The sequence below is a fragment of the Neobacillus niacini genome, assembly GCF_023715785.1.
GTDB classification, from domain to species: Bacteria; Bacillota; Bacilli; order Bacillales; family Cytobacillaceae; genus Neobacillus; species Neobacillus niacini_E.
Genome location: NZ_JAMBOX010000015.1, coordinates 1 through 115,343, shown reverse-complemented (window position 1 = coordinate 115,343; position 115,343 = coordinate 1). Strand labels below are relative to the sequence as shown.

The window sequence follows — 115,343 nt, the reverse complement described above, 5'->3', positions numbered from 1 at the left end:
TACACCACCCCGGACCCCGAGGAAGCGCAGATCAAACAAAAAGCGATTTCGTTATCCCGCGAAGCCTTTATTCTCGCGGATGAATCCAAGTTTTCCGAGATTGCTTTTTCAAAAATTGCCGATATACACGCGGCAACCATCATAACGAATGATTTGGACCCTGAGTTGAAAGAGCAGTTCCACAGCAAGACAAACATAAAGGTGGTATTAGCATGATTTACACAGTTACGTTAAACCCATCGCTTGATTACATTGTCGAACTTGACCAAGTCAAGGTGGGTGAATTAAATAGAACAAAACATGAAACCAAGTTACCTGGCGGAAAGGGCATTAATGTCTCCCAAGTATTAAAGAGATTAGACGTTGACAGTTTGGCACTGGGATTTATCGGTGGCTTTACCGGTGATTATGTGAAAAGTTTTTTAAAAGAATTAAAGATTGATACAGATTTTGTCAGAGTAGCCGAAGATACCCGCATTAACGTCAAGCTTAAAGCCGATAGCGAAACAGAGGTGAACGCCAAAGGTCCTGCCATTACTGAGGATAATTTCGAAGCGTTAAAGGCGAAAATCCGCGCACTGACAGATGAGGATACTCTTGTTTTGGCCGGAAGCATTCCCTCCTCCATGCCGAAGAGTACGTATGAAGAGCTTGCGGAAATCTGCGATGAAAACGAAACCAAGTTTGTCGTCGATGCTGAAGGTGAACTTTTAAAAAGAGTTCTCCCCTTAAAGCCGTTTCTGATTAAGCCGAATCATCATGAACTGGGCGACTTGTTCGGGGTCGTCATCAACACCTGTGAAGAAGCGATTCCTTATGGAAAAGAGCTGGTTAAACAAGGTGCGCAAAACGTGATTGTGTCGCTGGCCGGCAATGGCGCGGTTCTGATCAATAAGGATGCAGCCTACATGGCCACGGTGCCAAAAGGAGAAGTCAAAAGCTCAGTTGGCGCAGGTGACTCGATGGTTGCCGGGTTCATTGCAACCTATCAAAACACAAACTCCATTGAGGAGGCATTCCGGTTTAGCGTGGCAACTGGCAGTGCGACCGCTTTTTCCATCGGGTTATGTACCCGTGAGCAAATAGAAGGTTTACTGCCGCAAGTCCAAGTGGAACAGATTATTTAATAGAGGTGAAAAACTATGAGAATAACAGAGCTATTAACAAAACAAACGATCAACCTCTCTTTGAACAGTTCGCAAAAAGCGGATGTGATTGAAGAACTGGTTACTGTGTTGGCTTCTGCGGGCAAATTAGCCGACAGATCCCAATTTAAACAAGCAATTTTAAATCGTGAAGCCCAAAGCACCACCGGAATCGGCGAAGGCATCGCCATTCCCCATGCAAAAACAGAGGCAGTCAAAGAGGCAGCAATTGCCTTTGGACGATCGACTGGCGGTGTCAACTACGAATCACTCGACGGGCAGCCAGCCCACCTATTCTTTATGATTGCGGCTACAGAAGGAGCAAACAATACACACTTAGAAGCTCTTTCCCGCTTGTCGACAATTCTTTTAAAAGAAGAGGTCCGAAGCCAGCTGTTAACGGCTGCATCTGAAGATGAGGTTTTGTCTATTATCAACTCGCATGACCAGGAAGATGAAGAAGAAGAGCAATCAATGGCCGGCAAGAAGCAATTCATCGTGGCGGTTACTGCCTGCCCTACCGGGATTGCCCACACGTATATGTCCGCGGATTCATTAAAATCCAAAGCCGCTGAAATGGGTGTCGATATCAAAGTCGAAACAAACGGCTCCGGCGGCGCGAAAAACGTGCTGACGGGCGATGAAATTGAAAATGCCGTCGCGGTCATCGTTGCCGCTGATACAAAAGTGGAAATGAACCGATTTAATGGCAAGCATGTCATTGAAGTTCCGGTAGCGGACGGGATTCGTAAACCTCAAGCATTGATTGAGCGGGCGTTAAAGCAGGATGCACCGGTGTATCGGGGTTCCAGCTCCAAACAGGAATCCGAACAAGGCGGACGCGGCATTGGTTCGACCATCTACAAGCACTTAATGAACGGTGTTTCCAACATGCTTCCTTTCGTGGTCGGAGGCGGTATTTTAATCGCCATCAGCTTCCTTTGGGGCTTTAATTCTGCCAATCCGGATGATCCATCTTACAATGTCATTGCCGAAGCCTTGATGAAAATCGGCGGCGGAAACGCCTTTGCCTTAATGGTTCCAGTCTTGGCCGGATTTATCGCGATGAGTATTGCCGATCGCCCTGGTTTTGCCGCGGGTATGGTGGGCGGAGCGCTCGCAGCCAGCGGAGGTGCTGGCTTCCTTGGCGGACTTGTGGCAGGTTTCTTGGCAGGTTATGTCGTGGTTGGCTTGAAAAAGCTGCTCGCCGGAGTACCTGCTTCACTTGAAGGGATTAAGACCATTCTATTGTACCCGTTATTAGGAATTGCGATTACCGGTTTTATCATGGTCTTTGTTGTCAACAAACCTGTTGGTGCGTTAAATACCGCGATTTCTGATTGGTTGTCTGGTCTTGGAACAGGAAATGCAATTTTACTAGGAATTGTTTTAGGTTTAATGATGTCATTTGATATGGGCGGCCCTGTCAACAAGGCAGCCTACGTCTTTGGTACAGGGTTAATCGCAAACGGTGTGTACGAGCCAATGGCTGCGATTATGGCAGCCGGCATGGTACCACCGTTAGGCATTGCCCTTGCGACGACATTTTTCAAGAAAAAATTTAGCGTTCAGGACCGAGCGGCTGGCCGCGTCAACTATATCATGGGATTATCGTTTATTACGGAAGGCGCGATCCCATTTGCGGCTGCCGACCCGCTTCGCGTCATTCCATCCGTAATGGCTGGATCAGCCGTTGCCGGTGCATTATCGATGTTGTTCGGGATTGGACTTCGTGCGCCGCACGGCGGAGTATTCGTCATGCCACTAGTGGACGGCAATTGGCTGATGTATCTGGTAGCAGTTGTCGCTGGTGCTGTTGTTTCGGCAATTTTATTGGGTATTTTAAAGAAACCGGTAAGTGAATAAAGTTGTTTTTTAAAAAAGCCCTGTTATCCATGTGGAAACGGGGCTTTTTTGTGTGGTTTGGGGTTGGTCTGTGGACTTGAGCAGAATATATCCGCGGAAAAATCGGATATATCTGCGTTAATTTCAATATATCCGCGAAAAATTGAATATATCTGCGATTTTTTCAATTTATCTGCGATAATCACAATTATATCCGCGAACAGGTTATTTCCAATGGTCCGGCGTCCGCAAATGCGGCGGCAGCTTGGTCCTGCCATCACCTTGCGCTGCATTCAACTGGGCCTGGGTCAGAAAAACACACCCGGTAAGGTCTGCACCGCTTAAGTTGGTGTCCCTTAAATCCGCCCCAATCATGTCGGCAAATCGCAGATCCGCTTCCCGAAGGTCGGCCGCAATCAGCAGCGCCCCTCTTAGATTCGCCCCTCTCAGGTCAGCCTTTCTTAACTTGGCCCCGAGCAAGTCCATTCCCCGTCCGAGTTTTCGATTTTTCCGGGATGGGGTTTGGGCGCGGACCAATTCGCTAGTCTTTAACAGCAGCTCATTTACCTTCGCCCGGTGCGCAGGGACATCTAAGTTGATTATTGCGTGCGGCCCTAAAGTCGTAAGGCTTTCCGTTTCGTCCAAGGCAGCATGCAATTCCTTATGAATGGACCGGGTGGCCTCCAAATGAAGCGCCTCATTCAAATAATAAAGGATTTCGTGAAGCTGCTGCATAATCGGAAAGACCTCGAACATCTCTTTTGCTGACTCTGGGTTCTCCCGCCAGTCGTTGCCGCCATACGTAACCCGCGAAACCTTTTGACCGGCGCCGAAGCACTCATATACAGTACATCCGCGGAACCCTTCTCTTCTGAGATCTTGGTGAATCCGGCAGCGATAGTCGGACTGAAGATTTTTGCAGGGGGTTCTACCGTTTTTATCAAAAGCGAAATCAGCCGACTTTGCATAAGGCAATGCGACACAGCACAACCCGAAGCAATCCTTGCAATTAGCAGCATATTTCCTTATCGTTAATGGAGTCGACAATTTCGACACTTCCTTTTTATATGAAACTATACTTAGCACAATCCCTGAAAGCTTTTTACGGTTATCATAACCTTTATATGGTAATATTGATAAAAGAATTTGTAAAGGATGATAGAAATGAATAGACAAATTCACAGTTCCTTAACCGTATTGCTAGTTTCCGATTTAAAAAAATCGCAGGCCTTTTACCGCAACGTTCTTGGCTGTGAAGTGACCGATTGGTGGGCTATCCGCGACGGGTTTACTGGATTGGCCGTGAAGTTGCTCCAGGCAAATTCCCCTGAAGATGTCCGGCCTAACAAACTACCGGCACCAGACATTTATTGTTACGTGGAAAATTGGACTGCACTGGACGAACTTTATCAGGAATTTAAAGAAAAAAGCACCAAATTTGTAGTGGAACCATGGATTGATCCCAATTCGGGCCCATGGAAAGAGTTTGCCATCATCGACCCGGATCATTACTGCATTGCCTTCGGTGGCACGGATGGAGATTCGAAAAAAAAATCAATGAAACCTTCTTGGTAGACAACCGTATATGATACATAGCAATTTTTAAAACTTGAATAGGCAGGAGATTTATTTTGGGTACAAACATTTTACTAATTGGAAAATATGCATTTGATTTATACTATTGGTTGATTATTATCGCCATTTTCGGTTCATGGTTTCCTGGATTTCAAACCTCGAAGGTGGGCCAGGGGATTGGCAAACTGGTTGAACCCTATTTGGGATTCTTTAGAAAGTTCATCCCTCCGCTCGGGCCAATTGATTTTTCACCCATTATTGCCCTCTTTGTGTTCCACTTTTTAAGCAGTTTTGCTTTAGAAGGGCTTAACCAATCATTGAATTTCTTGGGGATTTAACCCAAAGCGAACAGTGCTTATCACTGTTCGTTTTTTTCTGTCAAAACTTCCTGGCATTTGGTAAAATCATCTAAAAGCATTGAGGGGGATGTGGATGATTACCTATCCATTTTTAAAACAGGCTGCGACAATCGGAGTGACAGCACCTTCATCTGGGGTGCCTGCCGAATTGCATGATCTTGTAAAGTTGGCATGCACAAGACTCGAGCAGGACGGGTTTCAAACAATCATCGGGGAAACAGTCTGGACAGAAGATAAGGCAAAATCGGCACCCGCTTTGAAACGGGCTGTTGAGTTTAACGATATGATAGCTGACGATGACATCGACATCATCCTACCTCCATGGGGCGGCGACCTATTAGTAGAGATTCTTGAGCACCTTGACTTTGAAACTATGAAAACCAAGTGGGTATTAGGCTACTCCGATGTGAGTGGTCTTTTACTGGCTATTACCTTAAAAACCGGGATAGCTACTGCCCACGGAACAAACCTAATCGATTTGCGTGGAGAATTTTCGGACGAAACAACTGCGATGTGGCGGGCTGTTTTATCAACAAACACTGGTGATTCTATCCACCAGCGCTCCTCGAAACTCTATCAAAAGGCATGGAATCATTCGAATCCGTCGCCATGCGTGTTTCAGTTAACTGAGCCGACTGTTTGGAAAACAGTTTCTGGCCAGACTGAGAAAATTCATGGCCGATTGCTTGGCGGCTGCATTGATATTATCCGGCATCTTGTCGGTACACCATTTGGTGATGTGGCTGGTTTCAGAACTCAGCACATCCCTGGCGAGCCCGTCATTTGGTATTTGGAGAATTGCGAATTAAACACGGCCGACCTCCGCAGGTCACTGGTCCAAATGAAACTGGCAGGCTGGTTTGATAATTGTTCTGGCCTGATGTTTGGGAGGGGTCCCAATATTCCTGTGAAAAACTACTACGTCGAGGATGTTTACAAAGATCTTGCCAATGAGTTAGGGATTCCGATTATCTACGATATCGATTGCGGTCATATTCCACCGCAGATGACGTTTATCAATGGCGCGTTTGCCGAGGTGGAAGTTGGGGGCGGAACCGGAACTGTCCGACAAACCTTCCGGCCATAATGATTTATACATGAGGGGCTGTTATTCAACATGAATGGAAAAATGAAGTTACTATCGGCCATGCTTATTTTTGGGAGTCTTGGCCTTTTTGTAAAAAACATCGACCTGAGTTCGAGTGAAATTGCTTTTTTAAGGGGCGTGATTGGGAGCCTATTCCTACTCGTTGCCAGTTTACTGGTCAAACACAAGGTATCCGTTAAAATGTTAAAGAAGAATGCCGTTTTGCTGCTTTTATCCGGGGGTGCGGTCGGCCTAAATTGGATTTTTCTTTTTGAATCGTACCGGTACACGACCATCTCCAATGCCACCATCAGCTATTACTTTGCGCCGGTGTTTGTGATGATTTTGGCCCCGTGGATTTTGAAGGAAAAAATCACCCTTGCGAAGGCGGGCTGCATCCTTGCGGCGATGGCCGGATTATATTTGATCGTCCAAAACGGGTCAGTTGGTGGAACTGGATCATATAATCACGGACTCGGCATCTTCTACGGCTTGTTAGCGGCGGGCTTTTATGCCAGCGTGATTTTAATGAACAAATTTATTAAAAATTTATCCGGGTTTGAAATCACGCTTGTACAGTTAATGACAGCGGCCATTGTCCTGCTTCCTTATATTTTAGTACAGGGACAGCTGGATTTATCAGGGTTAAACTCCTCTTCTATTATGTTCATCCTGATCCTGGGGATCGTCCATACGGGTTTTGCCTATTTTTTATATTTTTCGTCGCTTCAGCAGTTAAAAGGGCAGACTATAGCCGTACTCAGCTACATCGACCCGATATCCGCCGTCATTTTCGCCGCGATCTTTTTAAGTGAGAGTATGACGGTACTTCAAATGGTTGGCGGTGTTCTGATTTTGGGGTCTACCTTTTTAAGTGAAAAACTTGAAATGAAATTGGGCAAAAATAATCCTACTACAACTTCTTAATAGAATAGGTGCGTGCGTTTGATGAATGACCCGTGGTCTCCGGAGATTGAGGTTTCTAAAAGTATAGCGGAGTTGATGATTGGTTGTCAGTTCCCGCAGTTGAAACCAGTGACAGCCCATGTGCTGGGAGAGGGATTTGATAATTCCGTCTATCTAGTAAATGGGCAGTTTGTTTTTCGGTTTCCCCGAAGGGAGATGGCAGCCGGTTTGTTGGAGACGGAAATCCGGCTGCTTCCAGAGATAGCGCCATTGTTGCCAATCCCGGTACCGAATCCTCTTTTTGTCGGGACCCCTGACGAACCATTTCCATGGCCGTTTGCCGGGTATAAGCTCTTAAGCGGTGTGACGCCAACGGGATTGACGCTTGAACAGCGAATGCAATCCGTTGAACCATTGGCCCAATTTTTAAAGACATTGCATGCTTTTTCTGCCTCGGAGGCGGAAAAGCTGGGGGTTCCCCATGACCAATTGGGCAGGCTTAATTTTTTAAAAAGAAAGCCAATACTCGAGGCGAATATGGAAAAGGCAAAAGGGCTGATGGGGTATGATGAAATGGAACGGATTGGGGGCTTCCTCTCGTCCATTCGAAGGCCGTTTACGGATGAAACCAAAGCACTCGTTCATGGAGATCTGCATATTCGCAATATGCTTGTCGATGAGGCAGGCCGCGTATTGGCCGTGATTGATTGGGGCGATACCCATATTGGCCACCCGGCGCTGGACCTGTCGATTGTCTATAGTTTTTTACCTCCCGAAGGCAGGGAATCCTTTTTTCAGATGTATGGTGAGGTAGAACCAGAAATCAAACGAATGGCCCGCTTCAAAGCCATATACACCCTCCTTTTGCTGCTTTTATATGGGGAAAATCGGGGCGATGTGCACTTGGTCGGTGATTGCCGGACTGCACTCCGGCTGGCACTAACAGATTAATTCGCTTTTACCACTGCGCACCCTCTTTGCTTCTCCCTCTCTCCTTTTTCCTAAGTCGATAAAATTTTCAAAAAGTTCTTGATTTTGAGCAAATGGCATATTATGATCTTTAAATAAGTAATCCTATAGAGTTAATAGGATTTAAAAATAAATGGGCTGATGAGACAATCCACTCGAAGAGTTGGATAAGTGTCCTTCAACCATTCATTGCATATATTTATAAAAAACTAATACCTAGTAAACAAGTCTTGTCCCATCACGTCATCGGGATGAATTTTTATCAGTGAATGTTGACTGAAACACTCAACATTAATGGGAATCTATTTTACCAGTAAATGTTGACTGAAACACTCAACATTAGGAGGCATGTCCATGAAGGTGTCGAGTAAAGGAGAATATGCACTGCGGGCCCTGCTGTTGCTTGGGAATCACCAAGGGGCTGTAATGGGAATACAGGAAATTTCGGAAAAAACACTAGTCAGCATTCATTACCTGGAACAGATTCTACTCCAGCTCAAAAAACTGGGCTATCTCACCAGCAAACGCGGCGCAAAAGGCGGTTACATGCTTTACAAGCAGCCAGACGAAATCAATTTGGGAGAAGTCATCCGGGAATTGGAAGGCCCATTGTCACCCATGTCATGTGCCTCCATTACCAAATATGAACCATGTCCTTTGGAGGAGGGATGTCAATTAAAGCCGCTATGGTCATTAATCCGAGATACGATTGCCTATATTCTTGAGCAAACGACACTGGAAGATTTGTTGGAAAACCGAGTTAGTTTAATAAAAGGAGAGGATTTAGTTGTCGTTAAAAGGACATCTTGATCAGCAGGTGCTGGATAAAATCACGAGCCTGTTGAATGGGTTGGAATTTGGAACCATTCAAATCACCGTCCATGATTCGCAAATTACCCAGATAGACCGCTTGGAGAAACACCGGCTGCCGCTGCAAAAAAAAGCAAATAGCCAAAGTTCCAGCCAACGGAAAATATGAAAATGAATAACTGCCGATCGGTCACCCGAAGGCCCTTTAGTTAATGTACATGGCTATGTACATCCAATAACTAATGGGCTTTTTTTATTGAAAAAAGCCCTCAAAAAAACAAATAGAGGAGAATCAGTATGCTAAAAAAATTCTGGATGACACTTTTTTCAATTTTATTATTAATCGGGGTGGCCGCATGCTCCAGCCAAAGTTCAACGGAACCGTCAAAAAAAGCAGCTGCGAACAAAAAAGAACACGTCACATTATTAAATGTTTCCTATGACCCAACCCGAGAATTATATGAGGAATTTAACAAAAGCTTTGCCGCCTACTGGGAAAAAGAAACAGGCCAAAAGGTATCGATTAACCAATCTCATGGCGGCTCCGGCAAGCAGTCTCGGTCGGTTATCGATGGCTTGGAGGCAGATGTCGTCACACTTGCCCTTGCCTATGATATCGATGCGATTGCCGACGCCGGCAAGCTGGATGAAAAATGGCAGGAGCGCCTCGCCGACAACAGTTCACCGTATACGTCCACCATCGTCTTCTTGGTCCGGAAAGGCAATCCAAAAAATATCAAGGATTGGGATGATCTACTGAAAAGAGATGTGTCCGTGATTACACCAAATCCGAAAACCTCCGGCGGAGCGAGATGGAATTACTTGGCGGCATGGGGCTATGCCCTCGAGCAAAACAGCGGTGATGAACAAAAGGCGAAAGAATTTGTGGAAAAACTGTTTAAGAACGTCCCAGTATTGGATTCGGGTGCCCGCGGTTCCACGACGACCTTTGTGGAAAGAGGTATCGGCGATGTCCTGATTGCCTGGGAAAATGAGGCCTATCTTGCGATCAATGAGCTTGGCAAGGATCAATTTGAAATCGTCAATCCATCCGTCAGCATTTTGGCGGAGCCTCCAGTAGCTGTTGTGGACAGTATTGCGAAAAAACACGGAACAGAAGAAGTGGCCAAAGCCTATCTTGACTATTTGTATAGTAAAGCAGGGCAGGAAATTGCTGCGAAAAACTATTATCGCCCACGGAACGAGGATATTGCTGCCAAATATGCAGATAAATTCCCAGATATCAAACTTTTTACCATCGATGACGTGTTTGGCGGCTGGAAGAAAGCGCAAAAAATCCATTTTGATGACGGGGGAATATTTGATCAGATTTATAAGCCTTAGTTTAGAAGGATTTTGTCTTATAGGCTCGATTGGAGCAGTCGGGCGCTCTTTTTGGGGTTCCGACTGCTCCTATAAGACCGATAGGCGTAGTGAACTGCTCTTTTTTGGGCTCCGACTGCTCCTATAAGACCGATAGGCGTAGTGAACTGCTCTTTTTTGGGCTCCGGCTGCTCCTATAAGACCGATAGGCGTAGTCGACAGCTCTTTTTCGGGCTCCGACTGCGCCAATAAAAGAAAACATTTAGGAATGGAGAGGCTTGCACGTGTTTAAACATTCGAAACGCCATCGGGTGCTGCCGGGTTTCGGGCTATCGATGGGATATACCGTCATCTACTTAAGCCTGATGATCCTCATCCCAATTGCCGTATTATTTTTAAAAGCAACCACCATCAGCTGGGTGGAATTTTGGGAGACTGTAACCGATGAAAGAGTCGTAGCTTCCTATAAACTAACGTTCTACACCTCCTTTATCGCCGCTATCGTAAATGCGATATTTGGAACGCTCATTGCCTGGGTATTGGTGCGATACAACTTCTTTGGCAAAAAGTTCGTCGACGCACTTGTGGATTTGCCATTCGCCATGCCAACAGCCGTTGCCGGCATTGCCCTAACGACGATTTATGCACCTAACGGCTGGATCGGGCAATATTTTGCCCAACTGGGGGTCAAGATTTCCTACACCCAGTACGGGATTATGATCGCACTGACGTTTATCGGCCTCCCCTTTGTGGTCCGTTCCGTTCAGCCGGTGTTGCAGGACCTGGATCAGCAATATGAGGAAGCCGCCGCTACCCTTGGCGCCCATTCGGGACAGATTTTTTTCAAAATTATTTTTCCGGCAATTTTCCCAGCAATCTTAACCGGCTTTGCCCTTGCTTTTGCCAGGGCATTAGGGGAATACGGTTCGGTCGTGTTCATTTCCGGCAATATGCCAATGAAAACGGAAATCGTCCCGCTGCTCATCATTACAAAATTGGAGCAATACAACTACGGCGGCGCTGCCGCTATTGCCGCGGTTATGCTCGTCTTCTCATTCATCCTCTTATTCTTAATTAATTTTTGGCAATGGAAGACAGCGAAAAAACACCAAATGACCTAGAGGGGTTTTGTACACATGGAAACTAGCAATCTTGTTGAAGTAACAAGTACAAGAGTCCGCAACTTTATGCTGGCTCCCATCAGAAAATGGCTGTTGATTGGCGTCGCCCTCAGTTTCTTGGGCATCTTTATTTTCATTCCGCTCCTCGCTGTTTTCTCGGAAGCCTTGAAAAAAGGGATCGGGCTATACTTCGCGGCGATTATAGAACCCGATGCATTGGCGGCAATCAAATTAACCCTGCTCACCGCCTTGATTGCCGTACCCGTGAATACGCTGTTCGGGGTCATCGCCGCTTGGGGCATTACCAAATTCAATTTTAAAGGGAAAAATATGTTGATTACCTTAATTGATCTCCCGTTTGCGGTGTCTCCGGTTATTGCCGGTCTCGTATTCGTGCTTTTATTCGGAACGAGTGGTGTGCTGGGGCCGTTATTGGAAGCGAACAATATGAAAATCATATTTGCGGTACCGGGAATTGTTATTGCCACACTTTTTATCACGTTTCCATTTGTGGTCCGCGAGTTAATCCCGATTATGCAGGAACAAGGTTCCGAGGAGGAGCAAGCCGCCCTGACCCTCGGCGCCAGCAGCTGGCAGATGTTTTTCCGGGTCACCCTGCCCAATATTAAGTGGGGGCTTTTGTACGGAATCATTCTATGCAATGCCCGAGCCATGGGCGAGTTCGGTGCCGTTTCGGTCGTGTCCGGCCACATCCGCGGACTGACAAACACTGTCCCGCTTCATGTTGAAATTCTTTATAACGAGTACAACTTTGCGGCCGCCTTTGCGGTTGCGTCCTTACTGGCACTGTTGGCCATTGTTACTCTTGTTTTTAAAAGTATCGTGGAATGGAAGACAAAGAGAAATGATCATGGGGAGAGATGATGGAAATGGGGATTACACTCAATGGGGTCACCAAAGTATTTGGCGCCCAAGCAGCCGTTCAAGATATCAATCTTGAAATTCCAACCGGGGATTTTGTCGCATTGCTGGGACCATCCGGTTCCGGCAAAACCACCCTGTTAAGGATGATTGCCGGCTTGGAAGGATTGGATAAGGGGAAGATCTTTTTCAATGGAGTTGATTATTCTGCCAAAACCGTGAAAGAGCGCAAGGTCGGCTTCGTGTTTCAGCATTATGCCTTGTTTAAGCATATGACGATTTTTGAAAATGTCGCCTTTGGGCTAAAGGTGAAGCCGCGGAAATGGCGCCCTTCGAAAAAGGAAATCCGGGAAAAGGTGTTTGAATTATTAAGGCTTGTTCAACTGGAGCATGTGGCCGACCGCTATCCATCCCAGCTTTCAGGCGGACAGCGGCAGCGAATTGCCTTGGCGCGGGCATTGGCGGTTGAGCCGGAGGTGCTGCTTCTCGATGAACCATTCGGCGCACTCGATGCTAAGGTTCGCCAGGAGCTACGGCACTGGTTAAGAGATATCCATCAAAAGCTTAACATTACCACTGTGTTTGTTACCCATGATCAAGAGGAAGCACTTGAGATGGCGGATACCGTGGTGGTCATGAATCATGGTCGGATTGAACAAATCGGCTCACCTCAGGAGGTATATGAAAAACCAGCAAATGCCTTTGTGTATAGCTTTTTAGGCCGAGTGAATGAATTCCGCGGGGCTGCCCTGCTAAATGTAAGCGATAAGGAAGAAGCAGTCGGTTACATTAGGCCGCATGAGATCCTATTGAGTAAAATTCCCAAGAGATACAGTGTAGCGGCCGAAGTTTCCCATGTACACGCAGTTGGTTCAACTGTCCGGGCAGTTCTAAGACGACTGGATACGAATGATTTTTTTGAAGTGGAAGTAGCTTTAGATTTATATCGTACCCTGGATCAATTTACTAAAGGCGCACTTCTTTATGCCGAATTTACAAATATCATCGTGTTTAAGGAAAAGGAGAAACTTGGCCGTTCTATGATTGTGGAAAAAGTAACTGGGGAGGCGTTTTCGGCTTTATCTTAAAGTGTTTTGCTCTTTTGGAATACAGTTGAGGACAATCCTGCCCTTGTTTTGGGATGTTTTGTCCTCAAGGCATCTTATTGAGGACCACTTTGATGCTTTTTTCATGCCGTTTTGTCCTCAAGATGCCTTATTGAGGACACTTTTCCTCTTTTTCCAGACCGTTTTGTCCTCAAGGCGCCTCATTGACGACACTTTCAGCGATTTTTCAACCCGTTTTGTCCTCAAGGCGCCTTATTGAGGTTCGGGCGCCCACCATTAACGAGGTTTGGCTCATCTGAAGTGGAGCTCCCTTTTTCCTCTACACCATCAATATCTCCCGAATATCCTCTTCCGTCAGAAACCCCATCACTTTTTCGTCGGAATCAAGGATATCCTCGACGAGATGCCGCTTCTTGTCCTGCAGCTCATTCATTTTTTCCTCGATGGTTCCGCGGGCGACCAGCTTAATGACCTGTACGACATTCTTCTGCCCCATACGGTGGGCGCGGTCGGCTGCTTGTTCCTCGACCGCTGGATTCCACCAGGTGTCATATAAAATGACCGTGTCTGCCCCCATCAAGTTCAAACCCGTTCCGCCGGCCTTTAAGGATATCAAAAATAAATCACGTTCTCCGTGGTTGAACCGGTCGCAAATCTCGACTCTTTCCTCAGAAGGCGTGCTGCCATCAAGGTAAAAATAAGCCTGGCCCTTTGCCGTTAAGGTCCTCCCGATGATCTGGAGCATTTTCGTAAACTGCGAAAAGATCAGTACGCGCCGGCCTGACAGCCGGGATTCATCCAGGATCTCCATCAACTGCGTAAATTTTGTTGAACCGCCATCATAGCCATCGACAAACAAACCAGGGTGGCAGCAAATCTGCCGCAGTCGCGTCAATCCCGCCAAGATTCGGATGCGATTTTTCCGGATGGTGTCTTTGTCCAAATGCTTTAGTGTGTCATGGCGAAGTTTTGCCAAATAGGCAGCATAAAGCTTCTTTTGTTCAGGATACAGCTCCACGGTTTCAAGGAACTCCCGTTTTTCCGGCAGCTCGGCCAACACATCCTCCTTCACCCTCCGCAAGATGAACGGCCGGATTCTGCGGGCAATTTTCCCCCTCGAAAGCCTGCTGAATTCCTTTAGCCCGAGGAATAACTCCGGAAAGACAACATGAAAAATCGACCACAACTCCTCCGCCGAATTCTCAACGGGCGTGCCGGTTAACGCAAACCGATGCCCCGCTTGGAGTTTTTTAACCGCCCTGGCCGTTTGCGTCAGCGGATTTTTGAACGCTTGGGCCTCATCAAAGAACACTGTATGAAAGGTTTGTTTTTCAAACCATTTAATATCCCGGCGCAGCAGCGGATAAGAGGTAATCAGCACATTGACATCATCCAAATTGGCCAAAAGCTCCGACCGTTTATCCTTGCTCCCGTCAATGACAACAGCCCGCAAGTCCGGAGCAAACTTCCCAAGTTCACTCAGCCAGTTATACACCACCGATGATGGACAAACCACCAATACCCGCAGCTTGCTATCCCGGACTTCCTCAACAACCGAAACGATATACGCGATACTTTGGATCGTTTTCCCCAAGCCCATATCATCGGCCAAGATCCCGCCGAATCCGTAGTGGGCCAGAGTTTTCATCCACTTGAATCCAACCTTTTGATACTCTTTAAGAGTCGGCTCCAAACCCGAAGGAACCGCAAACTCCAACCTGCCGGGGTTTCTCAGCTCGTCCATAAACTGACGGAACGATTCCTCCAGCTTGAAAGCATCACTGACCTCAACCGTATCAAGCAGCTGCAGGCACTGCTCGACCGGCAACGACAACCCGTCGGCCAAATCCTGATCCTGCAAAAGCGGCGACTTAAGATACCGCTGGATCTCCTCGAATTCCCGCGTCTGGAGTGACAGCAACGAACCATTCGGCAGCCGGTAATACTTTCGCTTTTCCTCCAGTGCCGCCAGGACCTCACGGATTTCTTCATTGGAAATGCCCTTCATTTCAAACTTGAAATCCAGCCAATTCGTCCGTTCTTTTCTAACCTTGACTCTAATCTTCGGAAAAACATCTTTAAGGACAATCCGATTCCTGACTGCTGTTGTCGCGTAAATTTGCATGAGCTTCTGGAGCTTTGGCACAACATGAACCAGAAATTCATATTCTAGTTCTTCATTTTGCAAAAAGTAGCCCCCATCGGTCTTAGCAAACGAACTTTCATCCATGATTTCGAGGATTTGCTGTTCCTTCGCCGTATCCCTCATCACCATAACGCCCGCCGGAAATTCCCGTCCTTCTAATGGATTAATCACCACATGCTGATAGTGGAATTCCAGGCCGGCAAGGAGGCGATTTTTCACTCGGTCGAGATAGAGCTTAGCCACAAGTGGGGCAGGCTTTAGCTGCTCCCTTAATGGCTCGTCAATGTTCACCTGCCCCAGCCTTTTTAGACCCGGCGCGATTTTTTCAATAAAAATCAGCAATTGGCTTGGCGGGATAGGAATTTCGTTCCTTCCGGCTGCCGCGAGCATCTTCTTCAGTTCCAGCAGTCGTTTATAGTCTTGGTCCTCTAATTGTTTTATTTTTCCGGCAAAAAGAACTGACCGATAGGAATCAAGGATGATCAAGCGTCCAAGACCGGTGATCGCCAATTCCTTTTTCGAAAAATCAAACTGCAAGGGAAGAACGCCTTCGGATAAGCTCAAACCCTCATATAATTGCCCTTCATGCTCAATCCTTACGTTTGGTGTTTTTAAAAGTAAGGGCAGTAGCCGTTCCCATGAAGTCGAAGGTATGGGCAGTATGATCTTGTTCATGTTCCCTGAAGACTTGCCAAATACATGCTCATCCCTCATCACGTGGATGAGTTCTTGGATGACACGATCGGTCTCTTGCTGAAAACAATGCAGGCTTGGGTCGTAAGGAAACGGGAACGAACGCCCGTCTCTTACTTGTTCCAAAAAAGCGCGGATGTCGTTCACTTTGGCGATTTCAATACCAATAATGTACTGTCCATTCCCAATTTCAACGGGTTTACAGATTAATCCCACATCCAACACGGTTCTTTTTTCAAAATGGCGTTGGTGGCCGCTGTTGCGAATTGGCTTTTCGTCGAAGATTGTCAACAAGCCTTCGGCCAGCTCTTGACGAGGCTGCCCTCGGTGATAGATGGCCAGTAAAACGGCCGCGACATGCTGACACTCTTTTTTAAAAGAAGCCAATTTCGGACAGCTGCATTCCGATCGAATTTTGCCATGTTCATCTGTTTCAATTGTTACATAAAAAGCCTCGTCGCCATTAACGATTGCCTGCCAATGGTCCGGGCTGTATTTTTCAAAAGTGACCTTGTTGTTCCGATAAAAATAATCTCCTCTTTTGAAGGAGACGGGACCACACATTTCGGTAATCATTTTATGACTTAACTCAATATTCAAGTGGATTGCTCCTTCCTTGAGGGTGAAGCAGGGGATGATTCTCTGCTGCATATAATATAACGATTTTACCACAAAGGAGAAAGAATCATAAGAGAGCCAGTTCTTAATTTCCCGCAAAGCTGATTCTTCATTTATAAATCCCTTCTGGAAATTCACTACCAAATGAATCAAAAGAACTGCATTCATTTCATAAAATTGGTAAATCCGGCGGATGTTGGTGAAAGCGTTTGCAATTATAGTTGGCTTATAGGACTGATAAAAAAAGAGAGGATGATAGCATTTGAAAAAAAGATTAGTATTGTTACTGCTTCTGGTCAGCGTCGTGTTTTCTTCAGCTGGCTGGACAACGGTAACCGACACGGCTGGGGCCCTTACCAGGGACAAGGATGCGGACACGTACTACATAGACGTTAATGTCGCAACTGTTTGGTCAAAACCCAATATTACTAGAGAAGTAGATGAACCATCTACCACAAATCCAGCCGATCCACGAAAGTGGACCTCTAATATGACGTATCAGGATAAGATTGGTCTTGTGGGCAAACTTGAAACACAGGCCCTATATGGATCCCCTGTTACTGTTCTTGAAAGACAGGGAGATTGGGTAAAGGTAGCGGTTCACAATCAATTTACTCCAAAAAACAGTGTAGGCTATCCGGGCTGGATGCCGGCAGCCCAATTATCCAAGGAACCAAGTTACGAAAATCAGCTAGACCGCCCATTCGCCTTGATAACTTCGCCAACAGCCTGGTTATATAATAACAAACACACAACGGAAGAATTCCTTGAACTGAGTTTCAACACCCGCCTTCCAGTGATGCAAGAATTTGAAAATGAAGTGCTAGTAGCTACTCCGAGTCATGGCAAGAAGTGGCTGAAAAAGTCGGATGTCTCCATCTATAAAACACAAGATGATATTCCAGAGCCAACTGGAGAGGACATTGTCAATACCGGAAAAAAATTCATGAATCTCCCTTACTTATGGGCCGGCACATCTGGATTCGGATTTGACTGTTCCGGGTTTACTTACACGATTCACGCCGCAAATGGCATTTTCATACCGAGAGACTCTTCGGTGCAGGCAAGATATGGAACTCCTGTTGCCTGGGATGTCCTTCAACCGGGTGACCTGGTCTTCTATGCTTACAATGAGGGCAAAGGCAGCGTCCATCACGTCGGAGTCTATATCGGCGATGGAAAAATGCTGCACTCACCAAATTCATCCACCCACGTCCGAATTGACGACATCGTAGCCTCCGGCTGGATCAAGGAATTTGCCGGGGCCCGCAGATACGTAAAATAATCATAGGGATGGTTCTTGCTGTACATCAGGTGGAACCATCCCTTGTATTTTTCCAGCTTCAAGTTTTCGCTTAAAAAATCATTAACGTTCTCAGGGGAATTGACAATTAATTTACAATAATTCCATTAGTGGTTAACAATCTCTTGCTATACTTGACGTATAACGTCAAATCTTAAAGGAGCAGTGGTCATGATGGAATTCCTGATTCGGCTGGTATTTTTAACTACGCTTTGCACGCTTCTTTGAGCCTATTCGATCTTCTTCAAATTTATTAAAACCTTAACGGCGCTTTTGATGTGCTCAGCTCAATTCCCTCCAACTTTTTGACTGACAGATAAAATTCCAATCCGGATTTAACGATGTCCAATTTGGTGCGCGGTCCGATTGTAATTTTTCGAACAAGAAGTTGATCCTCACCTGTTTCCTCGTCCATCGCATATACAGGTACTTTGATAAACGGTATAAACGCACCTCTAGAGACGCGAAAATGAATGTGCTCTTCCGCTTTCGGGATGAAAATCGAGCGGAATTCTTCCTCACAGGTAAAAGCAGGATGTTTGATAAAGCAGCCCAATGTCCCAAATGTAAAAAAAATGGCTCTGGAAAAGCTTTCGTCTGATAACCTCGTTTCCTTGGCAAGCTGCAAAAGCTTCTCCATAACTTCCTTGACAATTCGCTTTTGCTGCTCCTCGGCATAAATGACCTTTCCAACAAAGGTAATTTGCGAATTGAATGTCTGACTAATAAATTTCTGCGTATCAATGCCAATATTGCAGCCTTCATCTGCACCATATGCGTTCCACAATGGCAGCAAGTCCGGATTCTCAGTCAAAGAAAAAGCAAAAATGTTTAGAGCTTTGTAATAGCTCTCGGTCGTATCAAATTCGCGGAACAGAGAAAGGAACGTATCCTTCTCACGACTGTCTTCCAGGTCGTCAATAACTTTCCGGACGATGTCGTTCACATAAGAAATCTCTTTATAATCATTCATGAAATCGACACGCGTAATCCAGAAGCAGCGCTCCCGGTCCAATATATTATTGAGTGTCTCCATAGACGTATAATGATATAGCATGGTTCCATTCATGGTCTTAGATAAATTCCCAAAAACCCGTTGTTTAAAAAACTCCGTCATCTCCAGAATGAATGGATCAAAAGTAATCTGTCCCATACCGATTCCCTCCCGTCGCTTATTTTATTAGCATTCCATTTTTTGGAGAGATTCTTGCATGATAAAAGCCTTGCCACTCTTTAATTGGCAAGGCTTTTTTAACTTAAGCTTGTTGATTTGTTCAGTGAATATTTTCAAAAAAATTCAACTACCCCTAGCGCTACTAGCGTGAGTGCACCTTTTCACCTTGGACCCAAACTTCACGAATATTTTCAGGACGAACCAAGTACATCATTTTTTGAAATACATCAAGAAGATCCTCATGATCATCATAAAGAGGTAATTTGGCCGTGCTTAGGACAGTATCGATAATTTGAACATCCCATGCATGATTTTTTTCAAGACGGCCGATGGGCAGGCTTAAGCTGTCTCCGCCGCCGGCTGTTGCCAGATAGAAGGCTTCATTCACCGTAATCCGGGAATTCGGGACACCGCGGTCTGCAGGCGGAAGATCCGGGTTCACGCCATCCTCCAACATTCTCGAAGACATGACTGCCTGGCGGACATTATCGAACAAGTTCGGCGAGAACCCGCCAGAAATATCGCTTCCCAAACCTATCTCGACTCTTTTTTCAAGAAAGCGGGCAATCGGAATGACACTATTGGCAAAGTAGGCATTGGAGATTGGGCAATGAGCAATGGCCGTTCCTGTCTCCGCAAATAACGCTGCATCCTGTTCATTTAAAAAATTGCAATGTGCCATAACGGATTTTTCACGTAATAACCCAAAATCATGGAGGGCAAAGGCATCATTTTTGCCGAAACGTTCCTGGACATACCCATGGGCCCAGTCACTTTCGCTGCAATGCGATTGAATGTATGTATCATGCTTGGCAGCCAATTCGCCCAGTCCTTTCAACGTCTCATCTGTACAGCTTGGTATAAACCGTGGAGTGACAACCGGGTAGACTCCCTGTTTTGTGGTATTCGACAGTTCTTTTACGGCTAAAATAAATTCCTCCGTATCCTCCAATGCTGTTGGCGTATCAGAATCACGGTAATAGTCAGGCGTTTGCTCAGGGTTGTCCATCACCACTTTTCCGACTAAACCTCTCTGCCCGCTTTCTGCACAAATTTGAGCAAGCAGGTAACTTGCCTGTTTATGGACAGTGGCGAAATAGAGGGCCGTCGTGGTCCCGTTTGCGAGCAGGGTACTGACAACATCCCGGTACACCTTTTGGGCAAAATCCAAGTCCGAAAATTTGGACTCAACCGGAAAGGTATAGGTGTTTAACCAATCGTAGAGCGGAATATCCAATGCGGTTCCGGACTGGGCCCATTGCGGGGCATGCACATGCAAATCCACAAAACCAGGCAATATATATTGGCCCTCTGCAAGGCGCTGAAAGTTTCCCCCACCTCGGTAAGCCTCCACTAACGGCTGGTAATCAGCCTCTTCCGGTCCAACCACACTTTCTATTATTCCGTTTTCGTTTATACAAAAGAGATGGTCTTTTAAAACCGCTACCTCTTTGGGAGACTTGCTAGTAAAAGCAGTCCCTTGAAAAATCCGCGCATATTTTTTCATAAAGTTCACCTTCACTTACTAATTCTATTCCCTTTACCATATTAACCTACTGCTTATTAAAAACAAAAGGATGCCGGCGTAAAAATCAACAGCCAGGTCCACTTGCCTGGGCTGTGATAATATTTACTATATGAAACTATGAACAAACGTTTTTCGTCTTAATGTATGAAATCATTTATGAGAGGAATATGTGGTGTGAAGCGTAAACAATCTAGACGTACAGTCTTTGTATTAGTGGTGATTGCCTCGGTGGTCATCTTTTTTTATAAATTTTCCCACTCTTCAACGCCGAATGGTACTCCATTGCCGTCTGAACTTCATCCTGTTGTGAAGGAAAATATAAAACAAGTAATCAAGCAAGCTGCGGATAAGGGGATCGTGGTGGTGATTACCGATGGCTTTCGCAGCGCTGCAGACCAGGATCTTCTATATGAAAAAGGGCGAACGGCTGGCGGACCAATTGTCACGAATGCAAAAGGCGGACAGTCGTTTCACAATTATGGGCTGGCGGTTGATTTTGCACTGAAGAATGCTTCCGGCGATGTTATTTGGGATATGCAATATGATGGCAATAAAAATGGCAAAGCTGACTGGGATGAGGTAGTAGAAATAGCAAAAGCGCTGGGCTTTGCATGGGGCGGGGATTGGCCGGAGTTTAAAGATTATCCTCACCTGCAAATGGACTTTGGCCTGACGATTGCCGATTTGCAAAATGGAGCGAGACCAACACTGACTGCGGGGCCCAACCCGGGCGAATAATCAACTGGCTATGAATCGCCCGGGCTGCCCCGTTTATTCAAAAAATCCCTTTAAATCAACACTGAACCCTTCTAGGAATTTCGAGGTTACCACTCCGATTTCTATCTTCATATCATGCTGTTCATACATTTTTTCATCATACAGAGAATAAACTGTCACAGCGTTTAGCATCGGGTTGACAATCCAGTATTCCATGACACCATAATTCATATAAAGATTTAGTTTCGTGACCAGGTCATGAGACTGATTGGAGGGGCTCAAGATCTCAACAATCAGGTTTGGCACCCCGATATAACGAGATTCGGTAAATCCTCTCTTTTCACAGATGACACTGAGATCCGGGATGACGATTTTCGTCCCTTCTATACTTTCAATTTTTAATTCAATATCAAATGGTGCAGAAAAAACCTCGCAAGACTTTCCTTGCAGAAAATTTCCCAATTTTAGATGAAGTCTGCTTGAAAGTCGCTGATGTTTAGTAGAGGGCGAAGGCGACATATAAACGAGTCCATCAATATATTCCAAATAACGCTCCGACTCTTCGCGAATTTTAAAATACTCATCTATTGTCATCGATTCTTTTGAATATAAATTCATTCTAATCCTCTCCTGCATTAGCGGATTTGTTATCGATGCCTATTTTTGAAAATTTTAACATAAATATATGGTATTAAGTAGCTGAAAGAAACTTTTTCAAAGAAGAAGTTATTTTGAAGTCGGCTTTTCCTTTTTCTCGTTAAAAACCATGCTTTCGATTTGGAGCATGACTGACAGGACGTGGATAAAGGCTACGTGCATGTTGGAATCTTGTAAATTCTTGTTGTAGTGGTGATGGAAGCAACTTCCCATCGCCTCTCTTGCCTGATAATCAAAATGATAGAAATCGACAATGGGAAAAAATAAGCCGCCGCCCAATGGCATGAGGATGCCCATGGCGATTTCTCCTGTTTTTGGCGGGATAGCAGTTGGGTCATAGACGATCACATCCAGCGGCTTTTCTTCAAGGATATCAATGGCCAAAAATATCCGGTCATGTAATTTTGGGCCCATATAATAGAATTTCGGTACCGCCTTGGCGCATTCCCGAAGCCAGGAAATCATGAATGGCTTTCTATGCAGCTCATGATAGTTTTCCGCGATGTACGCTTCGATACTATTATCATGCGGGTCTATGCTGGCATCATACATCATTCGAAACCAGAATAAGTTATGGAGTAAGCTCGGGCGCTTCTTTCTTCGCGGTTGGTGCTCATCCACATACTCATTCACCATTGGAAGGCAAGCCTCATAATACCGGTCAAGGGCAAACATCATATAATCCCGAAAAACCTCGCTCACCATTTCCCCCTTTAATTCTTCCGATACATCATAATCCGGCCGGAATTTTTTTGCTTTCGCATCAGCTTGGACTAACTCAACGACCTTGTCGAGCGTTCCTTGGTTACCTATGTCATGCATCAACCTTTCTCGTTATTTAATTTTCATTTAATAAGGAATCAGTTAGAGAGTTTATGTTATGAAGAAAATAGGAAGCAAAAAATGAAGTTGCTAAAATTATAGCATTAAAGGTCGAATTTTGAAGCTAAATAAAAGGATGTAGCAATCGTTTTCACAAAATTGTAAGATATGCCTTCAATTGGCCCCTGCCCCCTGCTTCTTAAGCTATTAGGGCAGCCAACATTGTTGAATGGCTGCCCCTGCATTACCCTATCCGATTATACTGCCTCATAATCCGCAAAAGCTCTTCATGGTCGATGGCATGGACTTTTTGGCCAAATGGTTTGATGGTTGTCATCGTTTCGGCTGCGAGCAAAGCGTTTATCACCGATTCATCAACAGCTTGGCAAACTGCTTCGTAGATAGGGTCAAATCGATCATCATTGACGAATTTCATTTTGAGACTATCAGGCGATTTTTGAGGAATGTCCATCTCATTTGCTGTGGAAAAAGCCAGAAAGATATCACCCGAGCTGTTACCTCCAGGAGTTCCGCTTCTGCCAATTCCGATGGCCGCGCGTTTGGCAACCCTCCGCAGCTGATGTGGGAGCATCGGAATATCGGTTCCAATAATGACGATAATCGACCCTTGCTCCTTATCCAAGATTTTTTCCTTCGGCATATGCTTTCCGACAGGAACTCCCAAAATGGTCAGCCAATCACGCAAGCCAAAATTCGCTTGGACCAGCACACCGATATGATGCTCCTCCCCATTAACCGAAACGATACGTGAAGAGGTCCCGGTTCCGCCTTTAAATTCGTAGCAAATCATTCCGGTCCCCCCGCCGACATTGCCTTCGGCGACAGGACCGGTTTTTGCACTTTCAAGGGCTGAAAGGACATGTTCTTCCAGAATATGCTGCCCGTTAATGTCATTCAGGACACCATCATAGGTTTCGGCAATCACGGGCATGGCCCACAAATGCTCCTGGCTGAATTGTTCGCCGTACTGTTGGATCATCCATTTTGTTGTTGCATGGTGGGCAATTCCAACTGAATGGGTATTGGTGATGCAAATCGGGCTAAGGAAATATCCTGCATCGTTGACCCAATGCACTCCGGTCATCTCGCCGTTGCCATTTAAGCTATAAAAACCGGCCCAAATTGGCTGCATCCCATCCTTTTTTCCCCGGGGCAATATCGCTGTAACCCCTGTACGGACTGGCCCTTTCCCGATCACAACCGGCCCTTCCCCTTCAATAATGGTCGTAAATCCGATTTCCACACCGGGAACATCCGTTAAGGCATTAAACTCTCCAGTTTTCCCAGGGAACGGCAAGCCAAGGTCCCGCGCACGTTTTTTTGTCAAAGAAAATCCCCTCCTTCTAAACAATCAGGGGCCTGACTCCCACAGACTCACACAGTCCAGGATTGGCCCCCCTGCCATACCACTATATTATAGCTGTATTGATTCAATATCCACCGTGGAAACTCCATCCGTGCTGTCATGGGCGGGTCCACGCCCTGGCAAATCCGATGCCGCTTTCAGAAGTAGAATGAACATTTATAATAGGGCTTACATTTAAGACGAACACCCGCTGCCGCAACTTGAGCATGAAGAGCAACTGCTACCGCCATGATCGCCTCCGCCGCCCGAATTTGAATCATCCGATGAGGCGGAGCCACAAAAAACAGCGCTCGAACAGCCGCTTGTATATTTGGCAGCTTCAGCAAAAGCATAAACTTTTGCGTATTGCCAATATTCATCAAAATAATAATATGAGAAGAACACCATCATAAACGACAGGGCCGTCATATCGCCATATCTCCGCTGTTTTAAAAAAGAACCTCTCGGATTAGCCCGGTACATTTTTTCTGAAACGCCTAACTGCTCCTTCATCCTGCCAATCAAGTACTCCAACAATTCCCGATTACCATCAGTCTGCCGGAAATAGGTTTTAATCAATTCTTCATCAGACTTATCCTTAAAATCTTTTAATACTTCACTCGCAAGCGGATATTTGAAAAAGTCCCCCCAGGTGTTCCAGCTAAACTGGGTCACTTCAAACAGCTGCGAAAACACCCAGTCAAAAAAGGCGCGTTCCTGCGGCGCCGGCTCGGGGGTTGTGTTCGGGGTATGGTGCAGCATTTTCCCTAAAAATTTTTCAGAAAAGCGCTCATAATTCCTCGTAAACAGAATCATCTCATGCCAAATTTCATCAACTGTATCACTGAACATCGGTGCTTTCTTTAACAGGTTGGCCATGATGAAATATCTTTTTAATTCAAACAACAGCCATTCAAATTCGTCCTCGCTCCGTTTCGGGTAATCCTCAAGGTAGCGCATTTTAACCATCCGGATATAGTCATCGCTTAACGCTGAGTTTAACTGATCGAATAGAGGCTTTAGCGGGACGCTACTTAGCACACCTAAGTTGGCCGGGATGTTCTCCTTTTTTAGTTTTGGTCGATTTTTTGTGATTAAAATAACACCAATGATAACCCCTGCTGCGATCAAAATAATAGCCGCTGTCATTTAAAAATCCCCCCTCGTGATGCATCTTTTTGAAAACTTTTCCTTTTTTTAAAAAATTATAATACAACAAAATAATAATTTTAGTACTTTTACGGAAAATTGACCCAAACTTTACAAAGGAGCTCGTTATTGGAATACCTACAGAATACTATGATTCTTGACAGAGATTGCCTACTAATTATCTGTTTAAATTTTTAAAAATAAACTTTCTTCACACAAACCCTAGCATTCCAAATACTTACATTTTTATGTAAAGGTCCCTTGACATATCCATTCATGTAAAGTACACTTTACGTAAAGTTTACTTTACATAAAAAGAGGGGTGTGAGATGGAACATCGGATAAGAGAATTACGAGCATCGTTTGGTTTAACGCAAGAACAGTTGTCTGAACAAATAGGCGTTTCGAGACAAACCATCATTTCTATTGAGAATGGACGATATAATCCCTCATTGGAACTTGCGTTTAAAATAGCAAAGGTCTTTCGCTGTAAGATTGAAGACGTCTTTATTTTTGAAAAAGGAAGTGAATAAATATGAGTTTAGATCAAATGCTTGGCTTGTTTGGCTTATTAGTTGGAGCATTAGGCGGTGCATTCGGACTATGGTGGGGACGTAAACAGGCAGCGCGCAAGAGAGGGCTTGACGAAAGATATGAGAAAATCTCGGTAAAATCGCTTGCAGCCTCCTGGAAAATAACTCTTGTGGCCATTTACATTTTATTTATTTTATTTATTTTCGGCGTTAAGCTGACTGTTGCTCCTGTCTTAGGAATTCTGATATTCATTCATTTGGCAGGATGGACATTCTCGATAATATATTATAATTTGAAGATTTAATTAAAGTATAAATCCTGAACCGGAGAAATCGTGAATGAGCTGAGGGCAAATAGTTTCAGTTGTCATAAACATTTAACCGACGATTCACACTTACGTCATTAATTGGTAACAATTAACGGGTATAGTATTACTCAGAGGGGATAGCATGTGTGGCTATCATGGTACATGGCGAAGGAGGAGCCAGTACTGCAGCACCGGGACCACAAAAACAAGGATACATAAAACCCTTGAGCCTACTTAAATAGGAAACTTGAAATAAGAAATGGAACTGGGATAGGCCGCTGAAAAAATTCAGCGGCCTATTGAAATTCCTGAAGTTTGAGGGTTGCCATGATGCTTGCCGGCCTTATACCTGACCAATCCTTTTATTATCAGTATATAGCTGAAGAATGAGCTCATTGTCGTAAATGAGCGTTTTTTAGTTTCAAAATATTTGTAATTAACAGGAAAATACCGTATTCTTCTAGAATATCAATTAATAGTAACAAAGTGGGATTATACTAAAAGTATCGTGAGAGGAGAAGGTCAATGTCCAAAACAATTATTGAGACCGTTTACGGTAAACTGCAAGGGGAACAGGTTGATGGAGTATTTACTTGGAAAGGGGTTCCATTTGCAAAGCCTCCAGTTGGATCACTTCGATTTCGCGCTCCGGAACGGCCGGATGCTTGGGAAGGCGTCCGTGATGCCACCCAATTTTCACCTGTCGCGCCACAGACACAACGGGAGATCATGGAGTTTTTCGGGAATGATGTCTCGAATGTAAATGAGGATTGCCTGTATTTAAATGTATGGTCACCGGGGGCTGATGATAAAAAACGGCCTGTTATGGTTTGGATTCATGGCGGCGCCTTTGTTTCCGGTTCCGGATCCAGCCATTGGTATGATGGCTCTTCGTTCGCCGCCCAAGGTGATGTTGTCGTTGTGACGATTAACTATCGTCTTGGAGTCTTGGGCTTCCTTCACCTTGCAGAAATTGGCGGTGAAGAATATGCGACATCTGGGAATTGCGGAATTCTTGACCAAGTGGCAGCATTGAACTGGGTCCAGGAGAACATTGCGGCGTTTGGCGGCGACCCCAACAATGTCACCATTTTTGGAGAATCTGCCGGGGCCATGAGTGTTGGAGTATTGCTTGGATTCCCATCCGCACAAGGCCTTTTCCAAAAAGCAATTTTACAAAGCGGCGCGGCGGCAAATGCCCATTCTTCCGCGACTGCGACAAAAGTCGCTAGTCATCTATTAGCAGCATTACAGGTGGAACCTACGAATCTAGCAAAACTAGAGGAAATGCCGGTTGATCAGTTATTAAAAGCGGCCGACCTCCTGCCGGCGATGAGCTTGGGACCTGTGGTGGATGGTGTATCATTGCCAAAGCATCCACATGAGGCGATAGCTGGTGGTTCAGCAAAAGATGTCGCAATTTTGATTGGCACCAACAAGGATGAGTTTAATATATTTACAGTGTTTGACACTGAGTGGAAGGATGCGGATGAGGCGAAGGCCAAGGAACTTTTTGAAAAAACATTCGGACCTTTATTGCCGCTTTTATCCAATCAATTCCGTGGTCCGTTAAATCAGGAACTTTTCAATAAATTATTAACGATTCATATCTTTACCTATCCCGCACAAAAACTCGCAGAGCTGCAAGTAAATCAAGGTGCGCCGGTTTGGATGTATCGGTTTGATTGGGAAACCCCTGTATTTGACGGTGCCCTTAAGGCGACCCATGCGTTAGAGATTCCATTTGTTTGGAACACGCTGGATAAGCCAAAAACGACAAACTTCACCGGTTCTTCTCCGGAACGGAAGTTGGTCTCAGTCCAAATGCATCAGGCTTGGATTAACTTCGCGCGCAACAGCAATCCAAACACGGATGACCTGCCGTTGTGGCCAAAGTATGATCTGAACTTCCGCCCAACGATGATTTTTAACTTGGAGAGCGAAGTGGTCAACGATCCGAACCGTGAAGAGCGGTTAAAATGGGAGCAGGCGGCCATGGTGATGAAGGCTTAAAATCCTGAAAAGTCTAGCCTACTAGAATTCGGGCTAGACTTTTTTCTATTAGGCTACCGAACTCCCACCTAACTTCGGACTTTTTTGCCTTTCTCTTAACCCGTTTTGTCCGAAGTAAACTGAACTATCGACCGAGTAGATAGTTTTTCCTATTGTTCTGGCGTTTTGAACCTCTCTTATCGACCGTGCCTTCACTTTTTTCGTGGTTTCGGGCGTTTTGAACCTTTCTTATCGACCGTGCCTTCACTTTTTTCGTGGTTTCGGGCGTTTTGAACCTTTCTTATCGACCGTGCCTGGACTTTTTTCGTGGCTTCGGGCGTTTTGAACCTTTCTTATCGACCGTACCTGGACTTTTTTCGTGGTTTCGGGCGTTTTGAACCTTCTTATCGACCGTACCTGGACTTTTTTCGTGGCTTCGGGCGTTTTGAATCTCTCTTATCGACTGTGCCTTCACTTTTTTCGTGGCTTCGGGCGTTTTGAACCTTTCTTATCGACCGCGCCTTCACTTTTTTCATGGCTTCGGGCGTTTTGAACCTCTCTTATCGACCGTGCCTTCACTTTTTTCGTAACTTCGGGCGTTTTGAACCTTTCTTATCGACCGTGCCTTCACTTTTTTCGTGGCTTCGGGCGTTTTAAACCTCTCTTATCGACCGCGCCTTCACTTTTTTAGAATTTGAGCATTATGAGCCATCTTATCCAAGAAACTTCCTATCAAAATGCCTGCAGTGTACCGATACAAGTCCACAACAAGAAACCCTTTTCCCAATACTAATGCCCCAAGCATCGTCCCTCGAATCTCATTAATCCAGCCGGCTTGATATAACTGACTGAACTCAATCCCGAAACTAAATAATAGGCTGAGCCCTATGGCGGTGAGAATGCTCTTCCGCACCAGCAAGAGGCGGAATCCGAAATAAACCATCATCGCCCACAATGCGTCCCCGGCGTTTTCGGCGATAAAGATCGGCAGGAACTGGCCGTATTTTCGGGAGGCAAGCCCTAATAAAATGACAATAACAATTGTAATCAAATACATTATCCTTTTCATCTGAATCACTCTTTTTCTATTCATCTTCCTTTTTAAATTACCATATGTTACGCTTTTACAATAAAAATTTATGAAAGAGTGATGACAATTAATATCCTATGGGACTTCGATGGAACACTTTTTGATACTTATCCGGCATTGGTGGAAGGTTTCGTTCAATTAGCCCAACAAGACCTTGACCGGGGAGAGGTTTTACAGTGGTTAAAAAAAGATTCGAAAACGGCCTTCAAACATTATGGCATTGATGAAAGCCGCAGGGGTGAGTACCAAACATATTTTAATTATCACTCAAAAAGGATCAGCAAGCCGTTCGATCATATAGAGGATGCCTTAGCAGCTGTCGAGAGCAATGTGATTGTGACCCATCGCGACAAGGAATCGACGATTTATCTGCTCGAAAAATATTACTTAATGAAATATTTTAAGGAAATTGTTTCGGTTGAAGAACAAGGCTTTACCAGGAAGCCTCATCGTTCTTCTTATGAATTTGTTCTTAAACGCCATCACATTGATTTGGTTGTGGGTGACCGGGAATTGGATTTAATTCCTGCAAGGGAACTGAACATCAAAACCGTTGCCTATCAAAATCCCAACATTGAAGCAGATTTTCACATTGACAGCTATGCAGACTTTATTCCCAGGGTCCTTAATCGGCTGTAATCAAAAAAGATGAGTTAAAGTTATTTTTCTAACTAAGCTCATCTTTTTGATTGTTATTAACAACAAGTTGGATTTATTATTTCTACCTTAACCGGTTCAGGGTCAGTGGCACAACAAGCCGACTCCGTCGTCAAGTCCTCAACATCCGCTTTGGTGTAAAGGAATTGTCGAGCAAGAACTTAGCATAGTCTGGCTTTACTTTTACCGGCCCCACATTAAAAACCTTCGAATAAAATTCAATCGACTTCTTTAAATCAGTAACATTGATCCCGACATGCATTTTCATAAACATCCCCTCCAATCAAATTACTTTAGCAGCAAGAAGATTATTGACCGCAACAAGATTCCTCTTGTGTATTTTCAACTTCCTTCATTTCAACTCCACAGCAATATGAACTCTTTTTACCAAACAACCCTTTAATAAAATTCATTTTTTCCATCTCCTTCATTTTTTAATTTCTATTAAATCAACTTTTTTTGATTTAATGCTCTTAGTATATTAACAATTTTTTCTAATCACAACCACTAAATCAATTTTTTTTGATTAAAGGCATTGACATTTGTAAATATTGGATATATGATTAATGCATCAAGATTATTTGATTTAAAAAGCAGGTGAAAATGGTGCAAGGAGAAATTCCATTAACAGACATATCATTGGATTCAACATTCGAAAAGTATGAGTTAAAATTCAAAGCGATTGCTGATAAAAAGAGACTGCAAATCATGAATATTTTAACCCAAAAAGGGGCCATGTGCGTATGCGATCTTGCTCCCTTAGTTGATATGGCGCAATCTAAATTGTCTTACCATTTAAAGATTTTATTAGATGCCAACATCATTACAAAAGAAACAAGGGGAACCTGGAGTTATTACGAACTGAATCACAAAGTGCTCAATCACTTGTTATCTCCAGAGCTTTGCTGTTTATTCAAGCCAACTTGCTGATAAATTTTTTAAAAAAATGTTACCATGTCCACAGTATCGGGATCTATTTTTACCTGATTTAATACAAAAAAGGAAGTTAGTGTATAACACAACTAACTTCCCTTATATTTAACAGCAGTTACTCTCATTTCCCAGTAACACAAGCCCATTGGCCTCTTGGTTGAAATCCATTGTTAGATTCTCCGTATATGGCTCTACATCGGGATCAATGGCGACCAATACTTCATTAACCGTTACGACTATATCCTTTTCATCCGGCTCATCCAGAGCCAGTCCCATTTTTGGCTGTCCTCAGCCAAAGCCTGCAAAATAGATACGAATGTTTTTGGCATCATGTTCTTGAAGCAATTGCTTCAGGACATCACGAGCCTGATCTGTAATATTCATCTCCCCATCACCTTTCAAAAAATTCACCCATTTATCATACCGTTTTTTGATAAAATTACAACGTATTTGCAACCAGGGTCCCTTGGTTACTAAATTTTTTTAACTGCTCATACCCAGTGATTTCTTCACTCATCAGTGGAACGATTGCAGATTTTTCAGCAAGCTCGGCTATCACCTGTCGAATCCAAGCTTCTTCGGCCTGTGCCCTTCCTTTGAGAACGGGGTCTTTTGTTTCGGCAGCATATAAACTTTGATTGATGACCCACCATTCCGTGAAAATATCGGCCCGCCTTAAATCAGCTTGCAACCGGCTTGCCTCTAATACCGGAGTGGCTTCCGCCAATGTGACGATGACCAAGCCCGTTTCCTTTCGATTCCGTAAGCGCGGGAGCAGCATCTGGACACTTTCGGGAATTTCTCCTGTGGACCGGGCAAGTTCTTTATGGTAGGACTGTGCGGCATCCAAAAGCAGCAATGTGTGCCCTGTCGGTGCCGTATCAATGACGACGATTTCATCCTGAGACCTTGCCACAACCTCCGCAAATGCCCGAAAAACGGCAATCTCTTCCGTACATGGCGATTTTAAATCCTCTTCTATATATGCAATCGCTTCTTCATCTAGCTCATCGCTTACCCTGAACAATATTTCCTGTCTGTAAGCCTCGACTTCCTCTGTTGGATTGATCCGGCTAATGGTCAATTGCTCATTTAATGCGCTATTTTGAAAAACAAACTCTACTTGGGCAGCTGGGTCGGTAGTGGTTAAGTGGACTTTATGGCCCTTTTCCACCAAGCCTACAGCAATCGCGGATGCAATTGTAGTCTTGCCAACTCCACCTTTCCCCATTGCAAAAATCACTTTCGTGTTATTTTCCGAAAAATCTTCCATTACTTGGTTTAAGCCAGGCAATGAGATTGGCTCGCCATTAGCGTCTAATTGCTTCGCAGGTAGTGTGTAATGTTTAAATAAATAACGCAGGTTTTGAATGCCTGTTAAGGAATACGACACAAATGGCAGCGAATACGTGACAACCTGTTTTAAATCTTTTGGCATCCCCTTGATTGCCTTGCGCTGTCTTTCATATAACGTTGCGGAAATTTTATCATCAGGTAAATAAGAATGTAATAATCCATTTATAATCAGAACTTGGTTTGAGATGCCAATATCCTTCAACTCTTTAGATGCACGGCTGGCTTCAAGCAAGGAGGACTCATCCGGCCTGGAAACAAGAATAAGAGTCGTTTTTCCACGATCAGAAAGTGTATCCATAGCAATGGCATAGATTTGTTTCTTTTCAGACACCCCCGATAAAGGCCCCAAACAAGAGGCGCCATGGGTGTTGTCTTCCAAAAAGCCGCTCCATGCCGTCGGCAGCTGCAACAGGCGGAGCGTATGCCCTGTCGGAGCCGTATCAAAGATAATATGCTCGTATTTTCCGTACACCTTTGGGTCGGAAAGCAAATTGGTGAATTGATCAAATGCGGCGATTTCAACGGTGCAAGCCCCCGATAACTGTTCCTCCATGTTGGCCACAACGGCATCAGGAAGTTGCCCGCGGTAAGGTCCGATGATGTTCTCGCGGTATGCTTTAGCGGCTTCCTCTGGGTCAAGATTACAGGCATAAAGATTGGGCACATTTGCGATCGCCATCGGACTATTTGTCAGCCCAACTTCCAATACGTCCTGCAAATTAGAGGCGGGGTCCGTACTGACCAACAACACCTTTTTGCCCTCTTCCGCTAAAGCCACGGCCGTCGCACAGGCTGTCGAAGTCTTGCCAACGCCGCCCTTGCCTGTGAAAAATAAAAATTTGGCCGCCACAATCATCTTCGGATCGAAAGGTTGAAACATGACATTCACTTCTCTCTATTTTAAATCGATTTTCAGTCCGACCTTTTGCTTTTTCGAAAGCTCGTCCACTTCTACTCCAAACCATGCTGAAAATTCTTCGTTGGTTGGGTAAATGCTAATTTTGGCGATTTTCCCATCAACGATCGAAACGGGCAATGCATCTGGCCCCTGTTCATGAAGAACCCGGTTTACCTCCGTGTTTTCAACGAATCTTCCAGGTTCGGTCGCAAGATTATAGCGTGTAATATCAAAGCCTTTTTTCTCCAATAAAAAAATCGCCGTTGCTACCCTGGTTAATTCAGGATCCACACTCGGACCACAAACGCCTGTAGGGCAGCATAATGCCGGGTCAAAGATTTGTACTTTGGTCATAAAATTCCCCTCCAAAACATAAGTAGGAAACCAAGAGTTCAGCCTCTTGGCCATCCCATTTTACTCCCCCGTATCGGCAAAACGTTTAATCCGATCCCCGATTTCATCGCGGACACGCTGAAAGAATGCCCATTTTTCTTCGTCAGTTCCTTGAGCTTTCGCCGGGTCATCGAATCCCCAATGGACCCGCTTTACATGGGGAGGGGTAACAGGGCAATGTTCGGCTGCATGGCCACATAACGTGACAACCAGTGCAGCGTTATTCAGGATATCTGGGTCAATGATATCAGATGTTTGTTTGGAAATATCCATGCCAGCTTCCTTCATCGCTTTAACGGCATTCGTGTTTAATCCATGTGCCTCCAGACCGGCACTTTTCACTTCCCAGCCGTCACCCAAATGTTTTTTAGCCCACCCTTCAGCCATTTGGCTTCGGCAAGAGTTTCCTGTACATAAAAAATAAATCGTTTTTTTGTTCTCCATGTTGAATTCCACCTTTAGGCTGCAGATTCTTTAAAATATTTTCGTTTAAACCATAATGCCACATTGACTAACGCAATCATCACCGGCACTTCCACAAGAGGCCCAATAACGGCCGCAAAAGCGGCACCGGAATGAATCCCGAATACGCCGACCGCCACCGCAATCGCCAATTCGAAGTTATTGCTCCCCGCCGTAAACGCAAGGGTTGTCGTGACAGGATAATTCGCGCCAATCTTATTCCCCATGAAAAAGGATACAAAAAACATTAATATAAAGTAGATGAATAACGGTATGGCAATTCTGATGACGTCTAATGGCAGACTGACGATCGTGTCGCCTTTCAATGAAAACATGACGATAATCGTAAATAAAAGTGCGATTAAGGTAATGGGGCTGATTTTCGGGATAAATACTTTTTCATACCACTGTCTGCCTTTTGTTTTTACCAGGGTAAAACGTGTCAGCATGCCCGCGATAAATGGGATCCCCAAATAGATGAATACCGATTTGGCCACCTCAAGCATCGTAATACTGACAACTGCCCCTTCGAGCCCGATCCATTCCGGAATGACGGTGACAAACACATAGGCATAAACCGAAAAGAACAGCATCTGAAAAATCGAGTTAAAGGCGACCAGTCCCGCCGCATACTCTGTATCTCCTTTGGCAAGATCGTTCCAAACAATCACCATCGCAATACATCTGGCCAATCCGATCATGATGAGCCCAACCATATATTCCGGTTTATCCGGGAGGAAGATAATCGCCAGCAAAAACATAAGGATCGGGCCGATAATCCAGTTTTGAACCAGGGATAACACCAATACTTTGACATCCTTAAAGACCCGGCCGATTTCCTCATAACGAACTTTTGCCAGTGGCGGGTACATCATTAGGATTAAGCCAATAGCCAATGGAATCGATGTTGTTCCAACCTGCAGTTCGTTCATCCCTTCGACAAATCCCGGAAAAATAAAGCCCAGGCCAATACCAACCGCCATTGCGATAAAGATCCATAGGGTTAAGTATCGGTCCAAGAAGGATAATCGTTTTTTATCTGTAGTACTCAATTTTTCTCACGTCCACTTTCAAAATTAACACCCGCACCGAAGGGTCGGATTGGCTATATCAATCAAGTTTATTTTATCTTTCTGTTCCGGTACATGTTCCAATATATCTTCAATAAGTCCATACAGCTCGCTTTGTTGATTCAAGGAATAGTATATCCACTGGCCCCTTCTTTCCTCTTTCACCATTCCTGCATCTTTTAATTTTCTTAAATGCTGGCTGATCGATGGCTGGCTCATATCAAACACTTCAAGAAATTCACAGACACAGCACTCACGCTGCTTTAAAATACCGATGATGGTAAGGCGGGTTTTATCTCCCAACAGTTTCAAAACAGCAGCGGCGCGGTCTAATTCAACAATGGTTTTAGACACAACGATACCTCCTTTTTAATCAGCATATAACTATATGCTTATATGGTAATTCGAATAATGATGGAATGCAAGAACGATCATGTAAAGTTATTGTAAAAAAAGATTGATATCCACAGGCTATCAATCTTTTACAGTAATTTTTCCATTGCCATCTTGAGATATAGACTGAAATATCGGCAACCCCGTCATAGGCACAACGATTATTGAACTGATTTAAAGAAGCCCAGCCGACAATTTTCCCGTCCATTTCCGCGACAATAACCTGATAACGGCCGGTATGCTTTTCAAACCATTCTTTCATATAAAGGGTATCTTTTTCATCTGTTTCTAATGTGGCAATTCGATCGTGAATTCCTTGATTGTAGATTTCACGTATTGCCCCAAGGTCGTCCACTTTCGCTTCCCTAATGAGGATATTCACATGTCTCCCCCCCTAAATTAAACAAAACACACTGCGATAAAATTCTATGATAGATCCGTTTCAACGGTCCATCTTAACCGTCTGATCCATTCTTGCTGAACTTCTTTTGGGGCATGTTGAACCTTATGCAACACCTTCCAAACCTTATATACACAATAACCCTTTAAGGATTGTGGGGATATATGGATTGGGCTATGCTGTTTGTATTCTTCCATAAACAAGGGGTTCAGAACTTCGGCATATTCAGGGAAATGCAGTTTGGTAAACCAACAGACCCAAGCAATATCGGTTATAGGGTTTGCCCATTCCGCCCACTCCCAATCCAAGATTGTCAGAGTATTAGAGTCAGTGTATAAAACATTATGAACCCCGTAATCGCCGTGGGTTAGGACCCATTCCTCCTGCGAATCGTTTATGCGCAACAGGATATCCTTAGAGGTACCGATAAGATCTTCTGGGACAAAATCCAAATCAAGGTTCAATTCAGCAAAATCGGAGGCCTTTATCTCCAAAGCCTCTTCATATATCTTGGAGTGGATATTTTTTGCAAGAGATGCTCCCAATCTTTTATATAATTCTTCTGCTCTCTCCTGTTCCTTGCTATCTAAAATAGATTGTCCATTCTGGCCGTTCCGGTACTCCATTACAATGATTTGAAAGCGATCCGTATTTATGACGTCGTAGATTTTGGGCGTCACCCCGGTGTCCTGCATCAATTTCAAGCAATTGATTTCATTTTCGATGTCCTTGTTAAGAGAATGGGCCAGCTTAATCACCAATGGAGGCTGCGATTCCGATTTTAATAGGAACGTTTCATTTGTGTATCCCCCGGTTAATCTCTCAAGCTTAAAATCACCGTACTTTTCATTTAAATGTTTTTTAATGATTTTTTCGTTCAAAAAAATATCCTCCTTAGTATTCAAGCCGAAACGTTGTTGAATCCCAGTGCTTGGCACTCGTTTTTCTATTTCCTATCCAGCCATTCTTTATGAGTTCCTTGGCAATCATTCTATTAAAAAATCCATGGCCGACCAAAACAACGGATTGATGTTCCTCTGCCCTTTCAACCAAGAACCTTGCGGCTGCTTCCGCTCTTCTTTTTGCCTCTTTTACTGACTCACATCCATTGGAATAACCCATAAACCATAAGCATCGCAAAATGACCGCCCACATACTCGCATGTAACCTTAAGCCCCTAATTTGGGCAACAGGCATTTCCGTTTCACGAAATAGTGAGTTTGAAATGACGGTTACGTTAGGTTTTAAATACTCCGCAGATTCCAGCGACCGTTTCAGATCACTTGTAATGACAATAGCAGCAGCCTTAATTTTTTCAATAGTTTCAGGAGGATAGGACTTTTCTTCAGATACTCCCTGGAAATCATATTGTTCAACCCATTTTTTAAACTCGTGGCCAGTAATCGGCTTATTCTCTGTCCATAATGATTTACCGTGTCTTATTAACGTAATTTCCATCATATCTCCTATTTTCGAACGAGTTTCTCTATATAATCATAATCTATGTTTTTATTTGTGGAGGTATAGAAAAATCCTTTGTATCTTATCGTATCAGATGAGTTAATCGTCAATTCCTTAATCGGTTTGCCCTTATGATCAAAAATGGTTGTACGAAAGCTATATCCCATATACATAAAAGAAGGTTTTCCTTTTTTAAATGTTACTCCATTCAAGTTATTGATAATATGATTGATGTGTTTCCTGTCGGTAATCTCTACCTGATAACCCGTATTTCCATCAAAAACCTTAATCTTGGAAACGTCCGATGGGGTGATATTCACCAGTTTATGAGGTATAAAAGTGAACGAAAACAACAGCAGTAATACGCATGGAATGGTTATAACGAGCATCCAAATCTTTTTTTTCAAAAAAAACACCCCCCATTTTTCAATATACTATAATTAAGACAATAATGGCTCTTATTAAGGATAAAGACCCTCCTACATAAAATGCAGAAGGGCCAGAAATCTAATTTTTTATTGTCCGCAACGTCTTTTTATCCTTACTTAAAATAACAATTTCATATATGTCGGTTTGAACGGCAGTTTTGGCTTCCTCTGTTTGCATGAAATCCTTGATGGCCTGTTCGACCTTTGCCGCCACTTCCTCCTGCTCCGCGTCAGCAGAAGAAACCGTGGTCCGGACTTCGATATAGAAGCGTTCTTTATTATTAGAATAGCCGGTTCCACTCACTTTAAATTCGGTTCTGCCCGTTAGCCCTTCTGTCATCGTTAGGTACAAGGGCACTAATCGGCCTTCCCGTTCCTGCAAATTAGGGTCAATCAGGTAAAATTTTATTTTGTATTCCTTAATCTGCTCCTGCTGCAATCTTGTTAAAATATCACTCTTAATCTGATCCAATCTTGTCTCGGTTTTGGGAATATATTCAATGTTGATTCTTCTATCACTGCTGATTCCAATTCCGTTCGGCTCATATCCATACTGTTGCAAAACCTCACCGACAATCGCCGTTACTTTATCTGCCTCTGCGTCAAACTCATGATCAATTGTTTCAAAATGCTCCGCAGCCCTTTTGCCAGCATCAGGGTCGTGGAATACCCTTACGTTGTAGGCATCATTGTTTCTTTTCTTCAAGATATCCTTAACCAGGTCTTCCACTGGCGTTTTAACTTCGTTATAGTACTCAACGCTGCCTTCAAACCCAACAGTTACTTCCTTCTCAGGAATGCTTACACCTAATTGATCGTATCGGTATTGCTTCTGATCCAGGGCCTCTTTTACTTCATCAAAAAGCGGTTTGGAATCAAATAACCCCCCTAAATAAGGAATAGTCGAGACAATTTGGGCCATGGCGGGTGAGACAAAGGCCGATCCGACGAAGAGGCCAAACGCCGCGGTGACGGAAACCGTAACGGCAGTCACCCGTTTCCACAATACCTTACGCCCCTTTAACCCATGACGAAAGGTGTTCCAATCTTTTTCCGTTTGTTCCTCGATTTCCTTATTAATCTCGCCGTTCGCGTATCGCTCCGGCAGGTCTGCAATAAATTTTTCAAGGGTGTCAGGCACCTGCAAATGTTCCAATGATGAGAGGTTCACTTCTTTTTTAGAGCCCATTCGTCTTTACCTCCTGATAAAAATTCTTTGAGTTTCCCATTATTTCCGCAAGCTTTTGCCTTCCTCGTTTAATTCGGGTTTTGACGGTGTTGATGTTTTCATTAAGAATAAGCGATATTTCTTTCAGGGATAAATCTTCATAATAATGGAGATACAACGGCAAACTCTGGTCTCTTTTCAACTTCTGGAGATGGGCCAGCATTTCCTGTTTTGTTTCATTTTGAATCGCCTTCTCCTGTGCCGATTGGTGAATGATTTTGCTCTGGGCTTCGTTGCTATCCTCAAAATCAACATGTATAACACGATGAGTTTTTCGATAGATGTCGATGGAGCGGGAATAAACGAGACTGTAGAACCATGCCTTAAAATTCGTTAGCTCCTTCTGTTTCATAATGCTGATATACGCCCCTTCAAGTGCATTCTGCAGCGCATCCTCTGCATGTTCTTTTGATTTTAAAATAAGAAAAGCTGTTTTATAGGCTGAGGGCAGAAGATTTCGAACCAGTAGGCCAAAGGCTTCCTTATCCCCTTCCCTAATTTTTTGCATCAGTTCCTGTTCATTGTTCAAAGATGGGACCTCCCCTTGCAAATGTTTCATATGGTAAACGAAATGGAAGTGTCATTTGGTTTCACTTTTATCTTAGGAAATTTTTCCAATCGGAAATAGAAAATTTTCAAAAAAGAATTGACCTTTTCAAATATCTGTATTAATATTAGCAACAACCATAAATTGTAAATCAATTTAAGCTATGAAGAGGACATGAATCATTCTTAGACTTTCTTTCCAGAGAACGGGGCCATTGGCTGAAAGCCCTGAAGAAAAGAGAATGGTTTACCACCTTGGAGCTATTATAGGGAATTCGAAGTATCTATAATCGGGTAATCCGTTATCTTTCTTGAGCTTAAGACAGGCCGAATGGCTCGTTTTATGGAATTAGGGTGGAACCACGACCACACTCGTCCCTTTTGTTGGGATAAGTGTGGTCTTTTTTTTATAAAATTTCATAGTTAAGCGTTGAAAAGGACATGAATCATTCTTACGATTTCTTGCCAGAGAACAGGGCCATTGGCTGAAAGCCCTGAAGAAAAGTGAATGGTTTACCGCCTTGGAGCTATTATGGGGAACTGTTATCAAAGTATCTGTAATCGGGGAAATCCGTTATCTTTTTTTGAGCGTAAAGCAGGCATGTTTTACGAAATTAGGGTGGAACCACGACCACACTCGTCCCTTTTATTGGGATGGGTGTGGTCTTTTTTTTATATAAAAATTAGGAGGAATGAAAAATGATGAATCAATTGGAAGCAGAAAAAAGAAATCATCGAAAGTTAGGACAAGAGTTAGAACTATTCACTTCAATGGAAGAAGCGCCAGGCATGCCGTTTTTCCTGCCAAACGGGATGGTGGTTCGGAATGAGCTTGAAAACCTATGGAAGAAAAAGCACAGAAAGGCCAGCTATCTGGAAATTAAAACACCGATTATGATGAAACAAGAACTTTGGGAACAATCCGGCCATTGGGACCATTATCACGAAAATATGTACTTCTCCAATGTAGATGAGCAAAATTATGCGATTAAGCCAATGAGCTGCCCCGGCGCTGTATTAATTTTCAACAGCAAACGGAGAAGTTATCGGGAATTGCCAATCCGCTATGCAGAACTTGGATTGGTCCACCGGCATGAACTGTCCGGCTCGTTAAATGGGCTCTTGCGGGTACGTGCCTTTACTCAGGACGATGCTCATATATTTGCCCGGGTAGACCAGATTGAGTCCGAAGTTGCCAAAGTCCTTGAATTAGTGGATGAGTTTTACTCCCTGTTTGGATTTCATTATAAGGTCGAACTGTCCACTCGTCCGGAGGAATACATGGGCTCGCAGGAAATGTGGGATCATGCGGAAGCTGCGCTGGAATCTGTGTTACAGAGCAAAGGGGTTGATTATCAGCTGAATCCTGGCGATGGAGCATTTTATGGTCCGAAAATTGACTTTCATATTTTGGATTCACTCGGCAGAAGCTGGCAATGCGGCACTGTCCAATTGGATTTTCAAATGCCGCAAAAGTTTAACTGTGGTTATGTAGGCGAGGATAACAACCTTCATGTTCCCGTGATGATTCATCGGGCTATCTACGGCTCGATTGAGCGGTTTATGGCGATTTTAATTGAACATTATGCTGGGGAATTCCCGCTTTGGCTGGCGCCAGTTCAGGCAAAAATCATCCCGGTTTCCGAGGCTCAGATGGATTATGCATATAGCGTGAAATCTCGGTTTGAAGCAGCAGGATTGCGTGTCGAAGTCGATGACCGGAATGAGAAGATGGGCTTGAAGATCAGGGAAGCCGAAAAACAAAAGGTTCCTTTTATGCTGGTCGTTGGGGATAAAGAAATTGAGAACCATTCCTTGGCATTGAGGAAGCGAAAAGATGGGAATCTTGGTGTACTGAGCATTGAGGATGCGATTGCGAGGTTCTTGAAGGAAATAAGCCTGGGGTAATTAAGGGGAAGCTGGAAGGAGAAATTTAATAAGCGTGGCATTAGTTTTGCTTGAGGGGTTTGGTGTTATGAATATTCTATAATGACCGAGGCATTGGTTTTTTCATGCGCTCGGGCGTTATAAACCTTCCATAACGACCGGGGCGTTGGTTTTTTCATGCGCTCGGGCGTTATGAACCTCTCATAACACCCGGGATGTTGGTTTATCATAGGAACATGGTCGTGGAGTAGGCACCTTAAAGTAACGATTGAAAATTAGGAAATGCCTCATTACAGGAAACACCAATCATTTCACCAGAAAAGTAGTTACTAAAATATTTTTTTACCCGATCATGGATATCCTCACTGTACCACTCCGATAACCCATACTCCTTAAATAATTCCGGCATCCCCAATCTCTCTGAACGCCGTCCCCCTTGACCATCGCCAATAAGGAGGCTATCAATCCAAATCCGATTCACGATTCCATCCAACAGTTTCGGGAAATCAGGGGTAAATGGCAGTACAGGAGAAATCGAAGCCTGGGTAGGCACACCCGCATCATGAACATCCTTCAAGGCTTTTAATCGTAATTTTATCCCAGGGGCATAGGGAGCAAAAATTTGCTTGATGTCTTCTCGGTCGGTTTCAATCGTCATCGATACAACGATATCACATTTTCCCTTTAATTTTACTAACAAATCTAAGTCCCTTGTGACGAGCGGGCTTCGCGTTTGAACTTGCAGGAAATCAGGCGGATTCTCTACCATTTCCTCCAAAATCGCCCGGGTGATTCCAGCCTTCCGTTCCATTGGCTGGTATGGGTCTGTAGCGGATGACATAAAGATAATTACTGGCTTACTCCTCTTGCGAAGTCTGATAATTTCTTTCCGGTAATTTTCGGCCGCGTTCGTTTTGAGGTCGAGCCATTCTCCCCATGGGATTCCTTTGAACCGTTGGAGGGGCATTTCCCTTACATAGCAATAACTACAGGAGAAGCCGCAGCCGCTGTATGGATTCAGGGAATGGGTGAAGCCGACGTCCAGATATCCCTTTGCTTCTGTAAGGATTTTCTTGGCTTGTGTTTCTTTTACTTCCATTCCCATCTCCACCCTTCCTCATTACTTTAGTAAATCATTTTTTTCTAAAAATTCCTTCGCCACACTGTTAGCCTTTTTCTTCTCAACCGCAACCTCGTAATTCATTTTTCTCATTTCATCATCGGTAATTTTGTCAGAAAGTTTATTCAAAATATCTTTTACCTCTGGATATTTTTCTATTGTCTCTTTCTTTAATAAAGGTGCGCCTTGATACGGAGGGAATAAATTTTTGTCATCCTCTAATACAACGAGATTATATCTTTCAAGTTCACTATCCGTTGAATAGGCATCTACTAAATCAATATCGCCTCTTTTTACGGCCGCATACCTTAATTCCGGCTGCATAATGGTAACTTTGGAGAATTGGATTCCATAAAGCTTTTGGATCCCGAGGTATCCATCTTCGCGCTCAGGGAATTCCGGCGTGAATCCAGCCTTTATCGCGCCTTCTATTGGTGCCAAGTCAGAAATCGCCTTCAGGTTATACTGCTGCGCTAGTGACGCTGGCACTGCCAATGCATAAGTATTATTAAATTTCATCGGCTTAAGCAGAACTAAATCTAATTTGGTTAACAGGCCATCCTTGGCTTGTTCATAGACTTCTTTTCGATTCGTGCTCTTTGGTTGTTCTTTTAACAAATCTGCGATGACCGTCCCGGTGAATTCAGGATAAATATCGATACTGCCCGAGGTTAAAGCATTATAGACAAAGGTGGTTCCGCCCATATTTGGTTTCACCTCAACACTCAGGGAAGAATTCTCTTCAATTAAAAGCTTATACATATTCATCAAGATTTCCGGTTCTGCCCCCAATTTTCCTCCGATGATAATGTCTGCTCTTTTTGGCTGCAAGAACGAAGTAACGGTGATGACCAAGAAAGCGGCGATGATGACTGAAACGATGGAGACCATCGATTTCTTAAACGACATCTTCTCAATTTGCCTCAGTAAAAAGTCGAAAAATAACGCTAACAGGGCTGCTGGAATCGCCCCTAACAGGATCAGGCCCGAATCATTTCGGCTGATTCCGACTGTGATCAAATCGCCTAATCCACCTGCCCCAATCAGGGCTGCAATCGTTGCCGTACCGATAATCAGCACCATTGCGGTTCGAATCCCAGCCATAATAACAGGCATGGCAAGGGGAAGCTCTACCTTAAATAACAATCTGCGGTTATTCATACCAAGCCCTTTTGCCGCTTCAATCAAATTGGGGTCCACTTCTTTGATTCCAGTATAGATGTTTCTTAAAATTGGAAGCAACGCATAAATGACCAAGGCGATAATCGATGGAACAGTGCCGATTCCGACAAGTGGTATGAGCAGCCCTAACAACGCCAGTGACGGAATCGTTTGAAACACAGCGGCAATTCCAATGACAATCTCAGCCGCTTTCTTTTTTCGGGTTAAATAGATTCCAAGGGGAATCGCGATGATTAAAGCAAAAAACAGGGCAATGAAGGAGATTTCGATATGCTCGATTAAACCTTTTAGCAAATCTCCCTTTCTTGCTAAAAAGGTTTGGAATAAATCGTTCATTCTACTGCACCTTCTTTCAGGCTGCTCGACAGATGCTGAATCAACGTCTGTCTAGTTACATAACCGATGATTTTCCCGTCCTTTTCTATGCCGACTTGGTCCTGCTCCGATAATGCTTCAAGGGTTAGCTGCAATGAACTGGTCACTGGGATCACCGGGATATTCTCTGCCTCTGTATTGACACCAGATAGAACCTTTTCCAGCTCAAAATGGTAATCTCTTTGATTGTTCGTTCCAATAAATTCTCTGACAAAATCATTAATGGGATGATAGATTAATTCATCACGGGTCCCAATTTGAACGATTTCTCCATCTTTCATAATACAAATCCGGTCGCCTAACTTTAGCGCTTCCTGCATATCATGAGTAACGAAAACGATGGTTTTCTTTATCGTTTTTTGAAGGTTCACGATATCATCCTGGAGCTTTTCTCTGCTGATCGGATCAAGCGCACTAAATGGCTCATCCATCAAAATGATTTCTGGGTCGGCCGCCAAGGCTCTCACAACCCCGATTCGTTGCTGCTGGCCGCCGGATAACTCACTCGGTTTTCTGTGTTTATACGTTTGGGGCTCTAATCCTACCATTTCCAAGAGCTCGTCCACTCTTTTGCCGATTTTCTCTTTGCCCCACTTCTTCATTTCGGGAACAACGGCGATATTCTCTTCTATGGTCATATGTGGAAAAAGAGCAATTTGCTGAAGCACATACCCGATATTCCAGCGCAGTTCATGAATATCATAGTCGCTGATTTTTTTCCCATTTATTAAAATGGTGCCATCAGAGATATCGATTAACCGATTGATCATTTTGAGGGTAGTGGTTTTCCCGCTGCCGCTCGGTCCAATCAGAACGAAAAATTCTCCTTTATAGATGGTAAGATTTAATTGCTTAACAGCAGTCGTACCATCATCGAACTGTTTTGATACATTTTCAAAGTGAATCATTTGTTTACTCCTTATTTTTTTGGCGCTAATTTAAAGGATTCTCGTTTTTTCTATTAATTCCTTTTAAAAATTTCATAAATTTTGTCTATTGGAACCTTTCTAAAGGACACTATCCTACTGAAACCCGCCCAAGTTGTCTAATATAACACGGCTATAAGACACTTTTCTAGTGAAACCCCCTTAAACTGTCTAATAGAACACTTCTATAAGACACTTTTCTAGTGAAACCTCCTCAAACTGTCTTATAGAACACCTCTATAAGACACTTTACCACAATAGCCAGTTCAAACTGTCTAATAGACTCTTCCTGTAATTAAATAGTCTCGTTATTCAATCACACAAGCTCAACACCATCTGGTTTAAAAGTTGAAACTTATTTTTGATTTGTTCAATGGTATAATAAAGAAAAAATAAGAGGTGACTTCCTTGTTAAACGCTTCAGATATAATGAAAAAAGCAGCCGGAGAGAAGGCGGCAGAATATGTAGAAGATGGGATGGTCCTTGGCTTGGGGTCCGGTTCGACGGTGTATTGGCTGTTGAAGAAATTAGGAGAACGGGTACAACAGGGACTTACCATCAAGGGTATTCCATCCTCTATTAGGACAGAAGGCTGGGCCAAGGAATTTAATATCCCGCTGACTGATTTTTCCGAGGTGCCGCTGCTCGATTTGGCGATCGACGGGGCCGATGAGGTTGATCCCGATTTCAATTTGACCAAGGGCGGCGGCGGTTCGTTGTTGCGGGAAAAACTCGTCGACATCCAAGCGAAACAGCTGATTATCATTGCCGATGAATCCAAACTGGTTGGGCAATTGGGGGAGTTCCCGCTTCCAGTTGAAGTCGTCCCCTTTGGCTGGGAGACAACGGCAGAACGGATTGCCGGCCTCGGATGTACGCCGATTTTAAGAAAGAAAAATGGAGACATTTTCATAACCAATAATGGGAACTATATTTTGGATTGCAAGTTCGAGGCGATTTCAAACCCGAAAGAATTACATAAGCAATTAAAGCTGGTACTAGGTGTGGTTGAAACCGGGCTGTTTATTGACATGACAAACACGGTCATCATTGCTGGGCAAGATGGAGTAAAGGTCTTGACGAAATAAAATTCAGGTCTCTCCGACCAAAATAAAGAGGAGAGGACCCCAACATGGGCCCTCTTCCTTCTGATTATTTTTCCAATAAATCCTCACGCAGCGGGGTGAATATATCGAGAATGACACATTCCTCCAGCACCCGTACCTGATGCTTCACATTGGGTGGAACATACTGAGTGTCGCCGACGACCAGAATTCGCTTTTTTCCTGCTACATCAAACTCCACTTTTCCTTTTTCAATATAGCTAATTTGTTCGTGAATATGTTGGTCAACGTCACCGTGAAATCCTTCAGCCAGATGAACTCTGACCAACATTAGCGATCCCTCGCTGCTTAATATTTCTCTACTAACCATGATGTTCCCTCCAAGTTGTTTCGGTCATTCTTTATAAAAACATGCTCGGATTAATGAGCTTCGGTACAAAGAACGCGATGCTTGGGAAAAATGCCACAAACACGAGTACGACCAGAATTATCGCGATGTATGGCAATACCGCCACGAGCGAGCGTTCAATACTCATTTCTCCAATTTTTGCCGCCAATAATAGGCACAGACCGTAAGGCGGAGTCACTAGTCCAATCGCCAACGTGATGACTACAATCAGTCCCAAGTGAACTGGGTCCATTCCAAATTGCGTTGCTGTCGGCAAGATGACCGGAACAAACAGAATCATCGCTGGAATCGCATCCATGAACGTACCAATAAATAAGAAGAAAGCAATAATAATCAGAATGAATACCCATTTTGCTCCGACGTTGTTCACAAAGAAATCCTGGGCCATTTGCGCAAGCTGATAGTAGCTCAACAATTCGCCAAGCGCACTTGCCGCTGCCAGCGCGAACAATGATAACGAGCTAAGCGCAAGGGTGTCCGTCAAGATTTTTGGAATATCTGCGAGCTTAATCGTCTTATAGTAAAACATGCTGATGATTAACGTATACATGGAAGCAACGGCTGCCGCTTCTGTTGCGGTAAAGAATCCGGTAATAATCCCGCCGATGATAATAATCGGGGTAATCAGCGCCGGAATCGTTTCCTTCACCAATTTCAGGAACTCGGTCAGTTTCGCCCGTTCCGCCTTCGGGTATCCCTTCTTAATCGCACGGAAATAGACGAAAATCATCATGCCGACGCCAATTAAAATCCCGGGAACAATCCCGCCGAGGAATAAGGCACCAATTGAAGCATTGGTTAAGCCTGCAAAAATAATCATCGGAATACTTGGCGGAATAATAACACCAATCGTGGAAGACGCCGCGGTTACTCCAACAGCCGTTTCCGTATCATATCCTTGCTTTTTCATATTCGGAATCAGAATTTTACCAACACCGGCCGTATCCGCCTGGGCGGCACCGGAGACACCGGCAAAAATCATCGAAACCAGGATGTTGGCATGGGCCAAGCCGCCGCGGATATGACCGACAAGCGCCATCGACAAGTCAATCAGCTTTTGTGAAATCTTTCCGCTGTTCATCAAGTTGGCTGCCAGGATAAATAAAGGCACCGCCAGCAATACAAACGAGTCAATCCCATTTAACATTTTCATCGGAACGGTTACTTCCGGGATATACGGAACCGTAAAGATTCCAATCAACGCAATGATCCCGATAACAAACGCGATTGGCACGCCAATGAACATTAGAATCAAAAACAAGGCTACTAATATAATCGCGGTCATGCTTTAACCCCCTTTCCCTTTAACGCTTTAAAGTCGCCAATCAAATGTTGAAGGGTATAAATGGCCATTGTCAGGCCGGTAATCGGCAGCGAAATCCACACATAGCCCATCTTCATTGATGGCAGCGAGGTCCAGTTATAATTCCAGAACTGCTTAACCGCTTCTAATCCGTAATAAAACAGCGCAACCGCAAACAATAACACAATCGTATCAATGACCACTAATAACGTTGCACGTGATGATCCCTGCAGTTTTTGCAAAAGGAAATCAAAGCTAAAGTGCTCCCTGCGGCTTAGCATGACAGACGCTCCCATAAAGACCGACCAGATGAAGGAATAGTTGGCGACTTCCTCTGTCCAAATTACCGAAATGCCGAGATGTCTGGTGATAATTTGAATGATAATGGCAACAAAGAAGATTGATAAGAAAATTACCCCAACGGTAAGTTGTATTTTTTCAAGCATTTTAATCATGCTGGTTCACCTGCCCCCTTATTAACAAGAAAGGGAAGAATCGTATAACCTCTTCCCTTCATTACAATAATTTTTATTTCAAGTCACGGATTTGCTTTAATAATTTGTCAGCTCCCATTTCTTTGGCAGCCTTGTCTTGAATCGGTGTTGCCAATTTAATGAATGGTGCACGGTCAATCTCGTTCACTTCTGCACCTTCAGCAATTGCTTTTTCTTTATACTCTTTTTCCTGTGCATAAACAGACTCTCTTTCAGCCTCAACAGAAGCTTTTGCTGCTTCTAAAATTGTATCTTGTTGTTCTTTTGTGTAAGAATCGAACTTCTTGCCATTTACCAATAAGAAGCGGGTAGTGTAGTCGTGCCCTGTTTCAGTGATGTACTTACCGTTTTTCGTCTTGTGGTGATTTTGCTGAACAAAGTACGGATAAGCGTTTTCAGAAGAATCCACTACGTTCTGCTGCAGTGCTTGATACAATTCGCCCCATGCGATGGAAGTTGGAACAGCGCCTGCTTGCTTCCAATAATCAGCGACAACACCGGATGTTTGTGTTCTATAAGTTAAGCCTTTTAAATCATCCATTGTCTTAAGCGGCTTTTTGCCGTAGTAATGTCTTACCCCTGCAGACCAGTAACCGACAATTTTGAAATCATTGTTTGATTTTTCATTGACAAGCTTGGCCATTTCTTTACCAACATCGCCGTCGACAACCTTTTCCCAGTGCTCATAGCTGTCGAACAGATAGGGAAGTGCCAATAAATCTACTTCTTTAATGCCAGTTTGCGTCATGAATCCAGGAGAAACCAAGACAACATCAGCGGCACCCAATTTAAGCTTTTCTACAAGCTCAGATTCTTCTGTTCCAATCGTACCAGCATGAACTTCTACTTCGATATTGCCGTTAGACTTGCTTTCAGCCACTTCTTTGAACTTCAATAGACCTACTTGATATGGGTTATCAGGAGACGTTTGGTTATGGGCAGCAACAATTTTAATTTTCTTTGCTTCGCCCTCACCATTGGTTTTTGCCTCTTCCTTGCCACAACCTGCCAAAACAACGGATATAACCATTAGTAAAACAAAGGACAATGAGAAAAACTTTTTCATATTCCTAGCACCTCTTTGTTAGATTGTTTTTTGTAGATTTGTGTATTCTATGGCTCTTTGTGTTAGAGCCAGAAAATCCTCTTCATGGTGAAGCTTCTTTGGGTTAACGAGATTTGAGCCTACTCCGACCGCTATCGCGCCCCCGTTTAAATAGTCTTTGACATTCGATGTGTCGATTCCCCCGGTTACCATTAATGGGACATGTGGAAACGGACCCTGAATGTTTTTGATATAGCTTGGGCCAAAGGCGTTGACAGGGAATACCTTGATCATATCGGCGCCATGCTCATATGCGGTCAAGATCTCGGTCGGCGTCAGCGCGCCCGGAATGCTGACCACTCCATATCGCTTAGTCATCTTGATGGTCTCGACGTTCAGTGACGGTGACACAATAAATTTGCTTCCCGCGAGAATGGCCGCACGCGCTGTTTCGGGATCAAGCACCGTCCCGGCACCAACCAGAACCTCATCGCTGAGTTCATCGGCCACTTTTTCAATCATCTCCATCACTTTTGGAGTTTCCGCGGTAATCTCTAGGACCTTGACTCCGCCTTTATTTAAAGCGTTTGCAATCGGAACAATATTGTCCGGTGTTGCTCCTCGAATGACGGCAACAATCGGGTGTTTTTTTAAAAATTCTATTACATTCATGGCTGGCTCCCCTACTATTCCAAGTTCGTATGCCGCTTGGTCATCTCGGCATAGGTGGATTCAGCGTTCTCGGTTTGTAACGTGCCAATGATCACCGCATCGAGAACGAGATGGACCGACTGGTCAAATTGATTGCCTAGCGGTTGAATCGTTTCCGGTTCGCTTGGCCTGCGGTATTTTGTTGCTGCCGGGATCACAAGCACCCCATCACTGATGGCAGCAATTTTAGATTCGCGGTTGGTCGTCACTAGAAAAACCTTGGCCCCCAACAGTTTTGCTTTTTCGGCAAATTGGAGGATGCCCCCGGTGGAACCCGACCCGGTAATCGCTACCAATAAGTCGTCCGCATCAATGCTTGGGGTCACCGTCTCACCGACGACAAAAACCGGAAAGCCCCCGTGCATCAAGCGCATAGCGAATGCCTTGCCCATCAGCCCGGAACGCCCTTCTCCATATACAAAAATTCGTTTAGCCGACTTCAGGTGCTGTGATAAATGAATCGCTTCCTCCTCGGACACCCGAGAAAGGACGGTTGATATTTCATTGGCGACTGTGTGGATGATATTTTTCATCGATTCATCAGTCCTTTCAAAGTTGCTGCGGCCTCTGCCGGATTGGCGGCCTTGGTAATCGCGCTCCCAACGATCACGGTATCAGGGTTAATTTCCAATACCCCCGGAAGCGACTTTGCATCGATGCCGCCGGCGACGGCCACTTCAAATTTTGTAAAGCCGTTCAGCAGTTCCAATTGGCCGGCGCCAATCGAGCCTTCCTGCTGCATATCCTTGCCAAAGTGAAGGCTGACCAAGTTGGCACCAAGCTGCTGTAAGTCAGCAAGGCGGTTTTGGTCCGTCACCCCAAGCAAATCAATCATAATTTGCTTGCCATATTGTTTGGCCACTTCCAGTGTATCCTTGATTGTTTTATCAGCGGAAAACGCCATCACGGTCGTGATATCGGCGCCAGCCTCAAAAGCTTGAATTGCTTCATGCTTACCGGCGTCGCAGGTCTTCATATCGGCGACAATGATTTTTTCCGGATACTGCTGTTTGATTTCCCTAACAATGGTCATTCCATATTCTTTAATTACCCCTGTTCCAACCTCAACCCAGTCCACATAAGGAGCGGTTTCCTGCAGCAGGTGAAAACATTCGTCTCTTGTCAATCGGTCAAGGGCCAGTTGAAGCTTCATTCTATCACCCTATCTTTCTATGAATTCCTTTTCGCCCAAACGGGCCAACACTTCATCTATATACGGCAGACCCTCGTTATCGCCAGCAACACTGACGACCATCGAGCCGATTGTATTGGCAAACTGAAGCGTTTTTTCAAGTTGCCAATTGTGCAGCAGTCCGTATAGGAAGCCGACATCAAATCCATCCCCAGCTCCCACTGTATCGACCACCTTTTTGGCCTTGACCGGTGGTGCTGTGATGGTTTGTCCATCATGATAGCCGACCGAGCCATTTTCCCCGAGCTTAATCGCCACATAGGAAATGCCATACTTCTTGGCTTTTTCAATAATATCTTGCGGGTCCCGCACACCCCACAGCAGCTCGGCCTCCTCTTCCCCTGTCAACAGAACATCGATATAAGGGAGAAATTTGGATAAAGCCGCTTTCGCCTCTTCACAGCTCCACAGCTTCAGGCGGATATTTGGGTCGAACGAAACCAATACCCCATGTTTCTTTGCCAAAGTAATAGCATGCTTGATCAATTCGATATTTTTGCTTTTATCAATAGCTGGAAAAACCCCAGTGATATGAAGGACCCTTGCTTTTTTAATAAAGTCCTCATTAAGGGTTTCAATCGTTAATGCGGTGGTCGGCGAGTTGCTGCGATAGTAAAACGTCCTCCCGCTTCCATCACCCATAATCTCTTTAAAATTCACTGAAGTTGGATAGCCGTCCACCAGCCTTACTTGCGAAACATCGATGCCCTCGCCACGGACAAAATTGTAAATGTACCTGCCAAATTCATCGTTGCCGAGACAGCTAATCCAACCTGACTTTAGACCCAATCGGGAACAGCCAATAGCCACATTCAGTTCCGCTCCCCCAACCTTCCGTTCAAAAACAGGGACATATCTCATAGGCCCCGTTGTACTTGGATCAAAGGTGATCATCGCGTCGCCAATCGTAATGACATCATTCATTGCACTAACATCCTTTTTCAACAAGAATTCCTGACAATCAGTTCCGGTTTGAAGCGGTAGACGTCGAGCTCTTGCTCCGGTTCCTTGTTCTGGATTTTACTCAAGAGCAACTCGGCCGCTTTTTTGCCGATATCGAATGCCGGCTGGGCGACGACCGTAATGGCCGGTTCGAAAAAGCTGCCAAACGACAACTCGTCAATCCCAATTACCGCTAGGTCTTCAGGAATCCTGATTGGATTTTTTTTTGCATATTTTAAAATCTCCATCATGGTGAGGTCATTCCCTGCCAGGATAGCTTGGATTTGCGGCTTGACAGAGAGCATTTCTTCCAAGCCGGCTTGGATTTTGCTGACTTCCAGGCTTTTGATATATTGATCATTAATCTCGATGCCGTTGCGCTGTAAGGTTTTCTTATAGCCGTAGATCCGCTCCATCCGCGTTGTGACACTGCGTATCTCATTAGTGATAATGCCAATTCGCTCATAGCCTTTGTCAATCAAATGCTGAACTGCTAGGTCCGCAGCGCTTTCATTGTCGAGCATAACGGAAGGTATCGCCACCCCTTCGACTATACGGTCAATGAACACCACTGGAAAGTTTGCCTCATGCATCTCGTTATAGAGTTCTACATTATCTCCAGTCGGAATAAGAATGATTCCGTCCACCTGCTTGGCCTGGAGCATTTCGATATACTGTTTCTCTTTTTCCGCGTTATCGTCAGCATTGCAGATAATGACGTGAAACTCGGCCTCATGGCAGAAATCTTCAATCGCGCGCATGACTTGTGTAGAAAAATTGTGGAGGATGTTGGCGACAATCACCCCGATCGTCATCGTCGTTTTTTGCTTCAAGCTTCTCGCGACTGCATTGGGGCGATAATCCAAAGCTTCAATCGCATCCTCAATCCGCTTCTTCGTGTCTTCAGCCATATATTCATAGCGTTTATTCAGATACTGAGATACAGTACTTTTTGAAACCTTTGCATGCTGAGCAACATCAGCAATCGTCGTTTTCTTCATAATAAAAACCTTCTCCATTATCCAGAAAGGATAAATCGATTTACTAAATCGGTTTACTAAACCGATTTATATGTATTATAAAATGCGTGAAAGCGTTTTACAATAGTTTTTTGAAAATTTGTTGAAATATGTTGAAATTTGCAGGGGATGCAGCACTGTTACGGGCATTACGAAAGCTTCGAGAGGATGAAAACGGCAAACCGAAAAATTGGATTGTCGGCTCGTTGATTATTATTCTATGGATTTTCATTGTTTTATGGCTTGCTTTGAGCGCATATAAGTTTATTACTTAAAGAGGGTGGAGTTTATGATTTGTCCTACACCACCCTATCAATTTTCCCACTAATTATTTATTATATAACAACTCCCTCTCTCACTTTTACACATTCTTTTAACTGCAGCGGCATATTCGATTAGTTCTTCTACATCCTTAAATGTACGGTTCTGATTCGTCACAATGGCAATCGATAATGATACAAGCGGGATTTTTTCTATGATTCCTTGGCGATTTTCTGCGATCACATATTGTTGTGACAGGTGAGAGGAACTATAAAATGCTTGAATCGTCTTTTCAAAATCTTTAATAAGGGATTCGCAATCAGATAGGATATCATGTTGATCGACTACAGCTATAAAATCGTCTCCGCCAATATGCCCTAAAAAGGATCCTTTATTTGTATAATACCTTTTCAGGAGTTCTGCAGTAGATTGGAGCAGAGCATCCCCCTTTTTGAATCCATATGTATCGTTATAGGATTTGAAATGATCTAAATCAAAATATAAAATGCTAAACTTTTCTTGGCGGATGATTTCTTTTAATTTTTCTTCAATGCTGTGATTCCCGGGTAATCGAGTGAGAGGATTTAAAAAGCTGGCGAATTCCACTTGAACCTCCACTAACTTCATTAGCAATTTTTCAATACTAACAACGCCGATATATTTATTTTCTTTTGTGACAATGACATAGTCGTACCGATTCTGTTCTTCCCTTTCCATTGCTAACTTGCATACCTCTGTTACCGATTGAAAAGAATCAACCATGAGAGAATCTTTACTGACAAGCAATTCAATCGATTTCCCCATATAGAGATGATAACCGTATTGGGTTCCAATTTTTTGATAAAAAAATGTTTTTGAAATGAGGGAAACTGGGACTTCATTATTTATCACAACTACTCCTTGTATTCTTGTATTTTCATTAAATAGTTTATCTACGGTACTATTTAATTCATTTAGAGAAACACAAGGAACTTGCTCTACAATATCACCCACATAAGCAACCATTGTTTTCATCCTTTTTTTAACTATTAGCTTACCGAAAGATTTCGGGATTGTGAATACTCCGGTATTCTCCCTGGTTTTACTTCCTCTTTTGGTTTGCCTAAAGCATATCCTTGTCCAAGGTCTACACCTTGTTCAGAAATAAAAGCCAGTTCTTCGATTCTTTCGATTCCTTCTGCAATCATTTGAGAAGAAGACTGTTTGGCATATTCAATGATTAATTTGACCAGCTGCTGTTGCTCTCTATTTTTATCAATATTTTGAATGAGTGACCGATCTAGTTTAATAAATTCAGGCTTTAAATAAATTAATGTTTTTAAGCTATTGTATCCGGAGCCTACATCATCAACGGCAATTCGAAACCCTTGTGAGCGGTAATTGGACAGAACCTTTTCGAACAGTTCAAAATCTGTGACTGCGCTTTTCTCGGTCAATTCAAAAACGACCTGCTTCGGGTCAATTCTGAGCTCAGATAACAGCCGACGGGTTTCTCCGCTATGATAATTAGAGTCAAGCAACACATGAGGATGGATATTGATGAAAATCAATGGGCTTGTCTCAAGAACGTTCTCTTTATTTCTATCAATGAAACGTTTCAAAGCGAGATTTCGGCAAAAGCATTCAAATAAAAACACTTGATTCGTTTGTCCAACAAAATCGTAAAACGTTTCTGTATTTGTAAATAAGGTTGTTTTACCAGGACGATTCAATATTTCATATCCGATTGTTTCTCCTGATTTCAAGTTAAGAATAGGCTGAAAAAAGGTATCCAAGGTGTGATGTTTTATAATTTTTTGCAATTCCTTCAAACTCTTGTAATAAGCGAGATCATTCTTTCTTCTGTTATTTAAATACATGAAATACGAATAAAAATGACTAGTCTTTATATAGGAAAATAGTTTCGAATGATCCATTTCGCACCTACTTTTAGATTAGATACTTTAATTTTACTTATATATTGTTAAGGAAATGTAAAATTCGCTCTGAATTTATGTAAACTTCGAGGAAGGAAAACATGGGCTCAGGGGAGAAAACTGCATAACAAAACCCCTGCATTTCATGTCTATGCAGGGGTTTTGCTGATTAATCTATTTTAAAATATCCACAAACAACTTGGCCAACCGCTTTTGCAGCGACTAAAAGGGCATCTTCATCGATATCAAATTTTGGATGGTGATTAAAGTATGGTTTTTCTACCCCTTTTGGCGTGCAACAAATGTAAAAGAAGCATGCTGGGAATTTTTTTGCATAATGCGCAAAATCCTCTGATGGCGACATTTTCGGGAATTCCTTCACTTCTGTAATGTCTTGATCAATGGCATTTTGTAAAAATCCAGCTACCCTCTCGGTCAGTTCAGGGTTGTTATACAATGGCGGATAATCCGGTGTATACGTAAGTTCACAGGTTACATTGAATTCTTGTTCAATGCCCTTGGCGATACGGCGAATTTCTTGTTCAATCAATTCCCGTGTCTCATCGGTCATCGCCCGAACATCGCCTTCTAGTTCGACACTATCTTTAATCACATTGAACGTCCCTTTTCCGTCAAACGAACCGATGGTAATAACCCCCATATCAAATGGGTTTAGGCGGCGGCTGACGACCGTTTGAATTGCGGTTACAAAATGGGCACCGGCAACGATGGCATCGTTTGCCAAGTGTGGCGAAGAACCATGGCCGCCTGTGCCTTGAACTTTTAATTTAAAGTAGGCACGTCCTGGGAATACGTAGCCGCTGTTGTAGCCGACCACACCGGATGGTCCAAGCGGCAGTAAATGAATCCCGAAAATATCGTCTAAATCATCCAGTAAACCGGATTGAAGCATTCCGATCGCGCCACCCGGCGGCACTTCTTCAGCAGGCTGATGGATAATTTTAATTTTTCCTGGTATGTCATCCTTTAGTTGGATCAGGCAGTCGGCCAGAACTAGTAGATAGGCGGTATGTCCATCATGACCGCAGGCATGCATAACACCTGGATTATTTGACTTGAATGGGACATCGGTTTCTTCCGTAATCGGAAGTGCATCGAAATCAGCACGAAGGCCGATCGTTTTGCCCGGCTTGCCGCCTTCAATCGTCACGATAATCCCATGGCCGCCGCCGACTTTGGTATCAACTTTGACATCTTTCCCTTGATAAAACGCTTCAATATATTTGCTTGTGTTTTCTTCTTCAAATGAAAGTTCAGGGTTTTCATGAAGATAGCGACGGATTCCAATGATTTCGTCTTTCCGTTCTTCTAACATTTTCATTAATTGTTCTTTCATTATGAATGACCTCCATCCAAATTGACCTTTGGCTTCTGGAATAAATTAGCTGGCCTTTTTCGTTAAGACCGCTTGTTGCTCTTTTCCTGCGTTCTTTGGAACCATAAAAACAATGGAAATCAGTGCCAATACACCGAAGATGACATTGACAATAATTCCGGATGTTGCTGCGATTTCTGTACTGCCGACAGCGGCAATTCCGGCATACACGGCTGCCGAAATGGCCACACCGAACGCTCCGCCAAGTGAGCTTGCCATTTTGTAAACACCAGCAGCGGCACCAACCTTATCAGAAGGAGCGTTGGATACAGATGTATCTGTAGATGGTGTTGCATAAATGCCAAGGCCTAAACCAAATAAGGCAAACCCAATGAATACAGCAACGGTATAGGCAAAGCCTGGCAAGAAGGTCAGACCCATCATCGCTACACCAACCGTTGTGATCACAGTACCCCAAACCATTGGAGATTTAGCGCCGGATTTTTGAAGAATTTTCTCCCCAACACGAATCATCGCTAGGACGGCAACTAGGTAACCAATCGATAACATCCCTGATTGGAAAGCCGTAAATCCACGAGCAACCTGAACATACGTATTCGCAACTACTAAAGTACCGGCTACGGCATTTAATAAGAAGTTAGAGTAGGTTGCCCCTGCATATGGTTTATTTTTAAATAATGAAAAATCAATAAGAGCAATGGCATTGTTTTTTTCCACTTTCACAAAAGCAATAATCCCGACAATTGTAATAGCAAGACAAATTAAAGTAAATGTGCTTGTCCAGCCCCAATCTGCTCCGCGAGTAATGAACAGATTCAACGCCAGCATGGTAACGACCAAAATACCTAATCCCTTAACGTCAAATTTAAAAGCACCTTTTGAGTTTGCTTTGCTTTCAGGCGTATCCTTAATCAGCCACATACCGAGAAGCGCAAAAATAATCGAAAAGATGAAAATCCATCTCCAGCCCATATAGGTGGCAATCGCACCGCCAGCGAATGAACATACGCCGGAACCGCCCCACGACCCGATGGACCAGTAGCTTAGGGCACGCTGACGCTCCGCTCCTTCAAAATACTCTTTCATTAACGCGATCGTTGCCGGCATAATACATGCAGCAGAAAGTCCTTGAATAATACGGCCAATAATTAATAATGCGGCCCCTTGTGCCAATACAAGCATCAATGACCCGATAATGCTCAATACGAGCCCAATATAGGTAATCTTTTTCCGTCCGACTTTATCGGCCAAGCCGCCGGCACCGACGATAAACATACCCGAGAATAATGAGGTTAAACTGATTGCAATATTAAGGGTTCCAAGTGAAACACCTAAATCTGATTGTACGGCCGGCACTATGTTCACCATGGCTTGTGCAAACAGCCAGAATGTAATAACGCCAAATACAATACCGGTAATTAATTTATTTGTACCTCTATATGTTTCCATTTCTTTACCTCCTAGATTGCAAAATGTAATTTGCTATCTACCTTTTTTTTTACAACGCCCGCGGTATGTATTAATTATAAAAAATGACCCCTTTAAAAAGGAGTCGTTTTTTAACCACTTTAACTCTCTAGGAAGGTGATATTATTTACTCAGAAACTATTTAGACAAAAATTTACCGTATATTTTTTACCATGGCCATTCTTATTTAAATTCTTTCCTCAATTCAAAAAAGTGAATCGCATTAATGGTTAAGTAGGAATAAAATGACCAATCCCCATCAATTGTTTCATCAAATACGTTTAGTAATGGCTGGCTGGAATGAGTGATGTAGTCAATAATCTCCTTGTCCAAGCCAAATTTGCTGTTATTTTCCCACCAATTCTTATACAGGGCACCATTGTCCTTGTCAAAAACATACTTCCGCACTTGATATTCCCCATTAGGTATTCCTTTGATTGTGACGCGCACTTCTTTCACTAATTTTTGTAAAAACGTTTCTTCGATTGAAAAATACGGATTGACAATATTGTTATTCATCAACACAATCTGGTAGCCTGCTTCATTCTCCATCATGATATGATACGCGCCTTTTGAAACGACCTTTCCTTGCAGCCTGTTGAAAAAGGACATCGCATAAAAGGCAGGGCGTTTGCCGTTAAAATAATGAAACAGCTCCATGCCTTCCAGCGGAATATTTCTTCCCTCGACATTTCGTTCATGAATTTCGGTATTGATCCAAAAACCTAGCGACTCCACCTCTTCCGCCACGGCAAGCGCATCATGCAAGATTAACGACCCGCGGAAAAACGTCCCGTTTGTATAACGGGTATTTCCTGAAAAAGAACTCCAGTTCATTAAATGAATCGGTTTTTCGATCGAATGGCTTTTTAAGTAGTGGGTTAATTTATGCGTTTTTTTCCTAATAAAATCTTTTGCCAATTCATAATTCTCATCAATATCGTATTTGTAATCCACAATTTCATTTGGGCTTGCCTGAAACGCAATGAAATCAATGTGCTCCGGTTGTTTTAACATCCATTTATGCGCTTCATCCGTGGCTCCTGTTTGAAAAGAAAATGGCAAAAATACTCCTACTCTTATAGAAGGAAGTAGTTTTTTCAACAATTGGAATAATGCTGCATAAAATTGCTGGGATTGGCTGCTGTCTAAAGCATCTTCATCCGTCAGGTAGATAAAATACCAGGAGCCAACATAATGTTCACCGAACATTTGCACACAGTGTCTGATAAAATGCTCGAGTACTTGAAAGTAAGACTCATGATCGGTTTTTCTGTATGTAATTTGGATAAATAATGATAGGTTATGTGTCTTCAAAAAATCGATGACATCATCCGAGTTATAGTAAGGAGAGGTTGTCGGAATCAATTCATCCGTTTCTACTGCCGGAGAGATCGTCCTTCCCCTAAGTAATTTATTAATACTAATATAGTTTATATTTAATCCTTTTTTCGCTAATAGCACTTGCTTGCGTATGTTCTCTCGTTGCAATTCCCTCAATTCGCCAATCGTTAATATATTGTCAGGATGAGTAAACTTTATATGGGGTGCAGAAGCTAAATCAATGGTTAATTCATCATAATAGGTCTCTGTATTACTATAGGATGCCGGATGGTCTTCCTCTGAAAGGAATTCACCTAATTTCAACATCAGTTCAGGTGAATTCAGGAAGGCGCCTCTGTCCTCCAACTGATAATACTTAACCAAATTCACTTGTTCTTTTGCGTGCTTTTCCCGAAACGTATGGGGTGTCTCCCCATACACCTCTTTGAATAATGTGGAAAATGATTTGGTATTGGGAAAGCCATTTTTCATGGAAATATAGGTAATCGAATCCTTGGTATATTGTAAATCCTTTACACTGTGCTCCAAGCGGACATTCATAACATAACGGCTAAAGCCAACACCGAATTGCTGCTTGAAATACCGCGAAAAATAGCTTGGCGAAAGATAAAAATGTTTAGCTACATCCTCCAAGGTGATTGTCTCGTCAAAATGCTGATTGACATAGGAAATAATCTCCTGCGATCGCTGGTCATTCGAGTCGATGTGATTCCAATCCATTCTGGTTCCCTTAAATCGTTGAATCAATGTAAGCAAAATTTTGCATGTTAAAATATGTACTTCAAGCTGACTGCCTTCCTCCTGTCTGCAATAGGCAAGCAGCAGTTCAGAGAGGAATTTGCGCATCTGGGCCATAATCTTTTCTTTCCCGCGGTCCAATTGCTGGGAATATAAATGAAAATGATAGTGACGATATTCCTTATAATAAGCAGAAATAAACGAATCTGGAATCCCCAATGATAACACGGTGTTATTTTTGACAGCCTTCACTTGATACAATTCATTTCGGTTGATTACAAGTAAATCATTTTCTTTCAAATGAAAAAATCCATGATCGGTTTCAACGACAATTTCACCATCGAGTACCAGGAGAATTTTGATTCCCTGGTAAATCCGCGATGATAAAAATTCTATATTTTGCAAGAGCAATTGGAAACTCCCTGAATTATCCATTTGTTACCACTCTTTCTGTTCTCTCATCATACATATAGGATAACCTTAATCCCGATTCATTACTAACAGGCCCCTGAAAGGTCAGCGGCCTGGATACATGGTTAAACGGTCTTTTTCCGATTTAAATGTTGCTTTTGCCTTGGGAAAATGAAAGTGAACAACTGCCTTGCGATTAAATACAGCACAGTTGCCAGGGGAATGGCATATAAATCAATCCAAAAGCCTTCCTGGTATTGGTCCGGATTTTTTATGAGAGTTAGAGTCTGGATGCCGGCAATCATCAGGGCAGGCGGCAAAAAGACAACCCATGGGTTGGATAGCCATCTCCACCTGTATTGGTCCATCAACGCCTCATATATCGCCTCTATAGCCCCAGCTATAAAAAAGACTATGAAAAACCCGCCTAGGACACTTTCCAGTGGCAAAGTATTTGAAAATTCCGGATGATAAAACTCCATAATTGAATAGGAGATCAAACATAAGAATGCCGTAACAAAGACAACATTCCATAGAAATCGTACAATTTTATAAAACGGAAAAATCGCCTTTTTCATTTCCCAATTAATTTTATCCACATGGCCAAAAGCCTTGATTGCCTGCCGAATGGCGTCATCCTCCGGGACCCCTTTTATCATCAGTTCCCTTACGTGCTCCTCCAAGTGAATCGAGAGCTCTTCCTGAAAATCGCTTCTCTCCTCATCGGACATCGGCAAATCGGCGACGATTTTTTCTATGTACTGCTCCAGTTTTTTCATGAAAGACCCTCCAACGTTTTGTCGATTAATTGATCGATTTGTTTCCAGCTCCGCAGCTTATCGGCCAACACTTTGCGGCCCGTTTCTGTGATGGTGTAGTACTTCCGTCTGCTCCAATCCAATCCCTCCTGCCAATAGGACACCACACAATCCTTTGTTTCCAATCTCTTCAGTGCAGGATAAAGGGTACCTTCATTCATATGGTACGCATCATCGCTCAGCGCCCGCAGCTTCTTGGTCATTTCGTACCCATAACAATCCTGTTCCACCAACAAAGACAGCAATAATATCTCAATACTTCCTTTTAATAGCTCCCTGTCCATATGGATTCCTCCAGTTTTTTCTAGTACCATTGTATAACAAGGTACATTGTTAGGCAATGCATATGATGGAAAAAATAATATATGAATGATACAAAAGTACAGAAGTCTAGAATCATCAATTAAACCTTCGTTGCAAAAAATGGGTCTATTATTGTCGAAAGTTTTTTCCTGAAAATGGTTGCAAATTGTAAAAATAAATATATAATAATCAATATATAACACTTGATATATATCAACTGAATTTTATTACTAAAGGAGTACAATATGGCACCTAAGTCAAAGTTTAATAAAGACCAAATCATTGAAGCTGCGTTTGAAATCGCCAGAACAGAAGGGATTGGCGGCATTACAATCCGAAAGGTGGCTGATAAGCTTGGGAGCTCGATCGCTCCAATCTATGTGAATTTTAAAGATGTGGATGAATTGATTCAGGAAGTGGTTAACAAGACCTTTGAAGTGAACAGACAACTGATAAAGGAGCAAAATACAGGCTATCCGTTTCGTGACATAGGAGCCGCCAGTCTCAAATTTGCCAAGGAGTATAGCGCCCTATTTCGAGACCTTGTAATGAAGCAAAATGATTACATCAATAATCTGGAGCAGGATGAGGATATGCTTGTAGAAATGATGAAACAAGATCCTACTCTCGAGAGCTTTTCCAATGATGAACTCAGAACCATCTTATTAAAAATGAGAATTTTTCAAATAGGTCTTTCCTTAATGGTGGCAAATGAATTGCTTCCGGACGATTTTAACGAGGAAAAAATGATGCATATGCTAGGCAGCACCGCCAGTGATATCATTACCGCAGCCCAAATTCGGAAAGGAAAAAATACAGGGATAACAGGAGGAACAAAATGAACGATAAGATTGTGATTATTACAGGGGCAAATTCAGGGATTGGCAAAGCAGCCGCGCTAAAATTCGCAGCTGAAGGCTATCGAGTGATCATGGCTTGCCGCAATCTAAAGATTAGTACAGCCGTACAAAAAGAAATCATGGAAATGACCAAAAATACAAATGTTGATTTGATGGAGCTTGATGTTTCTTCTTTTGACTCTATTTGTACATTTTCCACTGCATTTAAGGCGAAATATCCGCACCTAGACATCCTCATCAATAACGCCGCCTATTTAAATCACGGGGAGAAGGAGTATAAGCTAAGTCCCGAGCATATCGAATTGTCGTTCGCTACAAATACTTTCGGCCCTTTTTTGTTGACCCGATTATTGGCTGACCATCTCGAAAAATCTCAAGACCCGAGAGTCCTCAATGCTTGCACGACAAACATAAAAAATTTCTTTGACCCAAAAAGGAAAATTGAGTTCGATAATTTACGCGGGGAATTGCGCGAGACAAGGCCATACAGCGTATATAAGATGTACGGTGACTCGAAAATGGCGCTATTGATGCTAACCTTTAAACAGGCCGAAGAATTTAAAAGCAGGGGAATCAAAGTCAATGCTATTCAAATAAATCGTGTAAAACTATCAAAAGAGACGATTCAAAAGATGCACTCGATTTGGAGGGTGTTTGCTCGGTTACAAAATCTCACGAATCCGCAGCCATCTGGCATGGCTAATAACTATTTTCATATTTGCACCTCGGATGAATATAAAAATCTAACTGGCCAGCTGATTAACCATAAAAGAGAGATTATTGAACCATCAACGGCCGAAACGGGCTTGGCACAATTAAAGAATATATTCGGTAACAAGACATACCCTAGCTATGCGACAAATCCTCAAAACGTGGAACAAGTATGGAGGTTGAGTACCACGCTCACCGAAAACTTTTAATTTTTCTATTTAGCACGGGGGGCAATTGCCCCCGGTTTTTTATTTACGGATTTTGCTGTCTTGTTTGTGGATTTCATTCTTTAATTTGCGGTTTTTCCTGTTTTATTTGCCTTCCTCTTATTTCTTTCAGAAATAACCAATAAAATCAGGAAAATTCCAGCGAATAAGTAGGCAAATACATCTCCAAGTTTAGTATATAGAGTTTGATCTTCAACGACAAACGTATCGCCAACAATCGTTTGCCTTTCATTCACACTGCTTACGGCGGTCATTTTGCCATAGGGAGTAATGACTTGTGCCACGCCTGAAGTAGATCCGGAACCGATAGCAAGATGGTTTTCCACTGCCCGAAACACCGCGTCACTTGCCGCAAAATAAGGGAATCGCTCATCGCCGTAAAAATCATCATCTGCCGGGATAAGCAGGAGTTTGGCTCCGTTTTTTGCATAATTCCTTAGAATAGATTGGTCATGCCGATCCCAGCAAACGGCAAGGGCGACAGGGCCAAATGCCGTTTCATATGTAGGATAATCGCGCGGACCTGGCGAAAAACCGTACTCCTCTTCACCCCAAAGCGTAAAAATCTTAGGCGTCCTGCCCACCTCTTCCCCATCTCGATTGGTAAGGATGGCGGTGTCATACATCTTATCTTTATCACTCCAAACCGTATCAGCGACAATATGGGCGTTCAGTTCCTTTGATAAAGATTTCAGTCCATTAAACAAGTCTTTATCAGTGTTAAGATTCATAAACTCATTTTCTCCCCAAACAATGAAATCTACAGGTTTCTCTTTTACAAGATTAGCAGACAAGTCGGCATTGATTTGGAAGATTTTCTGTTTCATGTCGTCTGTATCGGCAAGATACCCGTCTCCAGCGGATTCCTTACTGCCTAACTTTAACACCTCTTCATCCTGATTAATCAGGTCAACCGTGGCACCAATGGTGATCGGCTCATTTCGTAATGAGTTGTCATGTTTTTTCATTATTAGGCTGCCATAGAGAAAGTTTGCTAGAGGCAGTATAAGCAGAAGCAAACAGGTGACGAGTTTTCTTTTATCCCTAAAGCCTACTTGGAGAATTTCAGCCAGGCAAACATTTGTTAAAAGAATGAGAAAAGATAGACCTATAAAGCCTGTTACTGATAAAATTTGCAGGTTTTCTGGCACCGTCCATTGCGATTTAGCCAGCAGTTCAATCCACCACGTTTTTGTAAAAGGAATGACGGTTTTAACCCATTCGAACACACTAAAGGTAATCGGTATGGCTAGGATGGAATACCAGGATGGAATACGCGATTGCATATCATAGCCCATCTTGAAGAAACCGCCATAGAACAAACCGCCTGCTACCATAATGAGATATCCCCAATGAGAGAAGATCGCCGGATACCAGATATGCGTACCGATTGACCATATAATCGTTGTCGTATAAATTAAGAAAAATTGCTGTTTGGGCGATTTTCCCTTTAGGACGAGCAAGAGCGGTACGAAGCCAAACCAAGCCAAATACGGTATGTCATAACTAGGCATGGATAAAAAGAGCAATACACCAGAGACGCCTGCCAATACAAAGGCTACATAGATATTAGTTATTTTCATTTAAATTCCTCTCTCTTAATCAATCAGTTGATGGGTATTATTTCCCGGGGTTTTTCTACTATTTTCCAACACTTGCATTATAGCAAAGTTATAAAAAAAATCAAAATAGTTAAGGACTATTGAATGTGCAAATAGAATCCTGAGGCCCTTTTGCTGAAGGAAAAAATAACATGTTCCAGAATGAAATTTTAATATCAATAGCGGAAAAACATAATAAATCCGTTGCCCAGGTGATTTTACGTTGGTTGACTCAAAGAGGAGTCGTTGCTATTCCAAAGTCTGTTCATAAGGAGAGAATAGTTGAAAACTTCAATATCTTTGACTTTGAACTAAGCCTTGAGGATTTGGAGAAGATTGCTGCTTTGGATACGAAGGAGAGTTTGTTCTTTTCGCATAGAGATCCTGAAATGGTGAAATGGATTGGTACCCGTAAACTGGATATTTAACTTCTCTTTTGTGAGTCAATGAGGGGGAATACAAATGATATAGTTAGGATGTTTTAAAACAATATCGAATATATGGAAATTGCCAAAAACACGCAGGCTTATATTCAACATTTGCGTATTTTGGCTTTTTTACATTCTTAAAAGATCCTGCCGTCAGGGGTAATCAGTGACCAAAGAAGTGAACTTTTGTTTATGGCTTCAGCAGAATAAGAGCAGCTGAAGGTGGTTCAAGAGGAAGGATTGGGAGATCTTCCTGTGATGATTCTCTCCTCAAGGGCGGAAGAAGCGGAGCACAAAGACTGGCAGAAGGCGCAGGATTCGCTACTTCAATTATCAACAGATAGCAAAAGAAAAATCGTGGAGGACTCCGGTCACTACATTCACCATGACCAGCCGAAGATTGTGCTGGATAGCATAATGGAGATCATCGAAAAGGTAAATTAACTTCCTTTTAATAGAAAAAGAGCCTGATTTGAAAAGTTTCAACCTCAAATCAGGTCTTCTTATTATATTAGCTCTGTACGTTTACCTTTCTTCTTTTTACAATCAACCAGAAAATAAACAGAGCAATTGGGATCAACAGAAAGTTGGCATATTGGCTAAATAATTCGCCGGCTTTTTCCCATTGAGGCCCAAGAATATATCCTAAATACACGTAGCAGGCTGTAACAGGCAGCATCGCTACATACGTATAAATGATAAATTTCCAAACACTCATTTTGGCAATTCCGCAGGGAATAGAAATAGCCGTCCGCACCCCAGGGATAAACCGCCCGATAAACGCAACAGCTCCCCCATGTTTTTCAAAAAATCGATCCGATTTTTCCATATGCTCTTCTTTAATGAAAAAATACTTTCCGAATTTTAGGATGGCGATCCTGCCTCCATAACGACCTATGGCGTACAGTGTCAGCGGCCCCAAAACCCCGCCAATCGAACCTGCAAAAATCGCTCCATATAAATTCATTTCTCCTTGATAGACCCAATAACCAGCCAGTGGCAATACAAGCTCCGCTGGAACAAATTCAAATGTTAATGCAAGCATAATGCCAAAATAAGATAGTTCTTTAAACGATTCCACCATTTCCAGGATTAGAGTTTCCACAAGTTACCTCCACCATTATTGTTTTAACTTCTGGCAAGATTTTGTTCAAATTAACCCAGAAATTAAAATTATACCATACAAATTATACGCGACCCCATTAACAAGTTATGGATAGTGAATATTTTTTAAAATATGAAACCTAATTTTATTTATATCGTACTTATGGCTAATGGTTTTTTTAACAATCTGGGCACAATTTAAAGTAAAAGTGTATCATGCAAAAATCAGGAAGAATCTGGTCTATTATCCTAGGAGGTGTAGGTCTTACAATCGTAAGACTAATGATTGACAACAGTTAACTTATTATTAATTGTATTATTAATTGCATTAACCGCATTTTTCGTAGCAACCGAATTTGCCATCGTCAAAGTTCGTGTATCACGGATTGACCAACTCATAGCTGAAGGAAAAAAAGGAGCGCTATCCGCTAAAAGGGTCGTCACCCATTTAGATGAATATTTGTCAGCATGTCAATTGGGAATTACGATTACGGCATTAGGTTTAGGTTGGTTAGGAGAACCGACGGTAGAAAAATTATTACACCCCTTATTCGAGTATCTTCAATTAAACGAATCAATTACCCATATATTATCATTCGGTATTGCCTTTGCTTTGGTTACCTTTTTACATGTGGTAGTTGGTGAGCTTGCGCCAAAAACGGCAGCCATTCAAAAAGCAGAAGCGGTTACGCTTTTATTCGCAGTGCCAATCATTTGGTTTTATAAATTGATGTACCCGTTTATTTGGTTTTTGAATGGTTCTGCTCGTCTCCTTGTCGGATTATTCGGTTTAAAACCTGCTTCGGAACATGAAGTGGCCCACTCTGAGGAAGAATTGCGGATTTTATTATCTGAAAGCTATAAGAGCGGGGAAATTAACAAGAATGAGTTAAAATACATGAACAACATTTTTGAATTTGATGAAAGAATCGCCAAAGAAATCATGGTGCCCCGAACGGAAATTGTGACCATTTCGATTAACGATTCCTATAAGGATATCATCCACACAATTAAAAGTGAGCATTATACCCGATACCCCGTCGCTGATGGCGATAAAGACAATATCCGCGGTTTTATCAATGTGAAAGAGTTTCTGACAGCACTGCAAGATACAAATATTAACGAGCACTTTCAATTGGAGAAATTCATTAATCCAATTATTCGAGTCATTGAGACAGTCCCTATCCACGATTTGCTAGTAAAAATGCAAAAAGAACGGACCCATATTGCCATTTTAATGGACGAATACGGAGGCACCTCTGGTTTAGTGACAGTTGAAGATATTCTCGAAGAAATTGTCGGTGAAATTAGAGATGAATTTGATGAGGATGAAGTCCCTGCTATTCGTAAGCTAGCTGAGAATCACTTTATTCTTGATTCAAAATTGCTCATCGAGGACGTTAACGATTTATTAGGCATTGATTTATCACATGAAGAGGTTGACACAATTGGTGGCTGGTTCTTAGCGAATACCATCGATGAGGAGAATGATTCGATGATAGAAATGGAAGGATATAAGTTCAAGATCCAAAGCAAAGACGGGCATCAACTTCATTATTTGGAAGTAAAAAAGGTTTAGTAGCATTGTTTGGGTCCGGTGAGCCTGTTCCAGGGTCTGCCGGACCTACTTGTGTGATTCATTTTCTCATCTAATCATTTAATCCTTTTCCATCGAGAATTTGCTGCATATATTTTTCTATCCTTGAGTGGCGTGTTTTGGATTGTTTAGGTTGAGAAAAATAAAGGATGTATGCCCTTTGCCGTCCCGGCGTCAATGCCTCAAACGCAGTTTTCAAGGCAGGGAGTTCATCGAATTTAGCTTGAAGTTCATCAGGAGTGTTGTATTCCACAGTCGTTTTAAGGGGCACTTCCAACCCGGCTTTTTCCACTTCAACGGCTTCATAGATATAGTCTTTAATGATGCGTTCCATCCCAGCTATTTCTTGAACACTGGAGAACCGAACCTGGCGCTGCGCCTGGGAATTCTCTCCAGGTCTGCTTAGAATGCCACTGGGATCTTTTAACAAAGCACCCTTGAAAAACATGAGTGCACAGTACTCTTTAAATCCTTGGATGACGACGATGTTTCTGTTCTCAGACGTATAACAAGGCAGCCTCCACTTCAATTCTTCGGTCAAATCACAATCTAGAGCGATATTTCTTAATGTCACAAACTCTTCCTGCCACTTTTTCACTTTACTTAAAAATTCGTCCACCTTCGGATTCGTACTGTTAATTTTCATCAAAGAAACCCCTCTTCCAATCAATCATCAAGGGGAATCACTTCCGCGATATAAAGAGAATCCCCTGAAAAAATACAATACATATCAGTAATACCATTATCCAGCTTGGTATCTCGAATGACAATACCTTCGTACCCCATTTTCATAAGGTGGTGTCGGACCGCCGTATTGGCTTCATCCTTATTCAGAAGGGTTGCTTTATCCTTCCAGGTGGGATTCTTTTTTCCGGCCGTAAAGTAATCACAATATTTATCTCGTTCCTTCATAAATAAATCAAAGGAATCCTCCGATTTATATTCCTTAAGGTTTGGTTCATCCATATAGACTTTGTAGACAAAGCCCCGGACTGGCCTTTCGATTTGCACCACTTTCGGCTCCCCGTCCTCCCAAAACTCCGTATCGGATTTTTGGATCACCGTCTCTGTTCCGATGGCAAAAGGTTTCGCTGAATCGGCATTGGACGTAAACCAAAAGCCAATCGTGTCGATCCCGTAGGGTAAATTTTGGACAACTGCTTTTTTAGGAAAGTGGTCCAATTTTTTAATGGAACCATGATAAATAATCATACGCAAACCCTCCAATTTTAGTTTGCCCTAATTGGATCGGGAACTTTCAAAGCTAAGTACGTTTGGTCAGCTTTTTCTTATTCTATACATACGGGCAGAGACTTTAGTGTTGAGAAACCAAGTGCCTTTGAAATGATAGCGAATATTGAACCGCATAAGGGTCTTAAGCCTCTAAACAGAACGGATGTTTTGGTATAAAATAGTTACATGTAGTTTGTTTTTACTATATTTATATTTTAAAAGGTGGATTTAAATTGAATGGTACATCACATGCAGTAATAGGATCGGCAGCAGGATTTATGATTGCTCAAACGTATGAAACCTCTCCGTCCGCGACACTCTTGTTAGTCGGATTAGGCGCCGTCTCAGGGTTAATCCCTGATTTGGACATTGACGGAAAGCTACGCGGAAAAATTACTTTGTCTCATAAGGTGATTAGGCTATCTGCCCTAATCATTGGAATGATGATGATTTTCTATAGTTTCTTAGAAAAAACGGCGATGGAAAGATGGATGGGTGCCGGAATCGGATGTTTGATTCTAATAGTGGCCTCCCTCATTAAGCAAAAACACATGTTAACGATTACGGGTATCGCTGTCCTGTTGGGAGGAATCTCGTTAGAGGAACTTTGGTTAATACTGCTGGGAATTTTCATAATCATTGCATCATTTACTTCGCATCGAAGCTATACCCACTCTATCTTGGGCATTGTTTTCTTTGGGGTTATTGCCTTCCATTTGGAGGCTTCACTTGGGATCCAGGGCGTTTTCTATACCTGTCTTATTGGGTACATCAGTCACCTGGTGGCCGATTTAAAAATACTGCCATTTAACAAACGCGGGGTTAAGCTGTTCTTACCGCTGTCTTCAAAAGAAATATAACTTTGCACTAATGTGAATTAGTCCATTCTTTCTCAAGAGGTACAACTATTATACTCAGCATGGACCCACTCCATTTGCATTTGACTTTAAGTGTGCATTTGATGAAAATGGGAAGACGCTCTTGGTTAAATAGCCAACAATAGCCCCCCTTAACTAGTTAAGGGGGGCTATTGTCGAGAAAGGGGATTTTCTCGGTATTTTGTTTGCTTTTTATTCTTTAGCTCTGTTATTGCTGTATGTTGATTTTACTTTGTTTTAAAAATAAACGGAGAAATTCCGTTTAAATCGGGAAATATCCATGTTTCCCTAAAAATAGGGGTAGTTTTCCGTTTATATTATTCAAATCATTGGATTTTGTCTTTTTTAGAGCAGATAACCGGAATTTCTCCGTTTATATCTGCTTCTTAAGCCTTAATAATTACATTAACCGGAAATTCTCCGCTTATGAATTCTCATACCTACACGAAAGTCAACAATAAATAATATCAGAGCCTATTCTTTAATAAATTCCTTTGTACTTCTCACAGTATCAATCGGGCGAACATACTTTTCTATTTCTGCACGTTTTGGCTCCAAGAATGGCGGTAGAGATAATTTTTCCCCAAGCGTTTCATAAGGCTCATCTCCCATAAAACCAGGACCATCAGTAGCAAACTCAAATAAAATTTGTGGTGCAACTCTTGCGTACAATGATTCAAAAAAGTGACGGTTTACATAACCGGATGTAGCGAATCCAAAACTATCCATGCGTTCAATCCACTCTTCTAAAACAGCGCGATCCTCTACACGGAAAGCCGCATGGTGAACCGTCCCAAAACCTTGCCGGGCTTGAGGAAGAATCGGATCATATTCCACAATGACCGAGGCACCATTCCCGCCTTCCCCCACTTCAAATAAATGGGAGGATCCTTCCTTGGCAGTCTCTTTAAATAGTAGGACTTTTTCCAGCATTTCTTTAAAGTAATCAAAGTTTGCAATCCGGACAAAAATAGGTCCTAAACCGGTAATGGCGTATTCAAGTGGGATTGGACCCTTTTGCCATGGTGTGCCAGATTCAATTCCTTTATTGAATTCATCAGAAATCAACTGATATTGTTGATCATCAAAATCAACGAAAGAGAGAGTTTTCTTGCCAAATTGCTCTTTGATTCCTGTATGTTTCACTTCTAGACGATCAAATCGTTTGACCCAATAGTCTAATGCCGCATCACTTGGTACACGGAACGAGGTCTTGGAAATCTCGTTAGTCCCATGTACACCTTTTGGAATGCCGGGGAAGTCAAAGAAAGTCATGTCCGTTCCTGCGCTGCCTTTATCATCAGCAAAAAATAAGTGATAGGTTTGAATGTCATCTTGATTGACCGTTTTTTTAACTAACCGCATTCCTAACACATAATTGAAAAATTCATAATTTTTTTCTGCACTGCTTGTAATGGCAGTTACATGGTGTATTCCTTTTAAATGGTTCATGATGGATACCTCCAAGGTTTTTAGATTTTTATCTCGGATTTAATTATCTCGAATCTGAGATAATAATACTACTTATCCATATTATTGTCAAATATCTTTTATTCTTATTGAACTTACTCGCCCGCTCGTCGAAAAAACCTCAATAATAAACTATTTCTTCTTTTTTATTTTCTCTTCTGCTTTACTTATGTTTTCAGCCACTCTAAATTTTACGATTTGACCAATCAATTCATAAGGGATAGGTTTTCCAATTGGGAATTGGACTGCACCTTTAGAGGTCTTATATCCCGTTAATTCCTGTTTAAAAGCAGTAATGCCGCTTGAAGTTGGATAGAATCCTATATGGTTTTTGTATGCAGCAAAATGCACCAAATTCTGATGTAAAACAAAAGTAGGCATTCCATAGCTTATTTTTTCCATAGCATTTGGCGCTGATTCCTTAATAACCTTTCTAATTGTCTTCAGTATTTCTTGAACCTCTTCAGGATACTGCAAAATATATTCATCAATTGATTTAGGAATATTGGTTTGTTCCATCGTATTTCTCCTCCAAAATCTAACTGTTCAAATTATTATTTCACTTACCTACTCCGTTACTTCTCAAAACATGTTTTTTAAAAAATAAGACATCCTAATAGTACCAAAGAAATAGGATATAAGCCTCTGCTTTAATACCCATTATTTCAATAAAGCATATAAGGTATCCATATGGTTTGAAAGGAGCTCTATTTCATGTGACGTGTTCGGCTGAATTTTTCACTCCGACGCGTCATAAGTGGCAGTACCTGACGCGTTTTTTATTTATGACACTAGTTATTGTCACATCCCTCCCGTTAACCCCTCCTCCTTCGCCTTTAACGCCGCTTGAAACCGGTCCTTTACATCTAGCTTATGGTAGATACTAGAAATATAGTTCTTAACGGTTCCCTCCGACAGAAACAGCCTTTCTGCAATCAGCCGATTGCTTAACCCTTGAGCAATGCATTCCAGCACTTCTTCTTCCCGTTCGGTTAAGTCATAGTTGTTCTTGTTTTCTTGGGGGGCTTGTGGCTCAGGACTGTTAATTTGCTGAACGAGCAGCTTGGCCAAATCCTGTGGCAGCAGGGTGCCGCCCTTATGAATCAATTTAATGCCTGCAAGCAAGTCCTTTGGGTGAATCGCTTTTAACAAATAACCTTCTGCCCCAATGGCCAAAGCGTCTATCACATAATTGACCTCTTGGAAGGTTGTTAAAATAATGACCCTCGTCTCCGGCCAGCGTTGTTTGATGATTTTCGTTGCCGATATCCCGTCCATTTCCGGCATATTAATGTCCATCAATATCATGTCGGGTTGTTGCTGTTGGCATAAATCAATGGCTTCAGCACCATTTTCCGCCAAACCGACGATTTCCATCTCATCATCCATATCTAACACGATCGACAAGCTTTCGCGAATCAGCTCTTGATCATCTGCGATGACTAATTTTATGACACTCATTTAGGCCACCCCTTTTATCGGTACTGTAATCGTCAGCTTTACTCCTTGATGTTTTCCACTTGTAATATCAAGATTTCCTTGCAGCTCACCAATTCGTTCCTTCATAGCGGTTAGGCCAAAACCAGGCTGCAAAGCATCGATTGGACTTCCATTGTTCTCAATGATTAAGACAACTTCCGAATCAGTAAACAGGTAATCGATGATAATTTCTGATGCACCGCCATGTCTTTTAGCATTGGTCAACGCCTCTTGAAGACAACGGATAAATGCGAGTTTTATATTTTTGGAAATAGGAAATTCCTGCCCTTGTCTATGGAACTGTACAGCAGTATCTGTATTTTCTTTGAAACTAGTAACAATTTTATATAATAGCTCCGATAATGGCTGCTCATTTTCTGATGGAGCAATTTGATGGATGTGTTTCCGAATGTCTTCTAGGCCTTTACGGGAAACGTTGGCAAGGTTTTCTACCTTCTGTTTAGCCCTTTCAATGTCTGTTTCCAGCAAATAAGTAACGGCATCAAGTCCCATTGTAACCGAAGTAAAGTGATGGCCGATCGTATCATGCAGCTCTTGTGCCAGCCGGTTGCGTTCTTGGAGCAGCGTCACCTTCTCAATCTGTTCTGCATACTGAAGAAGCACCCGATACTGTTCTTGGATTAATTGATATTGTTTATTATTTTCAGCGATGATTCGTTTTGTCTTCTGCTGCGATTGAATCACATAATTAAAGCAAGCTCCAAATCCTAGAAAAATTAAGATATCAATGTACTGAAGAAAATAAGTAACGGTGTCTAGGGTCCACAATGTAGGGATTGGAAATAAAATTAAAAACACGGGAAAGGTCCATTTGGCCGTCTGTTTTGTAGCAAGGTAACCAATCATTAAGATGGACATGAGGATCATGGCCCCACCAAGGTTAATGTGCGATACGACATTAAAATAGACAGAGGCTCCGCCTGCCACAATGAGCTCAGCAACGGGATAAAGGACCGGGTTCTTGTAGCCAGGTCTCCAAAAAATGTGCGGGACAATATAATAGACGGTTAATATCCCAACAAAAGCCAAATAGGAAAGGACGCTTTCACCTTTCACTTGAATAAAGAGAGAAAGAATGCCCGCCAGATACCAGCACAATCTTAAGAAAAAAATAAACCAGTCCACCCACATCCACTCATAATCTGTCTTCTTCAAACCTCCACCTCCCCTTCTGTTACTATTTTCCTATACTTACCTATCTTACAAGAATTTAGGTAATTCTAATAGTCCAAAAATAAATAAATTTCATCGTTTGCCGGACGAACTCCAAAGGTAATGCGGAATTTCATGACTGAACTCACTACAGTCATATGACTTTTTCTTTGTATGATAAGGTCATAGGGTTACAGAAAGGAACGAAGGATATGAAAAACGAAGAAATGCTGCAGGAGTTGGAAGAACGATTAAAAGGGCTGCCAACGGACGATCGGGAGAAATTAATCGAACTGTATCAGGACCTTATAGAGGTCGCGACGGAAAATCGCAAGGCCAATACACATTTGCCGGGGACGTTAGCTGAACACTACCCGTTGCCGATTGATTCGGAAAATGAATCTTATCCTCATATAGGTCGAGTCATCCTGGCATCCATCAGTTTATTTTTCTTTAATCTCATTTTTGTGCTAGGTCCCGTCATAACGATTTTTGCTGTTTATCTGTCTCTTTGGATTGTCTCGGCCAGCTTTGTTTTATCGCCGCTTTTTGTCGTGACACAGGTAGTGATCGGCGGCTTTACCACCATGGAGTTGTTTCTATCCCTGATTCTATGCGGAATAGGAATAGCACTTGGAGCAGGAATGGTTAAGGCGGGAAAAGGGTTATATAAGATTTTTAGTACGTATGTAAATTGGAATATAAAATTAATAAAAGGAGAATAAAAAATGAGAAAAATTATGTGCGGGGCGTTAGGGCTCGTGGCCATTGGAATAATCGGTGTCATCATGTCAATCAACACATCAGGTGCAGAAGCTTTTACCTTCAGTTCAGTAGATGTTCATCAAAATAAAGACATATCAGCAAAAGGAATTAGTAATATTGTCATTGACTCCCCTACTGTCGATATTAACGTTCAGCCAACTAGCGGGGATAAGATTGAAGCTGATTTTTCAGGTCAAGTGGGAAAAAAGAGCAAAAATTTATATAAGCTGGATATCGATCAAGACGGTGATACCGTTAAAATCACGATGGAAAAGAAAGATAAGTTTCAATTTATGATGTTTAACTTTACAAAAGTAAGCCTGAAGATCAAAGTGCCCCAACAAGATTATAATTCCATTGAAATCAATGCGGCATCTGGAGATATCGCCTTAAATGAAGTGAAAGCAAAGGAAGTAACTGTCGAAACACAATCAGGGGATATCGAAGTCAGCGATGTTACGGCCGAGGATACGCTTGTCCTGAAAGCCTCTAGCGGAGATATTGAGGCTAATGGCAATCGTTCCAATACACTGGACATTGAATCAAGCAGTGGTGATATTAGGATGAAGGATAATGAAGCCAAGGCAACCGATCTCTACACAAGCAGCGGTAAAATCGTATCAGATGATCTAGTCTCGGAAGATATCAAAATGAATACATCTTCTGGTGATATTGTCGTTACAGCAGAAGAAATGACTGGTAATGTATCGTTGGAAAGCAGCAGCGGTGATCTTGACGTAAGCTTTGCAAAACCAGCCGTTTCCATGAAAGTGGATTACAAATCGAGCTCCGGCGATGCCACAGCGAATTTGGATAAAATGAAATACTCCGAGAAATCCGAACACCGCATTGTTGGCCAAAGCGGAGACGGAAAATATAAGTTAACAGCCAGAACCAGTTCCGGCGATTTTAGCGTAAGAGATTGATGGTCTTCAAAAAATGACTACAGATAGAAAAAGCAGTTGATTCTAACCGAATCCAACTGCTTTTTCCATCTAAAAATCCTTATTCTATTGCACTTGGGCGGTCACCGCTGCTTTGAGGGGCATCAAATGAGATGGTAAACGTGGTGCCTTGGTTTACTTCACTCGCAACATGAATCGATCCCTTATGGTTCTGAATGATTTTATAGCTTACCATGAGTCCTAAGCCGTTGCCATCCTGCTTTGTCGTAAAAAAAGGCTCTCCCAGCCGCTTGATCTGTTCCGCTTCCATCCCCTTGCCTTCATCCTTTACCGTGATGACAATCGATTGCAAGATCTTTTCAACCACCACAGAAACTTTGCCTCCACTAGGCATAGCCTCAATGGCATTCTTGATTAGGTTTATAAACACTTGTTTCAATTGATTTTTTTCCCCGGAAATCACGACTTCCTCGATTGGAAATTGGCAGTCAATATTCACATTTTTAAGATTGGCTTCCGGCTCGAGAAATTTTATCACACTCAGCAAAATACTTGTTATATCGCAATCTCTGAACACAACCTGGTGAGGCTTGGCAAAGACCATCAATTCACTGACAATAAAATTAATCCGATCGATTTCATCAAGAATGGTGTCAGCATAGTATGGATTTATTCCATTATTATTTAGAAGCTGGACAAATCCCCTAATGGTGGTGAGCGGGTTTCGGATTTCGTGTGCAATCCCGGCTGCCAATTCTCCAATCATCGAAAGCTTTTCGGCTTTACGGATCATTTCTTCCGATTTTCTTTTTTCCGTAATATCATATTGAATCGAGATATGTTTATAGTGCTCACCGTTTGCATCTAAAAACGGAATAATCGTGGTATCGAGCCAATATTTTGTTCCGTCCTTTGCCTGATTTAATATTTCCCCTTTCCAGGCTTCTCCACTTTGAATCGTTTCCCATACTTCATGGAAGAAGGAAGGGGGATGATAGTTAGAAGAGAAGATACTATGAGGTTTCCCGATTAATTCCTCTCTGCTATATTTATATAATTGGCATAAGTTATCATTTACATAGATAATTTTATCCTCGTGATCCGAAATGGCAAAAATCGTGGCTTCATTTAAGACTCTCTCCAGGTCAGCAAGCTCTTTCAGCGTCATGGTTAAATCCTTTTCCGCATCATCTAAAGCAAGCCTGATAAAGTCAATTTCTTCGTTGTATATCTTCAAAAGTGTTTTGGACATCAGTTGGAATAATTGCTCAATGATTTTCATCACTTCAAAATAGCACTCTATCGATATCCTTTTCCCAAGCACTTCTTGATGGAGTAAATCCAGGATGGAACCACGAGTTCCATAAAAAAAACGGATGGATTGATTCAAAGTGGCATTCGAAATAATGAGCGTCAGACCCAAGTCTTTTACAAAAGCGAGTAGATTATGTTTATTTTCTGTGGTTTGGCTAATTAAATACTCCCCGACCAGAAGGCATAAGTTTGCCTCGACTTTCTTGGAACACTCCCACTTATCCAAAAGAGGGGTTATAAATTTTTCATTTGTAGTGGCCGAATTCAATCGTTGAACATGGTCTCCAGCTAACTCTTTTATTTTCGCACCTATATACCCAATTTGATTATTCATGTTATCCCTCTTAACACTGTAATCTTTATACCTACTAATTTGACAGATTTCCACTAAGTTCCTGCATATTGGAAAAATTATGACGAAATGTAGGCAGTATCCGAATTTTCCAGGTGTACTGCTGCAGTATTTTTAGGTCAAAATTCCTATTTTAAATTTTTCCAGCCGTTCGCAAACTTTCCAGCCGTATCAGAGGTATATAGATATGTAAGGTTCGCAGGAGCAACAGAAAAGGAAATAAACCGGCTCCTTTGCGATGAATAGAATGGAGAGATGGACAATGAGCAGGATTGATATTGCGGAGGCATTTGAATTATATAGGCAACGGATGTTTTATATTGGCTATTCGATTACAAAGGATTGGCATTTGGCGGAGGATATCGTTCAGGAATCGTTTATAAAAGCATTTAATAAAATCGATACGATTGAAGACAACAGCAAATTAGGGGCATGGCTTTCCTCTATTACCACCCGAACCGCCATTGACTTTATCCGCAGAGAGCAGAAAAGAAAGGGGCTGCCGTTAGAAGCGGAAATGCTTGATATCCTAGGGAAACATACGGATCAGAATGTGGAGGTTGAAGTGGAGACAGTCATGTTGCAGGAACAGGTTCAATCCGCGATACAGGAAATGAATATTCACTATCGGGATGTACTCATACTAAAGGTAAATCAGAACTTAAACGAACAAGAAATCGCCAGCGTCCTTGGCCTTAACGTTAGCACGGTAAAAGTACGAGTTCACCGCGGCAGAAAAAAATTAAAGCTCTTGTTGCACGATCAGCTTACTGCGTAGGAGAAACTTCATCAGAGGAAGGCCGGATCTTATTAGACCGGCCCCTTTAAGTATGTGAATCTTTCAATTTTCAAAAATTTTATTTTCTACTATAGCAATATGTTCTATAATCATAATATGATTAGAAAAATTACAATCACTTCAGAAAATGACATAAGGATTACCTTGAATGCCATCCGGATGTTAACCAGGTCCCTTCATTTTTCCGAGGTGGATACTCAAAAGTTAATTGTCGCCGTTTCTGAGCTTTCCCGGAATATTATTGACCATGCAGGCAGCAATGGATTTGTCTATTTTGAAGAAATAGAGAATAAAGGGATCAAAGTAATCGTTCAGGACTTTGGCAAAGGCATCAAAAAAATAGATGAGATTCTTCAAGGCCAAACCAATTTTCAAAAAAAAGGATTGGGAATGGGTCTTGTGGGGGCTAAAAGATTGATGGATGATTTTAGCGTCGAAACTTCAAAGGAAGGAACGAGGATTATTGCCGTTAAATGGAGAACCATACCATACAAACAAAGATAACAAGAATGACATAACACTTGATCGTTTAGCAGCAGTAGGACAAATCGCGGCAGGAATTGCTCATGAGGTTAGGAACCCTTTAACCACTGTTAAGGGTTTTTTACATTTATTGAAGGAAGAGCAGCCCCATTCCTACTTGGACATTGCGGTTGAGGAATTAGAAAATGCGTTACTAACCATGCAAAACCTGTTGAATGTATCGAAGCCTGACCTTGATGACGAAGGTCTTTCTGATATCAACCTATCGACTGAAATTGAATCCATCTTATACCTGTTTCAAAATCAAATCTATCATGTTTCCATTGAAAAGCAATTACAAGATACCCATGCAACCGTGTATGGCAAGCGGAATCAACTAAAAAAAGCGCTGTTTAACCTTATTAAAAATGCGTTTGAAGCGATGCCCGAATCCGGTACCATCACAGTTAAACATTATATGGAAAACGGGAAATTATTGGTATCGATCCAGGATACAGGAGTAGGCATACCGGAAGATAAACTTGGAATCCTTGGAACTCCGTTCTTCACTTCAAAAGAAGCGGGGACAGGCATGGGCTTAACCCAGGTTTATTCAACAATTTACGAACATAATGGAAAAATTACCGTTGCAAGCGAGGTAGGATTAGGAACAAATTTTACGATTGAGTTTCCTGTTCGGGAGAAAAAGGATGTAGGGGTGTTAGAATTGAATCTGCCATATGTTGAAAATCATACCTTTAGTGATTTTTATGGTCATAATAAAGAAAGCTTTATGGAACTGCTTAGAGCACAGGGGAAAACTTTGTTTGAACATATTAAAGGGGTCAAGCATATTGATGAGCAGTATGTGTTAAATTCGACGCATCAGATTGTCACGTTGTTAAATGAGGCAGACGAGTTTGGCTTGGTCATGCACGCAAAAGAGCACGGAAAGACTTGGGCAAAGTTGGAGTTGGAGTTAATTGTTAAGCTGGAGTGGTTTCAAACTGTTCGCAAATGCTATTGGGATTTCCTATTTAATTATTATAATAATATCGACATAAGCAAAAAGGAATTCTTTGAAATCGAGCGAAATATAAATTTTAACCTGGATACCTATGTAACGCATTTCTCATCCAGTTTTTCGGAATACAAAAGTTTTCTCATTGAGGCACAAAATGAGTTAATCGATGATTTAATTGTTCCGGTTATCCCATTGTCCGATACAATGGCGATTTTACCGATCATCGGAATGGTGGATACAAAACGAGCCAAACATATTCAATTAAAGGTGTTGGAAAGAATCTATCAGCAGCATATCAGTTACATCATTATCGACCTTTCAGGTGTATCTTATATGGACACCGCTGTCTTAAATCATTTGTTTAACATCATTAACGGAATACGGATTCAAGGCTGCGAAGCGGTGTTAACGGGGGTGCGCCCGGAAATAACCAATACCATTGTGGAATTAGGTATCGATTTGCACGCAAAAGTATCAACAAAGGCTACTTTACAACAGGCCATCCAGGACTATAACAAGCTGCATCTTCGAAACCAATAAATACATTCGTGCGATCAGGCTTTCGGCTATAATGCTGAAGGCCTTTTATTATATCGGTGAAGCTGGAAGGAATAATTCACTTGCTGATGGAACATACTATTGCCAATTGCTTGTCTTTTACAAGGGAGAACCGCCATGTCAGGAACCTTTAGAAATACTCTTCAGAACCCTTACAGCCTTTATCCTATTATGGGTGTTTGTCCATATGCTAGGGAACCAACCTTCTTAATCAAATCCTGGAGGAATCGCTTAAGAAGATTGGGTATTCATTAGACATGCTGACACAGGCGTTACGCGGCAAAGACATCTTTAACATCGATGAAGTGGAATGTGCGATTTTAGAGATGAACGGTTTGTTATCGGTATTAAAAAAAGCGGAATATCAAAACGTCCTGAGGAAGGATATCCATTTGACTCCATCTACAAGCAAGGCCCCCGTAGAATTGGTGTTTGATGGAGAACTATTGGAGGAAAATCTCTCTGATCATGATCACAACAAGGAATGGTTCCTGGCTCAATTAAAAATGAGAAATCTTCAAGTAACTGACATTGCATACGCGGTCGTAGGTTCGAATGGGAATTTAAATATTGATTTATTTCGGGATCATGTAGATGAAAAATAAAAGCCGAAAACATACAAAAAAAGACCATCGATTCCGATGATCTTTAAATCCGCTTGGCTCCAATATATCTAGCATGCCAATATGGGTTGCTTGTTTTAGTTACTATAACACCTTTTGATGAGGATGCCATAATCATTTTGCCGTATCCCATATAGATGGCAACATGAGTCGGGGCACTTGCTTTATTCGGTGCATAGAATAGTAAGTCACCGATTTCCAAATTAGATGGTCGATATCCGTTTCCATAGTACATTTGGGCAGCGGTGCGATTTAGTGTAATTCCCGCTTTTCCGAAAGAATATTTAACGAGGCCTGAACAGTCAAATCCGCTCGGCGAAATTCCGCCCCATTTATATGGTACCCCTAGATTTGCTTTTGCAACGGAGATTGCTTTTGTATGATAATATGCCGCTTCTGCTTTATCACCCTTGGCGGCGAACAAAGTGCCACAAGAAGCTAAAATGGTAAAGGCTATGATGAATTTCTTTAGCATGATTGTTTCCTCCTCGTGTGATTTGATAAGTTCACTATACTAGAAAGGTATAACAGCCTCATCACAGCAATATGATAATTTCATTACAAAGTTATTCCGATATAATTTAAAGACAGTAAACACTTAAACCAAGCATCACCTTGTATTCGGTAGGCAAATCTAATGATGGCTAATTGCAATCATCGTAGTTGTGGTAACGTATGAAGAATTAGAAGATTGGTGTGAATTAAATAATGGGAAGGTTTTCACTAAACCTAAAATTGTCAGTCAATGACGATTGTCTTTCATTCCCGATTAGTACAATACTTCACAAATTATCTTATTGCTTTGAAGCGTAAAAGGATTTGCCACTCTCACCAAATCTGCATATTCCACTTTTAACTCAAATAAATATTATGTTGCAAACAAAAAAAAGCCGCCAATTAGGACAGCTTAGTTTTACATTAATCTATATTTACTTGAACCAAATTACATCGTTGCTGCTGCTGCGTACTTTTCTTCCAATGTCTTCTTTAAAAATAAAGCGACTTCGAGCATGCCATATTTCCCAGCTTTTGCTTCTGCATCAGAATTATAGTTTGTGTTGGTATTGATATCGTACGTATAAATTTCACCATCCGCATTTCGGATAAACTCGATTCCCGCTACTTGAATACCATTACCCTCTAAAACCTTTTTATATCTTTCTAAAATCTCGTCCTCAAATCCGTCAATGATTTGGAACTTTGGCTTCTCTTCTACTTCTTCTCCTACCGGGCAGAATAAATCGCCAATTTGGCAGGCGTCCGCCGGGCAAAGCTCAAATCCTTCAGAAGTATCCACCTTCACGGCATACACAAAGTTTCCTCCTACAAACTCACAGCGAGTGATGTAGCTTTCAGGAGATTGAATGTACTCTTGAATAAGGGTAATGCCATCGACTGGTTCTTCGAAAGTTGGTCCTTCCACATAAGCTTTGAACGCTTCTACACTATGGAATAATTGAACACCTAACCCTTTACCGGCACGGTTATGCTTCGTAATAAAGGGTTGTCCCACAAATGCTTCGGCAGCCTTTAGAATGTTCTGTTTTCCTACCGCAGCAATCGTTTTTGGCGTCTTCACACCATACTTGTTTAACTCTAAGTATTGTAACACCTTACTAACCTCTAGCCTTAGGGCGCTTGTTCCATTTAACACCGTCCGGCCATGTGCTTCCAACCAGGCTAATACTTGTCCAGTAAATTCAGCGGCAAAACGATGGTCACGTGTATGGGAAGAAGCACTCATTCGGCTATAGAAGATCCCTTCCGGCGGTTCTGTCGATAAATCCAGCGTCCCTTCGTCTAAATGCCATTCTTCATAAGGAACACCCAGTTCCTCCAACCTTTTTGTTAAATGGACGGTCCACTCACTATTTTCATGGATGACATATACCTTGCTCATTTTTACGACCCCTTTCTAGTTCTTTAGTAAACTGCGGTTTTGTTCCACTAATGGCATAACCTGCTTGGCAAAGCGTTCCATTTCCTCCAGCTGCGGCGAGAATTGCAATAGCAACAAGTCTAATCCAGCTTCTTCATATTGTAAAATTCGCTCGGCAATTTGCTCTGGTGTTCCTACTAGGTTTGGCCGCAGGCCGCGATTGGAAACCGAGTAATCCTGTAATTGGATTTGCTGCTCCAATTGTGATTTTGTCGTGAAGTCTTTAAAGCCAACATAACCGCTGGAGTCTTTCACTGTGGTGATTTTTTCAAGCTCAGCCAAGGCCTCTTCTTCTGTATCACGGCAAATAACATAAGCAGCCATACCAAAAGACTTAAATGGCGCATTGCCAGTTTGTTCACGGCGTGCCTTCATATCGGTAATTTTTCGCTCAATCTCTTCCACTGTTCCACCGTGCATCACATAAGCATCACATTTTTCGGCAATGGTTTGCTTGCCTTTTTCACTTTCCCCGCCTGCGTAAAGAATCGGGTTCGGTCGTTGAACAGGCTTCGGAGCAAGCTTCGTGTCTTTTAGGTCGTAAAATTGGCCGGAAAAATGGAAGGTTTCTTCTGTCCATAACCCCTTTAGAACATCAATAAACTCCTCGGTACGGGCATAACGCTCATCGTGCTCGGTAAAAATTCCGCCATATTGACGTGCTTCTTCTGCCCACCAAGCAGAAACCACGTTTAGCGTAAAACGGCCGTTACTGATGTGATCAATATTGGCTGCCATCTTTGCTGTGACAGCAGGATTATGAAAACCAGGGCGAATCGCGGTCATGATTTCAATTGTTTCCGTCACGGCCGCAAGTGCGGCTGCTGTGGACCAAGCTTCGAGAGAATCATGCTCCGGGCCTTTTATATCATTTAAATATAATTCAGCGATTAACGTCGTCGAGTATCCCCATTTTTCGGCCAATTGAATGACTTGTTTGGCATATTCAAACGTTGGCGGCATATGTTCCTCATCCACATTCCGTAACCAGCCTCCAAAAATCGGTAACCAAAAACCATATTTCATGTCTACTCTCTCCTCTGCTAGTCTAATTATCTAGTATTCCTATTTCTCAAGTTGGAATTTATGAATAAATAAAAAACTCTCCTCATAAGAAGAGAGCCTAATTAACTCTCTTCTCATCTTTCAAGCATGTGCTTGATGGAATTGGCACAGTATTCGTCAGAACCTGTTGCCGAGGCTTCAAAGGGCCAGTCCCTCCACCTCTCTTGATAAGAAGAAAAATATACATTCAACTTTTTAATTAACTAAGGCGATAATAGTGTAAATTCTGCAAATTGTCAATCAAATAGTTCGTAACCCTAAATAAGCTAGAACCATCACCAACTTTACGGCAAAAGTGCCTGACTATTAGGCTATATTACTTTTTAGCTGCAAGCGAAACTTCGCAGTAATTTTTGAAACGGCAAACCACATAGACAGAAACATCAAAATTCCGAAAATGTCAGAGACAATCATGCTGCGACCGTTAAATAAATGCTCATAATGAAATAATGGCGTATTATAGATGGCTATAAAAATCGATAATGCAGCAAAAATAAGACTAAGTTTGTTCTTCGTTAATCTATAGAAGAAATAGAAAAGAGTAGCGTAAGCCCAAAATTGTGAATCATACCAAGCGTGTGAGAGCCTAATTCCTGCCTTAGTATGAAAATAGAGTGAGACTAAACCCAATAAGATGAAAAAAGCTATAACCGGGGCAACTTTCACCACATTTAAAAGTTTAACTAACCGGCTATTTAGCTTATAGGGATCTTGGGTTTCTTTAATTAAACTCTTAGCAAGAAAAATATTAAAATAGATAAACACGGTACTACAAGAAAATACTAATAACTGCATACATTCACCCACCTATTTTTTTACTAACTATCAATAAATTAGCACAAAAATAGGAAAATTTGTATTTTTTATTTTATTTTTCGTTGTTCATCACAAAAAATACGCTATGAAGAGATCACAGGCAAAGAAGTTACTGAAAAAACAGAAGTTTATTGAGGTAAGAAGAATCAAAATGCTTACTAATAAAAAATAGATCGTAATACACACTAATAAAGATAAAAGATGACAGATTCTACTGAGGTGAATATGGAGTCACAGAAAAATGCAAATCAAAATGAAAATTTAACTCTTCTTATTTGGAAATTAGCCATAGGCTCTGCTTTATCCTGGGAGTTATCCAAACTGTTTGGTTCCGACCATCCTTATTTAGCTCCACTTTCCGTCATCCTCACGATTCAATCAACAATGGATAAAACCGTGAGCCTGTCGATAAAACGGGTGATTGGAACCGTGATCGGGATATCGGTTACTGTTTTGATAGCAAGATATTTTTCTGTAACAGGATGGAATTTGGGACTTTTAATTTTATTTGGATGTTATATTGCAAAGTATTTAAAGTTTGACAAGAAAGTTCTCCATCAGGTGGCCCTTACGATATTATTTGTCTTCATATTTGAACACAAAACAAAGCATTATGCGATCGACAGAATGAGAGATACCCTTATCGGTGTATTGGTTGCAGGGATTATTCAGTTAATTTGGGTTCGTCTAATTTCACGAAAGCGTGACCAGTTAAAGTAGACCATAGGGACAATTCTCCCCGTCTATTTTTACTGAAAGGAACGGACCATAAACGCCCCTATTTTCTTTGTTAGTAGCAGAGCTGGTTACCACTAACCCCAAAATATTAAAAATCTGGTACTACACAAGGAAACAAATATTATAAACTATATATTATAAGATATTTACATGCGGGGTGCAGAATGTATATTCCTAAACACTTTAAACTAGATGATGAAGAAACGATCTGCGATTTTATTGAATCTTACAGCTTTGCCACTTTATTTTCTCAGCACAATGGTGAGCCTTATGCCACCCATCTTCCACTGCTATTAAATAAGTCCGAAAATGCTTTATATGGTCATTTTGCTCGTCCGAACGAACAATGGAAGGATGCCGAAAATCAGCAGGTTCTCGCGGTGTTCCAAGGCCCGCACTGCTATATTTCACCTTCTTGGTATGAAACAGCGAAGGCAGTACCGACATGGAATTATGTGGCTATCCATGTATATGGCAAATTGGAGATTGTCGAAGATCCAAACGTAATAGCAGACTCTTTACATGAGATGGTAAGCAAATATGAACAACCCGATAGCCCATACAGTCTAAACGATGTGGATCCCCATTATATCGAGGGAATGACTAAAGGAATCGTCGCGTTCAAAATAAACATAACCAAAATGGATGCAAAAGCGAAATTGAATCAAAACCATCCCGTGGAACGACAAGAGTTAATTATTAAGAATCTCGAAAACACATCTAAGCCAGATAACCTACAAGTGGCAGCTCTTATGAGGAAAAATCTGCAGAAATAGTAGCAAACCAGGGTATCGTCAAACCGATGATATTCTGTTTTTTTGTTATGCGAAAACATTCGCAATTCCGTCATAATTTACCACCTTATATATTTTTTAATACGGTAAAATTTATCTGACAATATAATCTTTTTGGAGATGATGGTCATGATGGCGAAACAACGGAAGGCTTTTGCTTGCTATCTGTTAATCTTTCTACACATTTTTCTTGCAGTCGTATTAGAACAACAAAAACAAGTTCAATACTAAGTATTGTTAAAAGCTGCTGTTTTTGGCAGCTGTAAAAGATTAAGGTGACTTGTAAAATGTTTTAAAAAATGTTATTCTATAGAAGAATTATTTTTGTTCGGTGTAAAGGATAGATTTAGTAAAAACTTTTCGTCTTGATGATCACTGAGAGCAAGGATAGTAATACAATGTGTGTGCTAACACACTAGGAGGCAACAAACATGGAAAAAGGTAAAGTAAAATGGTTTAATGGCGAAAAAGGCTTCGGATTCATCGAACGTGAAGGTGGAGAAGACGTATTCGTTCATTTCTCAGCTATCCAAGGCGAAGGCTACAAAACTTTAGAAGAAGGTCAAGAAGTGACTTTTGATGTTGAGCAAGGTCAACGTGGAGCACAAGCTGCTAACGTTCGTAAAGCTTAATTATACAGCCAAGCATGAACAGACTCTTTTTTAGAGTCTGTTTTTAATTTTTCTTAAAAAAGAAAAAACCCCACTCACTAATGAGTAGGGAAACATGAAAAAAGTAAATCAAATGGTAAACACATTGTAACATATACTTTGGAGGATTCCTAATTTCCTTCAAACTTCAATAATAAATCAGTATGCACTCAATTGTCGTTTCGAAAAAAAATATGAAATAACAAGCTATTTGTTCAAACCTAAATTAGATAAAATTATATTCTGATAAATAAGACCTTACGTGGAAAAGCCACAATCTAAGAAAAAAGAGCCGTTATAATTAACAGGCTCTTTGTCTTGTTAACCAGTTTTTTACACAGTCAATTCCAAGAGGTTTCCCTCAGGATCTTCAATGACACTCTCATAATAGCCGTCCCCCGTTACACGCGGGCCATTCACAAGGCGGTAGCCATCATGCTGCAAGCGCTCTGTCAGTTCATCAACCGCTTCCCTGCTGCCGAGAGAAACGGCAATATGAGCCCAGCCAATCCGGTCGTCCCGATCCGGCTGATCAATTCCTGCCTTGCGCATGATCTCCAAACGGGCACCACCGTCGAACGTAAGAAAATAAGATTCAAATTCCTTCACTTTATTATGATATTTCTCGTTTGCTTTTCCATTAAAATAGGTTTCATAAAACTTTCTCATCGCTTCTAAATCTTTGACCCAGATAGCCACATGCTCGATTTTCATTTCACTGACTCCTCTAATAAAGTTGTTTTGCTCATTATACATACTAATTAAGTGTACATTCTTTTTTATTAAATTATTAATTATTTGCTTTAATGCACTTGGTTCTCGTAAGTCGTTACTCTCAAATTAATAAAAAATGGCCACCGCAATGGCCGCCAGATCTTCAAGTAACACACCCTAGAGTTGAATAAGGATTAAAATCTGAACAAAAAACTACATACACCCTCATAAACAACGATGAGGTCAATTTTTTTAGGTTGAAAAGATTTAATGACATTTCCTTTGAAATAATTTATGAATGATTGAACTTGTAAAAGACCCTAGTACGGCACTGGCTGCTATATCAGAAGGATAATGATGACCTACCCAAATTCGTGATAATCCCAATAAAAACGAGAACCCCATCATAATGGATCCAAGGGTGCGTTGATAAAAGAGGACAGTTGTTGAAATAGCAAAAGCAAGAATAGTATGTTTGCTTGGAAAGCTAGAATCGACTTTAGAGGGAGTAAGTATTCCTACTTTGCTTTTTAAAAATGGACGTGGTTTAAAATAAAATAACTTAATAATAAATTGCATGAATAACGAAATCACAATAGATACTACTGCTTCAAAAGTCGCTTTCCTTTTTCTAAAAAGCATAATAACTAAAATGAACAAGAAAACAAATCTCAACTTGTTGGAAATAAGAATCATTAATCTATCTATAAACCAATAACGTCCGGAAAACGAATTTATTGTACGAAATATTTTGGCGTCCAAGCTTATTCACCCCGTTTGAAAGAATGATTTTGGATAAATTGATAAATAAGTTTATTCAATTCGTTTGCAGCTTTTGTTGGGACTTGATGTTTCATACCTTTAACAAAGGTTATTTCATTTTGAGACAGTTTCTTTTGCAATAGTTGTGCATAAGGGGAAAATGGTTTATCCATTTCGCCATAAATAAGGGAAATTGGCTTATGGATTTTATCAAGTTGCTCCGTACAGTTATAGTTCAAACAATAATTATAGTATTGCAGGATGTTCCTTGCATTCCCTTTTTTAGCTTCTAGTAACATCGTCTCGAACAGCTCTTCTGTATCTGAATTACTATTAGCTATTGACCGTGCCAAAGCAGGCAATGCCCCAAACTTAACAAGGGTTTTAGCAATTCGTATTCTGTTTCTTAGGCGCCAGTCACCTACCTCAGACATCCCACTAATGATGATCCCACCTAAAGCAAGCTCCCTTGAAGTTGATAACAAAAATTCCAATAGGATTGATGCCCCTGCAGAATAGCCACATAAAAAGGCTTGCTTTATATCTAGATAGCCAATTATTTTTTTTATATCCTCTACAATTAGAGGATAGGTGACAGGTTTGCTTGAAAAAGAACTCCTGCCATGTCCTCGTATATCAAAGGTAATGACCTGAAAATACCGGGAAAGTTCTTCTGACTGATAAGTGAAGTTTGTGGAAGTTAGGACAGGCGGATGAATAAATATGATAGGAATCCCATTACCTTTAACTGTGTAGTAAAGGCTGCATCCATCAATTTCGAGGATGGGCATTTAATCACCTCAACTTATTAGTACCTCGCTTTTATTATTAGCATTTTTGTTTGAATCATCCATTTTAGCTTTAAAAATACGGTAATAAATAACAATAAAAAACCAGCAATCTCATTTTATTAAAAGTGAACAAAAGTATCTTTCTGAATAAACAAAGGACTTTCATTTATATCAGACAATATATAAAGGTACATCATCTCCATATTAAAACGGGATTACCGCTGTACCCCTATTTTTAACTTCACTTAAAAACAGAAGGTACAGTAGAGCTGCCGCTGTATTTTCGAATAGATCGTACAATCATCATTTCTATTTTATTGTGACCACGTCTTGAGGCAAGGAATCCCCTCTATATTTACCCAGTTAAAGAATCCTACCATCTTTCTCCTCACTTCCTTTTTCCCTATCAATATTGTAAATTATTGGTAATTACTTAAATGATTGTTACCATCATTGTTTGTACCCAAAATTAAACCATTGAACCCATTAAGGAGCCAAAGATGACAGCAACCCTATCGATTTTTAAATCAAAAGCCGGAGAAGAAGATTTCCTAAAAGCCTATGATGAAGTAATGCAGCTATGGGAGGTGGCATACGAAAATAGTAAAAATTCCCACAAAATATGGAGAAACACATGTGATAATGTGCGGACCAAAAGATGGAATTCCCGTCGTCATGTTGCACGGCATGACTGGAAATTCGAGTTTCTGGTATCAAAATATCACGGCCCTGCAAACCTATCGGGTATACTGCATCGATACATTGGGGGATTTCGGAAAGAGCCTTGTGCAGACTCCATTGAAAACAGAAGAAGACTGCATTCTATGGCTTGATGAAGTATTTACTGGATTAGGTATCGATAACGTTCATTTAATTGGCCATTCCATGGGCGGATGGCTCTCCTTGACCTATGCAAGAAAACGCCAGGAGAACCTTAGAAAATTGGTGCTCATTGCACCGGTTGCATCCATATTACCCATTCCATTTTTAAAACTTGCTTGGTTCATTTATCCTTCTATGCTGTTTCCATCAGAAAAAAGAATTAAAAGAGGATGGCAATGGTTCTGTGCAAAAGGATATGATATTCACCCGATTGTCATGCAGCAGATTATTACAGCTTATAAGCATTGCAAACCCCTTCTTGCTGCTATTCCTAAAAACTTTTCAAAAGAGGAACTCGGGGATGTGAAGATTCCAGTATTGTTTATCGTCGGAGAGGAAGAAAAAATTTATCGAGCTAATAAGGCAGCAAAAACAATGAAAGAGAAAATTCCGCATGCCGAGACAACCATCATTCCAAATTCCGGTCATCTGTTAATTACCGAGCAAGCTGACAGAGTGAATGAGGCGATCGTTGGTTTTTTGAGGGGAAAATTGAAAAATTAATACTTCCCATTATTTACTTCCAACAATATTTATATTGCTGATTTTCAAATTAAAAAGCAGGGTGAATTCATTTGCGAATTTCCCCTGCTTTTTCACGTGTTATTTAGTATTTCACTCTGCTTTTTCCATCATCATTTAAAGGCTATTATTAACTTGAATTCTTCTTGTGCGAAGCTTCCATCAAAATGCTCGTTTGGATTTAAGAATTATTCATTTTGATTCCCCATTAAACAACAAAGGTCCTTAGAAGGACCTTTAAAAACACATTAATAGTAGCAAGCACAACCAACAATGATTAACAGGATAAATAATACTACAATTAAAACAAACGGGTTCCCGAAACCACAACCGCCATAGCCAAAACCGCAGCCGCCATAGCCGCCATAGCCGAAACCGCAGCCGCCCCCTCCGTATCCATATCCAAACATAAGTTTTCCCCTTTCTTTATGATTAATTTTTTTCCTTTATTTAATACCAGCCTCCACAAAAAGAAGCACCAATAATGACGAGTAAGATAAATAAAACTACGAATAAGGCAAATCCCCCGCCATATGCACCATCTGCCATAAGCATCCCCCCCTCTCGAATTGTTACTATAACCTATGCAAATGACAATTAATTGTATGGGCAAATTAAAAAACTCCCGGAATTTTATTCCCCAGGAGTTTCCAAGAGTTCCATATTACCGCATGTTTCTTCAGGAGGTTAACGTGATGCATTTCGGTACTATGGCTATCGGCTTACAATAGCGTATGACATATAGCTTATGCTGTTTGGACTTTTTATAAAAAAGTAAAATTTATTACTACTATTCTGAAATAATTAAAAAATGAATAAAATGAGTACTTTGTCCAATCACTTTAATTGTTAGAAAGTAATATATTATTACAAACCTCCACAATCCGCATAATCTGCGTGTTTTTACCTCCGGACGCCTGCAAATTTTGCAGGCGTTTTGTGTGTTTTTAGGATAATCGTTGATATTATTCTTGTATGGATGTTTGTCCAACCGATCTGGTCCATATTAATATAATTATATTGGAAAAGCATCTTGCCGACATGCCACAGGAGGTGAGTTTAGGTTATTTTTTATAAAAAAACACCGCAAAAGCGGTGCAAATTAATATCCATTTTACCTGGCATTTTTTTTAAAATGAACGTTTTACCGTAGAAAACGGAACCCGTTAGCCTTTTACGGACCATTTTTTATTAAAAACCATATCCAATTAATAGTAGCAAGATGCTCCTATGATTACTAAAAGGATGAATAACACAACGATTAAAACAAATGTCCCACCGTAACCGTAACCTCCGTAGCCGAAGCCGCCGTATCCGCCAAAGCACATAGTAAAAGCCTCCCTTCATAAGGAATTAACCTTTAATTAATACCAACCACCTACGTAAGCAGCTCCTACAATGATGAGCAGGATAAATAGCACAACAATTAAAGCAAAACCATTGCCGTATGCACCATCTGACATTTAAACATCCTCCTTTCAATCCTGTTAGTTACAAGTTATGTAAATTAAAATTAGTTTGAATAGGTTACCTGTCCTTTCATTTTAAATTTGGGTGATTAAAACAAGATTATTTTCCAAAAACGATGATAATGTATTGTAAAATTGTAGAGAAAGAAAAACATTTATATGCACTAAGAAGCGATAAATTTTGAATAAGCGAACGGAGGAACAAGTTATTTTAAATAAAGTAAAAACATTACCACATCATATAATATTTGCAATCGGATTAACTTTAAATTTGGTGGGATTGACATTGGCTACGATTTTGCCATTTGGTATTTTGTCCATATTAATGGAAGGGATCCTATTATTTATTGGAACTATACTAATAGTGATGGCTTCCGATAAAAAACATTCAAATAAGAATTTATGAACAATGCGAAAAATTTGGAAATAAAATATCCAAAAAACGCAAGCCTGTGATTTGGCTTGCGTTTTTATATGCGAATTTGTTTTGTATTTTGCTGTTAATTAACTTGAGAATTGGCGTATTGCACCCCAAAAGCGAACCAGTAAAAAGAATTATTTCTTTATTTCATCTAACTTCATTTTTACAGCCATTTCAGCATCTTTTTTGTGAGTATGAACTTCAAAAAGTCTTGATTCTAATTCACCTGTTTTCTTGTTTTTATAGATTTCAAAGATCGCATAGCCTTCATTTTCTTCATCGTCCTTCCAATTATCGCTAATGTAACCTTCCGTATCATATAGATAACTTTTGTGAACATCCTTGATTTCTGGATATTTAGAAGGATTCAAAATATGAATATCATAATAATAATGTTCATTAAAACTCTTTTTAACGCGATCGCCGTTTTTATTATAATCTCGATCTCTCGTTTTATGTGTTTCTGAATGGACAATATCTTTTACTTCATAAATTTTTACATCCACTAACTCATAAGAAGATGTAGCGGGTTTATCTTGAAAATAAAAAAAACCTAACAAACCTAATACTACAATCGCAAATAGGAATTTAATGTTCTTCAATTTTATTGCCTCCGATCCATTTTCATTGCTATTTGTTCCCCCTTGAAACAATCACTACGTTATAAATTCTTGATAATAGGTTAATATCCTTTATCAAATTTTTATTCAACGAACCATCATGCAGATGAAAAAAAAACGCCGAAAACACACAAGACAACCTTGTCCATTTTCGGCTTTGTTATTTTTTTGGAATGAAGCTGCTGTGGCAATTGCTTCTATTCAAAAAGCTCTTTGAATAAACCATACGAGCCCAAAAGCAAAGATCGCCGCTGATGTGCTAGGGATACCCATTTGATTGGTTTAAAGGTTAATTTTCTAATCCACAGATCCTCCCATGGATTTTCACCTTTAGGGTCTTTTGCTGGTTCTAATTGGTTTGTGTTCCGAGGCACAATTGAAGTATACGCTAATACAGCTACGGTTATCCTTTAAATAACGATATTTTTATCTTACAATCATCACTTTTGATTGTTTTAATAAAAAAAATAGCCCATGTGAGTCATATTAAAAAGAAATGAAAAATCATATTTTTATATATGGAACTTGCTAATAGTAGAAAAAGAAAAAAAGAGAGGTGATGGTCATAAAACTCCTAAGATACTTACTACTATTTTTTTCACTATTTTTAACACTAGCCATACCTCAAGCTGCTTATGCTCATGCGGTTTTAGAAAAGGCAGTCCCGGCTCAAGGCAGTCACTTACCGTCTTCCCCGAAAGAAATTGTTCTAAGCTTTAATGAAAGGCTGGAAAGCGAACTTTTCTCACTTAAACTTTTTGATGACAGCGGGAAAGAGGCAAGTAAAACGAAGGCAAAACTGAGCGGCGACCAAAGGCAATTAAGCCTATCCCTGCCTAACCTGGCGAATGGAAATTATACAATATCCTATCATGTGATTTCAGCAGACGGTCATCCAGTAAAAGGCTCGTATATGTTTTCAATAGGAGAAGGGGTCAGTAACAAAAGGACGCCTGCCTTGCTTCAGCAAGACAATCAATCTTCAACGATAACATTTGCAATCCGCATTTTTTATTATCTCGCTTTACTCTTTGTCACTGGCTGGATTTTATGGGGGAGAATTGCAGCATCCGAAGATATAAAACAACGTAATCAAAAAACAGCACGTTTTTTACAAGCAGCATTTCTGATTGCCAATATCGGATTTGGCATTTCCATGGCATCAGGATACCTTGAACAATGGAATATGAATAGCATAATCTCCATGTTAATAGGTACGACTGCTGGTCTTTCATGGGTGATAACGGTCGTTTTATCGCTGCTTGGCTTTAGCATTTTGCTTCGGCACCCTTGGCTCGATCGATCTTGGGTACTGCTGATGCTTGTGGCGAAGAGTGTGAATGGACATGCTTTTGCCTTTGAGCCAAGACTCTTAACCATCTCACTTGATGTCATTCATTTGCTGGCCGCAGCCATCTGGTCCGGCGGTTTACTCTATGTTTTGCTTTATTTTAAAAAGTTCCGAGAGCATATCCGGCATTTCCTTGGTGTTTTTTCGAAAGCAGCGTTCATCAGCATCATGGTCCTTGTGTCAACAGGAACGGCAGCCACTCTGCTTTATCTTCCGAAATGGCAGTATGTTTTTGTTACCCAGTGGGGGACTTTTCTATTAATAAAAGCAGGTCTTGTCCTACTGGTGATCGTTGTTGCCTGTATCATTCGTTATTATTTGAAAAAGCAAAACGAGGGTCCCAGCCGAAGATGGGTGCAGCTTGATTTTGCGCTTATGTTAAGTATCCTATGTATCACCGGAATTCTTACCTCCCTTAGCCCGATTCCGGAAAACAAACCGCTAAATTGGCACGAAAATGTGGAAGAAATGGAATTCACTACTAACATATTACCTAAGGTGCCCGGTACCAACACGTTCATGGTTGAAGCGAATAGTCACGAAGAAGGACTGGGGATTAAACGGATTGAACTCATATTAATTTATAATGACAATTCTGAAGTTGCCCCCATTCGTGTTCCATTAGAGGGGGATGTTCAGGGGAAATATGCTCATTTTATGACTGATGGCAACTATCTGCCGTTTTCAGGAAACTGGACAGTAGAAGTCCGGATTCTAGATTCGGAGGATAATGAAAAGGTGTATCAAAAGGATTTTGTTGTTTACTAAATAAACTATAGATTGGAGATTTTATCATGAAAAAACTAGTAACATTCTCGTTATCATTGCTTGGGGCTTTATCACTTTTTGCCGGTGCAGCCAGTGCCCATGTTACTGTCGTGCCCAGCGAAACTTCACAAGGAAAATATGAAGTGTTCACAGTTAAGGTTCCTTCTGAAAGCGAAGAGGTGCCCACAACAAAGATTGAAGTGAAAATCCCTGATGATGTCAATATTACCCGATTAGAGCCAAAACCAGGCTGGACCTATGAAGTTCAAAAGGATGAAACCGGAAAAATGACAAGTGTTACCTGGTCTGCTGAAGGCGAGGGATTGTCACCAATTGAATTCGGAATGTTTAACATGTCAGGGAAAGTCAGCGATGATGCAAAAAAAATTGTCTGGAAAGCCTACCAAACCTACAAGGATGGCAGTGTTGTGGAATGGGTAGGGGCTGAAGATGCGGAACACCCTGCTTCTGTGACAGTTGTACATCAGGCTGACGCATCTGAGACGGGCCATGGTCATGGTACTGTTCAAAAAAGGACGACTTCCGCGAATCACGAGGAAAAAACGGAAGCAGCAGCACAATCGAAAACACCGCTTTACCTTTCCGTTGCAGCGCTCATTGCAGGATTAATCGCATTAGTCGTTTCATTAAAAAAGAAATAAACCATAAAATCATTTCACTAGCTGAGATAAAATCTTTTAACCGATAAAAAAAGAGGCAAAGTAGTTAAACTGCCTCTTTTTTGTGTTCACTATTTGTCTTTATGGGTTTCTACCACTTTTGGAAACATAAATTTATAACAAATGACCTTGATTTTTGATATGATAATAGTTGTTTTTCTTGAATAGAACTATATTTAAGTGATTCATTATAGGAGGAACTTCCATGGATCGAATATTACAATTAAATACGATATTTATCAGCATTGTAATTGAAGCTATCCCATTTATTGTTATCGGGGCATTCATTTCTGCACTGATTGAAGTATTCGTTTCTGAAAATATGATTATTCGCATGATGCCTAAAAATAGATTTTTATCGGTTATCGCTGGTAGTTTCTTAGGGATCCTATTCCCTGGTTGTGAATGTGGAATTATCCCAATCGCTTCACGTTTAATCCAGAAGGGGGTAGCCCCACATGCCGCTATTTCCTTTATGCTCTCATCACCTATTATCAATCCTATTGTTTTATTCGCCACATTTATCGCCTTTGGTGATAGTTGGACAATGGTTTGGTACCGGGCAGGATTAGCTTTAGTTGTTTCCATATTGGTCGGTATTGTCCTATCATTTGTTATCAAAGATAATCCATTGAAAGAGAATATTGATGGGCACTTACACGACCATTCAAATCAAAACACCAAACAAAAGCTGATAAGCGTTGTTACACATACAATCGATGAATTCTTAAATGTTGCTAAATTTCTTGTCATGGGGTCATTAATTGCAGCTGCCATGCAGGTTTATGTTCCAACAAAGATCCTGCTTACTTTAGGAGATACAAAAGTTACCGCGATTCTGGTGATGATGGGCTTGGCGTTTATCTTATCTGTTTGTTCGGAATCCGATGCTTTTGTTGCTTCCTCATTTAGAAATAGTTTCGGGCAAAGTTCTATTGTCGCTTTTCTGGTATTAGGGCCCATGTTAGATATCAAAAATGTTTTAATGATGACTGGATATTTTCAGAAAAAAATCGTGATTATATTGGTTGTTTTGATTTCCGTATTGGTATTCTTAGGATCACTTCTTCTGTAGGGGGGATGTAAATGTTTAGGGTTATCATTTTATTATTGTTTACAAACTTATTTTTTAATCTGCACCTTTCAGGGAACATTTCAAAATACATTAACATGAAATACGCTTACTTCTCTAAGAGCATGATTGTGGTGCTATTTCTGTTGACGATTGCCGAAGGAATCAGATGGTATTTAGCTGAAAAGAAGCAACAACATGAGGAACACATTGGTTGTGAGTGCCATCATGACCATGATCACGAACACCACCATGAAGTTCACAAAATCAAAGAATCCAAAGGAAAAAAGCTAAAAAGATTCCTATCCTACTCGTTTGTATTAGTACCTGCCCTTACAGGTGTTCTGCTACCTGTGGCCACTCTGAATTCACAATTAGTGGATGCTAAAGGGTTTCAATTCCCTACGCTAGAGGATGGAAATAACAAATACGGTATGCACCAAGTTCTTAATCCTGATATGAGCCAATTTATCGGACAAGATGCCTTCTTAGATTTAGTTCGTAAGGAATCCAAGACATACAAAATCAAAGACGAGATCATCTTAACCGATGATGATTATTTGAAAGCATTAGAGGTTATTTATAATTATTCTGGGGATTTTGTAGGAAAAACGGTCACTTTAAAAGGTTTCACTTATAACGGTCCCGAGTTAAACAATAATCAAATCTTTTTACTTCGCTTTGGGATTATCCATTGTATAGCAGACTCTGGAGCATTTGGCATGATGATTCAATTCCCTAACGACATTGAGATTCCAAATGACCAATGGTACCAGGTGACGGGAAAACTCGACACCGTCTATTATCCACCAATGAAAGCAAAAATTCCTGTAATAAAAGTGACGAGCTATAAAACCATCGGTAAACCTAAAGACCCTTATGTTTATCGAAACAGTTTTAATTAATAATAGGCTATTTATTACGGTATACCAAGGAAGGACCTCAGGGGTCCTTCCTTTTTTGCTATTTTATTACCGGCAAACTCTAATACTTATCAAAATTTGAACATGATGGCTGAAATAAAAGAATTCATATTTTCATTTTTTGAGTCCATAACAGAGGAAAATATTAATCAAAAAGATGACTACTTCAGCATTATGCACAAGAATTTAGAAACGCTTAAGGTAGCATTAAATGAGTAATAAGGGCGGCAATCCCTGACCTTGATGGACAGGGATTGCTATCCTTAAACATTCATAATCAAATCAAAAGTTTTAATAGATTATATGGATAACACTTTTTTGGGGCGGTTTTTATGATACCAATTTTTCGTAACGATATCATAGACTTTACAGGAATGATCATAATCGCTTATCTAGTCATTGTTTTTCCGTTAATTACCGGGTTCCTCCTTCCTTCCAAGGTGCTTGATGCCTCTATGTAATAACGGAGGATTCATTATACAAAAAAAGAGTAGCTCTGGACTACTCCTTGCCTGCATAAACTTTTATTTTTGGCTAAAAGCCATTTTTAATCCTATAAGTGCGAACAGAGACCCCTGAATAAAGTTAATCTTTTTAGATGCTGTCGGATTTTTCCGGAGGAAATACCCTACTTTTCCAGCAAATATACTTATTAAGGTGAAGATGATGAAAGTTTGGACTAGAAATAGAATTCCATAAACTAGCATTTGAATGGGAACATTTCCATCATCATAATTGATAAACTGCGGAAAAAATGCCAAGAAAAACAAAGAAACTTTTGGATTTAAAAGATTCATGATGATGCCTTTTTTGTATAGGGATTTATAGTTTAAAGAGTCCTCGGCTTCTAGGTTTACGGTTGAGCCTTTTTCTTTAAAAGACTTATAGGCTAAGAATAACAAATATGCGGCTCCTGCATATTTTACTAGGGTGAACGCTAAAGTGGAATGATAAATGACCGCTGATATACCCACTGTCGCAGCAGTGATATGAACTAGTAATCCAGTGCAAAGTCCAAGTGTCGTAAAAATTCCTGCATTTTTCCCTTTTGCTATACTTTGTGCCAAAGTGAATAAGTTATCTGGTCCAGGCATAAGGGTAAGAACTATAGCTGCACTCAAAAAGGATATCACAGATAGAAAGTCCACATTTCTCCCCCTCAGATCTCATTATGTTTGATATTAATTTTAACGCAAACATAAGTTCAGAAATAAGTTAGTTTCTTATAACTGCAAACTCATAGTAATTGTCTTAATACTAAATCCTAATTTTTCGTACAGCTTAATTGCTTGATTCCCTGCAAATACACTTAGACGAATTTCTGAGTATCCCTCTTGTTCTAGATGGTCAATACCAGCTTTCATTAACAGCTTGGAAATCCCATTTCCTCTAAATTCTTCTATAACAAATAGTTCGTAAATAAATCCATTCTTCCTATCCGTAAAATGGTCCTTGCTTGTGCCTATAAGAATCCAGCCCCTTAATTGATCGTTTTCTGTTGCTATTAAATAATAGCTTCCCTTTTCTAGTAAGGGTTTAACAAGTTGGTCAATTTTTTCTTTCGTAGGTTCTACTTCACCTAATGTACCATCAAAAACAGCTTGCGGCGAAAGAGAAAATACCTTTTTTAGTTCAAAATCATTAGGTTTTCTAATATCCATTAATTGAATCATTCCTTTAATTTCCTTTTATTCAGTTTAGCATAATATCCCAATAATTCTCCCCTAAAGGCGATTATGAACTTTATTGTTTGTGAACCATAACACTAAATTAACGGGGGCAATAGTTAAAAGACAGCTTCCATTATTGGTGGCTGTTCTTATTTGGACAAATCATGATAAATTAAAGTTATAATATGGATAAATAACTAATACTTTAAGTTTTTAATTAAAGAATTGATGTTTATGGAACAGTTATAAAAATAATAAACCTGATGATCGACCTTATATTGCAGTATTTAGATATAGAATAGAAAATGAAAGGTAACGCAGATGAATATAATAAAGGATTTTTTACTGCAACTAACACTTATAGTCATACCCATATTTATTTACTTTACATTTATTACAGAGAGGGTAAATAGTGATAAAAATAGAAAAGTGATCATGTCCATTTTGTGGGGAATATCCATATTTTTTTGCATGTCATTTCCAGTGAGCTTTGGTGAAAATGCTCGTTTGGATTTAAGAATTATTCCTCTATTATTTGGGAGCCTATACGGCAAATTTAGCTCAGCCATCTTCCTATCAGCTTTTATCATAGTTTATCGACTTTATTTTGGAATCAGTATCGGATTTTACAATACCGTCCTTGTCCTATTATTATCACTGCCTGTTATCCTTTATTTTCAAAAAGCATTTGCAGGTTCAAACAAAAATAAAAGAGTTAAAATTGCGGTTGGTCTTGCCTTTTACTATTGTCTAATTGGACTTACTTCTTTTGGTGTTTTAAGAGGTTTTTCTCTAGATTATCTTAAAGTGCAGATGATTCAGCTTATTTTTGTAGTGGTAGTTACTTGGTTCTTAACTATACTAAATGAAGCGATCAGTGATATTCACCAGCTGCGATTAGAGTTGCAAAACTCGGAGAAATTACGGGTTATTAGTGAGTTAACAAGTGTTTTCGCACATGAAATTAGAAATCCCATGCAAGTTACTCGCGGCTTTCTGCAACTTCTAAACGAGCCAGATTTGTCCAATGAGAAGAAGGAATATATCCAAATATCCATTGATGAATTGGATCGTGCAAATGAGATTATTAATGATTTTTTATCTTTTGGAAAACCCTCAGTAAATAACAACGAAAGAATCGAAGTAGGTTCTCAGTTACAACGTGTAGTAAAAATCATTCAAAGTTACAGCCGGAGCCATAATGTTGAGATTAAAACAGACCTTTTTGAAAACTGTTGGATCTATGGAAATTCTCAAAAATTGAACCAGTGTTTAATTAATATTTTGAAAAATGCCATAGAGTCTATGCCGAATGGTGGAATTGTTTGGGTTATATGTACTTCAACTAATGATGGATTCATAAAGATCATCATTAAGGACCAAGGAATTGGTATGACACGAATGCAAATGGATAGGCTTGGATCTCCGTTTTATTCCTTAAAGGAAAATGGGACAGGACTAGGGATGATGGTTAGTTTTCAAATTATCCGTTCTTTCAAAGGTAAAGTACAAGTGAACAGTGAAAAGAATATGGGTACAGAATTTATTATTCTTTTACCCCAGATAAACTAAACTGTTATAAAAATGAAATCATAAAATACCGCTTTACATTTTAATGTTCCACCAATAAACAACAAAGGTCCTTAAAAGGACCTTTTAAAACACATTAATAGTAGCAAGCACAACCAACAATTATTAAGAAACAGCCACCAAAAATGGCAGCTAAATTGTAAATCCTAGTAACTGAGACTACTAAATATGACAATCAAACTAATCCCATTTGCTTTCATTCATATTATTGATTAGCTGTTTAACCAATTTTGAAATTATTTTTTTCGTCTTGATACTAAAATTTGCTTAAACATTCAAACCATCTCTAACAGCAACCATGATGGAATGGATAGCCGCCATACCCGTGATGGAATGGGTAACCGCCAAATCCATGATGGAATGGGTAGCCTCCATATCCCATAGCGTAACCAGGATATCCTCCATAACCCATACCATAACCAGGATATCCTCCATAACCCATACCATAACCAGGATATCCTCCATACCCCATACCATAACCCATACCGCTTCCAAAGAATTGTCTTTCCATTTTATATCTCCTCCTCAAATTGTTTCAAAAATAGTGTATGTATCCATGTTTACGGAGGAATAGACATTTGCCTATTTTTAAACTTTTCTTCATTGTCCTTATAGCAAGGGTCTAGAATTTTACTTCCTTCTTGTTACATTAAACAGGACCGATTGCAGGCCCCTGCATCCCGGAGGCCCATTTCTCTGCAGAGCCATCGTGTGATGTGGGCGCTAATCCACGAAGGATTAACGCTTCTTTTTATTGATGAAGATGGCAAGTTGGTGGAAAAAGCAGGGTAATCCTGTTCACCCGCGAATTGACGAAAAGTAACATCAATGTTCATACTATTTCTCCCTCATGCTCGACATTTAATGTTTAAGAAAATATATTCTACCAAGTGGCTATCATTCCCTTCCTTTGTTATCTGTTTTCGCCAAGTAACGGAATGGCCTAAACATGCTTTTCTTTCGCTTCTATTCAAATGTAACATATATATTGCATTATGCAATATATATGTTACACTCAGTTTAAGGGGGGAAACAACATTTGGAGAATAAAGTGAAGATTGCTCGTACTCAAGTAAATTTGACACAACAACAACTGGCAGATAAGGTAGGTGTCACTCGCCAAACGATTAGTTTGATTGAGAAGGGAAAATATAATCCTACCCTGAAGTTGTGTCTGGATATTTGTTATGCAGTGAATAAAACATTAGATGAAGTATTTTGGTTAGAAAGGGAGAATGATGATAAATGAAAAAAATCACAGATGAACGTTTAGTATTACAAAATTTAAAAAACATTCGCATTGCCTATATCATTCAAACTATTGGTATTCTCGGAATTTTAGGATATGACTTAGTTACAAAAGGGTTAGACGGAATGAGAGAAAATCCCCTATGGTTTGTATTTATGATAACCACAGTTATTTCCGCCTATTTATCAATGAATATTAGTGCAGACCAGGAAAGCAATAAAACTAACCCGCAAAAGAGTCTAACAATATCACTGGTTGTCCTTATTTTAATTTCAACGGTGGTTGGATTCTTTGTATCAATCACTGATGGCTTTACGATCGTCAATGGGGGAATTTTTGGAGGAATCCTATTTATTTGCGGTCTTATTCCAATAATCTACATTTATAATCTACGAATCAAACGACAAGATGAAAATATCGAAGAATAACTAGGAAACCTTCCCAACTTAAACTCCGTGGTAAAGAGTTTCATCTGAAGGGGCATTTTTTGTCAGAGGCCCCTTCAACTGTTCATTTTTATGTGTGCCGTCTTAGATCTTAATATCAATCTTCGCATTTTTCTTTAACTCTTCAACCTGCTGAACGAGTTTTTCCTGCTGTTTTTGCTGTTGAAGAGATTGTTGGATTTGCGGTTTTACATCTTCAAGCTTTGGAACTTCTTGTCCAGCACTCTTTCCTTGTTCCACATATTGATCATACGTTTTTTGAATTTCTTCATCGGTGATTTCACCAGCCGGTATTTCTTTCTCAAAATACTGATTAAGTTTAATCTCATCAGCTATTTGAGATTTAAGATTCTTCATATCCATGCCGGATTTTTGAAGAGCGGCTTCGAATTCTTTGTCTGTTTTAAACTGTTTTTTTATTCCGTCCAGCTGTTTATTAATATCTTCCTCTGTAACTTTATAGTTTTTTTTATCTGCCTCTTGAAGAAGAAGAGTTTGTCCAACTAAGCTGTCAATGGTTTGGTTTTTCGCTTGCTCTACAGCTTCTTTAGACGTCGGGTCTTGTCCCATTTGCAGCATTTGTCCTTGTATAGATGATAAAACGCTATTATAGTCGCTTCCTAAAATTTCTTTATCATTCACTAAGGCAACAGTTTTCTTTTCATCTATTTGCTGTGCTTTTAATTTCTTTTGCATTTCTTCCATTTGCTTTTGCTGTTCCTTCTGCTGAGCGGTTTCCGCTGTTTTTGCTTTATCATCCTTTTTAGCTTCTTTACTTGCTTCATTTCCTCCGCATGCAGCTAAAACAACGACCATTAGGCCGGTTATAAATGTAAACATCATTTTTTTCATAATCGATCTCCTTCCTTAAGCTAGAAGTATAAATTTCTCCTAAAAAAAGCATCTAGTGCGAATTATAAAGTTAATCTGATGAAAAAGAAACAGTATGCGCTCTTTTTTAATATTTATAACAGGATTGAAATATTAGAAAAGAGCCTAAAACAGGCAAGTTTTTACGCAATACTTGCCTGTTTCGGCTCTTTTCCATCACAAAACCATTCCCCTTAAATCGTTCTTAGTTATTACAGATCATTAACACATTTCCATCCAAATCTTTAAAGTTAAAATAGGCAAAGTCACCAATCCGCTCTATTTCCTTCACAATCGTAATTCCTCTATCTTTCAAAAATTGATACGCTTCATCAATATCATGGACATAGAAGTTGAATAAAACATGCTCCGATGGGTTTAACGTAAAACCTGGGTCAAAAGTGTGATCATCCAAGGTCAATCCGGTTTCAGAGGTAACAGGGATATTGTGAACAGGAGATTCAACCTGATCCTCATTAAAAGGGATTCCCAGTAAGTCACAATACCATTCTACTGATTTTTTGAGGTCACTCACATGGATAAACACGTTGTTCACCTTACTGGCAATTGGAGAAGCAATCGAAGCCACAAACATACCACCTTCACTTTTAATTATTCCATAATTTTACTATAACACAGAAATCTTGCATATATGGCTTTATAATAGAGCTAATGATGAAACCTAATCCAAAAATGACATTCAACTCGTGCCCATTTTACTTTATAATCATTACTAGCATTGAAGAAAACAGAGAAAAGGCTGAAGACTTTGCATAACCGGAAAACCTCCGCTTAAATACCCCGAAACGAGCTCCATTCTGCATTTAACGGAAAAATCTCCGCCTATTTTACTTTTACTAGTTATGAAGCGTGTTATGGAAATAAGTTGTGAATGGATAAACGATGGTGAATGAAGGAAACTCTATTTGTAGGAGAAGTTTTTATAAAAAAACATTTAATTTAATCCGGTTTTTCTTTAGAAAGAAGTGATTTCGTTTTGGTAAAAAGAAAAAACGTTGAAGCCTTATCTATATTGAAACAGGCTTTAACGGTTAACAGGAAGCCTTTTCCATGGGTAAAGGCCTTTTCCGCTGGATTAGCTGCAAGTCTTCCCGTTATGATCGGATTGCTCTTCGGTCATTTGGAGTATGGATTGCTTGCTGGCTTAGGCGGCTTTACCTATTTGTACACGTTTACTATTCCCTATGCACAGCTGGCTAAAAAGTTATTTGCTGTGGTCATCGGCATGACTTTGGTGACTGTTTTAGGAACGCTTGCCGCTCCTTACCCCCTAGCCATCGCTATTTTAATGGGGCTAATCGGGGCCACAGTCCTGTTTATTTTTGGAGCCTTACAAATTGTAGGGCCATCTGCCATTTTTTTTGTTTTGGTTTTTGCGATGGTTTCAGGAATGCCGGCTGATCCGGGACTTGCTCCTTTACGGGCGCTTTTCGTCTTCCTTGGAGGGAGTCTATCATGGGTCATTGCCATGGCAGGCTGGTTCTTTAACCCTTATGGTGCAGAAGAAGGAGTCGTAAAAAGAGTGTATATCGAGTTAGCGAATTTTATGGACTCTGTAGGTACAAACCATTTTAATGAATCAAGACACAATGTGATGTCTGTATTAAGGGAGGCAGATGAGACCCTTACGGCAGGGTATATTCCATGGCGAGAAACGGAGTTATTTAAACGGTTATATCTATTAAATCATACTGCGAATAATCTATTTATGTACATCACCGATTATTTTATGGATGCTCAGGAAAAATTACCACAGGAATTAGGACAAACGGTAAGGCAGCTTGCCCATTCGTTTGATAAGAAACATAAAGGTGTTTATGAAAAAATTCTTCAGCCTAGTGAAATGGATGATCAGGTACGTCAGTTATTTTCAAAAGTGTATGACGCAGATGCGATCATGAATGAACCGACTTCAGTAATTAATCAATCTATCCAACTATCCAAATTATCTCTAATGACAATATTGGGCGGGGCTTTTGATAAAAACTCCACCGTTTTTATCACGTCCTTACGTTTTGGTTTAATGACAATCATTGCTGCCATCATCGCCTTCCAGTTAGAATTGACACGTTCTTATTGGGTTCCTTTATCCTGTGTAGCGGTCATGTCAGGTGCAACCATAGTTGCCACATTTCATCGTGCTATTCAAAGAGGGATTGGGACAGTCATTGGAATTATTATAGCTAGTTTGATCCTAACACTGGAGCCATCCGGGTATATTATCGTCTTATTTATACTTATATTGACATTTATTACAGAACTTTTTATTGTGAAAAATTATGGTCTGGCCGCACTGTTTTTTACTCCGAATGCTCTACTAATGGCTGAAAGTACATCGGCTGTTCACTTTAGCTTTGCTTATTTTGCTTCAGCGAGAATTTTAGATGTCATAATCGGGAGCGTGATTGGTTTAATCGGGGTTTGGTTGATTGGAAGAAAGTCTGCATCCAGCCGAATTCCGCATTTTATTGAAAAAACAATCCGGAGTCAGGCACAATTGTTATTGGTTCTTTTCTCTGAACAGGGAAAAGACTTTAAACCAAGAAAAAGTAAGGAATTGAGAAAGATGCAGATAAATGTAACCAATTTAAAAACATTATTTCATACAGCTTTGGGTGAAATTCCGATACAACGTGAATCCTTAGATTATTTTTGGCCCATTGTATTTTCGATAGAGCATTTAGCTTATCTCTTGGAGGATTGTTCAAAAGAGGAGAGCCGTCCCACTCTTTCCGATCACGTACTTGCACAATTACTTTACACTTGTGAAATGATGGCAAACTCAGCAAATCTCCAACGTTCAGGATCACACAAAGTCATTCCGGAAATAAAAGGATATCCAACGATAACGAAAGAATTAATGAGTTTACAGAATTCGATCTATCATGCTTAGGAAGGTTTATTGCAGATAGTCGTTCACAAGTTCGAACTTTCTCTTTCAGTTTATAAAAGCGTTTATGCCAATACAAAAGAAAGACCTCTTAAGTTAATGAAGAGCAGAGATGGTATTTATTTAAAATATTACAGTCAAAGGTGGGCCATAGAAATAATGGGGAAAATTCATTTTTCAATTGTGGATGTTTTTTCACAAGGAAAATATACAGGAAATCAACTTGCTGTTTTTAAGAATGCTGAAAACCTTTCAGATGATAAAGTGAAATTATAGTATATGTAGGAGGAAAAGTAGAAAAAATGGCCCAGGGCGAATGGTTTCTATAATTAATCATCTTCCCTTTTATTTAGCGACAAAGATACTTATTTTATAGTTGCTCTTAGCCAGACTTTGTTCCGATTACAACTGTTGCATCCAATTCTTCCTCTCTAATAATTCGGGCCATTAGTCCTACCTTCACAAATATTTCAGCGGTTTTATCACCCTGCCTTTCACTCGTCTCTATTAATAGATGACCTCCCGGAACGAGCCAGTGGGGAGCATCTTCCGCTACTAGACGATGAAGGTCTAGTCCATCCTTTCCCCCGTCAAGTGACACGGCTGGTTCATATAAACGCGACTCTCTTGGAAGGAGTTCTAATGAGTCGGCAGGAACATAAGGTGCGTTAGCCACGATCATGTTCAATTTACCTTTCAAAGAATGAGGTAATGCATCATATAAATCACCTTGATAAACGTGGCCACCAATCTTAGTTACGTTTCTAGAAGCACATTGAACAGCAATAGGATCAATATCAACGGCGTGTAAGAAAATTTTACTAAGCCCGGTTGCTATTGCTGCACCAACAGCACCAGATCCGCAGCATAAATCCAAAACATGATCATATGGGCTGGCTAAAATTTTTGCTTGCTGAACCAAAAACTCCGTTCGGCGCCGAGGTATGAACACTCCTTGTTCTACTTCTATTCGTAGACCACAAAACCGGGTAAACCCAAGCACGTATTCAAGCGGGAACCCACTTATTCGTTTTTCCACCATATTTATTAAGTGTTCTAAACTTCTAGCCTCAGTGATCAGGAACTGTGTTTCTTCTTCAGCGAAGACACACCCCTCATTTCGCAGCCTGTTGATTATGCTTATTTTAGTTTTATGATCTAAAAATAAATTGATTTTCTGTCCTATTAATCTCACCCCTTCCTTAAATCACAGTTATTATCACTTTTTTTATTCTAGAAATAATGTAAAATGTCCTTCTTACTAAACTGCACCAATAGCTCAATAAAAAATGCGATCTAGTTAATGTAGAAACGTCTCAATTAAAAGTTCAAGGAGAATAAGGGTTTATCAGAAAGCATATTATTATTCCGAGGTTAATATTCTGGGGGAGGTCGAAAGTTTGGATACACCATTTTTTCGTCAGGTATCGGAGGAAAACACAATTTTGTTTTTAGGAAACAAAGTTTCTGTCTTAGTTAGCGGAGAGGATACAAATGGCAAGTATGCGACTTTTTTAACGGAGGAAAGAAAAGGGTTTGAACCCCCACCACACACTCATATGAAAGAAGATGAAACTTTTTACATTCTAGAAGGTCAAATAACTTACTTTATAGCTGATACTGTGATTCACGCCACTCCAGGAACGTATGTATATGCTCCTAAAGGGATTAAACATACCTTTAAAGTTAACACCGATACAGCAAAAGTATTACTGACTGTCTACCCTTCTGGATTCGAGCAGTTTATTAACGAACTTAGTGAACCTCTACCTCAACAATTACCTCCAGTCCCAGATGGTCCACCTAGCCCTGAAGAAATTGAAACCTTGACTTCGATTGCAGCGAAATACGGGATATTGATGAAATAAAGAAGAATGTTGCGTTCCAGTGGCAATAGCCTCATTTAGTGAAAGCTGCTGTTACTAATCCAAGTGGGAAGCAGGATTTTAAAATATTAAAAGGAATTCAACTACCTCAATAATATAAATTTTACGAAAAGCGAAGGATGCGTTGATCCACGAAGGATTAACGCTTCTTTTTGTTAATGTGCTGGGCACGTTAGCAGGACAAAGCAGGAAATAAATAGTAGGATGTGCAATATAGTAAAGGAAAGAATTTTGCTGTTCTAGGCAGGTGAGGTTATATGTCAAAATATATTAGTATCTTCTTCTTAACAGTTATGGTCAGTGTCATTCTCTTTTTCACATTTAGTTTCGTATTTATGGCTGGAGGCAATCCAGCAGAAGAAGCAGTTTACACAATGGGAGCAATCATGATCCTTCTCCTTTCGTTGTTAGTTTCACAACTTTACTATCTTATAGATTTGATAAAGAAGAAATTGTAGCAACCATGGCCGGTTCCCCCGGCTTTTTTTGTACTTCATCGAACCGTTCAACTAGCTTAAACCATAGAAAGAAAGCTTTTATATAGTATAATAAAACCTTATTTTGAGTATGTGTTTGTTACACTAAAGCTACCCGTTAGCTTAATAAAGAACCTCTCAAGATTATTTAAAATTACTCGGAATTTTAACGAGAACATAATTTTCAGTCCACATTTGAGTGGTGGCAATTAATCTTTTTCCGTCTTTTTCAAAGAACAGACCAGCACCACCTTTTTCTTTAAATTCCCATCCATTTGAGACAACCATTTGTTTAATATTTTCGTCAGCAATCGAAATACCTTTATTCTCACTACTTGTGATATACCAAATAAAATCCCCTTCTACTGCAATTTCAACTATTTTACTATCCGATTCTTTTAGTTTATAAATTGCTTCTTTTGCTGATAAATTCTCTATTGGGAGAGAGGGTTAGTATAATTTATTTTCAAATATGATCACACCATAGTATAAATCCAACTTTTTTCATCTAATTACCCCTTTATTAATGCAATAATTCTACACTAAGTCTAACTATCCCTGTTAAACTATTCTCCCTGAATAAAAGAAGCGTTATCTTATTGTTTATCATTTTTTATTTCCTTTGTTAATTCTGGTAAAAACAATTTTTATTCATGAGAGTAACGCTTTGAGAGTTTCTCCTTATGAGAATTAAACACTTCTTATAAAGAAATGTTATATTTATTGGCAATTACAATTACGTTGCCTAATACATCTCCTAACTCTTCTACCAAAGCCTTTCTATTGTTCATAAATGAATCTGTTACTTCGTCTGGTCTATCCCTGCCAATTTCAAGAGCTCTTATGGCTCGTGCTACTTCTCCAGTTTCCTCCGCTAAAAAACCAATACGAATGAAAATGTCTAATTCAGACCAGCCTCTATTTTCATAATAATTATTTACCCATTTTTGAAATTCAGTTACATCCATTTCTTACCACCCCTTTAATTTCATTACCATAAAGTTTAACAAACCATCAATACTTTTGTATAATATAATCGCTGAATTCGCTAGGGGGGCGGTCATAATGAAAAGCATAGCTGTATTTTGTGGTTCCAGTGTTGGAGCATCTAATGTGTATATAGAAAATGCCAAAGAGTTTGGCAAAGAACTAGCCAAACGTGATATTACACTTGTTTATGGTGGAGCAAGTGTTGGTGTTATGGGAGCAGTTGCGGATGCTGTCTTAGATGAAGGTGGACAAGTCATTGGAATTATGCCTACTTTTTTAGAGCAGAGAGAAATATCGCATAAAAGATTATCCCAGCTGATAGTTGTCGATTCTATGCATGAGAGAAAGGCTAAAATGGCAGAACTTGCAGATGGCTTTGTTGCTTTACCAGGTGGGCCAGGAACATTAGAAGAATTCTTTGAAATTTTTACATGGGCTCAATTAGGACTTCATCAAAAACCATGTGGTCTTCTAAACATTAATCATTACTTCGATCCTCTCGTTGAACTTTTTAATCATATGATTAAGGAACAATTTTTACACGAAAAGTACCGTTCTATGGCACTTGTAGATATTGAACCAAGTCGATTACTTGAAAAGTTTGATTCTTATGAACCACCAACCATAAAAACTTATATTAATGAAAAACAGATTTAAAAGCCAACAAAAAACCGATTCTAATACCCAAAATATCTAACTGTCGCACCCGTTTAGCTAAAGTACATTTCTTCACAATAGAATTGAACTGTGCACTAATTTTTATATGGGTATTATTACCTAATGTGGTAAAATAGACTTAACTGCTATATTGAGGTGATAAAATGAGTACCAAAGAATTAGTAACTTGCAAATCATGTGGAAGTAATTCATTTACAACAGGTCAAGTAAAAAATAGCCATGCGAAAGTCTATCCTGTTGACAAAATAATAAGTATGGGTTCTTCCCTTATTTATACATTTTGCAAGGATTGTGGGGATGTCTCATCAATTAAAGTTGAAGATACCAGCAAATTTTAATCAAACGATTTTTAGTATTCACAAGGCATCTATAAAGATGCCTTTATTAATCAGCCATACATTTATGGAACTCAATATTTGTCAACTATTGGCTTTGCAAATGTGAATTTTGGTTTATGCCCCTTTTTTTGTCAAATTTGCTAAACAACATTTAGATATGGTCGATAATACTTAATGTGTCTTGCTACTCTCCTTTAGCAAGAACCTAGTATTATTTCGCAAGAGAGCTGTTCTTTTTTTAAATAATAATGTTGTTTTATTAAAATTAGTAAGAGGCTTTTTAATTACTGTGGTAAAATTATACTATGTTGAGAAATTTTAGGGGGATAATACGATGGGTGATATCGTTTGGGGTAGTCCAGCTAGTTTGTTTTGTTTAGGTTTTTTCTTAGCTGGGTTGGGAATTTTTATTAAACTATCAAGAAATGCCAAATAATATTGGTAATTTAATGATAATGATAAAAGTATTAAATAGCAGTCAATTTTGGCTGCTATTTTTCTATAATCTAAAAATCGATAAACTTTAACAGAGCCTATCTAAAAAATAAATTTAGAAAATGCGAAAGAATATTCAAAGAAGAATAGGAGTTAAGAGAAATTCAACCACAACAATGGTATAAAGCCTACGAAGAGTAATTTTTAATATTAATGTGCCGGTGCGTTGATCCATGAAGGATTACCGCTTCTTTTTGTTGAAGTAAATGGCAAGTTGGTGGAGAGGCAGGAAATAAATATTGGACGTACAATATATTAAAGAGAAAAGAAGTCGTTTAGATGACGAACCTTTTCATTTTCGCGTGACAAAGGATAATACAGTCTTCCTCGATTATTATGGCAGACAGGTAAAAATCTTAAAAGGATCAGAAGCAGAGAAATTTTTAAAGAGAATGAAAGCTGCTGAAAATACGATGGAAGAACAATTAATAATGGCAAAGATAACTGGAAATTTCAAAAGGGGTAATGAACGAAAAACGGAAGGAAGCCAATAATAAATGACAAAACCGATTGTGAAACTTACTGAATATAACCCAGACTGGGAAACACAATTTGAAAATGAGAATAATAGAATTGTTGATGTTTTAGGCAATAAAATTGTTGGGATTGAACATATTGGAAGCACTTCAATAAGGGGATTAGCGGCGAAACCAATCATTGACATTATGGTAGGTGTGCGAGATTTAGACGAAGTATCTGATTTTGTTCGTCCTTTAAGTGATATTGAGTATGAATATGTTCCTAAACCTGAATTTAAGGATCGAATATTTTTTAGAAAGGGGTTATGGGGACAGGGCACTTGTCATCTGCATGTCTGTGAATTTAACGGCATGGAGTGGGTAGAAAAGTTATTGTTTCGTAATTATTTAAGGCTACACCCTCAAGCAGCAGAAGAGTATGCTTCTTTAAAAAAAGAACTTGCATCTACATATCAGTACGATCGACCAACCTATACAAAGAAAAAAGAACCGTTTATTAAGGCTATTATAGACAATGCCAGGAAGGAATTTTAAACTCCACGAGTTCACAAAAAAGAAGATGAATCTCTATAAAATGTTCATCTTCTTTTTTGTGAAGGGGCCTTTGTCCACGGCCCCTTGAACTATTCATTTTTGTGTGCAACATCTTATATTAAATCAACACGCAAATACTTTATTTATGTACATCATCGAGTATTTTATGGATGCGCAGGAAAAATTGCCACAGGAGTTAGGACAGACAGTAAGGCAGCTTGCATATTCGTTTGATAAGAAAAATAAAGGAGTTTATGAAAAGATTCTTCAGCCTAGTGAAATGGATCATAAGGTACGGCAGTTATTTGCAAAAGTGTATGACGCAGATGCGATCATGAATGAACCGATTACAAAAATTAATGCATCAATCCAACCATCCAAATTATCTCTAAAGACACTATTGGGCGGGGCTTTTGATAAAAACTCCACCGTTTTTATCACGTCCTTACGTTTTGGTATTATGACCATCATTGCTGCCATTATCGCCTTCCAGTTAGAATTGGCACGTTCTTATTGGGTTCCGTTATCCTGTGTAGCGGTCATGTCAGGTGCTACCTTAGTAGCCACACATCATCGTGCGATTCAAAGAGGGATTGGGACGGTCATTGGCATTATCATTGCTAGTTTGGTCCTTGCACTGGACCCATCCGGATATATTATCGTCTTCTTTATCCTTCTATTGACATTTATAACAGAGCTTTTTATTGTGAAAAATTATGGTTTGGCCGCACTGTTTTTTACCCCGAATGCGCTTCTAATGGCTGAAAGTACATCGGTCGGTAATTTTAGCTTTGCTTATTTTGCTTCAGCGAGAATTTTAGATGTCGTGATTGGGAGCGTAATTGGTTTAATCGGTGTTTGGTTGATTGGGAGAAAGTCTGCATCCAGCCGGATTCCGCATTTTATTGAAAAAACAATCCGGAGTCAAGCTCAATTCTTATTGGTTCTTTTCTCTGAACAGGGAAAAGGCTTTAATCCAAGAAAAAGCAAGGAATTGAGAAAGATGCAGATTAATGCAACCAATTTAAAAACATTATTTAATACAGCTATGGGTGAAATTCCAATCCAACGTGAATCCTTGGATTACTTTTGGCCCATTGTATTTTCTATCGAGCATTTAGCATATCTCTTGGAGGATTGTTCAAAAGAGGAAAGCCGTCCCATTCTTTCCGATCAAGTACTTGCACAATTACTTTACGCTTGTGAAATGATGGCAACCTCAGCAAGTCTTCAACGTTCATCCTTACAAAAAGTCATTCCGGAAATAAAAGGATATCCAACGATCACGAAAGAATTAATGATTTTACAGAATTCGATCTATCATGCTTAGGAAGGTTTATTGCAGCTGCCTCATTTAGTAACTCGAAAAATTCCCATTCACGGATTGAATTATTTTTGATGTCATGCCATTATTAAATTTAAGTCAACTTATAAATGGTCATTCTATTAATGAAAGAGATGATGATAATGAAAAAAGTTACACCATTCTTAATGTTTCAAGATGGCAAAGCTGAAGAAGCGATGAATTATTACATATCAATCATGGACGATTCAGAAATTACAAGTATTATTCGTTATGGAGCGAATCAAGCGGGGGACGAAGGAACGGTCATGAAAGCTACTTTTTCCTTAAAAGGACAAGAATTTATGTGCATTGACAGTAATGTGAAGCATCAGTTTTCCTTTACTCCTTCATTTTCAATATATGTTACTTGTGATACTGAGGAAGAAATTAACAACCTTTATGAGAGTCTTATCGAGGGTGGACAAGCACTTATGCCAATTGGTGATTATGGTTTTAGCCGAAGGTTTGGCTGGCTAAATGACCGGTTTGGTGTTTCGTGGCAACTGAATCTTCCTATGTGAAAGTCTTAATTTTTCTTAACAAATCGGTCATCCGCGGGGGTACAAATTAATGTGTACTCCCTTAGATTTAACGAAGAATTAGGCTTATGATTTTTCACAAACGCAACCGATTGTTAAAGTGGAACACTTCACAAATTAACTTAATTAAAAAATGCTTTACCCCCTCATTGATATGCTCCCTATAAGGTAGACAGATGAAATAATAAAAATCTGTTTACTTTATTAGGGGGCTTTTTCTATGGCAAAAAGAGCTTACTCAGCACAGGAAAAATATGAGTTAATTGTGGCGTTTGAGGATAGACAAACCTCGATTAAAGACTTCTGTCGGCAATTCAATATTTCTAAAGTAACGGTTAAAGAATGGATTTCACTATTTGAGAAATATGGAATGGATGGACTTCAAGATTCCAGTGGATGGAAACGGTACTCCAGAGAGGTAAAAACGGCTGCCGTTCTTGATTATCTTTCAGGGAATTATACTCAGTCAGAGATTGTACGTAAATATGAAATATCCAGTAGATCAGTGTTGAGAAAGTGGATAAAGAATTATAATGGTCATAGAGAATTAAAAGACACGCAAAGGATGAATAACTCTATGATCAAAGGTCGATCCACTTCACTTGAAGAACG

General features: G+C 40.8%; 123 protein-coding genes, 3 pseudogenes, 1 riboswitch and 2 other annotated features (1 of these 129 running past the window's edge). Of the genes and pseudogenes, 57 read left to right on the top strand and 69 right to left on the bottom strand.

The annotated features are described in order from the left end of the window. The 3 genes in view from M3234_RS22475 to M3234_RS22465 are tightly spaced (at most 15 nt apart) and all read left to right on the top strand, a layout consistent with a single transcriptional unit that may run on beyond the window. Positions 1-216 carry the end of a DeoR/GlpR family DNA-binding transcription regulator gene (locus tag M3234_RS22475; protein WP_262306848.1) on the top strand. The gene continues 534 nt to the left of window position 1, outside the view, so only the last 216 of its 750 coding nucleotides appear in the window; its start codon lies beyond the left edge, outside the window; the stop codon is at positions 214-216. Then, positions 213-1,127 carry a 1-phosphofructokinase gene (gene pfkB / locus M3234_RS22470; RefSeq protein ID WP_262306847.1) on the top strand — a complete coding sequence of 305 codons (915 nt, stop codon included), beginning with the start codon at positions 213-215 and terminating at the stop codon, positions 1,125-1,127. Before M3234_RS22475 ends, pfkB begins: the two co-directional genes overlap by 4 nt. A gap of 15 nt (positions 1,128-1,142) precedes the next feature. Next, a complete protein-coding gene (locus M3234_RS22465) occupies positions 1,143-3,011 on the top strand; it encodes a PTS fructose transporter subunit IIABC (protein WP_262306846.1) in 1,869 nt (622 codons plus the stop codon). 204 nt (positions 3,012-3,215) lie between these two features. On the opposite strand, the gene M3234_RS22460 is transcribed toward M3234_RS22465, so the two are convergent. After that, positions 3,216-4,046: a pentapeptide repeat-containing protein gene (locus tag M3234_RS22460; RefSeq protein WP_396953983.1), complete on the bottom strand. Its 831-nt coding sequence runs from the start codon at positions 4,044-4,046 to the stop codon at positions 3,216-3,218. A 108-nt stretch (positions 4,047-4,154) separates the two neighbouring features. On the opposite strand from M3234_RS22460, the gene M3234_RS22455 reads away from it, so the two are divergent. The 11 genes from M3234_RS22455 (at position 4,155) to M3234_RS22405 (ending at position 13,110) form a co-directional block, all read left to right on the top strand. Further along, entirely contained in the window at positions 4,155-4,565 is a 411-nt protein-coding gene (locus M3234_RS22455; RefSeq protein ID WP_262306844.1) for a VOC family protein, read from the top strand. 56 nt (positions 4,566-4,621) lie between these two features. Then, a complete protein-coding gene (locus M3234_RS22450) occupies positions 4,622-4,903 on the top strand; it encodes a YggT family protein (protein WP_262306843.1) in 282 nt (93 codons plus the stop codon). Positions 4,904-4,997: 94 nt separating this feature from the next. Then, positions 4,998-6,011 carry a S66 family peptidase gene (locus tag M3234_RS22445; protein WP_262306842.1) on the top strand — a complete coding sequence of 338 codons (1,014 nt, stop codon included), beginning with the start codon at positions 4,998-5,000 and terminating at the stop codon, positions 6,009-6,011. Between the two features lie 30 nt (positions 6,012-6,041). Beyond that, on the top strand, positions 6,042-6,938 hold the full coding sequence (locus tag M3234_RS22440; protein ID WP_262306841.1) for a DMT family transporter: 897 nt from the start codon (positions 6,042-6,044) through the stop codon (positions 6,936-6,938). Positions 6,939-6,959: 21 nt separating this feature from the next. Then, positions 6,960-7,868 (top strand): phosphotransferase, encoded by a 909-nt coding sequence (locus tag M3234_RS22435; RefSeq protein WP_262306840.1) that lies wholly within the window; start codon positions 6,960-6,962, stop codon positions 7,866-7,868. Between the two features lie 372 nt (positions 7,869-8,240). Further along, entirely contained in the window at positions 8,241-8,696 is a 456-nt protein-coding gene (locus M3234_RS22430) for an RrF2 family transcriptional regulator (protein WP_262306839.1), read from the top strand. Further along, complete coding sequence (locus M3234_RS22425) at positions 8,674-8,865, top strand: YezD family protein (RefSeq protein WP_262306838.1); 192 nt, start codon at positions 8,674-8,676, stop codon at positions 8,863-8,865. The genes M3234_RS22430 and M3234_RS22425 overlap by 23 nt, the downstream gene beginning before the upstream one ends. Positions 8,866-8,993: 128 nt before the next feature. Continuing rightward, positions 8,994-10,040, top strand: a complete 1,047-nt coding sequence (locus M3234_RS22420; RefSeq protein WP_262306837.1) for a sulfate ABC transporter substrate-binding protein — start codon at positions 8,994-8,996, stop codon at positions 10,038-10,040. A 263-nt stretch (positions 10,041-10,303) separates the two neighbouring features. Next, a complete protein-coding gene (cysT, locus tag M3234_RS22415) occupies positions 10,304-11,140 on the top strand; it encodes a sulfate ABC transporter permease subunit CysT (RefSeq protein ID WP_311315684.1) in 837 nt (278 codons plus the stop codon). 66 nt (positions 11,141-11,206) lie between these two features. Beyond that, the gene (gene cysW / locus M3234_RS22410) at positions 11,207-12,025 is read left to right on the top strand and encodes a sulfate ABC transporter permease subunit CysW (RefSeq protein WP_262306885.1); all 819 of its coding nucleotides are present in this window, start codon (positions 11,207-11,209) and stop codon (positions 12,023-12,025) included. 5 nt (positions 12,026-12,030) lie between these two features. Further along, positions 12,031-13,110, top strand: a complete 1,080-nt coding sequence (locus M3234_RS22405; RefSeq protein ID WP_262306836.1) for a sulfate/molybdate ABC transporter ATP-binding protein — start codon at positions 12,031-12,033, stop codon at positions 13,108-13,110. Between the two features lie 298 nt (positions 13,111-13,408). Here M3234_RS22405 and M3234_RS22400 read toward each other — a convergent pair whose 3' ends face one another. Continuing rightward, complete coding sequence (locus M3234_RS22400; RefSeq protein ID WP_262306835.1) at positions 13,409-16,528, bottom strand: DEAD/DEAH box helicase; 3,120 nt, start codon at positions 16,526-16,528, stop codon at positions 13,409-13,411. A 280-nt stretch (positions 16,529-16,808) separates the two neighbouring features. On the opposite strand from M3234_RS22400, the gene M3234_RS22395 reads away from it, so the two are divergent. Then, entirely contained in the window at positions 16,809-17,831 is a 1,023-nt protein-coding gene (locus M3234_RS22395; RefSeq protein ID WP_262306834.1) for a C40 family peptidase, read from the top strand. 271 nt (positions 17,832-18,102) lie between these two features. On the opposite strand, the gene M3234_RS22390 is transcribed toward M3234_RS22395, so the two are convergent. Together M3234_RS22390 and guaD are read right to left on the bottom strand one after the other, a co-directional pair. Then, a complete protein-coding gene (locus M3234_RS22390; protein WP_262306833.1) occupies positions 18,103-19,002 on the bottom strand; it encodes a DUF2971 domain-containing protein in 900 nt (299 codons plus the stop codon). A gap of 163 nt (positions 19,003-19,165) precedes the next feature. Beyond that, positions 19,166-20,530 carry a guanine deaminase gene (gene guaD, locus M3234_RS22385; RefSeq protein WP_262306832.1) on the bottom strand — a complete coding sequence of 455 codons (1,365 nt, stop codon included), beginning with the start codon at positions 20,528-20,530 and terminating at the stop codon, positions 19,166-19,168. Positions 20,531-20,779: 249 nt separating this feature from the next. On the opposite strand from guaD, the gene M3234_RS22380 reads away from it, so the two are divergent. Beyond that, entirely contained in the window at positions 20,780-21,289 is a 510-nt protein-coding gene (locus M3234_RS22380) for a M15 family metallopeptidase (RefSeq protein WP_396953982.1), read from the top strand. Positions 21,290-21,322: 33 nt separating this feature from the next. On the opposite strand, the gene M3234_RS22375 is transcribed toward M3234_RS22380, so the two are convergent. From M3234_RS22375 to M3234_RS22360, 4 genes are all read right to left on the bottom strand, one after another. Beyond that, positions 21,323-21,886, bottom strand: coding sequence for a Uma2 family endonuclease (locus tag M3234_RS22375; protein WP_262306831.1), 564 nt, complete (start codon positions 21,884-21,886; stop codon positions 21,323-21,325). Between the two features lie 108 nt (positions 21,887-21,994). Continuing rightward, positions 21,995-22,747, bottom strand: a complete 753-nt coding sequence (locus M3234_RS22370) for a hypothetical protein (protein WP_262306830.1) — start codon at positions 22,745-22,747, stop codon at positions 21,995-21,997. 244 nt (positions 22,748-22,991) lie between these two features. Then, positions 22,992-24,095: a DmpA family aminopeptidase gene (locus tag M3234_RS22365; RefSeq protein WP_262306829.1), complete on the bottom strand. Its 1,104-nt coding sequence runs from the start codon at positions 24,093-24,095 to the stop codon at positions 22,992-22,994. A gap of 213 nt (positions 24,096-24,308) precedes the next feature. Further along, positions 24,309-25,262 (bottom strand): glycine-rich domain-containing protein, encoded by a 954-nt coding sequence (locus tag M3234_RS22360; RefSeq protein WP_262306828.1) that lies wholly within the window; start codon positions 25,260-25,262, stop codon positions 24,309-24,311. Positions 25,263-25,591: 329 nt separating this feature from the next. Between M3234_RS22360 and M3234_RS22355 the strand changes: the two genes are divergently transcribed. From M3234_RS22355 to M3234_RS22345, 3 genes are all read left to right on the top strand, one after another. After that, positions 25,592-25,795, top strand: a complete 204-nt coding sequence (locus M3234_RS22355) for a helix-turn-helix transcriptional regulator (RefSeq protein ID WP_262306827.1) — start codon at positions 25,592-25,594, stop codon at positions 25,793-25,795. Positions 25,796-25,797: 2 nt separating this feature from the next. Further along, complete coding sequence (locus tag M3234_RS22350) at positions 25,798-26,100, top strand: hypothetical protein (RefSeq protein WP_262306826.1); 303 nt, start codon at positions 25,798-25,800, stop codon at positions 26,098-26,100. Positions 26,101-26,628: 528 nt separating this feature from the next. Then, positions 26,629-28,116 (top strand): carboxylesterase/lipase family protein, encoded by a 1,488-nt coding sequence (locus tag M3234_RS22345; protein WP_262306825.1) that lies wholly within the window; start codon positions 26,629-26,631, stop codon positions 28,114-28,116. A 658-nt stretch (positions 28,117-28,774) separates the two neighbouring features. On the opposite strand, the gene M3234_RS22340 is transcribed toward M3234_RS22345, so the two are convergent. After that, positions 28,775-29,164 carry a ribosomal maturation YjgA family protein gene (locus tag M3234_RS22340; protein WP_262306824.1) on the bottom strand — a complete coding sequence of 130 codons (390 nt, stop codon included), beginning with the start codon at positions 29,162-29,164 and terminating at the stop codon, positions 28,775-28,777. A gap of 81 nt (positions 29,165-29,245) precedes the next feature. Between M3234_RS22340 and M3234_RS22335 the strand changes: the two genes are divergently transcribed. Beyond that, positions 29,246-29,824, top strand: a complete 579-nt coding sequence (locus M3234_RS22335) for an HAD hydrolase-like protein (RefSeq protein WP_262306823.1) — start codon at positions 29,246-29,248, stop codon at positions 29,822-29,824. A 166-nt stretch (positions 29,825-29,990) separates the two neighbouring features. On the opposite strand, the pseudogene M3234_RS22330 reads toward M3234_RS22335, so the two are convergent. Continuing rightward, a pseudogene (locus M3234_RS22330) lies at positions 29,991-30,110 on the bottom strand (VOC family protein); the annotation flags it as partial. A gap of 335 nt (positions 30,111-30,445) precedes the next feature. On the opposite strand from M3234_RS22330, the gene M3234_RS22325 reads away from it, so the two are divergent. Further along, positions 30,446-30,772, top strand: a complete 327-nt coding sequence (locus tag M3234_RS22325; RefSeq protein WP_262306822.1) for an ArsR/SmtB family transcription factor — start codon at positions 30,446-30,448, stop codon at positions 30,770-30,772. 108 nt (positions 30,773-30,880) lie between these two features. On the opposite strand, the gene M3234_RS22320 is transcribed toward M3234_RS22325, so the two are convergent. The 12 genes from M3234_RS22320 to M3234_RS22265 form a co-directional block, all read right to left on the bottom strand. Then, a complete protein-coding gene (locus M3234_RS22320) occupies positions 30,881-31,051 on the bottom strand; it encodes a hypothetical protein (RefSeq protein WP_262306821.1) in 171 nt (56 codons plus the stop codon). Positions 31,052-31,214: 163 nt separating this feature from the next. Continuing rightward, positions 31,215-33,011, bottom strand: a complete 1,797-nt coding sequence (gene arsA / locus M3234_RS22315; RefSeq protein WP_262306820.1) for an arsenical pump-driving ATPase — start codon at positions 33,009-33,011, stop codon at positions 31,215-31,217. Between the two features lie 15 nt (positions 33,012-33,026). Further along, on the bottom strand, positions 33,027-33,383 hold the full coding sequence (gene arsD, locus M3234_RS22310) for an arsenite efflux transporter metallochaperone ArsD (protein WP_262306819.1): 357 nt from the start codon (positions 33,381-33,383) through the stop codon (positions 33,027-33,029). Between the two features lie 60 nt (positions 33,384-33,443). Then, a complete protein-coding gene (gene arsC / locus M3234_RS22305) occupies positions 33,444-33,866 on the bottom strand; it encodes an arsenate reductase (thioredoxin) (protein ID WP_262306818.1) in 423 nt (140 codons plus the stop codon). A 14-nt stretch (positions 33,867-33,880) separates the two neighbouring features. Beyond that, the gene (gene arsB, locus M3234_RS22300) at positions 33,881-34,936 is read right to left on the bottom strand and encodes an ACR3 family arsenite efflux transporter (protein WP_285858594.1); all 1,056 of its coding nucleotides are present in this window, start codon (positions 34,934-34,936) and stop codon (positions 33,881-33,883) included. A gap of 24 nt (positions 34,937-34,960) precedes the next feature. Continuing rightward, a complete protein-coding gene (locus M3234_RS22295; protein WP_262306817.1) occupies positions 34,961-35,308 on the bottom strand; it encodes an ArsR/SmtB family transcription factor in 348 nt (115 codons plus the stop codon). A gap of 19 nt (positions 35,309-35,327) precedes the next feature. Next, positions 35,328-35,729, bottom strand: coding sequence for a GNAT family N-acetyltransferase (locus tag M3234_RS22290; protein WP_262306816.1), 402 nt, complete (start codon positions 35,727-35,729; stop codon positions 35,328-35,330). A gap of 44 nt (positions 35,730-35,773) precedes the next feature. Next, positions 35,774-36,628 (bottom strand): phosphotransferase family protein, encoded by an 855-nt coding sequence (locus M3234_RS22285; protein WP_262306815.1) that lies wholly within the window; start codon positions 36,626-36,628, stop codon positions 35,774-35,776. Between the two features lie 13 nt (positions 36,629-36,641). Further along, positions 36,642-37,208: a phosphoglycerate mutase family protein gene (locus M3234_RS22280; protein ID WP_311315682.1), complete on the bottom strand. Its 567-nt coding sequence runs from the start codon at positions 37,206-37,208 to the stop codon at positions 36,642-36,644. 5 nt (positions 37,209-37,213) lie between these two features. Next, the gene (locus M3234_RS22275; RefSeq protein ID WP_285858593.1) at positions 37,214-37,615 is read right to left on the bottom strand and encodes a hypothetical protein; all 402 of its coding nucleotides are present in this window, start codon (positions 37,613-37,615) and stop codon (positions 37,214-37,216) included. Between the two features lie 100 nt (positions 37,616-37,715). Continuing rightward, positions 37,716-38,825: a DUF4030 domain-containing protein gene (locus M3234_RS22270; RefSeq protein ID WP_262306813.1), complete on the bottom strand. Its 1,110-nt coding sequence runs from the start codon at positions 38,823-38,825 to the stop codon at positions 37,716-37,718. After that, the gene (locus tag M3234_RS22265) at positions 38,815-39,393 is read right to left on the bottom strand and encodes an RNA polymerase sigma factor (RefSeq protein ID WP_262306812.1); all 579 of its coding nucleotides are present in this window, start codon (positions 39,391-39,393) and stop codon (positions 38,815-38,817) included. Before M3234_RS22265 ends, M3234_RS22270 begins: the two co-directional genes overlap by 11 nt. Before the next feature lie 172 nt (positions 39,394-39,565). After that, positions 39,566-39,793: a binding site (T-box leader), on the top strand. 38 nt (positions 39,794-39,831) lie between these two features. Beyond that, positions 39,832-40,058: a binding site (T-box leader), on the top strand. A 51-nt stretch (positions 40,059-40,109) separates the two neighbouring features. Between M3234_RS22265 and thrS the strand changes: the two genes are divergently transcribed. After that, a complete protein-coding gene (thrS, locus tag M3234_RS22260; protein WP_262306811.1) occupies positions 40,110-41,318 on the top strand; it encodes a threonine--tRNA ligase in 1,209 nt (402 codons plus the stop codon). Positions 41,319-41,553: 235 nt separating this feature from the next. Here thrS and M3234_RS22255 read toward each other — a convergent pair whose 3' ends face one another. Genes M3234_RS22255 through M3234_RS22245 form a run of 3 tightly spaced genes read right to left on the bottom strand, consistent with a single transcriptional unit; the run spans position 41,554 to position 44,882 of the window. Further along, positions 41,554-42,402: an SPL family radical SAM protein gene (locus M3234_RS22255; protein ID WP_262306810.1), complete on the bottom strand. Its 849-nt coding sequence runs from the start codon at positions 42,400-42,402 to the stop codon at positions 41,554-41,556. Positions 42,403-42,417: 15 nt separating this feature from the next. Beyond that, the gene (locus tag M3234_RS22250; protein ID WP_262306809.1) at positions 42,418-43,935 is read right to left on the bottom strand and encodes an ABC transporter permease/substrate-binding protein; all 1,518 of its coding nucleotides are present in this window, start codon (positions 43,933-43,935) and stop codon (positions 42,418-42,420) included. Next, positions 43,932-44,882, bottom strand: a complete 951-nt coding sequence (locus tag M3234_RS22245; protein WP_262306808.1) for an ABC transporter ATP-binding protein — start codon at positions 44,880-44,882, stop codon at positions 43,932-43,934. The genes M3234_RS22250 and M3234_RS22245 overlap by 4 nt, the downstream gene beginning before the upstream one ends. Positions 44,883-45,329: 447 nt before the next feature. Here M3234_RS22245 and rpiA point away from each other — a divergent pair, with 447 nt between their 5' ends. Then, positions 45,330-45,989 (top strand): ribose 5-phosphate isomerase A, encoded by a 660-nt coding sequence (gene rpiA, locus M3234_RS22240; protein ID WP_262306881.1) that lies wholly within the window; start codon positions 45,330-45,332, stop codon positions 45,987-45,989. 64 nt (positions 45,990-46,053) lie between these two features. Here rpiA and M3234_RS22235 read toward each other — a convergent pair whose 3' ends face one another. From M3234_RS22235 to M3234_RS22160, 16 genes are all read right to left on the bottom strand, one after another. Then, complete coding sequence (locus M3234_RS22235; protein WP_262306807.1) at positions 46,054-46,335, bottom strand: cupin domain-containing protein; 282 nt, start codon at positions 46,333-46,335, stop codon at positions 46,054-46,056. Positions 46,336-46,366: 31 nt separating this feature from the next. Then, the gene (locus M3234_RS22230; RefSeq protein WP_262306806.1) at positions 46,367-47,659 is read right to left on the bottom strand and encodes a TRAP transporter large permease; all 1,293 of its coding nucleotides are present in this window, start codon (positions 47,657-47,659) and stop codon (positions 46,367-46,369) included. Next, positions 47,656-48,132 carry a TRAP transporter small permease gene (locus tag M3234_RS22225; protein WP_262306805.1) on the bottom strand — a complete coding sequence of 159 codons (477 nt, stop codon included), beginning with the start codon at positions 48,130-48,132 and terminating at the stop codon, positions 47,656-47,658. Before M3234_RS22225 ends, M3234_RS22230 begins: the two co-directional genes overlap by 4 nt. Before the next feature lie 73 nt (positions 48,133-48,205). Further along, complete coding sequence (locus tag M3234_RS22220) at positions 48,206-49,237, bottom strand: TRAP transporter substrate-binding protein (protein WP_262306804.1); 1,032 nt, start codon at positions 49,235-49,237, stop codon at positions 48,206-48,208. Between the two features lie 18 nt (positions 49,238-49,255). Beyond that, positions 49,256-49,888 carry a bifunctional 4-hydroxy-2-oxoglutarate aldolase/2-dehydro-3-deoxy-phosphogluconate aldolase gene (locus M3234_RS22215; RefSeq protein WP_262306803.1) on the bottom strand — a complete coding sequence of 211 codons (633 nt, stop codon included), beginning with the start codon at positions 49,886-49,888 and terminating at the stop codon, positions 49,256-49,258. A 14-nt stretch (positions 49,889-49,902) separates the two neighbouring features. Then, complete coding sequence (gene hxlB, locus M3234_RS22210) at positions 49,903-50,460, bottom strand: 6-phospho-3-hexuloisomerase (RefSeq protein WP_262306802.1); 558 nt, start codon at positions 50,458-50,460, stop codon at positions 49,903-49,905. Then, on the bottom strand, positions 50,457-51,080 hold the full coding sequence (hxlA, locus tag M3234_RS22205; protein ID WP_262306801.1) for a 3-hexulose-6-phosphate synthase: 624 nt from the start codon (positions 51,078-51,080) through the stop codon (positions 50,457-50,459). The genes hxlB and hxlA overlap by 4 nt, the downstream gene beginning before the upstream one ends. 9 nt (positions 51,081-51,089) lie before the next feature. Beyond that, positions 51,090-52,043, bottom strand: coding sequence for a sugar kinase (locus M3234_RS22200; RefSeq protein ID WP_262306800.1), 954 nt, complete (start codon positions 52,041-52,043; stop codon positions 51,090-51,092). A gap of 17 nt (positions 52,044-52,060) precedes the next feature. Further along, positions 52,061-53,062 carry a LacI family DNA-binding transcriptional regulator gene (locus M3234_RS22195; protein ID WP_262306799.1) on the bottom strand — a complete coding sequence of 334 codons (1,002 nt, stop codon included), beginning with the start codon at positions 53,060-53,062 and terminating at the stop codon, positions 52,061-52,063. A gap of 342 nt (positions 53,063-53,404) precedes the next feature. Further along, positions 53,405-54,346: a GGDEF domain-containing protein gene (locus M3234_RS22190; RefSeq protein ID WP_262306798.1), complete on the bottom strand. Its 942-nt coding sequence runs from the start codon at positions 54,344-54,346 to the stop codon at positions 53,405-53,407. Between the two features lie 23 nt (positions 54,347-54,369). Further along, positions 54,370-55,143: an EAL domain-containing protein gene (locus M3234_RS22185; RefSeq protein WP_262306797.1), complete on the bottom strand. Its 774-nt coding sequence runs from the start codon at positions 55,141-55,143 to the stop codon at positions 54,370-54,372. A gap of 283 nt (positions 55,144-55,426) precedes the next feature. Next, positions 55,427-56,614 (bottom strand): amidohydrolase, encoded by a 1,188-nt coding sequence (locus M3234_RS22180; RefSeq protein WP_262306796.1) that lies wholly within the window; start codon positions 56,612-56,614, stop codon positions 55,427-55,429. A gap of 45 nt (positions 56,615-56,659) precedes the next feature. After that, entirely contained in the window at positions 56,660-58,063 is a 1,404-nt protein-coding gene (locus M3234_RS22175; RefSeq protein ID WP_262306795.1) for an MFS transporter, read from the bottom strand. A gap of 201 nt (positions 58,064-58,264) precedes the next feature. Beyond that, positions 58,265-60,598 carry a helix-turn-helix domain-containing protein gene (locus tag M3234_RS22170; RefSeq protein WP_262306794.1) on the bottom strand — a complete coding sequence of 778 codons (2,334 nt, stop codon included), beginning with the start codon at positions 60,596-60,598 and terminating at the stop codon, positions 58,265-58,267. Positions 60,599-60,699: 101 nt separating this feature from the next. Then, positions 60,700-61,353, bottom strand: coding sequence for a permease prefix domain 1-containing protein (locus tag M3234_RS22165; protein WP_262306793.1), 654 nt, complete (start codon positions 61,351-61,353; stop codon positions 60,700-60,702). Continuing rightward, entirely contained in the window at positions 61,350-61,676 is a 327-nt protein-coding gene (locus M3234_RS22160; RefSeq protein ID WP_262306792.1) for a PadR family transcriptional regulator, read from the bottom strand. Before M3234_RS22160 ends, M3234_RS22165 begins: the two co-directional genes overlap by 4 nt. A gap of 264 nt (positions 61,677-61,940) precedes the next feature. Here M3234_RS22160 and M3234_RS22155 point away from each other — a divergent pair, with 264 nt between their 5' ends. After that, positions 61,941-62,537, top strand: coding sequence for a TetR/AcrR family transcriptional regulator (locus tag M3234_RS22155; protein WP_262306791.1), 597 nt, complete (start codon positions 61,941-61,943; stop codon positions 62,535-62,537). Continuing rightward, entirely contained in the window at positions 62,534-63,475 is a 942-nt protein-coding gene (locus M3234_RS22150) for an SDR family NAD(P)-dependent oxidoreductase (RefSeq protein ID WP_262306790.1), read from the top strand. The genes M3234_RS22155 and M3234_RS22150 overlap by 4 nt, the downstream gene beginning before the upstream one ends. Positions 63,476-63,555: 80 nt before the next feature. Here the strand turns inward: M3234_RS22150 and M3234_RS22145 are convergent, their stop codons facing one another. Next, positions 63,556-65,076 carry a nitrilase-related carbon-nitrogen hydrolase gene (locus tag M3234_RS22145; protein ID WP_262306789.1) on the bottom strand — a complete coding sequence of 507 codons (1,521 nt, stop codon included), beginning with the start codon at positions 65,074-65,076 and terminating at the stop codon, positions 63,556-63,558. Positions 65,077-65,198: 122 nt separating this feature from the next. On the opposite strand from M3234_RS22145, the pseudogene M3234_RS22140 reads away from it, so the two are divergent. Next, positions 65,199-65,522, top strand: a pseudogene (locus M3234_RS22140) (aldo/keto reductase); the annotation flags it as partial. A gap of 222 nt (positions 65,523-65,744) precedes the next feature. Continuing rightward, entirely contained in the window at positions 65,745-65,966 is a 222-nt protein-coding gene (locus M3234_RS22135) for an alpha/beta fold hydrolase (RefSeq protein ID WP_262306788.1), read from the top strand. A 67-nt stretch (positions 65,967-66,033) separates the two neighbouring features. Here the strand turns inward: M3234_RS22135 and M3234_RS22130 are convergent, their stop codons facing one another. Then, positions 66,034-66,627 carry a DedA family protein gene (locus M3234_RS22130; RefSeq protein WP_262306787.1) on the bottom strand — a complete coding sequence of 198 codons (594 nt, stop codon included), beginning with the start codon at positions 66,625-66,627 and terminating at the stop codon, positions 66,034-66,036. Positions 66,628-66,912: 285 nt separating this feature from the next. On the opposite strand from M3234_RS22130, the gene M3234_RS22125 reads away from it, so the two are divergent. Then, complete coding sequence (locus tag M3234_RS22125) at positions 66,913-68,205, top strand: hemolysin family protein (RefSeq protein ID WP_262306786.1); 1,293 nt, start codon at positions 66,913-66,915, stop codon at positions 68,203-68,205. A gap of 70 nt (positions 68,206-68,275) precedes the next feature. Here the strand turns inward: M3234_RS22125 and M3234_RS22120 are convergent, their stop codons facing one another. Beyond that, complete coding sequence (locus M3234_RS22120; RefSeq protein WP_262306785.1) at positions 68,276-68,869, bottom strand: YdeI/OmpD-associated family protein; 594 nt, start codon at positions 68,867-68,869, stop codon at positions 68,276-68,278. A 20-nt stretch (positions 68,870-68,889) separates the two neighbouring features. Next, positions 68,890-69,435 (bottom strand): hypothetical protein, encoded by a 546-nt coding sequence (locus M3234_RS22115; protein ID WP_262306784.1) that lies wholly within the window; start codon positions 69,433-69,435, stop codon positions 68,890-68,892. 254 nt (positions 69,436-69,689) lie between these two features. Here M3234_RS22115 and M3234_RS22110 point away from each other — a divergent pair, with 254 nt between their 5' ends. Continuing rightward, the gene (locus tag M3234_RS22110) at positions 69,690-70,316 is read left to right on the top strand and encodes a metal-dependent hydrolase (protein WP_262306783.1); all 627 of its coding nucleotides are present in this window, start codon (positions 69,690-69,692) and stop codon (positions 70,314-70,316) included. Between the two features lie 492 nt (positions 70,317-70,808). On the opposite strand, the gene M3234_RS22105 is transcribed toward M3234_RS22110, so the two are convergent. From M3234_RS22105 to M3234_RS22090, 4 genes are all read right to left on the bottom strand, one after another. Further along, positions 70,809-71,786, bottom strand: coding sequence for a ring-cleaving dioxygenase (locus M3234_RS22105; RefSeq protein WP_262306782.1), 978 nt, complete (start codon positions 71,784-71,786; stop codon positions 70,809-70,811). 150 nt (positions 71,787-71,936) lie between these two features. Then, entirely contained in the window at positions 71,937-72,323 is a 387-nt protein-coding gene (locus M3234_RS22100) for an iron chaperone (protein ID WP_262306781.1), read from the bottom strand. Between the two features lie 282 nt (positions 72,324-72,605). Next, positions 72,606-73,265 carry a response regulator gene (locus tag M3234_RS22095; protein WP_262306780.1) on the bottom strand — a complete coding sequence of 220 codons (660 nt, stop codon included), beginning with the start codon at positions 73,263-73,265 and terminating at the stop codon, positions 72,606-72,608. Then, positions 73,266-74,459, bottom strand: a complete 1,194-nt coding sequence (locus M3234_RS22090; RefSeq protein ID WP_262306779.1) for a sensor histidine kinase — start codon at positions 74,457-74,459, stop codon at positions 73,266-73,268. Between the two features lie 209 nt (positions 74,460-74,668). Between M3234_RS22090 and M3234_RS22085 the strand changes: the two genes are divergently transcribed. Continuing rightward, entirely contained in the window at positions 74,669-75,181 is a 513-nt protein-coding gene (locus M3234_RS22085) for a DUF1700 domain-containing protein (RefSeq protein WP_262306778.1), read from the top strand. Between the two features lie 3 nt (positions 75,182-75,184). Then, positions 75,185-76,147 carry a DUF4097 domain-containing protein gene (locus M3234_RS22080; protein ID WP_262306777.1) on the top strand — a complete coding sequence of 321 codons (963 nt, stop codon included), beginning with the start codon at positions 75,185-75,187 and terminating at the stop codon, positions 76,145-76,147. A gap of 79 nt (positions 76,148-76,226) precedes the next feature. Here M3234_RS22080 and M3234_RS22075 read toward each other — a convergent pair whose 3' ends face one another. Then, positions 76,227-77,774 (bottom strand): ATP-binding protein, encoded by a 1,548-nt coding sequence (locus M3234_RS22075; protein ID WP_262306776.1) that lies wholly within the window; start codon positions 77,772-77,774, stop codon positions 76,227-76,229. A 280-nt stretch (positions 77,775-78,054) separates the two neighbouring features. On the opposite strand from M3234_RS22075, the gene M3234_RS22070 reads away from it, so the two are divergent. The 4 genes from M3234_RS22070 (at position 78,055) to M3234_RS22055 (ending at position 81,240) form a co-directional block, all read left to right on the top strand. Continuing rightward, positions 78,055-78,570, top strand: coding sequence for an RNA polymerase sigma factor (locus M3234_RS22070; RefSeq protein ID WP_262306775.1), 516 nt, complete (start codon positions 78,055-78,057; stop codon positions 78,568-78,570). A 117-nt stretch (positions 78,571-78,687) separates the two neighbouring features. Beyond that, positions 78,688-79,095 (top strand): ATP-binding protein, encoded by a 408-nt coding sequence (locus M3234_RS22065; RefSeq protein ID WP_262306774.1) that lies wholly within the window; start codon positions 78,688-78,690, stop codon positions 79,093-79,095. Further along, positions 79,055-80,617 (top strand): ATP-binding protein, encoded by a 1,563-nt coding sequence (locus tag M3234_RS22060; protein WP_262306773.1) that lies wholly within the window; start codon positions 79,055-79,057, stop codon positions 80,615-80,617. Before M3234_RS22065 ends, M3234_RS22060 begins: the two co-directional genes overlap by 41 nt. A gap of 233 nt (positions 80,618-80,850) precedes the next feature. Then, a complete protein-coding gene (locus M3234_RS22055) occupies positions 80,851-81,240 on the top strand; it encodes a DUF421 domain-containing protein (RefSeq protein ID WP_311315685.1) in 390 nt (129 codons plus the stop codon). 43 nt (positions 81,241-81,283) lie between these two features. On the opposite strand, the gene M3234_RS22050 is transcribed toward M3234_RS22055, so the two are convergent. The 4 genes from M3234_RS22050 to M3234_RS22035 all read right to left on the bottom strand — a co-directional run bounded on the left by M3234_RS22050 (position 81,284) and on the right by M3234_RS22035 (position 85,057). Further along, entirely contained in the window at positions 81,284-81,733 is a 450-nt protein-coding gene (locus M3234_RS22050) for a C40 family peptidase (protein ID WP_262306771.1), read from the bottom strand. Between the two features lie 468 nt (positions 81,734-82,201). Further along, positions 82,202-83,158, bottom strand: a complete 957-nt coding sequence (locus M3234_RS22045) for an ATP-grasp domain-containing protein (protein ID WP_262306770.1) — start codon at positions 83,156-83,158, stop codon at positions 82,202-82,204. Between the two features lie 15 nt (positions 83,159-83,173). Then, positions 83,174-84,223 carry an LLM class flavin-dependent oxidoreductase gene (locus M3234_RS22040; RefSeq protein ID WP_262306769.1) on the bottom strand — a complete coding sequence of 350 codons (1,050 nt, stop codon included), beginning with the start codon at positions 84,221-84,223 and terminating at the stop codon, positions 83,174-83,176. 110 nt (positions 84,224-84,333) lie between these two features. Beyond that, a riboswitch (SAM riboswitch) is annotated at positions 84,334-84,436 on the bottom strand. Positions 84,437-84,568: 132 nt separating this feature from the next. Continuing rightward, positions 84,569-85,057, bottom strand: coding sequence for a hypothetical protein (locus M3234_RS22035; RefSeq protein ID WP_262306768.1), 489 nt, complete (start codon positions 85,055-85,057; stop codon positions 84,569-84,571). Between the two features lie 246 nt (positions 85,058-85,303). On the opposite strand from M3234_RS22035, the gene M3234_RS22030 reads away from it, so the two are divergent. From M3234_RS22030 to M3234_RS22020, 3 genes are all read left to right on the top strand, one after another. Beyond that, positions 85,304-85,798, top strand: a complete 495-nt coding sequence (locus M3234_RS22030) for an FUSC family protein (RefSeq protein ID WP_262306767.1) — start codon at positions 85,304-85,306, stop codon at positions 85,796-85,798. A gap of 182 nt (positions 85,799-85,980) precedes the next feature. Continuing rightward, on the top strand, positions 85,981-86,592 hold the full coding sequence (locus M3234_RS22025) for an FMN-binding negative transcriptional regulator (RefSeq protein WP_262306766.1): 612 nt from the start codon (positions 85,981-85,983) through the stop codon (positions 86,590-86,592). A gap of 449 nt (positions 86,593-87,041) precedes the next feature. After that, positions 87,042-87,242 (top strand): cold-shock protein, encoded by a 201-nt coding sequence (locus tag M3234_RS22020; protein ID WP_027322326.1) that lies wholly within the window; start codon positions 87,042-87,044, stop codon positions 87,240-87,242. Between the two features lie 351 nt (positions 87,243-87,593). Here the strand turns inward: M3234_RS22020 and M3234_RS22015 are convergent, their stop codons facing one another. The 3 genes from M3234_RS22015 to M3234_RS22005 form a co-directional block, all read right to left on the bottom strand. Beyond that, entirely contained in the window at positions 87,594-87,974 is a 381-nt protein-coding gene (locus tag M3234_RS22015) for a VOC family protein (protein WP_262306765.1), read from the bottom strand. Between the two features lie 267 nt (positions 87,975-88,241). After that, positions 88,242-88,736: an undecaprenyl-diphosphatase gene (locus M3234_RS22010; RefSeq protein ID WP_262306764.1), complete on the bottom strand. Its 495-nt coding sequence runs from the start codon at positions 88,734-88,736 to the stop codon at positions 88,242-88,244. 2 nt (positions 88,737-88,738) lie between these two features. Beyond that, positions 88,739-89,527 carry an alpha/beta fold hydrolase gene (locus tag M3234_RS22005; protein ID WP_262306763.1) on the bottom strand — a complete coding sequence of 263 codons (789 nt, stop codon included), beginning with the start codon at positions 89,525-89,527 and terminating at the stop codon, positions 88,739-88,741. Positions 89,528-90,169: 642 nt separating this feature from the next. Here M3234_RS22005 and M3234_RS22000 point away from each other — a divergent pair. Further along, complete coding sequence (locus M3234_RS22000; protein ID WP_262306880.1) at positions 90,170-90,913, top strand: alpha/beta fold hydrolase; 744 nt, start codon at positions 90,170-90,172, stop codon at positions 90,911-90,913. A 266-nt stretch (positions 90,914-91,179) separates the two neighbouring features. On the opposite strand, the gene yjcZ is transcribed toward M3234_RS22000, so the two are convergent. The 5 genes from yjcZ to M3234_RS21975 all read right to left on the bottom strand — a co-directional run bounded on the left by yjcZ (position 91,180) and on the right by M3234_RS21975 (position 93,423). Further along, entirely contained in the window at positions 91,180-91,341 is a 162-nt protein-coding gene (gene yjcZ / locus M3234_RS21995) for a sporulation protein YjcZ (protein WP_262306762.1), read from the bottom strand. 40 nt (positions 91,342-91,381) lie between these two features. Beyond that, a complete protein-coding gene (locus M3234_RS21990; protein WP_082692813.1) occupies positions 91,382-91,480 on the bottom strand; it encodes a YjcZ family sporulation protein in 99 nt (32 codons plus the stop codon). A gap of 659 nt (positions 91,481-92,139) precedes the next feature. Continuing rightward, a complete protein-coding gene (locus M3234_RS21985) occupies positions 92,140-92,259 on the bottom strand; it encodes a YjcZ family sporulation protein (protein ID WP_262306761.1) in 120 nt (39 codons plus the stop codon). A 36-nt stretch (positions 92,260-92,295) separates the two neighbouring features. Continuing rightward, positions 92,296-92,394, bottom strand: a complete 99-nt coding sequence (locus tag M3234_RS21980) for a YjcZ family sporulation protein (protein WP_082692815.1) — start codon at positions 92,392-92,394, stop codon at positions 92,296-92,298. 561 nt (positions 92,395-92,955) lie between these two features. Then, the gene (locus M3234_RS21975; protein ID WP_262306760.1) at positions 92,956-93,423 is read right to left on the bottom strand and encodes a hypothetical protein; all 468 of its coding nucleotides are present in this window, start codon (positions 93,421-93,423) and stop codon (positions 92,956-92,958) included. A 577-nt stretch (positions 93,424-94,000) separates the two neighbouring features. On the opposite strand from M3234_RS21975, the gene M3234_RS21970 reads away from it, so the two are divergent. The 5 genes from M3234_RS21970 to M3234_RS21950 all read left to right on the top strand — a co-directional run bounded on the left by M3234_RS21970 (position 94,001) and on the right by M3234_RS21950 (position 98,696). After that, the gene (locus M3234_RS21970; protein WP_262306759.1) at positions 94,001-95,560 is read left to right on the top strand and encodes a copper resistance CopC/CopD family protein; all 1,560 of its coding nucleotides are present in this window, start codon (positions 94,001-94,003) and stop codon (positions 95,558-95,560) included. A 26-nt stretch (positions 95,561-95,586) separates the two neighbouring features. Continuing rightward, the gene (locus M3234_RS21965; protein ID WP_262306758.1) at positions 95,587-96,222 is read left to right on the top strand and encodes a YcnI family copper-binding membrane protein; all 636 of its coding nucleotides are present in this window, start codon (positions 95,587-95,589) and stop codon (positions 96,220-96,222) included. Positions 96,223-96,427: 205 nt separating this feature from the next. Further along, positions 96,428-97,315, top strand: a complete 888-nt coding sequence (locus tag M3234_RS21960; protein ID WP_396953981.1) for a permease — start codon at positions 96,428-96,430, stop codon at positions 97,313-97,315. Positions 97,316-97,326: 11 nt separating this feature from the next. Then, complete coding sequence (locus M3234_RS21955; RefSeq protein WP_262306756.1) at positions 97,327-98,217, top strand: TIGR03943 family putative permease subunit; 891 nt, start codon at positions 97,327-97,329, stop codon at positions 98,215-98,217. 350 nt (positions 98,218-98,567) lie between these two features. Next, positions 98,568-98,696, top strand: a complete 129-nt coding sequence (locus M3234_RS21950; RefSeq protein ID WP_262306755.1) for a DUF1980 domain-containing protein — start codon at positions 98,568-98,570, stop codon at positions 98,694-98,696. A 63-nt stretch (positions 98,697-98,759) separates the two neighbouring features. Here the strand turns inward: M3234_RS21950 and M3234_RS21945 are convergent, their stop codons facing one another. Further along, positions 98,760-99,329 (bottom strand): LysE family translocator, encoded by a 570-nt coding sequence (locus M3234_RS21945; protein WP_285858607.1) that lies wholly within the window; start codon positions 99,327-99,329, stop codon positions 98,760-98,762. A 129-nt stretch (positions 99,330-99,458) separates the two neighbouring features. Continuing rightward, the gene (locus M3234_RS21940) at positions 99,459-99,896 is read right to left on the bottom strand and encodes a GNAT family N-acetyltransferase (protein WP_262306879.1); all 438 of its coding nucleotides are present in this window, start codon (positions 99,894-99,896) and stop codon (positions 99,459-99,461) included. A 330-nt stretch (positions 99,897-100,226) separates the two neighbouring features. Between M3234_RS21940 and M3234_RS21935 the strand changes: the two genes are divergently transcribed. Then, the gene (locus M3234_RS21935; RefSeq protein WP_262306753.1) at positions 100,227-101,477 is read left to right on the top strand and encodes an ATP-binding protein; all 1,251 of its coding nucleotides are present in this window, start codon (positions 100,227-100,229) and stop codon (positions 101,475-101,477) included. A 285-nt stretch (positions 101,478-101,762) separates the two neighbouring features. Here the strand turns inward: M3234_RS21935 and M3234_RS21930 are convergent, their stop codons facing one another. After that, positions 101,763-101,942, bottom strand: a complete 180-nt coding sequence (locus M3234_RS21930; protein ID WP_262306752.1) for a hypothetical protein — start codon at positions 101,940-101,942, stop codon at positions 101,763-101,765. Positions 101,943-102,534: 592 nt separating this feature from the next. Here M3234_RS21930 and M3234_RS21925 point away from each other — a divergent pair. After that, complete coding sequence (locus tag M3234_RS21925; RefSeq protein ID WP_262306751.1) at positions 102,535-102,744, top strand: helix-turn-helix transcriptional regulator; 210 nt, start codon at positions 102,535-102,537, stop codon at positions 102,742-102,744. Beyond that, the gene (locus M3234_RS21920; RefSeq protein WP_262306750.1) at positions 102,741-103,172 is read left to right on the top strand and encodes a hypothetical protein; all 432 of its coding nucleotides are present in this window, start codon (positions 102,741-102,743) and stop codon (positions 103,170-103,172) included. The genes M3234_RS21925 and M3234_RS21920 overlap by 4 nt, the downstream gene beginning before the upstream one ends. A gap of 102 nt (positions 103,173-103,274) precedes the next feature. Here M3234_RS21920 and M3234_RS21915 read toward each other — a convergent pair whose 3' ends face one another. After that, positions 103,275-104,042: a SurA N-terminal domain-containing protein gene (locus tag M3234_RS21915; RefSeq protein WP_262306749.1), complete on the bottom strand. Its 768-nt coding sequence runs from the start codon at positions 104,040-104,042 to the stop codon at positions 103,275-103,277. Between the two features lie 223 nt (positions 104,043-104,265). Further along, a complete protein-coding gene (locus M3234_RS21910) occupies positions 104,266-104,655 on the bottom strand; it encodes a VOC family protein (protein WP_285858590.1) in 390 nt (129 codons plus the stop codon). Between the two features lie 402 nt (positions 104,656-105,057). Here M3234_RS21910 and M3234_RS21905 point away from each other — a divergent pair, with 402 nt between their 5' ends. Further along, positions 105,058-106,974, top strand: a complete 1,917-nt coding sequence (locus M3234_RS21905; RefSeq protein WP_262306747.1) for an FUSC family protein — start codon at positions 105,058-105,060, stop codon at positions 106,972-106,974. Between the two features lie 156 nt (positions 106,975-107,130). Next, positions 107,131-107,241: pseudogene (locus M3234_RS21900) on the top strand (phenazine biosynthesis protein); the annotation flags it as partial. A gap of 112 nt (positions 107,242-107,353) precedes the next feature. Here M3234_RS21900 and M3234_RS21895 read toward each other — a convergent pair. Continuing rightward, positions 107,354-108,115, bottom strand: a complete 762-nt coding sequence (locus tag M3234_RS21895; RefSeq protein ID WP_262306878.1) for a putative protein N(5)-glutamine methyltransferase — start codon at positions 108,113-108,115, stop codon at positions 107,354-107,356. Positions 108,116-108,371: 256 nt separating this feature from the next. Here M3234_RS21895 and M3234_RS21890 point away from each other — a divergent pair, with 256 nt between their 5' ends. Beyond that, on the top strand, positions 108,372-108,839 hold the full coding sequence (locus M3234_RS21890) for a cupin domain-containing protein (protein WP_262306746.1): 468 nt from the start codon (positions 108,372-108,374) through the stop codon (positions 108,837-108,839). A gap of 1,195 nt (positions 108,840-110,034) precedes the next feature. On the opposite strand, the gene M3234_RS21885 is transcribed toward M3234_RS21890, so the two are convergent. Then, positions 110,035-110,301, bottom strand: a complete 267-nt coding sequence (locus M3234_RS21885; RefSeq protein ID WP_262306745.1) for a MazG-like family protein — start codon at positions 110,299-110,301, stop codon at positions 110,035-110,037. 97 nt (positions 110,302-110,398) lie between these two features. On the opposite strand from M3234_RS21885, the gene M3234_RS21880 reads away from it, so the two are divergent. The 7 genes from M3234_RS21880 to M3234_RS21850 form a co-directional block, all read left to right on the top strand. Beyond that, positions 110,399-110,980 carry an LOG family protein gene (locus tag M3234_RS21880; RefSeq protein ID WP_262306744.1) on the top strand — a complete coding sequence of 194 codons (582 nt, stop codon included), beginning with the start codon at positions 110,399-110,401 and terminating at the stop codon, positions 110,978-110,980. 164 nt (positions 110,981-111,144) lie between these two features. Continuing rightward, a complete protein-coding gene (locus tag M3234_RS21875) occupies positions 111,145-111,339 on the top strand; it encodes a hypothetical protein (protein ID WP_262306743.1) in 195 nt (64 codons plus the stop codon). 734 nt (positions 111,340-112,073) lie between these two features. Beyond that, positions 112,074-112,328, top strand: a complete 255-nt coding sequence (locus M3234_RS21870) for a hypothetical protein (RefSeq protein ID WP_262306742.1) — start codon at positions 112,074-112,076, stop codon at positions 112,326-112,328. 3 nt (positions 112,329-112,331) lie between these two features. After that, on the top strand, positions 112,332-112,847 hold the full coding sequence (locus M3234_RS21865; protein ID WP_262306741.1) for a GrpB family protein: 516 nt from the start codon (positions 112,332-112,334) through the stop codon (positions 112,845-112,847). A 166-nt stretch (positions 112,848-113,013) separates the two neighbouring features. Continuing rightward, on the top strand, positions 113,014-114,177 hold the full coding sequence (locus M3234_RS21860) for an FUSC family protein (RefSeq protein ID WP_262306740.1): 1,164 nt from the start codon (positions 113,014-113,016) through the stop codon (positions 114,175-114,177). Positions 114,178-114,314: 137 nt separating this feature from the next. Beyond that, positions 114,315-114,713, top strand: coding sequence for a VOC family protein (locus M3234_RS21855; protein WP_262306739.1), 399 nt, complete (start codon positions 114,315-114,317; stop codon positions 114,711-114,713). Between the two features lie 238 nt (positions 114,714-114,951). Continuing rightward, positions 114,952-115,343: helix-turn-helix domain-containing protein (locus M3234_RS21850; RefSeq protein ID WP_262306738.1), on the top strand; the 392-nt coding region annotated here is incomplete at its 3' end.

Coding starts and splice junctions, on each gene's coding strand:
- M3234_RS22455 (WP_262306844.1), top strand. CDS start 4,155: ATGAATAGACAAATTCACAGTTCCTTAACCGTATTGCTAGTTTCCGAT.
- M3234_RS21965 (WP_262306758.1), top strand. CDS start 95,587: ATGAAAAAACTAGTAACATTCTCGTTATCATTGCTTGGGGCTTTATCA.
- M3234_RS22270 (WP_262306813.1), bottom strand. CDS start 38,825: ATGGGCTCTAAAAAAGAAGTGAACCTCTCATCATTGGAACATTTGCAG.
- M3234_RS22370 (WP_262306830.1), bottom strand. CDS start 22,747: ATGCATGACATAGGTAACCAAGGAACGCTCGACAAGGTCGTTGAGTTA.
- M3234_RS22390 (WP_262306833.1), bottom strand. CDS start 19,002: ATGGGACAGATTACTTTTGATCCATTCATTCTGGAGATGACGGAGTTT.
- M3234_RS22155 (WP_262306791.1), top strand. CDS start 61,941: ATGGCACCTAAGTCAAAGTTTAATAAAGACCAAATCATTGAAGCTGCG.
- M3234_RS22445 (WP_262306842.1), top strand. CDS start 4,998: ATGATTACCTATCCATTTTTAAAACAGGCTGCGACAATCGGAGTGACA.
- cysW (WP_262306885.1), top strand. CDS start 11,207: ATGCTGGCTCCCATCAGAAAATGGCTGTTGATTGGCGTCGCCCTCAGT.
- M3234_RS22165 (WP_262306793.1), bottom strand. CDS start 61,353: ATGAAAAAACTGGAGCAGTACATAGAAAAAATCGTCGCCGATTTGCCG.
- M3234_RS22045 (WP_262306770.1), bottom strand. CDS start 83,158: ATGAGCAAGGTATATGTCATCCATGAAAATAGTGAGTGGACCGTCCAT.
- M3234_RS21990 (WP_082692813.1), bottom strand. CDS start 91,480: ATGGCAGATGGTGCATATGGCGGGGGATTTGCCTTATTCGTAGTTTTA.
- M3234_RS22035 (WP_262306768.1), bottom strand. CDS start 85,057: ATGCAGTTATTAGTATTTTCTTGTAGTACCGTGTTTATCTATTTTAAT.
- M3234_RS22145 (WP_262306789.1), bottom strand. CDS start 65,076: ATGAAAATAACTAATATCTATGTAGCCTTTGTATTGGCAGGCGTCTCT.
- pfkB (WP_262306847.1), top strand. CDS start 213: ATGATTTACACAGTTACGTTAAACCCATCGCTTGATTACATTGTCGAA.
- M3234_RS22120 (WP_262306785.1), bottom strand. CDS start 68,869: ATGAAAATTAACAGTACGAATCCGAAGGTGGACGAATTTTTAAGTAAA.
- M3234_RS21970 (WP_262306759.1), top strand. CDS start 94,001: ATGGTCATAAAACTCCTAAGATACTTACTACTATTTTTTTCACTATTT.
- M3234_RS22005 (WP_262306763.1), bottom strand. CDS start 89,527: ATGCCCATCCTCGAAATTGATGGATGCAGCCTTTACTACACAGTTAAA.
- M3234_RS21880 (WP_262306744.1), top strand. CDS start 110,399: ATGAAAAGCATAGCTGTATTTTGTGGTTCCAGTGTTGGAGCATCTAAT.
- M3234_RS22420 (WP_262306837.1), top strand. CDS start 8,994: ATGCTAAAAAAATTCTGGATGACACTTTTTTCAATTTTATTATTAATC.
- M3234_RS22230 (WP_262306806.1), bottom strand. CDS start 47,659: ATGACCGCGATTATATTAGTAGCCTTGTTTTTGATTCTAATGTTCATT.
- M3234_RS21980 (WP_082692815.1), bottom strand. CDS start 92,394: ATGTCAGATGGTGCATACGGCAATGGTTTTGCTTTAATTGTTGTGCTA.
- M3234_RS22070 (WP_262306775.1), top strand. CDS start 78,055: ATGAGCAGGATTGATATTGCGGAGGCATTTGAATTATATAGGCAACGG.
- M3234_RS21915 (WP_262306749.1), bottom strand. CDS start 104,042: ATGAAAAAAATGATGTTTACATTTATAACCGGCCTAATGGTCGTTGTT.
- M3234_RS21985 (WP_262306761.1), bottom strand. CDS start 92,259: ATGTGCTTTGGCGGATACGGCGGCTTCGGCTACGGAGGTTACGGTTAC.
- M3234_RS22220 (WP_262306804.1), bottom strand. CDS start 49,237: ATGAAAAAGTTTTTCTCATTGTCCTTTGTTTTACTAATGGTTATATCC.
- M3234_RS22350 (WP_262306826.1), top strand. CDS start 25,798: ATGAGTTTAGATCAAATGCTTGGCTTGTTTGGCTTATTAGTTGGAGCA.
- M3234_RS22360 (WP_262306828.1), bottom strand. CDS start 25,262: ATGACAGCGGCTATTATTTTGATCGCAGCAGGGGTTATCATTGGTGTT.
- M3234_RS21855 (WP_262306739.1), top strand. CDS start 114,315: ATGAAAAAAGTTACACCATTCTTAATGTTTCAAGATGGCAAAGCTGAA.
- M3234_RS22105 (WP_262306782.1), bottom strand. CDS start 71,786: ATGAACCATTTAAAAGGAATACACCATGTAACTGCCATTACAAGCAGT.
- guaD (WP_262306832.1), bottom strand. CDS start 20,530: ATGAAAAAATATGCGCGGATTTTTCAAGGGACTGCTTTTACTAGCAAG.
- M3234_RS21940 (WP_262306879.1), bottom strand. CDS start 99,896: ATGGATATTAGAAAACCTAATGATTTTGAACTAAAAAAGGTATTTTCT.
- M3234_RS22215 (WP_262306803.1), bottom strand. CDS start 49,888: ATGAATGTAATAGAATTTTTAAAAAAACACCCGATTGTTGCCGTCATT.
- M3234_RS22195 (WP_262306799.1), bottom strand. CDS start 53,062: ATGAAGAAAACGACGATTGCTGATGTTGCTCAGCATGCAAAGGTTTCA.
- M3234_RS21920 (WP_262306750.1), top strand. CDS start 102,741: ATGAAAAAAATCACAGATGAACGTTTAGTATTACAAAATTTAAAAAAC.
- M3234_RS22320 (WP_262306821.1), bottom strand. CDS start 31,051: ATGGGACTGGCTCTGGATGAGCCGGATGAAAAGGATATAGTCGTAACG.
- M3234_RS21945 (WP_285858607.1), bottom strand. CDS start 99,329: ATGCCTGGACCAGATAACTTATTCACTTTGGCACAAAGTATAGCAAAA.
- M3234_RS22020 (WP_027322326.1), top strand. CDS start 87,042: ATGGAAAAAGGTAAAGTAAAATGGTTTAATGGCGAAAAAGGCTTCGGA.
- yjcZ (WP_262306762.1), bottom strand. CDS start 91,341: ATGTTTGGATATGGATACGGAGGGGGCGGCTGCGGTTTCGGCTATGGC.
- hxlA (WP_262306801.1), bottom strand. CDS start 51,080: ATGAAGCTTCAACTGGCCCTTGACCGATTGACAAGAGACGAATGTTTT.
- M3234_RS21875 (WP_262306743.1), top strand. CDS start 111,145: ATGAGTACCAAAGAATTAGTAACTTGCAAATCATGTGGAAGTAATTCA.
- M3234_RS22030 (WP_262306767.1), top strand. CDS start 85,304: ATGGAGTCACAGAAAAATGCAAATCAAAATGAAAATTTAACTCTTCTT.
- M3234_RS22175 (WP_262306795.1), bottom strand. CDS start 58,063: ATGGAAACATATAGAGGTACAAATAAATTAATTACCGGTATTGTATTT.
- M3234_RS21950 (WP_262306755.1), top strand. CDS start 98,568: ATGATACCAATTTTTCGTAACGATATCATAGACTTTACAGGAATGATC.
- M3234_RS22340 (WP_262306824.1), bottom strand. CDS start 29,164: ATGAAAAGGATAATGTATTTGATTACAATTGTTATTGTCATTTTATTA.
- M3234_RS22000 (WP_262306880.1), top strand. CDS start 90,170: ATGTGCGGACCAAAAGATGGAATTCCCGTCGTCATGTTGCACGGCATG.
- M3234_RS22190 (WP_262306798.1), bottom strand. CDS start 54,346: ATGGTTGCTTATGTGGGTGATATTGTAGAGCAAGTTCCTTGTGTTTCT.
- M3234_RS22375 (WP_262306831.1), bottom strand. CDS start 21,886: ATGAATTTATATTCAAAAGAATCGATGACAATAGATGAGTATTTTAAA.
- M3234_RS22040 (WP_262306769.1), bottom strand. CDS start 84,223: ATGAAATATGGTTTTTGGTTACCGATTTTTGGAGGCTGGTTACGGAAT.
- M3234_RS21860 (WP_262306740.1), top strand. CDS start 113,014: ATGGATGCGCAGGAAAAATTGCCACAGGAGTTAGGACAGACAGTAAGG.
- arsC (WP_262306818.1), bottom strand. CDS start 33,866: ATGGAGAACAAAAAAACGATTTATTTTTTATGTACAGGAAACTCTTGC.
- M3234_RS22015 (WP_262306765.1), bottom strand. CDS start 87,974: ATGAAAATCGAGCATGTGGCTATCTGGGTCAAAGATTTAGAAGCGATG.
- M3234_RS21930 (WP_262306752.1), bottom strand. CDS start 101,942: ATGGTATGGGTTATGGAGGATATCCTGGTTATGGTATGGGTTATGGAG.
- rpiA (WP_262306881.1), top strand. CDS start 45,330: ATGAAAAAAGCAGCCGGAGAGAAGGCGGCAGAATATGTAGAAGATGGG.
- M3234_RS22115 (WP_262306784.1), bottom strand. CDS start 69,435: ATGATTATTTATCATGGTTCCATTAAAAAATTGGACCACTTTCCTAAA.
- thrS (WP_262306811.1), top strand. CDS start 40,110: ATGATGAATCAATTGGAAGCAGAAAAAAGAAATCATCGAAAGTTAGGA.
- M3234_RS22435 (WP_262306840.1), top strand. CDS start 6,960: ATGAATGACCCGTGGTCTCCGGAGATTGAGGTTTCTAAAAGTATAGCG.
- M3234_RS22200 (WP_262306800.1), bottom strand. CDS start 52,043: ATGAATGATGTCATTACGATTGGCGACGCGATGATCACCTTTGATCCA.
- M3234_RS22085 (WP_262306778.1), top strand. CDS start 74,669: ATGAAAAACGAAGAAATGCTGCAGGAGTTGGAAGAACGATTAAAAGGG.
- M3234_RS22050 (WP_262306771.1), bottom strand. CDS start 81,733: ATGCTAAAGAAATTCATCATAGCCTTTACCATTTTAGCTTCTTGTGGC.
- M3234_RS22405 (WP_262306836.1), top strand. CDS start 12,031: ATGGGGATTACACTCAATGGGGTCACCAAAGTATTTGGCGCCCAAGCA.
- M3234_RS22430 (WP_262306839.1), top strand. CDS start 8,241: ATGAAGGTGTCGAGTAAAGGAGAATATGCACTGCGGGCCCTGCTGTTG.
- M3234_RS22355 (WP_262306827.1), top strand. CDS start 25,592: ATGGAACATCGGATAAGAGAATTACGAGCATCGTTTGGTTTAACGCAA.
- M3234_RS22465 (WP_262306846.1), top strand. CDS start 1,143: ATGAGAATAACAGAGCTATTAACAAAACAAACGATCAACCTCTCTTTG.
- M3234_RS22225 (WP_262306805.1), bottom strand. CDS start 48,132: ATGATTAAAATGCTTGAAAAAATACAACTTACCGTTGGGGTAATTTTC.
- M3234_RS22335 (WP_262306823.1), top strand. CDS start 29,246: ATGACAATTAATATCCTATGGGACTTCGATGGAACACTTTTTGATACT.
- arsD (WP_262306819.1), bottom strand. CDS start 33,383: ATGACCAAAGTACAAATCTTTGACCCGGCATTATGCTGCCCTACAGGC.
- M3234_RS22150 (WP_262306790.1), top strand. CDS start 62,534: ATGAACGATAAGATTGTGATTATTACAGGGGCAAATTCAGGGATTGGC.
- M3234_RS22075 (WP_262306776.1), bottom strand. CDS start 77,774: ATGAATAATCAAATTGGGTATATAGGTGCGAAAATAAAAGAGTTAGCT.
- M3234_RS22095 (WP_262306780.1), bottom strand. CDS start 73,265: ATGAGTGTCATAAAATTAGTCATCGCAGATGATCAAGAGCTGATTCGC.
- M3234_RS21910 (WP_285858590.1), bottom strand. CDS start 104,655: ATGTTTGTGGCTTCGATTGCTTCTCCAATTGCCAGTAAGGTGAACAAC.
- M3234_RS22440 (WP_262306841.1), top strand. CDS start 6,042: ATGAATGGAAAAATGAAGTTACTATCGGCCATGCTTATTTTTGGGAGT.
- M3234_RS22180 (WP_262306796.1), bottom strand. CDS start 56,614: ATGAAAGAACAATTAATGAAAATGTTAGAAGAACGGAAAGACGAAATC.
- M3234_RS21865 (WP_262306741.1), top strand. CDS start 112,332: ATGACAAAACCGATTGTGAAACTTACTGAATATAACCCAGACTGGGAA.
- M3234_RS22280 (WP_311315682.1), bottom strand. CDS start 37,208: ATGATGGAAATTACGTTAATAAGACACGGTAAATCATTATGGACAGAG.
- M3234_RS21955 (WP_262306756.1), top strand. CDS start 97,327: ATGTTTAGGGTTATCATTTTATTATTGTTTACAAACTTATTTTTTAAT.
- M3234_RS21935 (WP_262306753.1), top strand. CDS start 100,227: ATGAATATAATAAAGGATTTTTTACTGCAACTAACACTTATAGTCATA.
- M3234_RS22025 (WP_262306766.1), top strand. CDS start 85,981: ATGTATATTCCTAAACACTTTAAACTAGATGATGAAGAAACGATCTGC.
- M3234_RS22255 (WP_262306810.1), bottom strand. CDS start 42,402: ATGGGAATGGAAGTAAAAGAAACACAAGCCAAGAAAATCCTTACAGAA.
- M3234_RS22170 (WP_262306794.1), bottom strand. CDS start 60,598: ATGGATAATTCAGGGAGTTTCCAATTGCTCTTGCAAAATATAGAATTT.
- M3234_RS21885 (WP_262306745.1), bottom strand. CDS start 110,301: ATGGATGTAACTGAATTTCAAAAATGGGTAAATAATTATTATGAAAAT.
- M3234_RS22345 (WP_262306825.1), top strand. CDS start 26,629: ATGTCCAAAACAATTATTGAGACCGTTTACGGTAAACTGCAAGGGGAA.
- M3234_RS22080 (WP_262306777.1), top strand. CDS start 75,185: ATGAGAAAAATTATGTGCGGGGCGTTAGGGCTCGTGGCCATTGGAATA.
- M3234_RS22250 (WP_262306809.1), bottom strand. CDS start 43,935: ATGAACGATTTATTCCAAACCTTTTTAGCAAGAAAGGGAGATTTGCTA.
- M3234_RS22325 (WP_262306822.1), top strand. CDS start 30,446: ATGGTGCAAGGAGAAATTCCATTAACAGACATATCATTGGATTCAACA.
- hxlB (WP_262306802.1), bottom strand. CDS start 50,460: ATGAAAAATATCATCCACACAGTCGCCAATGAAATATCAACCGTCCTT.
- M3234_RS22245 (WP_262306808.1), bottom strand. CDS start 44,882: ATGATTCACTTTGAAAATGTATCAAAACAGTTCGATGATGGTACGACT.
- arsA (WP_262306820.1), bottom strand. CDS start 33,011: ATGTTTCAACCTTTCGATCCGAAGATGATTGTGGCGGCCAAATTTTTA.
- M3234_RS22235 (WP_262306807.1), bottom strand. CDS start 46,335: ATGGTTAGTAGAGAAATATTAAGCAGCGAGGGATCGCTAATGTTGGTC.
- M3234_RS22065 (WP_262306774.1), top strand. CDS start 78,688: ATGATTAGAAAAATTACAATCACTTCAGAAAATGACATAAGGATTACC.
- M3234_RS22100 (WP_262306781.1), bottom strand. CDS start 72,323: ATGGAACAAACCAATATTCCTAAATCAATTGATGAATATATTTTGCAG.
- M3234_RS22160 (WP_262306792.1), bottom strand. CDS start 61,676: ATGGACAGGGAGCTATTAAAAGGAAGTATTGAGATATTATTGCTGTCT.